Here is a 112,846-nt window from a genome sequence, read left to right on the forward strand (position 1 = left end):
ACTGCCGTGGAGCTCCATCGACATGGACTTCATGAACCTCAACCAGGCCGCCCACGGCGACCGTGAGTTCGGCTACATCCAGACGCGTCTCGGCGTGCCGCGCAAGACCGTCGCGGGCCACGTGAGCGACCCGGCGGTGGCGGCGCGGATCGCCACCTGGGCCCGCGCCGCGGCCGGCCGGGCCGAGGTCGGCTCGCTGCGCCTGGCCCGCTTCGGCGACAACATGCGCGACGTCGCCGTGACCGAGGGCGACAAGGTCGAGGCGCAGCTGCGGTTCGGGGTGTCGGTGAACACCTACGGCGTCAACGAGCTGGTCGAGGCCGTGGACGCCGCCGCGGACGCCGACGTGTCCGCCCTCGTCAAGGAGTACGAGGACCTCTACCGGATGGCCCCCGAGCTGCGCGCGGGCGGGGAGCGGCACGAGTCGCTGCGTTACGCGGCCCGCATCGAGCTGGGCCTGCGGCACTTCCTGGAGGGCGGCGGCTTCAAGGCGTTCACCACGAACTTCGAGGACCTGGGCGGGCTGCGCCAGCTTCCCGGCCTGGCCGTGCAGCGGCTCATGGCCGAGGGCTACGGCTTCGGCGGCGAGGGCGACTGGAAGACCTCGGTGCTGCTGCGCACGCTCAAGGTCATGTCGGCGGGCCTGCCCGGCGGCACCTCGTTCATGGAGGACTACACCTACCACCTCACCCCGGGCGAGGAGCTCATCCTCGGCGCGCACATGCTGGAGGTCTGCCCGACGATCGCGGCGGACACCCCCGCGTGCGAGATCCACCCGCTGAGCATCGGCGGCCGGGAGGACCCGGTTAGGCTCGTGTTCGACGCCGCCCCCGGCCCCGCCGTGGTGGTGGGCCTGTCCGACATGGGCGAGCGGTTCCGGCTGGTGGCCAACGAGATCGACGTGGTCGCCCCGCCCGAGCCGCTGCCCGCTCTGCCGGTCGCCCGCGCGGTGTGGCGGCCCCGGCCCGACATGCGCACCTCCGCCGAGTCGTGGATCACGGCGGGCGCCCCGCACCACACGGTGCTCTCCTCGGCCATCGGGTCCGAGGAGCTGAACGACTTCGCCGACATGCTCGGCGTCGAGCTGCTCGTCATCGACGAGGCGACCACCTCCCGCCAGTTCGTCAAGGAACTGCGGTGGAACCAGGCCTACTATCGGCTCGCGCAAGGTTTTTGATGGGAAGACGTGTTCATCTGCTCCGGGGGGTGGTGGGCGGCCTGGCCGCCCTCACACTCGGAGCGGGGGCACTCGTCCCGTCCGCGGCCTCGGCGGCGGACGAGGGCCTCGCTCTCTGGTACAAGCTCGACGAGACCTCCGGCACCGTGGCCGCCGACTCCTCCGGCAACGGCAGGAACGGCACGCTCGACGGTGACGCGAGCTGGGGCGACGGCCTCCGGCTCGGCGGCACGAACGGGTACGTGAAGGTGCCCGACAACCTCATGCGCGGCATGACCACGATCACGGTCGCGCTCGACGTCTGGATCGATCCCACGCAGGCCACGCCGTACTTCGTCTACGGCTTCGGCAACTCGAGCGGGTCGAGCGGCAACGGCTACCTGTTCACCACCGGCAACACCTTCCGCACGTCGATCGCCTCGGGCAACTGGTCGACCGAGCAGAACGCCAACGCCGGCGTCAACCTGCCGCGCGGCGGCTGGCAGCACATCGCGTACACGCTCGGCGGCGGCGTCGGGGTGCTGTACCAGAACGGCGACGAGGTCGCCCGCAACACCGCCGTCACGCTCACCCCGGGCTCGATCGGCGGCGGCACGACCACGGCCGACTACATCGGCCGTTCGCTCTACTCGGGCGACAAGTACCTCAAGGGCAGGGTCAAGGACTTCCGTGTCTACGGCCGGGCCCTCGGCGCGTCCGAGATCGCCCAGCTCGCGGGGCCGGTCAACGCCGAGATCGTCAAGCAGGACGCCACGGCGCTCGACCTCGGCGACACCGGCGCGGTCCGGTCCGACCTGACGCTGCCGGCCAAGGGCGCGTCCGGGTCCACGATCACCTGGGCCTCCAGCGACCCGTCCGTCGTCAGCACGACCGGCGCGGTCACCCGGCCGCCGGCGGGCGCGGCGGACGCCCACGTCACCCTCACCGCCACGCTCACCAAGGGCACGGCGACCGAGACGAAGACGTTCGACGTCACCGTCGAGGCGATCTACACCGACAAGCGGGCCGTCGAGACCGACGCAGGCACGCTCGTCGTGCACAACATCGACGACGTCCGCGGCAATCTGACGCTGCCGACGAAGGGCGAGAACGGCACCACCATCACCTGGCGGTCCAGCAAGCCGGACACGCTCGGCGAGACCGGTGAGGTCAACCGTCCCACGCCGGGCGCCGAAGCCGTGAAGGTGAACCTCAAGGCCACGATCTCGCGCGGCGGCCACCAGGCCGTGCGGGTCTTCAAGCCCGAGGTGCCGGCGCTGCCCGCCAAGGAGCCGTACAAGGGCTACCTGTTCGCCTACTTCACCGGCGAGGGCTACTCGAACGGCGAGCAGATCTACAACGCGCTGAGCAAGGGCAACGACCCGCTGCACTGGCAGGAGCTCAACGGCGGCCGGCCGGTCGTCACCTCCGACGTCGGCGAGAAGGGCCTGCGCGACCCGTTCGTCATCCGCTCGCCCGAGGGCGACAGGTTCTACCTGATCGCCACGGACCTCAAGATCTACGGCAACGGCGACTGGGACCGCGCGCAGCGCGGCGGCAGCCGCTCGATCATGGTGGCCGAGTCGACCGACCTGGTGCACTGGACGAACCAGCGGCTCGTCCAGGTCTCCCCGCCGGAGGCCGGCAACACCTGGGCGCCGGAGGCGTACTACGACAAGACCCTCGGCGCGTACGTGGTGTTCTGGGCGTCCAAGCTGTACGACAACCCGCGGCACGCGGGGGACACGTACAACAAGATGGTGTACGCGACGACCCGCGACTTCTACACCTTCTCCGAGCCGAAGATCTGGAAGGACCCGGGCTACTCGGTCATCGACTCGACGGTGATCGAGCACGACGGGACCTACTACCGCTTCACGAAGGACGAGAGGAACAACACCTCCTCCAGCCCGTGCAGCAAGTACATCATCGAGGAGAAGTCCACCTCGCTGACCGACACGAACTGGGGCTTCCTGAAGGAGTGCATCGGCTCCGGCGCGCTGTCGCGCGGTGAGGGGCCGACGATCTTCAAGTCCAACATCGAGGACAAGTGGTACCTGTTCATCGACGAGTACGGCGGCCGCGGCTACGTGCCGTTCGAGTCGACCGACCTCGAGAAGGGCGACTGGACCGTCCCGGCCGACTACCAGCTCCCGAGCCGTCCGCGTCACGGCACGGTGCTGGGCGTCACGCAGGCCGAGTACGACCGGTTGCTCTCCGCTCTTGGCTGATCCGGGCCCTCGGCTGATCCGGTCTCGCCGATCGCTCGCGGGCCCTTCCCTTCAGGGGAAGGGCCCGTTCGTGTGTCAGACGCTGTACGTCAGGCCGCCCGCCGGGACAGCGATCGGGAGGCGAGGGCGGCCCGGGCCGCCGCGAGTGCGCTTGCTCCAGGAAGCCGCCCTCGTCCAGGTCGCTGACGAGGAACAGGTCCCGCGGGTCGGCGCGTACCGCGAGGTCGAGCAGGACCGCCCGGCCGCTCTCCCCGCGCAGCGAGTCGTCGCCCAGCAGGCCGCGGGCGGCGTCGAGGGAGGTGGCGACGATCACCGGTCCCTCCGGCAGCCGGTCGGCCCTCGACCCGGTCTCGATGCGTACGCCGAGGTCGCGCGCCCGCGCGGCCATCCGGTCGATCACCCGCCCCCAGCCGCCGACCACGTAGCGGACGGACGGGTAGCGCGGAGCGGTGACGCGCAGGAGCCGCTCCCAGGCGAAGGCCGCCGACAGCCGGCCGGGGTCGGCGTCGTAGGTGACGACTCCCAGCAGCCCGGCGGCGGCCCGTGCGGCCTCGGCGCCGAAGCGGCGGGTGGCCCAGGAGCCGAAGTCCTCGTCCACCGGCGCCCGCAGGCCGCGCCGGGCGATCATCCGCAGCAGCCCGGCCGGGGGCCGCCCGGTCAGCCTCCCGTCCCGGCGGAACCGCGCCCGGGCCAGATGCCCCGGCCGCGGCAGAGCGTACGGCCGGACCAGTCCCCGCTCGTCGAGCCACCGCCAGGGCAGGCCGTCGGAGTAGAAGACGTGGGTGCCGTCGTTGGCGACGTACGGCGTAGCGGTGGAGCGGGCGCGCCCGCCGAGGGTGTGGTGCGCCTCGTGCAGGACGACGGCCGCACCGCCCTCGGCGCAGGCGATGGCGGCGGTCAGCCCGGCAAGCCCGCCGCCCACGATCGTGATGGTTTCTCTCATGCACTCCCGGACGCGTTCGGGGTCGCCATTCGTGACATCTTGTCCGGGTTGGCGATGAGGTAGACGGTATGGATCAGACCGTCGCCGATCATCAGCGAGACGACCGTGACGGGACGGCCCTCCAGGCGGGCGACGATCGCGGGCCCGCCGTTGACTTCGGCGATCTCCAGGTCCATCTCCGAGCCAGGGGGAGCGCCCAGGGAGGCCAGGAAGCGCCGGCGGCCCTCCCGGCTCGCGATCGCGACGAGGAAGCGGGCGACCGGCATGGCGCCGGCCAGCTCCCGCAGCGGCGCCCGGACCTTGCCGCCGCCGTCGCCGACCATGCGGACGTCCGCGGCGAGCAGCGCCGTCAGGCCCTCGATGTCCCCTTCCGCGCAGGCCGCGACGAAGCGCTCGGTGATCGTGCGCCGCTCGCGCCGGTCCACGTCGAAGCGCGGCCTGCGCTCGCGCACGTGGTCGCGGGCGCGCCTGGCGAGTTGTCGTACGGCAGGCTCGCCCCGGCCGAGGATTTCGGCGATCTCGGCGTGGGAGAAGCCGAACGCCTCCCGCAGGACGAACACGGCCCGTTCCAGCGGGGACAGCGTCTCCAGCACGACGAGGAGGGCCAGCTCGACGCTGTCGGCGCGTTCCGCGGGCTCCCCGGAGTCCGGCGCGGTGACGACCGGCTCGGGCAGCCAGGGCCCGACGTACGCCTCCCGCCTGGCCCGCACCCGGCGCAGCCGGTCGATGGCGAGGTTGGTGGTGACGCGCACGAGGTAGGCCTTCGGGTCGGCCACCGACGCGGCGTCCACCTCCGCCCAGCGCAGCCACGCCTCCTGGACCACGTCCTCCGCGTCCGCGGCGCCGCCGAGGATGCGGTAGGCCACACCGACGAGCAGGCTCCGGTGCGCGGTGAAGACTTCGAGGGTCATGTCATGCCAGACGTATCATGCCCGCCGTTGTGTGACATCGGCTCGTCCGGTTACCGTCCCCGCGCGGACTCCTATACACTGACTGCGTCGCAAGGGGCTATAGCGCAGCTGGTAGCGCACTTCCATGGCATGGAAGGGGTCTGGGGTTCGAGTCCCCATAGCTCCACAACACCTCAAGGGCGGTCGATCGACCGCCCTTTTGTCGTTTCGCCCGACCGGAACGGCGGAATCTCCACTTAGATGGGTGATGACTTGCACCTATGCGTAGTGATGCTCCGCCATTGTTGCCGATCTTCCGGTCACGGCACCAGGCGGAGCTGCTCGCGCTTCTGTACCTCCAGCCGGAGCGGGAGTTCACTCTTACCGAGCTCGCGGCTCGTCTCGACGCCCCGCTGTCGACGATCCAGCGTGAAGCGAGTCGCCTGGTGCAGGCAGGGCTCCTCCTCGACCGGCGAGTAGGAAGGGCGCATCTGCTTCGTGCCAAGGCCCATGGTCGATACGCCAAGCCGCTCACCGAACTGCTGACCTTGTCGTTCGGGCCGCACACGTTTATCGAGCAGGAGTTCGCCCATGTTCCGGGGGCCGACGCGTTGGCGATCTTCGGATCCTGGGCGCGTCGATATCACGGCGAGCCGGGCCCGCCGCCCAACGACATCGATGTGCTGGTCGTCGGGCCGGCCTCGCGGGCTGACGTGTACGAGTCGGCCGAGAGGGTGGAAAGCAGGTTGGGCATTCCCGTCAATCCCGTTCTCGTCACCGTGGATCGCTGGAAAGAGGCCGCGAACCCCCTGGTAGAGCAAATAAAGTCGTCCCCCGTGGTCTGGGTGAGGGCGCTATCCAAGGGGACTGCTTGATGCGCTGGTCTCGCGGCGAGGCGGAGGTTCAACGGCTGGTGATGCGACCGAGCGCCTTTCCCGATCAGGGCACGCCGAGGAGGCGGAGGACCGCCGTGGTGGCGGCGGCGAGGACGACGATCAGGGGGAACGGTGCTTTCCGCAGCGTGAGGATCCCGGCGACGAGCACCCCGGCGGGCCTGGCCCATCCGGCGAAGCCGTGCCCCTCGGTGAGGGCCGAGGTGGCCACCAGGGCGATGAGCAGCACGGTCGCGGCGACGGACAGCAGGTGGCGCAGGCGGCCGGGCAGTCGCAGCCGGTGACGCAGCACCGGCCCGGCCAGGCGGAACGCGTAGGTGCCGGCGGCCAGCGCGACGACGGCGAGCAGAGGCATCAGCGGACCTCCCGGTCGGGCAGCGGCGCCGGTGCGCGAATGGCGAGCACCAGGCCGGTCAGGGCGAGCAGCACCGGCAGGCCTGCGGGCAGGAACGGCGTGGCCGCCACCGCGACCACAGCGCCGAGCAGGGCGGGGTTGCGGACGTTCCCTTCGGCGAGCGAGGGCAGCACGAGGGCGAGCAGCACCGCGGGGAAGGCCGCGTCCAGCCCCAGGGCGCCGGTGTCGCCGATGCCGCGCCCGGCCAGCGCGCCGAGCACGACGGCCGCGTTCCAGCTGACGAACAGACCGAGCCCGCAGGCCCAGAACGCGGCGTGACGCCGGTGGGGATCGCCGTCGCGCAGCACGAAGGCCACCGCCTCGTCCGTCATGAGGTGCGCGCCGGTGAGGCGTGTCCACCACCGGCCGCCGAGGACGTCGCCGATCGCGAAGCCGAACGGCAGCAGGCGCGCGTTCAGCACCAGACCGGCCGCGACGGCGGCGATCGGGGCGCCGCCGGACAGCACCACGCCGACCGCGGCGAACTGCGCTCCTCCGGCGAACACCACCAGGGACATGACGACCGGCACCCACGGAGGCAGGCCGCCGGACACGGAGATCGCGCCGAACGCGGCGCCCACCATGGCGTCGGCGAGGCATACCAGGGCGATGTCGCGGAGTGTGCCGCGATCGAGTGTTCGCCAGAGCGAATGCATGTCCAGTAGAGTGAACAACGATGGTGGGGTTCGTCAAGTCGAACAAACGGAAGTGTGGAGCGAACACGTGGCTGAGAGGCCGTCCTTCGACCTGATCACGCTCATCGCGGCGTCGATCCGCAGGGAGCGCGAGCGTGCCGGTCTGTCGCTGACCGAGCTGGCCAAGCGCGCGGGCATCGCCAAGTCCACGCTCTCCCAGCTGGAGTCGGGCGTCGGCAACCCGAGCGTGGAGACGCTGTGGGCGCTCGGGGTCGCGCTCGGCGTGCCGTTCAGCCGCCTGGTGGACCCGCCCCGGCCGGCCGTACGGGTGATCCGGGCCGGGGAGGGGCCCGCGACGTACTCCGAGCAGGCCAGCTACTCGGCCACCCTGCTGGCCTCGTGCCCGCCGAACGCGCGGCGCGACCTGTACCGGATCTCGGCCCAGCCGGGCCGGCCGCGCACCTCCGACCCGCACATGGCCGGCACCGTCGAGCACCTCCTGATCGGCACCGGACGCGCACTGGCCGGGCCCGCGGAGGAGCCGGTCGAGCTCGGGCCGGGCGACTACATCGCCTACCCCGGCGACGCCCCCCACGTCTTCGAGGCCCTCGAGCCCGACACGACCGCGGTCATCGTCATGGAGCACATCTAGCCCTCCTGCGGCTCCCCGCGGCGGGCGACGGCCGTACGGGCGGCGACGCCCGCCACGGTCGCGGTGGCGCAGGCCGCGAGCGCAAGAGGCGGCACCAGCGGCGTGAGGGCCCCGAGGGCGGCGAGGACGAGCACCCCCGCGAGATGCGCCCTCGGGACGCGTCCCCAGACCGCCCGCTTGAACAGCGCGTGCCCGGTGAGGAAGAGCGCGGGGCCGCCCAGCACGGCGATCGCCGTCCCCGGCGCGGTGTGGCCGCCCGGGTGGTGGATCACGAGTTCGTCGGCCACGGCCGACACTACGACGCCGGCGACCATCGGCAGGTGGAGGAAGGTGTATGCCGAGCGGGCGAGCCGCCCCGGGTCCTCCGCCGCGGCGATCATCCGGCTGCCCGCCTCGGCGCTGCTGCCGAAGTAGGTCCACCACAGGCCGACGCTCGCGCCGAACGCGGTGAGGAGGGCCGCGCCGGCTACGGGCGATGGGTGCGCGGCGAAGGTCGTCCCGGTGACCAGGATCGACTCGCCGAACGCGATGATCAGGAAGAGCTGGCAGCGCTCGGCCAGGTGGGCGCCGTCGATCGACCAGTCCGTGGTGGCCGACCTGCCGAGGCCCGGCGTGACGAATCCGACCCAGGGCGCCAGCAGGTCGGCCCCCACCGCCGCCGCCCAGAGCAGTTCCCTGGACAGGCCGTGCGCCAGGCCGCCCGCGATCCAGAACGCCCCCGACAGCACCGCCCAGGCGAGCACGCGCGCCAGGTTGCGCCGCAGCGGGCCGCGCGGCGCGGCGGCCACCGAGCACGCCGTGCGGACGACCTGGACGGCCACGTACGCCGCGGCGAACATCAGGCCGTGCTCGCCGAAGGCCCGGGGGAGGGCCGCCGACATGACCAGGCTCGCCAGCATGACGGCGACCAGCACGACCCGCACCGAGGGGCGGTCGGGGTCGAACCAGTTCGTGTGCCAGGCGGTGTAGATCCACGCCCACCAGACGGCGAGCAACAGCAACAGGGTCTGCGCCGTGCCGCGCCACGACAGGTGGCCGAGCAGCAGATGGGAGAGCTGAGTGATCGCGAACACGTACACGAGGTCGAAGAACAGCTCGGTGAACGTGACCCGCTGCTCCCCGCCGCGCGGGCGGAGCGCGCCCGTGTGCATCGTCACGGCGGCCCACGCTAGGGATCTTTCCGCCGAAAGGGAAGGAGATATCTTGATATACCAGGATCGGCTGGCGTACGTTCGAGCGGATGAGAGCGGAAGAGCTGCGCAGCCATCGCTGGTATGGCACCGACAGCCTCAGGTCGTTCAGCCACCGGGCGCGCACCCGGCAGCTCGGCATCGCGGCGGAGGAGCACCTCGGCAAGCCCGTCGTCGGCATCCTCAACACCTGGAGCCAGCTCAATCCCTGTCACACGCATCTGCGTGAGCGGGCCGAGGACGTCCGGCGCGGCGTCTGGCAGGCCGGGGGCTACCCCGTGGAGCTGCCGGTCATGGCGGTGGGGGAGACGTTCCAGAAGCCGACGGCCATGCTCTACCGGAATCTGCTCGCGATGGAGACCGAGGAGGTGCTCCGCTCCTATCCCGTCGACGCCGCCGTGCTCATGGGCGGGTGCGACAAGACCACCCCGGCGCTCGTCATGGGCGCGATCAGCGCGGACCTGCCGGTCGTCTTCGTGCCGTGCGGGCCGATGCTGCCCGGTGACTGGCGCGGGCAGCGGCTCGGCAGCGGCAGCGACATGTGGAGATATTGGGCCGAACGACGGGCGGGAAAGCTCGGCGACGAGCAGTGGGCGGAGATCGAGGAGGGCATCGCCCGCTCGCCCGGCCACTGCATGACGATGGGCACGGCGTCCACGATGACCTCGGTGGCCGAGGTGCTCGGGCTGACGCTGCCGGGCGCCGCCTCGATCCCGGCCGTGCTGTCGGCGCACACCCGGATGGCCGCCGCGAGCGGTCGCCTCGCGGTGGACCTGGCCTGGCACGGTCCCCGGCCGTCGCAGGTGCTGGACGAGAGGGCCTACCACGACGCGGTGACCGCCGTGCTGGCCCTGGGCGGCTCGACCAACGCGGTGATCCACCTGATCGCGATGGCCCGCCGCAGCGGGGTGCACCTCACGCTCGACGACTTCGACGCCGCCTCCCGCCGGGTGCCCGTCCTCGCGGACGTGCGGCCGGGCGGGGCGTTCCTGATGGAGGACTTCCACCGGGCGGGCGGCGTCCCCGCGCTGTTGCACAGGATCGCGGACCTGCTCCACCTCGACCGGCCCACGGTGTACGGACGCGTGCACGGGCACGGCCTCGCGACGCGGGAGCCGTACGACGACACGGTCATCAGGCGCAGGGACGACCCCGTCTCGCCGGAGGGCGGGCTGGCCGTGCTGCGCGGCAACCTCGCGCCGGTCGGTGCCGTGATCAAGCATGTGGCCGCGGAGCCGCGGCTGCTGCGGCACACCGGACCCGCCGTGGTGTTCGAGGGACACCAGGACCTGCTGCGCCGCATCGACGAGGTGGACGTCACGCCCGACAGCGTGCTGGTGCTGCGCGGCGCCGGACCGAGGGGCGGCCCCGGCATGCCCGAGCACGGCATGCTGCCGATCCCCGAGCGGCTGCTGAAGCAGGGCGTGCGCGACATGGTGCGGATCTCCGACGCGCGGATGAGCGGCACCAGCTACGGCGCCTGCGTGCTGCACGTCGCCCCGGAGTCGCACGTCGGCGGGCCGCTGGCACTCGTGCGGGACGGCGACCCGATCACGCTGGACGTCGAGGCGCGGCGCCTCACGCTGGAGGTTCCGGACGAGGAACTCGACCGCAGGCGGCGCTCCTGGACGCCGCCGCCCCCGCGCTACACCCGAGGGTACGGCGCGCTGCACGAGGCGCACATCCTCCAGGCCGACGAGGGATGCGACCTCGACTTCATGCGGGGATCCGGCGGGGCGCCCGAGCCGGACGTCGACTGATCGGGATTGGTATACCGGTACGCATGACCGCTGAGCACGTGCTGAGTCCGGTGGCCAGATCGACCACCCGCACCGACCTGGTCGCCGACGCGATCCGCACCGCGATCCTGTCCGGGCGCCTCGCGCAGGGGGAGACGCTGGTGGAGCGTCGCCTGGCCGAGCGGCTCGGCGTCTCCAAGACGCCCGTCAGAGAGGCGCTCATCGGACTGGCCGCCACCGGGCTGGTCGTGATCGGCCCCAACCGGGGGGTGACGGTGCGCGTGGTGGGCCGCGCCGACCTCCGGAAGGCGTACGAGGTCAGGCTGCTGCTCGAACCGTGGGCGATCGGCCGGACGGCGGCCTCCGGACACGCGGCGGACGGCGCGCGGGCGGCCCTCGCCGAGGCGCGGGCGCTGCTCGCGGGCACCGACACGGCGGCCCTCAGCCTGGCCAACCGGCGTTTCCATCGTGAGCTCTACGCCCGGTGCGGCAACGAACTGGTGGTCGCCCAGCTCGACACTCTGCAGGACCTCGCCGCGCTCGGCAGCGTCACCGTGCTGTGGCGGGACCGGCCCACGTGGCCCGAGGAGCACGAGGAGCACGAGACGGTCCTCGCCGCCGTCGAGGCGGGCGACCCCGCGCTCGCCGAGCGGCTGACCCGCCGCCACATCGAGCGCTCGGTCGCCCGCCTGTCCTGAGGTACGGCCCCCGCGGGGCGGGAGCCGTACCCCGGGGACGGTCAGAGCTGGGACAGCGCGAACGACCAGATGCCGCGGCCGTGGGTGGCGGCGTAGACCTTCTGGTCGGCGGCCGACCACTCCACGTCCGTCACCGCGGTCACCGGCAGGTTCGCCCCGAGCCGGGCCCAGGTCGCCGAGCCGGGCGCGCGGTAGAGGGCGCCGAGGTCGGTCGCGAGGACCAGCCCGCCCTGCGGCAGGAGGGTCAGCGCGTCGGCCGGTACGTCGGGCACGTCGGCCGACACGTCCTTCCAGGTCGCGCCGCCGTCGGAGGACTCGTACACGTGGCCGACGCCGGCCCCGGGCCCCTCGGTGAAGCGGCGGGAGAACCCGTTGACGGCCACGAACACGTGCTGGGGGTTGGCCGGGTCGGCGGCGAAGCCCGACACGTACCGGTTGGGCAGCACCGAGCCGTCCGACGGCAGCGTGAGCTGGTGCCAGCTCGCCGGGTCGTCGAAGCGGCCGGTCGCGATCCCGCGCGCGAAGCCGGCGTTGTTGCAGGGGCCGCACCAGCCGACGTACCCGGTGCCCTGGGACATCGCCACCGCCGTGGCGGTGTGCCCGGCGCCGAGGTCGAAGACGTTCTTCCACTGCTTGCCCTCGGTGATGCCGAAGCCCAGCGTGTTGATCCACACGTGCTGGCCGCCGGCGATCCAGCGCCCGGTGTCGGTGAGGTCCCTGCCGAAGGGGGCGGTGAAGCGGGCGGGCTCGTCGCCCGGCGCTGCGTTGTAGGGCTGGATGTCCTTGGACGACGCGCTCGCCTCGTCGAGCGCCCCCTTGTTCACGTTGCAGTTGAGCGTCACCCGCATGGCGAGGTTGGTGTACTCCTGCACCTGCCGGCACCCGTTGTCCGGGTCGGCCATGGAGTCGCCGCCGTCGCCGCCGAAGTTTGAGCCCATGACCGTGTCGCCCGGCCGCAGCACGGACACGCCGTTGTCCTGCAGGCCACCGGAGACGGCCACGCCGGTGCCGTCCTTGCCGACGGCCACCGCGTAGTACTGCAGCGCGTCCATCGTGCTGTCGTTCATGCTCTGCCAGTCGGTGGCGTTGCCGTGGCCGTTGACCACGCCGCGCAGCGGCCGTCGGTAGACGCCGCCGTCGTTGCCGACGTAGACGTAGCTCTTGCCCTGGTAGGACCCGATGGCGACCGAGTGCTGGTCGGGGTGGGTGGTCTTCGGGCAGGTGTTCGCCGAGTCGGAGATGTTCCAGCAGGCGAAGCCGAAGTTCCAGTACGGGCCGACGGTCATCCAGGTCGATCCGCCGTCGGTCGTCTCGTACACCTCTTCGAGGCCGGCGTAGACGTGGTTGGCGTCGCTCGGGTCGACGATGAGGAACTGGTTGTACCAGGCCTGGACGCCGGGGCCGTAGCCCTTGCCGCTCTCGGCCTGCTTCAGCGCCGAACCGGAGTTGCCCAGCTTCTGCGAGTCGGCGATCTTGTTCCAGGGGCCGGCCGGGGAGCCGTTGCGGGAGACGTAGATGCCGTCGAGGTAGCTGTTGACCGTTCCGGTCGGCTTGTTGAGCAGCCGGGGCGACTGGTTGATCGCGTACAGGCTGCTGCCGTCGGCGCTGAACGCGAACGTCACGTAACCGATGTCGTCGGCGGGCATCGCGCCGTCGGGGTTGATCTTGCGCCAGCTCGACGGGCCCTGGGTGTAGTCGACGGTCTCGTAGAACCCGTTGTAGGAGTCGCCGCTGCGCCAGCCGATGGCCGCGATGACGTGCTTGGGGTCGCGCGGGTCGATCGCGACGTCGTTGGCGATGTTCTTGTACGGCGCGTTCGGGTCCGAGGCCCTGGACCCGCCGGCGAGGTAGTCGGGGTTGGGGGCGAACTCCTGGTGCCAGGCCCCGGACGCGGTGGACGTGTCGTGCGTCCACACGCCGGCGCTGGTCGCCGCCCAGACCTTGCCGCCCGCGAAGCGCATGCCGCGGATCGTGGTGCTCTCCAGCTCGGTGCCGCCCACCCGGTCGGCGGGGGTGAACACGCCCTTGACGGGGTCGGCGAGGCGGTAGACGCCGGAGCCCACGTACGAGGTCGCGCCGGTGTTGCCCTCGCCCGTCGCGTACCAGAGCGACCCGTCGGCGGCGAGGGTGAGGTTGGCCGACGACAGGCTCGGCAGTCCGTCGGCGATCGGCGTCCAGCCGCCCCCGCCGGTGGACGAGCGCCACACGCCGCCGTCCGCGCCCGCCGCGTACACGTGGCCCTTGCCGTCGGCGGCGAGGCCCGTGATCCGGCCCGTCACGAGACCGGAGCCGCCCGAGGAGTTGGACGCGTAGTCCCGGTAGCGGGGGTCGTCGGAGTCGTACTTGACCCTGGTGACCTCCTGCCAGCCGCCCTTGGTCGCGGGCAGCCCCTGGAGCTGGGAGAAGGCCGCGCCGTACGCGCCCGGGGCGACGACGCCCGGCGCGGTCCTGGCCTCCGCCCACTGCGCCGCGATCGTGGAGGCCTCGAACGCCTCCTCGCCCGCCTCCGCCGGGTCCTCCCCGGCCATCATCTCCATCCGCTCTCTGGCCTGCATCGGCAAGCCGGCGCCCGGCTCCCGCTTCAGTCCGAGCTCCTCCATGAGCTCGTCGCCGCCGAACGCGATCGTTCCGCCGGCCCCGAGGACCAGGGCCGCGGTAGCGGCCGCCAGCCATCGGGCCCGGACGGTACGTAATGAAAACGCCACTTGACAGCCCTCCGTGGCTTCTTTCCGGCCCCCGGTTGCGCGGGGGCATCGTCCCGATTAATCCGTTACAGCGGAAAGATCACCAGGGGTAAAGCTGTCACATGTTGGCAACGGGTCAAACACGAAAGTCAGCAACAAGGTTGTCCAGGATGGCCGAAACCGCCTGCCGGTCCGTCTGCGGCAGCTCCGTCATGGGCGGCCGTACGGCCCGGCCGCACACGCCGAGTTGCGCGAGCGCCTCCTTGACCACCGAGACGTTGTGCTCGCTGCCGTTCCCGGCGCGCAGATCCTCGATGGGCTTGAGCAGCCGCCACACCTTCGCGGCGCCCGTCCGGTCGCCCGCCCGGAGCAGGGCGTGCAGCTCGAGCGACAGCTCGGGGGCGATGACCGCCAGCCCGGAGGTGAAGCCCTCCGCGCCGCCCGGCCAGAAGAACGGCGCCCAGGTCTCGGCGAGCCCGCACAGCCAGACCGGCCCTTCGACGGCGGCGGCGAGGACGGCCATGGCCACCGGGTCGGGCACCGCGTACTTGATCCCCACCACGTTGGGGCACTCGCGCAGCAGGTCCCGCAGGGCGCGTTCGGTCACGGCGGGGGAGCGCACGTAGCAGACCACTCCGAGGTCGGGCACCGCTTGGGCGATCTCCCGGTGGTAGGCCGTCCAGCCGGCCTCCGACTGGTAGGGGTGCACCGGCTGGTGGACCATGACGGCCTGGCAGCCCTGCCGGGCGGCGTCCCTGGCCAGCCGTACGGCCCGGCGCACCTCGTGGCCCACGCCCGCGATCACGACGGCGTCCGGCGCGGCCCTCTGGGTGACGGCGACGACCCGGGACAGCTCGTCGTCGTCCAGCGAGTAGAACTCCCCGGTGTTGCCGTTGGGGGTGACCGCGCGCACTCCGCCTCTCGTCAGCCGCTCGACGACGGCCGCGAGCGCCGGCTCGTCGATCCGGCCGCCGTCGCCGAACGGGGTGACCGTGACGGCGACCACGCCGCGCAGCGCCTCGCGGACCTCGTCGATCATGTGAACCTCCCGGTGTGGTATCTGGTATATCAGTATGCCGACTTCGCGAAGTTGACAACGATCTTTGACACAACTGATGGCCGAAATGCCCATTTAACCGCGCAATGTCTTGACTTGTTCGGGTGTGGTCCCCTATCTAGAAGAAGGCAAAAGACGGCTGATCATTAACGGCGGCGACCATGACAATCGAATCAGGACCGGACAATCCGCGTCAGGAGTACCGCGCCATCCAGGCTGAGGCGTTCAACCGCATCGGCGGCCGGTACGACGAGGCGTTTCCGCACAAGGAAGGCCAGGTGGCCGCCGGTGAATGGATGATCAAGCAGCTCAAGCCGGGGTCGCGCGTCCTCGACGTCGGCTGCGGCACGGGCTCGCCCACGGCACAGCAGTTCGCCGAGGCGGGCTGCGAGGTGACCGGCATCGACATCTCCCCGGTCATGCTGGACCTGGCGCGCAAGAACGTGCCGACCGGGACGTTCCTCGAACGCGACGTGCTCGACCTCGACGACTCGCTCGGCGTGTTCGACGCCGTTACGGCCTTCTTCAGCCTGCTCATGCTGCCGCGGGCCGATATCGAGCAGGCGCTCCGCACGATCCACGCCGTGCTCGCCCCCGGCGGCCTGTTCTCGCTGAGCATGGTGGAAATCGACCTCGACGACGTGCCTTTCCAGTTTCTCGGCGCTCCGGTGCGGGTGACCGGATATCTGCGCGACGAGTTGCGCGAGGTCATCGAAGCCGCCGGGTTCAGCGTGCTGTCGGAGAATCACCTTTCGTACGCCCCGGCGACCACGCAGGCGCCGCCGGAAATCCAGCTCTTCGTCAACTGCCGGCGTGACCAATTCTGAGCGGCCACACCCGTGTCAGGAGGCGGGGAACCGTTCTCTGTGCTGAGTCACGTCAGCCGGGTCGTCCGGGCCATGGGCGAGAGCCCGGGCCCGGAGGAGGCGACGAGGGTCGTCTGCGAGGCGGTGGTGCCGAAGCTGGCCGACGCCGCCGCGGTCTACGTGGACGGCGCCGTCTGGCATCGGGTCGATCCCGACGGACGGCTGCCGCCGCGCTGGGCCGACGACGGGATCCGTGAGGCGACCCTGCTCGACGGGCACCTGCTCGCCGTGCCCCTCAGGGCGTACGGCACGCACGTCGGCTGCGCGCTGCTGGCGCGCGACGCCCGGCGGCCGCCCTTCGGGGAGGCCCACGTGCTCGCCGCGGGACAGCTCGCCGTGCCCGTCGCGCTCACGATCTACCACGGGCGGCGGGACCGCCAGCAGGACGAGACCCTGGAGACCCTCCAGCGCGGGATGCGGCCGGGCGACCCACCCGCCCTGCCCGGGCTGGAGATCGCCTACCGCTACAAGCCCGCCGCGGAGCGGGTGGGCGGCGACTGGTACGACGTCATCCCGCTGCCGGGCAGCAGGGTGGCCCTGGTCGTCGGCGACGTGATGGGACACGGGCTGGCCGCCGCGGCCGTGATGGGCCAGCTCCGCACGGCCGTGCAGACCCTGGCCTCGCTCGACCTGCCGGCCGAGCAGGTGCTCCACTCGCTCGACGAGATGGCCCAGCGGCTGGCCGCGCAGACGCTCACCACCTGCGTCTACTGCGTGTACGACCCGGTGCTGCGCAGGTGCACGATCGCGAGCGCCGGGCACCTGCCGCCGATCCTGCTGGGGCCGGACGGCAAGGCGGAGGTGCTGTCGCCGCCCCGGTGCCCGCCGATCGGGCTGGGCCGCACGCCGTTCGAGACGATGGAGATCGCGGCGGAGGACGGCAGCATGCTCGTCCTCTACACCGACGGGCTCGTGGAGGAGCGCGGGCAGGACATCGGGCTGAGCGTGGAGTCGCTGCGCCGCAGGCTCGCGAACGGCATCTCGATCGAGGCGCTGAGCGACGACGTGCTGTCCGCCGAGAGGACAGACGACGTCACCGTGCTGGCCATCCGGTTCCGCGGCATCCCCAGTGAGCACGTCGCCCAGTGGTTGCTGGAGCCCCAGCCGACGACGCCGTCACGCGTGCGCGGCCTGGTCCGCCGCACGCTCGGCTCATGGGGCCTCACGGCGACAAGCCCGGTGGCCGAGCTGCTCGCAGGAGAGCTCGTCACCAACGCCGTGCGCCACACCCAGCGGCCCATCACCATCAGGCTGCTGCGCACCGACCACCTGCTGTGCGAGGTCAGCGACGACGACCACCGGCTGCCGATGGTGCGCGAGCCCGGCCTGCTCGACGAGGACGGCAGGGGGCTCTACCTGGTCAGCCAGCTCGCCGAGCACTGGGGGACCAGCCGGGTCGCCGGAGGCAAGACCGTCTGGTTCTCACTGGCGATCCCCTAACGCCGGAACGCCTTGCGGTACGCCGAAGGCGACGTACGCATCGAGCGGCCGAAATGGTGGCGGAACGTCACCGGGCTCTCGAACCCGACGGCGGCTGCGATCTCCTCTATCGGAGCCGCCGTCGTCTCCAGGAGCGGCAGGCTGGCCGCGATCCGCTGCGCGATCACCCACCGCAGGGGGCTCGTCCCGGTGCGGCGCCCGAAGTGCCGGATGAAGCCGCGCTCCGACATTCCGGCGACCCGGGCCAGCGCGCCCACCGTGACCGGCCGGGTGAGATCGGCGAGCACCCAGTCCATCGCCCGGCCCACCGGATCGTCGTCCTGCACCTCCGCGACCGGCGCCTCGACGAACTGCGCCTGCCCGCCCTCGCGGTGCGGCGGCACCACCAGCCTGCGGGCCACCGCGTTTGCCACGCTCGGCCCGTGGTCGCGCCGCACCAGGTGGACGAGCAGGTCGAGGCCCGCCGCGCTGCCCGCGCTGGTCAGCACGTCGCCCTCGTCCACGTACAGCACCCCGGGATCCACCCGGACCTCGGGAAAGCGCCGCTGCAGCAGCGGGGCGTACCTCCAGTGGGTCGTCGCGGCCCGCCCGTCGAGCAGCCCGGCGGCGGCGAGGGCGAAGGCGCCCGAGCAGATCGACACGATCCGGGCCCCGCCGTCATGCGCCCGGCGCAGGGCGGCCGTGAGCGCGGGGGAGATCTCCGCTCTCACGTCAGGGACGCCGGGCACGATCACGGTCCGCGCCCCCGCGAAGACGTCCAGCCCGTGCGCCGCCTCGATCGTGAACCCGCCGACCGCCCGCAGCGGGCCGGGCCTTTCCGCGCACACGGCCAGCTCGTACCACGGGACGTCCAGCTCCGGGCGGGGCAGCCCGAAGACCTCGACGACGCAGCCCAGTTCGAAGGGGCTCATGCCGTCGAAGGCCAGCACCGACACGGTCCGGCTCCGATGGGGGAGCGCAAGCATGGCGGGATATTAGCGATATCGGGCGTTCAGGCCTCTTCTGGCGCGGCAAGGCGACCGGGCACCCTGGTCGGCATGTCCGCCGTCACGCACACGCCCGCCGCAGAGCCGGCCGCCGCCGTCGCCCACTTCTCCGCCCGCCTGGCCTTCGAGACCGACGTGTCCGACGTACGCGCCGACCTGCTCTCGGGGGAGCCGGCGATCGTGGTGGTCGACTCCCGCAGCGCGGAGAGCTGGCGGCAGGGCCACATCGAGGGGGCCGTCCACCTGCCCACGGCGGAGATCGCCGCCAGGGCGGCCGCGCTGATCCCCCGTGACGTGACCGTGGTCACGTACTGCTGGGGGCCGGGCTGCAACGGCGCGACCCGCGCGGCGCTGGCGTTCGCCCGGCTGGGCTACCGGGTCAAGGAGATGATCGGCGGGTTCGAATACTGGGCGCGTGAGGGCTTCCCGGTCGTGGAGCCCTCCGGAGTGCGCACCCGGCCGGCCGACCCGCTCACCGCGCCCGCGGGAGCCGCCTGCGCCTGCTGAAGTCTTCTCGGTTACACCCACGCCGCGGAAGTCCTATACACTGGCGAGGCACCGCCGACGCGGCGTGGCAAGGGGCTATAGCGCAGCTGGTAGCGCACTTCCATGGCATGGAAGGGGTCTGGGGTTCGAATCCCCATAGCTCCACCATGACTGAGCGATCCCGAGAGCCGTCCTCCATCCGGAGGGCGGCTCTCGGCGTTCTGATGGACGCGGAAACGGTCTTCGGCATCTACCGGCATCTCGCCGAACGTGGAGTGAAGGTCTGGATCGACGGCGGCTGGTGCGTCGACGCCCTCCTGGGGAGGCAGACGAGAGATCACCCGGACCTCGATCTGGCGATCGACCACAGAGACGAAGAAGAGTTCGTCGAACACATGAAGGGCCTGGGGTACGCGAAGAGGCACGACGGCGAGGACACCGCGTGGAACTACGTCCTGGCCGACGGTCGGGGCCGCAGTGTCGACGTGCACGTATTCGAATACGACGAGTCCGGAAAGAACGCATACGGAATCGCGTACCCCTACGGCTCGCTCACCGGACAGGGCAGGATCGACGGTCATGCCGTGGACTGTGTCGCCCCGGAGTGGATGTTCGCGTTCAAGACGGCCTACGCGCCCAAGGAGAAGGACCTCAGGGACGTCCACGCGCTGAGTGAGGCGTTCGGCTTCGAGATCCCGCCTACTCATCGACGGTAGCCGCGACGTCCTTCCCCGCGAGGTCCGCGGTAACCACGCGCGGCTCCACCGCTACGCCGCCGGCGTCCCGGCCGGTCGGTGGCCGGTGCGTACGAAGGCGACCGTGTCCAGCGGGACGGCGTGCCCCTCGGGGTCGGTGAAGGACACGTCCAGCCGCGCCCCGGTCCGCCGATCGCGGCGTTCGACCGTCGGTCCCGCGAGCCGGGGCACGTGGCGGTCCCCCCACTGCTGCAGCGCTCCAAGGATCACGAGCGCGTCGCGGCCCGAATCGGTCAGGTGGTACTCGTAGCGGGTGCGGGCCCCGGTGTCGCGGTAGGGCCGCTTCTCGACGACGCCCGCACGGACGAGCGTCGCCAGCCGGGTGGTCAGCAGATTCGTGGCGATCCCCAGGCGCTGCTGGATGTCGGCGAAGCGGACGACTCCCGTGTGCAGCTCCCGCAGTATCAGCGGCGTCCACCGCTCTCCGAGGAGGGTCACAGCCCGCTCGATGGAGCACGTCATCGAGTCAGGGAGTTCGGTGGTCGCCATCGCACGCCTCGCTCGCTTGTCGCCGGTGGGATCCAGGCTAGCCCGAGAGGGCTAACTTGAAATCTTAAAGCCAGCCACCTAGTGTGGACGCGAAGCCGTCGAGGGATGGAGGCCACAATGAGGATCGAGGGATCGGTCGCGCTGGTCACGGGCGCGAACCGGGGGCTGGGACGGTGTTTCGCAGCCGCGCTGCTGGACCGTGGCGCCGCCAAGGTGTACGCGGCGGCGCGCAGGCCGGAGACGGTCGACCTGCCGGGCGTGGTGCCGCTCGCCCTGGACATCACCGACCCGGCGTCCGTCCGAGCCGCCGCCGAGCGGGCCCGCGACGTAAACCTGCTGATCAACAACGCCGGGATCTCCACGGGCTCGTCGTTCCTCGCCGGTGCGCTCGACGACATCCGCCTGGAGATGGAGACGCACTACTTCGGCACGCTCGCCATGGCTCGTGAGTTCGCCCCGGTCCTGGGTCGCAACGGGGGCGGCGCGATCCTCAACGTGCTGTCGGTGCTGTCGTGGTTCACCGCCCCGCAGGTGGCCGGCTACTCCGCGGCCAAGGCGGCCGCGCTGCAGCTCACCAACGGTCTCCGCCTCGAACTGAAGGAGCAGGGCACGCTCGTCACCGCGCTGCACGTCGGATACATGGACACCGACATGGCCGCCCACGTCGACGGCCCGAAGATCGACCCGGCGGAGGTCGCCGCCCAGGCCCTGCAGGGGATCGAGCAGGGGAGGTTCGAGGTGGTCGCCGACGACACGAGCCGCCGGGTGCGGGCCAAGCTGTCCGGCGACGTGGCCGGCCTCTATCCGCAGCTGGCTTCCTGAACGGCGGGCACATGATCACATCCGTGCCGGGTAGGGGCGGGTGTCATGAAGAGGATCCTGCAGCTCGTCGTCACCCGCTGGCTGGCGCGCACGCCGATCGGGATGGTCCTTCTCGGCCTCGGCTGGCTGTTCACGCGCAAGCGGCGGGCCCGCAAGCAGCAGCAGCCCGCGAACTCCCCGGCGCTCCGCCGGCCCGGACGCCGGTCGGGCAACCCGTACGCCTCGCGCGGCCCCGCCGCGGGCGACCGCCGCTGACGCCGGTCAGCCGTTGACGCCCGTCAGCCGAGGACGGCGGGAGTGCGGAACGTCTGCCGGTAGACCAGGGGGGACACCCCGACGGCGGCGTGGAGGTGCTGACGGAGCGAGACCGCGCTGCCGAACCCGGCCTTCCTGGCGATCGCGTCGACCGGCAGGTCGGTGGTCTCCAGCAGGTGCCGGGCGTGCGCGATCCGCTGCCCGGCGAGCCACCTGGCCGGGCTGAGGCCGGTCTCCTCACGGAACCTGCGGGTGAACGTCCGCACGCTCATGCGGGCGTGCGCTGCCAGGGCGGCCAGGTTGACCGGCTCCTCCAGGTGTTCCAGCATCCACGATCGGGTGGGCGCGGTGGTGGTCCCGGCGGGATCGGGCAGCGGCCGCTCGATGTACTGGGCCTGCCCGCCCTCCCGGAACGGCGGGGTGACGCAGCGGCGGGCGGTGCGGTTGGCCACCTCGCTGCCGTGGTCGCGCCGGATGACGTGCAGGCACAGATCGATGCCCGCCGCCACGCCGGCCGAGGTCAGCACGTCGCCGTCGTCGATGAACAGCACGTCGGGATCGAGCCGTACGCGGGGGAACAGCGCGCGGAAGTCCGCGGCGTTGCGCCAGTGAGTGGTCGCCGGACGCCCGTCGAGCAGTCCCGCGGCGGCCAGCACGAAGGCCCCGGTGCAGATCGAGATGAGCCGGGCGCGTCCCGCGACGCCCCACAGCGCCGCGCGCACCTCTTCGCCGAGCGTGCCGTTCTCCAGCGGCGTCCCGCTGTGGATGCCCGGCACGACCACCGTGTCGGCCGTCGCGAGCACGCTCAGGTCGTGGTCGGGGACGACGCTGTAGCCCGCCGGGCTGCGCACCGGGCGGCCTCCCGGGGTGCAGGTGACGACCTCGTACAGCGGGCCGGGGTCGCGGGCGGCCCAGAACACCTGCCCGGGGATGCCCAGATCGAGTGTGGAGAAGTCGTCCAGGGCCAGTACGGCGACGCGGTGCATGGCCCGATTCTTTCACATGTTGACCTCCCGGCCACTTTCCGCGGAAGGCGGGCACAACGGAGGATGCTCGCCATGAAGTCGCTGCATCGTGCGTGGATCGTCGCCGCCGTCGCCTTCGTCGCGATCATCGGGGCGGCCGGGTTCCGCGCCACGCCGGGCGTGCTGATCACGCCGCTGGAGGACGAGTTCGGCTGGACGAGGGGCACGATCTCGCTCGCGGTCTCGGTGAACCTCATGCTCTACGGGCTGTGCGCGCCGTTCGCGGCGGCGCTCATGGACCGCTTCGGTATGCGCCGCGTCGTCGCCTGCGCCCTGCTGCTGGTGGCGGTCGGCAGCGGCCTGACCGTGTTCATGACCGCGAGCTGGCAGCTCGTCGCGCTGTGGGGCGTCCTGGTCGGGCTCGGCACCGGCTCGATGGCGCTCGTCTTCGCCGCCACGCTGACCGACCGCTGGTTCGTACGGCACCGCGGCCTGGTCACCGGCGTCCTGACGGCCGGCGGCGCGACCGGGCAACTGATCTTCCTACCGGTGCTCGCGCACCTGGCCGAGATGCAGGGCTGGCGGTGGGCCTCGGTCACGGTGGCGGGAGCCGCGCTCGCCGTCGTACCTCTCGTGTGGTTCCTGCTCAGGGACACCCCCGAGGAGATCGGCCTGACCGCGCTGGGCGCGACCGAGCCGGTCGTGCGCACGCCGGCCAAGGGCGCCGCCGCGCGGGCCGTCCGCGTGCTGCGGGACGCCGCCCGCACCCGGCACTTCTGGTATCTCGCCGTCGGCTTCGCCATCTGCGGGGCGAGCACGAACGGCCTGGTCGGCACCCACTTCATCCCGGCCGCCCACGACCACGGCATGCCCGAGACCACCGCCGCCTCGCTGCTCGCCGTGATCGGGGTCTTCGACATCGCCGGCACCGTCTTCTCCGGCTGGCTGAGCGACCGGGTGGACCCCCGGCTCCTGCTCGTCGTCTACTACGGGCTGCGCGGGCTGTCGCTGCTGGTCCTGCCGCAGTTGTTCGCCGCCACGACCGAGCCGAGCATGCTGGTCTTCATCGTCTTCTACGGCCTCGACTGGGTGGCCACCGTGCCGCCGACCGTCGCGCTGTGCCGCAGGATCTTCGGCGCGGACGGCGCGGTGGTGTTCGGCTGGGTCTTCGCCTCCCACCAGGTGGGCGCGGCCGTCGTCGCCACCGTGGCCGGGGTCACCCGCGACCACCTGGGGAACTACGACCTGGCGTGGTACGGCGCGGGCGTGCTGTGCCTGTTCGCCGCGCTCATGTCGTCCCGTATCGTCACGCGTGTCCGGGATCGCCGCGAAGCTGCGATCCTTGTCGGGTGACCGAACGCGTTCTTCCCCTGGTCGTACGCATCGAGCGGGCCGCGCCGCCGCAGCGCACCGACGCGCTGGAGGCGGCGGCGACGGCAGTGGTGCGCCTGCTCGACCGCGCCCAGGACCGTGCCGAGGACGGAGGCGAGTGGCTCGACGAGGTCGCCGAGTGGCAGGACGGCCGGATCAGGAAGGTGGTCAGGCGGGCACGCGGCGCCGAGTGGCGGCGGGCGCTCGCCCTGCCCGGCATCACCGTCACCGTGCGCACGGCCGAGGTGCGGGTGCATCCTCCCGTGCCGCTCGACGACTGGCCGCGTGACCTCGCCCGGCTCCAGGTGTCGGGGACGGATCTCTCCGACGACGCCGCCCCGCAGGAGGCGGGCCCCGACGACGTGGTGCTCTGGATCAACCCCCACCTGGAGATGACGGCGGGCAAGGCGATGGCCCAGGCGGGCCACGGCGCCCAGTTCGCCTGGTGGGGCGCGGACGAGGCGGACAGGGCGGCCTGGCGCGAGCGCGGCTTCGCCGTACGGGTCAGGACGGCCGGCCCGGCCCGGTGGGACGCGCTGGCCGCGAGCGGGCTGCCGGTGGTCAGGGACGCCGGGTTCACCGAGATCGCCCCGGGCTCCGCGACGGTCGTGGCCGACGCGCCGTGGCTGCCGGTCGGCGTTCCCGAAGTGTGATGGGGAAGGCACCCGAAATAACGGGATATGCCGTACGCTCCCGATCGTGTCACCTGGGGACTATGGGACGAAGGCCGTTCCCTCTTATATAGCGGCCGAGGCCGAGACCACTCCGCTACCGAAGATCACGGTCCCTGTGGCGGCGCCACCGGCGAGCTCGTCCAAGGGCTTCGGGGACCTGCCGATGCGGGTGGTCTACCGGGCGATCGCGGTCGCCGCGGGAGTCGTCGTCCTGGGGGCGGGCGCGACCGTCGTGCTGCTGAACCGGGGCGACTCCGCGACCGCCGCGCCGCGGCACTCCGCGGCCGCCGTCCCCTCGGCCGCATCGGCCTCGTTCGCGTCGGGCGCCGCCGCACCGGCCGCGGGCGCGGTGGCCACGCCCGGTCTCAGTCCGCTGTCGAGTCCGCTGTCCAGCACCGGGACGAGCGGGACGCCCAGCGCGGTCGTGAGCGCCGTCTCGAGTCCCGCGGCCAGCACGGACGCGGTCGATCCCGCGCTGGCGGCGGCCCTCAAGGACCCCCGCGTGCCCGCGCTGCCGAAGGACGGCCGCCGGCTCCGCGGCCTGCCCGGCCGGGCGGCCGCCACTCATGGCCTGATCAAGGACCGGCGCTCCGGCGTCGCCCTGCCCCGCTTCACCAAGGCATGGGCGCTGGCCACGCCCGCGCCGTTCGCCTCCCGCCAGCTGCTGCCCAAGGCCAAGGGCGCGTCCTACCGCGGAATGCTGGTCTCCTGCCCCGTGCCGATTCCCGAGCAGAAGACGCTGCGCGACACGGCCTTCCTGGCCGCCAGATGGACGCTCAACCACCACCCGTCGGGCGCGACGATCACCTGGACCGCCTCGCAGCCCGTCAAGGCGGGCAAGCGGAAGGGCTGGCTGCTCGGCTACACGGTGCACTACACGCTCAAGGGCAGGAAGCGGGTCTCCGCCGCGGCGCTGGCCCTCGTGGACGTGCCGGAGAAGAAGCCCGCCGTCGTGTTCGTCACGATCCCCGACAGCCAGAAGAAGCGCTGGCACGACATCAACAAGGTGATGTCCTCCGTCAAGGCGCTCTAGCGCTACAGCGAGGTTTTGCGGGGGCGGTCCTCGCCTACCTGCGGGCTCTTCCCCGGCCACGCGATCCGCATCGGCCGCGAAGCCCGGGCGTCGGCGTTGCGCCAGCGTAGGTAGGCGTGCAGGGCCCGGGTCTGAACGGTGTGGTAGCGCGAGGAACGCGCCCGCATTCGCAGCGAGAAGGGCATCCGCTGGGGCGGACGCCCCCTCTCGGCCCCGGCGTGAGCCTTCGGCTCGTCTGGCCGGTACAGATCACTGAACGCTGTTCGGCGTCCAGCGAAGCGTCATGTCGGGCAGGTTCTCCATGTTGCGATCACCATCGTTGGTGTCGAGGACGGTGAAACCGTGGCTCTCGTAGAACGCGCGGGCATCGGTGTTCTGCTGAAAGACGTGCAGCGACACCCCGTCAGGGCTGTGCCGCCTGACCTCGTCGAGCAGTAGCGTGCCGACTCCCTGCCGGCGGACGTCCGGGCGCAGATAGAGATGTTCGAGCATGTCGCCGTCGAGGGCCGCATAGCCGATGATCTCCGCATCACGCACTGCGACCCAAGTGCGACACAGCTTGAGCAGGACGTCCTGGACCCATCTGGTCACCTGCTCGTGACCGCGCTTCTGCGGGGGCAGGTAGGGCATGGTCGCCGACCGAGAGGTCATGTGGATGCGCGCGATCACGGCTGCATCTGCTTCCTCCGCGAATCGGATCCGAGTCTTGCCGTCATCGGTCACGTCGGGAACCTACAAGCCCAGCAGAGACTCGATCCAGCGGTTAACCCGGTGAACGTCGCCGGTCACAGCACTAGCGTTCGTGGGTGGGGTAGTCGGCCGAGCGGCTCACGTGGGCCCATTTCTCGGTTTCCGCGGCGCGGATCTCGGCGGCTTTCTGGGCGGAGGCGACGGCGTCGCTGCCGAGGAGGAGTCGCCGGGGTGGGTCGTCGCCGCGGACGACGTCGATGATGATCTGGGCGGCGCGGGCCGGGTCGCCGGGCTGGGTGCCGTCGGTGTCGCGTCGGTAGCGGTGGATGGCGCCCACGGTCTGCTCGTAGTCGGGGCCGACGGGGTGGATCTCCATGGAGGAGCCCTGCCAGTCGGTGCGGAAGGCGCCGGGCTCGACGATGATGACCTTGATGTCGAAGGGTGCGACTTCGTTGGCGAGGACTTCGGAGAAGCCTTCGACGGCGAACTTCGCGGTCTGATAGGCGCCCATTCCGGGGGTGCCGCCGACGCGTCCTCCGATGGAGGAGAACTGTACGAAGATTCCTGATCGCTGGGTGCGCAGGACGGGCAGGGCGGCCCGTGTGACGTTCACGACGCCGAAGAGGTTGGTCTCGATCTGAGCGCGGAAGTCGTCTTCGGCCATCTCCTCAATCGGTGCGCTGTTGCCGTAGCCGGCGTTGTTGACGACCACGTCGAGGCTGCCGAAGGTGTCGGTGGCCTGCTTGACCGCCCGGGAGGCCGCGGCGGCGTCGGTGACGTCGAGTGCGACCGCTCGCATCCGGTCGCCGTGGCGGGCCGCCAGGTCGTCGAGTTGCCTGGGGTTGCGTGCGGTGGCGATGACCTGGTCGCCTGCTTCGAGTACGGCTTCGGTGAGGCGGCGTCCGATGCCGCGTGATGCTCCGGTGATGAGCCATGTCTTGGGCATGGATGGTTCCTATGTGCTCGATATTCGGGGAACTGTCTCAGTAATGTAGCACTTGTAGGGTTAACGTTCGCGTCAGTGTGACAGGAGTCTCTCTGTGCTGTGGCCGGCTTCTGGATGCCGTCGGTCAGCGGCCGGGCAGCCGTTCGGTGATCTCCTGGAGGAACCAGCGGTTCCCGTCGGGGTCGGCGAACGAGGCGAAGGAGCCGTAGCTGGCACGCTGCGGGTGCAGGCCCATGACGCGGCCGGTCTCGCCGGTCTGGTGGAAGGCGCCGGTCGCGTCGTGGAACGGGCCGGTGACGTCGACGCCGCGGTCGGCCAGTTCCTCGTGGGCCTGCTCGATGTCGGACACGATCAGGTGCAGTCCCTGGACCGTGCCGGGTCGGGCGTCGGTGAGGCCGTCACCGAAGATGATCGAGCAGGCCGAACCGGGGGGAGTGACCTGAATGATCCGGTAGCCGTCGACGATGGGGAAGTCCGCGTCGAGGCGGAAACCCAGCTGCCGGGTGTAGAAGTCCTTGGCGCGGTCGACGTCGGATACGGGCAGGACGACGACTTCGAGCTTCATGTCCATGGTTGTGATCTTTCTTTCGCGTTGTGGGGCTATCGCGTGGCGCGTGCGGCCTTCTCGATGACGCCGGCCACGGTCTTGGGCTGGGAGACGGCGACGGAGTGAGAGGCGCGTACTTCGATGGAGTGCGCGTGGGCGCGCTTGGCCATGTAGCGCTGGACTTCGGCGGGGATGTTGAGGTCCTGGGTCGTGATGACGGCCCAGGCGGGCTTGTCCTTCCAGGCGGCGGCCTCGGTCTTCTCCTCCAGGGCGGACTGGGCGATGGGCCGCTGGGTGGCGGCCATGAGGGCCGCGGTGCCTGCCGGTACGTCGGCGGCGAACTGGTGGTGGAACTTGCCGGGCTCTTGCGACGCGAAGCCGGGCGTGGCGGCGGCGGTGGTGAGGAGACCGATCGCGACCGTCGACAAGGTGCACAACATCAGCCCCCGGCTACGTACACCCTTGCTGCTGACCACGAGATTCCCCTTTCAGGAAGCTTCAGACGAAGGTGGTGAATCCGGCGCCATCACTGTCGTCCGGAAAGGACCGCGGCCACATCGGTCACTTGACGGTCAGTCACGAGGTGCCGGCCGGACCGTCGTCCAGCAGCGCGACGGCGCTGGTCGGCGGGCTACCCGGCCGTGCGCGTATGTCCCCGAATGCGGCCCGCGGACCTGCGCCGCGGCGTGTGTCGAAGCGCGCCCGGAGCGGCTCGCGGCTGCTGACGGTCAACTGACTGATGTGCCGGGTGCCGGCCGCGAACGACAGTGAGACGCACCCCAACAGCTGACGACCCAGCACTTCAGTGAGAGGAACATCGTGAAACGCCTTGTGATCATCTTCGCGACCGGAGTGGCGGTGGCGTGCCTGCCGGCGGCGGCTTCGGCCGGCCCCGCGAGGTCCGCCACCGTCCCGTTCGCATGCTCGTCCGTCTCCGTGAACGCCCCGGTAGGCACCGCGGTGGAGTCCGTGACGACGGTGAGACGGGAGGGAGGCACCGTGACCATCCCTCCGGTGCCGCCGCTGACCGACGTGGCCGAGATCCCGGACGTGCCGGCCTACTGCGATGTCACGGTCACGCTCACCCATCCGGGCGTCGGCGACCACGCCAAGGTGCGGGTCTGGCTGCCTGAGACGGGCTGGACCGGCCGTTTCCAGGCGCTGGGCGGCAGCGCCTTCGCCGCTGGCGACTACGGCGCGGGCCTGGCCGGTGCGATCAAAAGCGGCTACGCCGCCGCGACCACCGACGCCGGCGTCGGCACCTACCTGGACACCGGCTGGGCCCTGAACGGCGACGGCGAGGTCGACACCGAACTGCTGAACAACTTCGCCGACCGGTCCCAGCACGAGATGGCGGTCGTGGGCAGGCAGGTCGTCGAGGAGGTCTACGGCAGGCCCGTCTCCTACTCGTACTGGAACGGCTGCTCGACCGGTGGCCGTCAGGGCTACATGGAGGCCCAGCGCCACCCTGATGACTTCGACGGCATCCTGGCCACCGCTCCGGCGATCAACTGGGACGAATTCGAGGTCGCGACCCTGTGGCCGCAGGTGGTCATGAACGAGGAGAACACCTTCCCCTCCCCTTGTGAGTTCAACGCTTTCAACGAGGCTGCCGTCAAGGCATGCGACCCGCTCGACGGCGCGCCCGACGGGTTGATCGGCGCCCCCGCCAGGTGCACCTTCGACCCGCGGAAACTCATCGGCAAGAGCGTCGAATGCGACGGCGAACAGGAGACGATCACCGCGGCCGACGCCGCCGTCGTACGCAAGATCTGGGACGGCCCGCGTACCCCGTCCGGTAAGAGGTTGTGGGCCGGAATCCCGATCGGAGCCGGCTTCGACCTCGCCGGCACCCGCATCGACGCGGACGGCAGCCGCGTGGGCGCGCCGTTCCCGGTGCCGGCCACGTGGGTCTCCACGTTCCTGAAGCGCCGGCCCTCCTACGACCTCTCGACGATCACGTACGCCGAGTTCGCCAGGCTGTTCGCGCAGTCCCAGGCCGAGTACGACGCGATCATCGGCACCGACGCCCCCGACCTGTCCGCGTTCCGCAGGTCCGGCGGCAAGCTGCTCACCTGGCACGGCCAGGCCGACCAGCTGATTCCCGCCCAGGGCACCGTGGACTACCGCAGGCGGGTGGAGCTGGCCATGGGAGGAGCGCGCCGGGTCGACCACTTCTACCGGTTGTTCCTGGCGCCGGGCGTCGCCCACTGCGCCGGCGACACGAGCACCGGTCCGAAGCCCACTGACGCCCTCGGCGCGCTGACGGCCTGGGTCGAACAGGGCAAGGCCCCGCAGACGCTGAGCGCCGCCGTCACGGACTCCTCCGGCAAGACGGTGACGCGTGAGTTGTGCCGGTATCCGTCCGTCTCCCGTTACATCGGCCACGGCGACCCGGCCGACGCCCGCAGCTACTCCTGCGCCCTGGTGCGGCACTGACAACCATCCACGTCGGCCTCGCGGGGGCGGGCGGGGTGGCGGAGGTGCTGCACGTGTTCGGTGCCTGGGCCGTCGTCTCCGGCGCGGCGCAGGTGCTGGTCGGGCTGCGGCGGCGCGGCCCGGAGCTGGGCAAGCAGTGGCCGATGTTGATCGCGGGCGGTCTGTCGTTCCTCGTCGGCATCTTCTACAACGTCCAGGCCCTCAGGGGCGACGCCTCACTCGACGTGCTGTCGGTCTACGCCACCGGCGGCGGCGTGTTCTTCATCATCCAGGCCGGACTGCTGGCCTGGCGTGCCCGCCGGCCGCGGACGCAGACCGTCTGACGGCGCGCTAAGCGCCATACGAGGCGAGGCGTGGCCAAGGCACGGCCACGGAAGCAGCGACAGCCTGCCGGATGCATCCGGCAGGCTGTCGCTGTACAGCAGGCGGTGGGCCGTCGTCGCGTTCGTCAGAGGTGGTCCACGTCGACGACGGCCTGGGCGAAGGCCGTGGGCGCTTCCTGCGGCAGGTTGTGGCCGATGCCCTCCAGAGTGCGGTGTTCGTAGGGGCCGGTGAACATGCCGCGGTACGACGAGCCGTCGCCCGGCGGCGGTGTGAAGGGGTCGCGCTCGGCGTCCAGGGTGATGGTCGGCACCTTGATGACCGGCCGGTCGGCGAGCCGCTTCTCCAGACCGTCGTAACGGCGCTCCCCGTCGGCCAGGCTCAGCCGCCACCGGTAGTTGTGGATCACAATGGCGGCGTAGTCGGGGTTGTCGAAGGCCGCGGCCGTGCGCTCGAAGGTGGCGTCGTCGAAGTCCCATGTCGGGGAGACGGTGTCCCAGACGAGCCGGGTCAGGTCGTGGCGCTTGTCCTTGTTCTCCATGGCCTTGCGGCCCCGCTCGGTGGCGAAGTAGTACTGGTACCACCAGGCGTATTCGGCCTTCGGCGGCAGCGGCTCGAGGTTGGCCTCGAGGTTCGTGATGAGGTAGCCGCTCACCGACACCAGGGCCTTGCACCGCCGCGGCCACAGGGCCGCGATGATGTCGGCGGTCCTCGACCCCCAGTCGAAGCCGGCGAGAACGGCCCTGTCGATCTTGAGGGCGTCCATCAGGGCGACGATGTCGAGCGCGATCGCCGACTGCTGGGCGTTGCGGGACGTCTCGGCGGACAGGAACCGCGTCGTGCCGTGACCGCGCAGGTAGGGCACGATCACCCGGTAGCCCTGCGCCGCCAGCAGCGGAGCGACGTCGACGAAGCTGTGGATGTCGTACGGCCAGCCGTGCAGGCAGATGACCACGGGCCCGCGGGCCGGGCCGGCCTCGGCGTAACCGACGTCCAGCAGGCCGGCCTTGACCTGCTTCAGCGAGGCGAAGGACGTGTGCGTGCCGGGCCTGACCGCCGGCAACGTCGGGGCCGCCCCGCGCGGGGTGGCGGAGGCGGCCGGGGACGCCGGTAAGCCCGCCAGCGAGGCGACGGTCGCGCCGGTGGCCAAACCGACGACCTTGCCGAAGGTGCGCCTGTCGATCATGTGGAGTCCTCCGTGTCCTGTAACAGGGAATGCGGCATCGCTTACTGTTTCTGGCAGGGAACCCCGGCACATCAGTCAGATGACGGTGAGAGTTCGCGAACGGCAGCCGTGCCGGCCACGCGAGACATCACCCGAGCACGGTGTCCGGGCAGACCTCGCCGGACCTGAGACGACCTGCGACGCAGGGCGGACGGGAACGTTCAGTCATTCGACTGTTCCGCTCCGGGCGCATCCGGACAATCCTTGGTCAGGCCTGGTCCTGAGCCTTTCCGGAGGATCCGTGAACCCCACTCCCGTCGTCTTCATCCATGGCGTGTGGCTCCACGCGTCGTCGTGGGAATCATGGAACGGGCGCTTCTCCAGTTTCGGGTTCGCCGTCTGCGCGCCGGGCTGGCCTGGGGAACCCGCCACGGTGGGCGAGGCCCGCCGGCGTCCCGAGGCGCTCCGGGAGGTGGGGCTCGACGAACTCACGGATCACTACGCGCGCATCGTCCGCTCCTTCGACACCCCGCCCGTGATCGTCGGCCACTCGGTGGGCGGGCTCATCGCGCAGCACCTCCTCGGCACGAACGCCGGCCGTGCCGCGGTCGCCATCGCCCCCACCCCGGTCGATCACGCGACCGCTCCTGCGCTCGGGGAGCCGTGGCCGGTGTCGATGGACGCCGGGAGGTTCCGGCGGCTGTTCGCCAACGCGGTCACCGAGCAGGAGTCCGCCGAGTTGTTCGAGCGCCACGTCGTCCCCGGGTCACGCCGGCTGCTGGGCGAGCTGGGACATGGCGGCGCCATACGGCACCCGCGGGCGGTCGTCGACCACGGCAACACCCGCCGCGGCCCGCTGCTGCTGATCTCGGGGCAGGAGGACCGGCTGGTGCCCGACCACGTCACCCGGACCGTCTACAAGTCGTACGGCGACTCGACGGCCACCAGCAGCTTCAAGCAGTTCCCGGACCGGGCCCACTCGCTGGTCGTCGACAGCGGCTGGCGGGCGGTCGCCGACTACGTACTGCTCTGGCTCGCCGAGCGAGGGGTGCGGGCCGACCCGTCGGAGTGGTGAAGAAGGGTTCAGGCGTCGCCGGCCTTGCCGAGAGCATCACGCAGTGCGGCACGCGAGGTGATGCCCAGTTTCGGGAAGACGCGGTAGAGATGAGAGCTGACCGTGCGCGGGGACAGGTGCATGCGTTCGCCGATCTCCTTGTTCGTCAGCCCGCTTGCGGCCAGCTCCGCGATGCGGCGTTCCTGCCAGGTCAGCGTGGTCAGGTGCGCCAGCGACGCGCGGGCGGGCGCCCCTGAGGCGCGCAGCTCGGCCTGGGCGCGTACGGCCCAGCCTGCGGCACCGAGCCGTTCGAAGGACTCGGCGGCGCGGGCCAGGACGGGCCGTGCGGCCTTTGGCCCATGGGTGTGCCTGAGCCGGACGCCGTGGGCCAGGCGGATGCGCGCCAGCTCGAACGGGAAGCCGGCTCCGGCAGGGTGGGCCTCGGCTCGGGCGTACATGTCCTCGGCCTCCTTCTCATCGGCGGCCGTCATCGCCAGGGCGCCGTACGTGATGAGGGCCAGGCGGGGGGAGACGGCGGGCAGGCCGGCGTCGGACGCGGCCTGGGCGTGCCGGCGGGCCTGCTCCAGGCGCCCGGTGTGCACGGCGGCCTCGACCAGGTCGAGCAGCGTGCGTGCGGCCTGATGGGCGCAGCGCTCGAACGATCCCGGCGGCGTGATGCCGATGGCGTACAGATAGGCGGCTTCGTAGTCACCCTCGCTCAACGCCGCCGCCGTGCCGATGGCGTCGGCGATCTGGGTCAGGAAGCCCACGCCGCGCGGGCGGGCCCAGGCGTCCAGGACGGCCTGCGACTCCCGGGCCCGCTCGACCTGTCCGCGCATCGCGGCCAGGAGCCCCAGATAGGCGCGGGTGTGATGGGTGAACAGCGCGTTTCCGCGGGACGTGGTCAGCTCCAGCGCACGTTGTCCCGTCCGTTCGGCGTCGTCCCACTCGCCGGCGGCCAGCTGGCCGAGCATGATCAGGTGCAGCATGGTCATGCCGTTGGCCACGGCGCCGGTCTCCACCTCACGGTCGACGGCCCGCTGCAGATAGGGGCGGTACTGGTTCAGCGTGTCCACGTGGTAGGCGGCGACGGCCAGGCGCGAGACGTCCCACGGTTCCAGCTCCGAGACGCCGGTGAAAGCCCGCTCGACGCGCTCGTGCACGCCCGCGCCGTGACGGACGACGTCGCTCCACGCGTCGCGGTAGATCGCCGAGCGCGTGTCGACCCGGTTCCCCAGAGCGTCCATGAGCCGGCCGGTGCGGTCCCACAGCGCGGCGTCGCCCGCGTACTGGCTGACGGCCAGCAGCACGTTCACGAGCCGGGTGAGTTCTTCGGTGGGCTCGTGCACGCCGTCTTTCCGCAGGCTCTCGATCGCCGCCGCGACGTGGCGATGCGCGGAGCGTACGTCGCCGTCTTCGTACAGGGCCACGTAGGCGGAGGTGACGACCGTGGCGGGGGACTCGCTCGCGCCGGGCGGCGAATCCGAGCGGACGAGTTTCTGCGCCTGGTCCAGGAGCGCGGCATGTCCGGCGATGAAGGCGGCGTCGCCGAGCCGCCTGGAGCGGTCGGCGGGGCTCTCGCTCAGCTCCGCCGCGCGGGTCAGCCAGGCCACGGCCGCGACCGCGCCGCCGCGCCGGGTCGCCGAGTCGGCCGCGGCCTCCAACGCGGCCGCCACCTCCTCGTCGGGATCCACGACCGAGACCGCCAGGTGGCGGGCGCGCCGCTCGACGTCGTCGCGATGCACCCGCGCGAGCTCGGCGTGCGCCGCGCGGCGCTGGTTGGGGGTCGCCAGCTGGACGACGGTGGTGCGGACCAGCGGGTGCCGGAAGACGAGGTCGCCGGTGGCGGGGTCGGTGTCCAGGAGGCCCGCCGCGACCGCTTCGTCGGCCCCGCGCATGCGGTAGCGGGCGCCCGGGGCGCGGTTGCCGCCCGGTCCCGCCCCGACACCGTCGAGGGCGCCGCGCAGCAGTTCCTCGCGTACGGGACCGGGCAGCCGTTCGATGCGGACGCCGTAGACGTGCTGCAGACGGCGCGACAGCGGGATGTCGCCGAATCCGAGGCGTTCCTCGGCCGCGCGGCCGGTGTGGCCGCCGTTCAGGTAGGCGGGCAGCTCCAAGAGCGCCAAGGGGTTGCCCATGGCGTGCTCCATGACGATGCGCCGGGTCTGCGTGTCGAGCTGCGGATGGCGCATGTCCAGCAGTTGCCCGGCGGCCTCCTCCGGCAGTGCCGCCACGGGGAGCTCGGGAAGCGCGGCCGTGTCGAACCGCGAGCCGACGTCGGACCGTACGGCGATGAGCATCTTCACGGAACCGCCGGTGAGCCGGCGCCCCACGAACCCGCACACCTCGGCGCTGGAGGCGTCCATCCACTGACCGTCGTCGAGCAACAGCAGAAGCGGTTTCTCCGATGCCGTCAAAGACAACAGGTCGAGGACGGCGATGCCGAGGGACATGACCGACGGCGCCGTGCCCTCGCGCAGCCCGAAGGCGACGTCGAAGACGACACGGCGGCCTTCGCCGAGTTCGGCCGAGCGGGGCAGCAGCGAGTACAGAAGCTGGTGCAGGCCGGCGAAGGGCAGCTCCGCCTCCGCCTCGACCCCGGCGGCCCGGATCACCCGGTGGTTCTCCGCGGACGCGAGGCCGGCCACGTGGTCGAGCAGGGCGCTCTTGCCCACCCCGGTCTCGCCCCTCAGGACGAGGGCCCGCCCCCCGGCGGCCGTCATGAACGCGGACAGTTCCCCTCGGACGTCATCCCGGCCCACCATCGTCGAGACGAGCGACTCCACGCTTCCCTCATTTCCTCAGGTATGGCCGATCATGAGCACGTCATCGGACCGACGCTGTAACTGCCTCATATCTGTAGCACTTGATGGCGTAATGTCTCCCTGATTGTGACATTTAGTTCCGCCATGTGCTACGTGAAGGGATATCTTGGGCGGGTGAGAGCAGACGCGACGCGCAACCTGGAACGCGTCCTGAGCACGGGCGCCCGCATGCTCGCCGACGACCCCTCGGCGACCGTCGCCGCCATCGCGGCCGCGGCAGGAGTGGACCGCCGCACCGTCTACCGCCGCTTCGCCTCCCGCGAAGACCTCATGGCCGCCGTCTACGCAGCGCGCTACGACGCGGTCGAGGAGGTCATCAAGGCCGCCAGGCTGCACGAGGCCCCGGTCGCGGTCGCACTGCATCTCTACGTCGAGGGCATCATCGCCGTCAACCGCAAATGGCCCGTGGAAACGAGCCGGATGCTCCGCGAAGTGACGCTCCGCGAGCGCCGCCGCCGCCTGATCGACGATGTCGACGCCTTCCTGCAGCGCGCGACCGACGAGGGCCTGCTGCGCTCCGATCTGCCGCCCGGCTGGGTGGCCACCGTCCTGCCACCGTTGCTGGAACAGGCCGCCGAGGGGTTGTCCGAGCTGAGCGCCGCGCAGGCCGCCGACGTCGTAGTTGACACGCTACTGCGAGGCGTCGGCGTCCCGCGGGCGCGCTGACCCCGCTCGGTGGTGGCGTGCGGGTCATCCGGACGTGGGGGAGAGGCTCCCGCTCGGTTGCCCGGGCGCCCACGAGGTGAGGATGCGCAGCGCGTCATCCGACGGCGAACCGGACTCGGCCGTGAGGACCATGAGGCGCTGTCCCGAGCCGTCGGGACTGCTCCACGTGTCGCAGTCGAGGGTGAGGTCGCCGACCAGCCGATGCCGGTAGCGCTTGGTGCCGTAGGCGGCGTTGTTGACGCGCTGCTCCGCCCACCAGGTACGGAAGTCGGCGTCCCGCACGGACAACTCGCCGACGAGCCGGGCGAGCTCCGGGTCGCGGGGATCGGCCGCGGATTCCATGCGCAGGGCGGCGACGGCGTCGCGGGCGTCGTGCTCCCACTCCAGGTGCATGCTCCGCATGATCGGGTCGGAGAACAGCAGATAGAGGTAGTTGCGCCGGTCCACCGGGAGCTGCGAGAAGTCGATGTACAAGGCGGCGGCGCAGGCGTTCCACTCGAGGATGTCCAGCCGCTTGCCCAAAACGATGGCGGGGGTCGCGGTGAGCTGGTCGAGCAGGCGCCGCATGGCAGGGCGCACGCGCTGCGGGGGCCGGCGCCGGCGAGGCCGGGCGTCGGTCTTGCCGGCCAGTTGATACAGGTACCGCTGCTGGTCGTCGTCGAGGCGCAGTGCGCGGGCCAGCGTGGCGAGGACAGAAGCGGACGCTCGGACACGGCCCTGCTCCAGCCGCGTGTAGTAGTCGACGCTGATCGCGGCCAGCTGGGCGACCTCCTCACGGCGGAGCCCCGCGACCTTGCGCCGGGAGTCCTGCTCGGGCAGGCCGAGGTCCTGTGGGGCCAGTTGCGCCCGGCGGGCCTTGAGGAAGGCGCCGAGTTCGCCGGGGCCGGATGCGCTGGTCATGTCCTCCATTGTGCGGACCTGCGGTGGCGGGGATGAGGGGCAGGTTTTCTCCCAGGCAAGAACTCGCCACTTTTGCCTGTCCAGGGTCGCGACGACTGTGGACACGTGCCCGGCATCGTGCCGGGCCGGCTGACCACTCGGAGAGTTCCATGGCGAAGATCAACATCACCTTCCACAGCGCCGGCATCCCGCTCGCCGGCCATCTCCACCTTCCCGACACCCCGGTCGAGGGGCCGCGTCCGGCGATCGTCGTCGGACACCCCGGCACCGGTGTGAAGGAGCAGGCCGCCGGCCTCTACGCCCGCCACCTGGCCGACAGGGGGTTCGTCGCGCTCGCCTACGATGCGGCCTTCCAGGGCGAGAGCGGCGGCGAACCGCGCGGACTGGAGGACCCCGCGCAGCGGGTCGAGGACCTCAAGGCCGCCGTCTCCTTCCTGACCAGCCGCGGCGAGGTCGATCCGGACCGCATCGGCGTGCTCGGCATCTGCGCCTCGGGCGGCTACGCCCTCTCGGCCACCGCGGGCGATCGTCGCGTCAAGGCCGTCGCCACCGTCAGCGCCGTCGACGTCGCCCGTCAGTTCCGCCTGGGTGCCGACGGCGCCCAGGACCCGGCCGTGTTCCTCGGCATGCTGGACGCCGCTGCCCACGCCCGCACCGTCGAGGCCCGGGGCGAGGAACCGCCGGTGCTGACCCTCTTCCCTGACACCGTCGAGGAGGCCTACGCGCTCGGCGGAGAGCACGGTGCCGAGGGCTTTGATTACTACCGCACCAAACGTGGCAGGCACCCCCGCTCAGCGGGCTTTCTCACCTGGAACAGCATCGACAGGATGGCGGCCTTCGACGCCTTCGCGCCGATCCCGCTGATCGGGCGCCGGCCGCTGCTCATGATCGTCGGCACCCGCGCCGTCACGTCCTGGATGAGCATCGACGCCTTCCAGCGTGCCACCGGCCCCAAGGAGATCTACTGGATCGACGGCGCCAGCCACGTCGACCTCTATGACAAGAAGAACCACGTGGATCACGCCGTCGAAAGGATCGCCGGGTTCTTCGGCGAGAACCTGAGCCGGACGGCCTAGTCAGCGGGACGAGCGGGGGCGCCGCCACAGGCGGTTGGTCAGGAGCACGGCCACCGCCAGCCCTGCGGTGGTGAGGGCGCCGCCCTCGCCGACCATCCAGGCCGACCTGTCGTGCGCCGCCGTCATCGCCTCGGCCACGAAGTACAGCGACGCGTTCATCGTGGCATGGAGCACCAGGACCGGCCAGATGCTCCGCGTGCGCAGGCGCAGCCACACGAGCGGGAAGGCCAGCGTGACCGTCTGGAGCGTGAACATCAGCAGCGCGTACGGCACCGGCACGCCCTCCTCCACCGCACCCGGCACGAACAGCATCAGGGGGTAGTGGAACGAGGCCCAGGCCACGCCGAGGATCACCGCCGTCGCGGCCGGGCTCCTGCGGGCGCCGAGCCTCGTGACGAGCAGGGAACTCCAGCCGAGCTGCTCGCCGAGCGCCAGGACGACGAACGGCGCCACGCCGGGAACGAGGCCGAGCACCACGCCGAGCGCCGGATGCAGCCCGGTGGACGCGGCGAGGTCGCCCGGATCGAAGCGGGCGGCGCCGGTCAGCCAGGCCGTGCCGTACGCGAGGCCGGTGCCGAGGACGGGCACGGCCCACGCGGCGGCGAGCGTGCGCCAGGGCACCCGGTGGAAACCCCAGTCCACGGCGCGGACACCGCCACCTGCCAGGCATGCGACGAGCGCGGCGAGCGCCGGCATGAAGGCCTGGCTGTAGACGGCGATCTGGGTGCCGATCGGGGCGTCGCCGATCCGGTTGAGGTCGGCGCCCTGTGAGACGGCGAGGGCCACGACGGGCAGCACGAGGGCGGCCAGGGTGACGCCGTATACGGCGAGCCGTGGCTCGCGGGCGACGGGAGCGGCGGCCTCGTCGGGGACGGTGGTTGACGTGTTCGTTCGCATGGGCCGATTCCAGCGCCCCGGCGGTCCCGTCCGCCTGAGGGCCGGGTCCCGTTCCCGTCCCGGCGTCCGGGCCCGAGGGGGTCCCGGGTGGGACGGGACCCTGGTCCCATTCCCTTCGAGTGGGAAATGTCCAATGATGTCCTGATGCGAAGCGGTGCAAGGCCCCAATGGCTCTGGGCGATCCCCGTCCTGTGCGGGGCGGCCGTCGTCGCCGGCATCGCGCTCACCACGGCCGTGCCCGTGCCCGACGGCACCTATCTGGTGCTCGACGCGGTCGTCGGCATGACCTACCCCGCGGTCGGCGTGCTGATCCTGTCACGATGGCCGCGGCACCCCATCGGGCGGCTGTTCTGCCTGAGTGGCGCGGGGCTGGCACTCCAGGCGTTGTCCGGGGGATACGCCGCGTACGCCCAGTCGTACGGGCTGCCCGGCGCCCTGCTCGCCGCGTGGGTGACGAACTGGGTGTTCTTCACCGGTTTCGGGCCGCTCTTGCTGCTGCCGTTGCTGCTGCCCGACGGACGGCTGCCGTCGCCACGGTGGCGGCCGGTGCTGGTCGCGGCCGTCGCCGCGATGGCGGTGCTCCAGGTCATGCTCATGCTCCGCGATCGCGTCTGGGTCTGGGGACACGAGGTGCCCAGCTCCTTCGGGTTCGTTCCCACGGATCCCGTCGCGGAGGTCGCCTTCGGCGTGGTGGTGACCGGGCTGGCCCTGTCGGGGGTCGCGGCGCTGGCCACCCGGGTCACGCGCTCGGACAACAGGCGCCGCCTCCTGCCGGTGTTCGCGGCCGTCGTCGCGGTGGGGCTCTCGGTCGTCGCCGACAACCTGCTGCCGCCCGACCCACCGGTGGGGGTGTGGCTGCAGGCCGCGGCACTGCCGCTGTTCCCCGCGGCCACGGCGGTCTCGATCTTCCGCTACCGGTTGTTCGAGATCGAGGTGCTGATCCGGCGCACCGTCGTGTACGCGCTGGTCACGGTCGTGCTGCTGGGGGCCTACCTGGTCACCGTGGCCACGATCGGCACGCTCCTGCGGACCGGGAGCGGAGTGCTCGAGCCGCTCGCCGCCACCGCCGTCGTGGCGGTGGCCTTCGCGCCCGCACGCGACGCCGCGCAGCGGGCCGTCGGCCGTCTGCTGTTCGGCAACCGGGGCGACCCGGCCGCCGCGCTGTCCCTGCTCGGCCAGCGCCTGGAGTCGTCGGCCGACCCGACGCGGCTGCTCGACCGCGCGGCGGAGACCGTGGCGCACACGCTGCGGCTGCCCGCGGTCGCCGTGCTCGCCGCCGACGGCACGCCGGTCTGCGCCGAGGGCGGTGTCCCCGGCGACGGCGTGCGGCTTCCGCTCGTGGTCGGCGGACGCGTGGAGGGGGAGCTGCGCGCGGCCCCCCGTTCGCCGGGCGAAGCCCTGTCGGCGGCCGACCTGGCCGTGCTCGACGACCTCGCCCGCCAACTCGCGGTCGCCCTCGCCGCCGTGCGTCTCGCCAGGGAGGTGCAGACGTCGCGGGAGCGGCTGGTCATCGCCAGGGAGGAGGAACGGCGCAGGCTCCGCCGTGACCTCCACGACGGTCTCGGGCCCGGCCTGGCCGCCATCGGCGTACGGCTCGACGTTATAGAGGCCACCGCCCCGGACACGTCGCCGGCCATGCGGTCGTCGCTGTCGGAGGTCAGGCAGCTCGTCCAGGGCCTCGTCGGCGACGTGCGGAGGATCGTTCACGACCTGCGCCCGCCGGCACTGGACGAGCTCGGGCTGGCCGGCGCCCTGGAGGACCTGGCCCTGGACACGGAGGAGGCGGTGGAGGCCGGCCCGGCCGTCACGGTCCGGGTGCCGGAGCCGCTGCCCGAGTTGCCCGCCGCCGTCGAGGTGGCGGCCTACCGCATCGCCCAGGAGGCCCTGGCCAACGCCCTGCGTCACGCGCGGGCCCGGACCATCGAGATCGTCGCCCGGATCGAGCGGGACGGACTGGTCCTGCGCGTCCGCGACGACGGCAGGGGACTGCCCGAGCCGCTCGTCGAGGGCGTGGGATCGGGCAGCATGAGAGAGCGCGCCGCGGAACTCGGCGGCGTGTTGCGCAGGACGTCCGCCTCAGGGGCGGGCACGACGGTGGAGGCGGTGCTGCCGCTGTGATCGACCCCAAGGCCGACCCCAAGGCCGACCCCAAGGCCGACCCCAAGGCCGACCCTGAGGCCGATTCCACGGCCGATTCCACGGCCGATCCCGAGGCCGCCGCGCCGGTGCGCGTCCTGCTGGTCGACGACCACCCGCTGCTGCGGCACGGCCTGCGGGCGCTGCTCGAACAGGTCGGCGGCGCCCAGGTGGTGGGTGAGGCGGGAGACGGCGAGGAGGCCGTCGCCCTCGCCCTGTCGCTGCGGCCCGACGTGGTCGTGATGGACCTGGTGATGCCGGGCACCTCGGGGATCGAGGCCACCCGCCGGTTGATCGACCGCGATCCCGGCCTCGGCGTGCTCGTGCTGACGATGAGCGAGGACGACGCGTCGGTGTTCGCCGCGCTGCGGGCGGGCGCGCGCGGCTACGTCCTCAAGGGCACGGGCGGGGCGGAGTTCATCGCCGCCGTCCGGGCCGTCGCCCGGGGCGAGGCCGTGTACGGCCCCGCGGTGGCCCGGCGCATCCGCAGGTTCCTGGCGCCGGGCCCGGACGTCACGCCGTTCCCCGAGCTGACCGCCAGGGAGCGGGAGATCCTCGACCTGCTCGCGTCAGGCAAGTCGAACGCGGAGATCGCCCGCGCCCTGTTTCTCAGCCAGAAGACCGTGAAGAACCACCTGACGTCCGTCTTCGCCAAGCTCCAAGTGGCCGACCGGGCGCAGGCCGTGGTGCGCGCCCGCCGCGCCGGCCTCGGCGAGTGAGCCGTGGGACGACCGGGCTCAGCGCTCGGCGAGGACGATCACGGAGTCACCGGCAGCGAACGTCATGGTCCGTGACCGGTCTGGGTTGAGCGTGATGCCGTAGTGGGGCGGGTTCCCCGACTTCGCCGCCAGGCGGTAACCGATCGCGGTCTCGCCTCGCCGCAGGGCCGACTCCACGATCGTGCGGAAGGCGACGGGCCCGCCGGTCGTCACGTAGTTCTCCACGGGCCGGGGATAGACCTCCGAGCCCGCGGAGTCGAAGAGGTAGCCGAAGACCTCGGCGAGGTGCGGGTTCTCGGCGAGCTGCGCGAGCAGCAGGCCGATGACGGTGTCGCTGATCACGATGTCGTCGGCCTCGGTGACCTCGGCGAGCGCCCGGTTGTTCTCGTCGTGCATCTCGCTCACGATCGAGTACTTCTCCCCGAGGGTCGCCTGCATGTCGCGCAGTTGCAGCAGCGTCATCAGCGTCCGGTTGTCGGCGTGGCGGGGATCGTACCGGTCGTCGGAGAGCACGATGACGTGCTGGTAGACGCCGACGCCGAGGGACTCCAGGGCGTACCTGTCGGTGCCGTCGCACTCCTTTACGTTCACCGTCAGGTTGCGCAGGTCCGCCAGGCCGGCGCCGGCGCCGGGGTGGTCGCCTGCGACGTCGAGCACCGATCCGGGGGTCACGTAGCCGTCCAGGTAGCGGATGATCCGCGCGGCCCGGCCGTTCCAGCCGAGCATCAGGGTCCGCTCGGGGGCCGCCGCCGGGGCCGTCGCGGGGACGATGTGCCGTTCCTCCGCGGGAGCCGTTCCGTTCGCCAGGCGGATGAGCGAGTCGTCCTGGGCGAGCACGACGATCTCGTCGGACGTCCCGATCACCGTGTCCGGCGGCGGGTTGAGCACCACACCGCCGGGTGTGCGCAGGCCGAGGACGGTCGCGGTCGCGTACGCGTCGAGGGCCTGGCCGTACGACCTGCCGGCGAGGGAGGGATCGCGGCGCAGGTAGATCTCACCGCCGTCGAAGTTCAGCAGATCCATGCAGACGACGGACACGCCGGACTGCCGGGACGACTGCACGATCAGCCGCGCGGCGATGTCGTCGCTGTCGACCAGGTGGACGCCGGGCCCTCCGGCCAGCCGGGCGGCGGCCATGTTGCGCGAGGAGGCGATGGCGGCGACCACCGGAGGATGCTCCCCCGCCCGCTTGGCCAGCGCGAGCAGGGTCTTGATGACGTGCGCGTCCGGGTCTTCCTTCTCGGGGGACAGCACCACGATCGTCCGCGCGGTGCTCAGGCTCAACAGGTCGAGGTCGGTCGGCTCGGTGGGCCGGCCGGTGCGGCACACCAGGCGCGTCCTGCCCGTGTCGCCCACCCGGGCCCGGATGGCGTCCTCCATGGCCGGCTTGTCCCTGTCGGCCAGGATCGCGATGACCGAGCCGTGCTGGCTGGCGTGCGCCTTCGTGAGTTCGGAGACGATCGTGTAGAGCTGCTCGGACCAGCCGAGGATGACGGTGTGGCCGCTCTCGATGACGCGGGAGCGGCCCTTGCGCAGCTCCTCGATCTTGCCGCGCAGACCGGCGGAGAGCACGCCCACGAGGATGCTGACGATGAAGATGCCGCCGAGGGACGCGCCCAGCATGATCGCGAGAAAGGGCGCGGTGCCGGCGTCTCCGGCGATCTTGCCCGGGCTGAGGGCGTGCATGAGCGACAGCCACAGCACCCCGGGCCAGCCGTCGTGCCGGAGCGCCTCGTCGGGGGTGAGCCACACCGTCAGCGCGCTGACCACCACGATGAGCACCAGCGACACCAGGGCCAGCCAGCCGATGAGGGCGGCCGTGCCCCTGGACATGGTGTTGTCGAACCAGTAGCGCGCACGCTCTTTGACCGTGGCTTTTGACACCGGCATCCCCCGCACGTGATCGGTAAACGTCAGACATAGTAGAAGCGACTAGGCTTCACCGTGTGACGGAACTGGTGCTCGCCTCGGCCTCGCCCGCCCGCCTCGGTGTGCTGAGGGCGGCCGGGCTCGATCCCAAGGTGATCGTCAGCGGCGTCGACGAGGACGCGATCACGGCCGGCACCCCCGGGGAGCTGTGCCTGAAGCTGGCCGTGGCCAAGGCGGACGCCGTCTCCCGGACGCTCGGCGACGGAATCGTGATCGGCTGCGACTCTGTGCTCGAACTCGACGGCGTCGCGTACGGCAAGCCGGGAACGCCGGAGAACGCGAAGGACCGCTGGCACATGATGCGGGGCAGGACCGGCAGGCTGCTGACCGGGCACTGCGTGGTCGACGTGTCCGCGGGCCGAAGGGTGTCGGAGGTGGCGGCGACCGTGGTGCGGTTCGGCACGCCGTCCGACAGGGAGATCGAGGCGTACGTCGCCAGCGGGGAGCCGCTGCGCGTGGCGGGGGCGTTCACGCTCGACGGCCTGGGCGGCTGGTTCGTGGAGGGCATCGAGGGCGACCACGGCAATGTGCTCGGCATCTCGCTGCCCCTGCTTCGCCGCCTTTTCGCCGATCTGGGCGTGCCTGTGACGACCTTGTGGCGCTAGCCTGCCCGCCATGAGTGGCATCGGGCGGCCCGCCGGACGGCGCGGCGTCGGCGGTCTCGCCGAGGGAATCGGTTTCTGCTTCCGGGGTCTCGGGTGGGTCTCCCGGCATCCCCGCTGGTGGGTGTTCGGGCTGATCCCGGCCCTGATCGCCCTGGTGCTCTACGCCCTGGCGCTGGTCTGGCTGGGCACGCACGCGACCGACGTGGCGGCCTGGGCGACGCCGTTCGCGGACGACTGGGGATGGCGCGACGGGTTCCGCACGCTGGTCGGCGTGATGATCTTCGTGGCGGGTCTCGCGCTCGCCGTGCTGACGTTCACCGCCGTCACGCTCGTGATCGGCGACCCGTTCTACGAGAAGCTGTCGGAGCGGGTCGAGGAGGACCTCGGCGGGCTTCCCGGCGGCGGTGACCTGCCCTTCTGGTCGTCCCTGTTCCGGTCGATCCGCGACAGCCTCGTCACGCTCTGGTGGGTCCTGCTGTTCTCCGTGCCGTTGTTCGTGCTCGGCTTCGTGCCGGTCGTCGGGCAGACCGTGGTGCCCGTGGTGGGGGCGTTCGTCTCCGGATTCTTCCTCACGGTCGAACTGACCGCCCTGGCGATGGAACGCCGGGGTCTGCGGCGCAAGGAGCGCTTCGCCCTGCTCCGGTCGAACCTGTCCGTCTCGCTCGGGTTCGGCGTGCCGCTCTTCCTCGCGTTCCTGGTGCCGCTCGTCAGCGTCGTCGCGATGCCCGGCGCGGTCGCCGGCGCCGCCATGCTCGTCCGCATGCGGCTGGCGCCGGCGCCCGCACCGAAAGATCAGGCGCAGGGAGATCAGGCATCAGGAGGCCAGGCGCCGGGAGGTCAGGCCAGGGACACGAGACCGGCGTAACCGGCGTTCCACATGTCCTCGACCCCGTCGGGCAGCAGCAGGACGCGGTCGGGACGGAGCGCCTCCACAGCCTTCTCGTCGTGGGTGACCATCACGACGGCGCCCTGATAGGAGGCCACCGCCGCCAGCACCTCGTCTCGTGACGCCGGGTCGAGGTTGTTGGTGGGCTCGTCGAGCAGCAGCACGTTGGCCTGCGAGCTGACCAGGGTGGCGAGCGCCAGACGGGTCTTCTCGCCGCCGGACAGCACGCCCGCGGGCTTGCCCGCGTCGTCCCCCGCGAACAGGAACGAGCCGAGGATCCGGCGCACCTCGCCGTCGCCCAGGTGCGGCGCGGCGGCGGCGAGGTTCTGGGCGACGGTGCGCGCCGGGTCGAGCGTGTCGTGCTCCTGCGCGAAGTAGCCCAGCCGCAGACCGGGCCCGTGCACCACGCGGCCCGAGTCGGGGCGTTCCCGCCCGGCCAGGATCCGCAGCAGCGTGGTCTTGCCCGCGCCGTTGAGACCGAGCACGACGAGCCGGCTGCCCCGGTCCACGGCCAGGTCCACGCCGGTCAGCACCCGCAGGTCGCCGTACGCCTTGGTCAGGCTGATCGCGCCGAGCGGGGTGCGTCCGCTGGGGGCGGGCTCGGGCAGCCGGATGCGCGCGACCTTCTCGGCGCGGCGGACCGGCTCCACCGCGGCCAGCATGCGGTCGGCGCGGCGCGCCATCTCCTTGGCCCGTACGGCCGTGGACTTCCCGGCGCGCATCCTGTCGGCTTGGGCGTGCAGCGCGGCGGCCTTGCGTTCCGCGACCGCCCGCTGCCGGGCGCGTCCGCGCTCGGCGGCGTCGCGGTCGGCCAGATAGGTGCGCCAGCCGGTGTTGTGCACCTCCAGCGCGGCGCGGTCGGCGTCGAGGCGCCAGATCCTGTTCACGGTGTCGTCGAGCAGCGCGGTGTCGTGGCTGATCAGGACCAGCCCGCCGGTGCGGCTCGCGAGGAACGACCGCAGCCAGGACACGGAGTCGGCGTCCAGGTGGTTGGTGGGCTCGTCGAGCAGCAGCGTGCCCTGCCCGGCGAACAGGATGCGGGCGAGTTCGACGCGGCGGCGCTGCCCGCCGGACAGGGTGCCGACCGGCTGGGTCATGACCCGGTCGGGCAGGCCGAGCCCGGCGGCGATGCGGGCGGCATCGGCCTGCGCGGCATATCCGCCGCGGGCCTCGAACTCCGCCTCGGCCCGGACGTACCGCCGCATCGCCCGCTCCTGCTCGGCGGGGTCGGCCATGGCCGCCTCGGCGGCGCGCAGCGCGCGCTCGGCCTCGTCGAGGCCGCGGGCCGACAGGATGCGGGCGGCGACGGAGAGGGACGGATCGGCCGCCGAGGGATCCTGCGGGAGATAGCCGACCTCGCCGGTCCGGGTGATGGTGCCCGCGGCCGGCTGCAGTTCGCCGGCCAGGGTCTTCAGCAGGGTGGTCTTGCCCGCGCCGTTGCGGCCGACCAGGCCGACGCGGTCGCCGGGGGCGACGTGGGCGGTGACGTCCGACAGCAGGAGACGGGCGCCGACGCGCACGTCGACACCACGAAGGGTGATCATTTGTTGACGCTCCGGAGAAGCTCAAGGACACACGGGTGGCGTGGAAGCGGGTGTCCGAGCTAAGAGATCCGGGGCAGAGACATGGCGCCGAGTGTAGGCCGAGCGCCCGGCCCGGTGCCAACGGTTTTCCGGCTGTCGGGTTGTCCACAGGGGGACGGCTGTCCCCAGAACGCGCTTCGGCCGTCTTGGCGGCGCGGCCGTCCGGCGAGGCTTGCGGCCATGACGATCCCGAAGCTCGTGCTCTCCTCGCCGGCGGACATCCTCGCCGCCGTGCCCTACCTCGTCGGGTTCCACCCCACCGACAGCCTCGTCGTGGCCGGCGTCGCCGGCCCGGAGGTGCGGCTGACGACGCGCTGGGACCTGCCGGTCGCCTCCGGGGACCTCGACCGGCTGGTCGCGCTGCTACACCGCGAGGCGGTGACCGCCGTCTTCGTCGTCGGATACGGCCCCGGCGCTCTGGTGACCCCCGCCGTCGACACGGTGACCCGGCTGCTGCACGCCGGAGGCATCCGGGTGGCCGAGAGCCTCCGGGCCGAAGGCGGGCGCTACTGGTCCTACTCCTGCGGCAGCGCGAGCTGCTGTCCCGCGGAGGGCACGCCGTACGACACCGAGCGCAGCCACGTCGCCGCCGAGGCCGTGATGCACGGGCTGGTCGCCCTGCCCGACCGGGGCAGTCTGCGGCGCTCGGTCCAGCGGTGCGGCGGAGCGGCGATGCGGCAGGCCACCTCCCGCGTCCTGGCCGATCTGCGGGCGATGCCCGAGTCCGGGGAGCCGGTCGCGGACGAACTGGCCGCGCGGTTCGTGGCCGAGGGGCTGGCGCGGGTGCGCAGAGCCATCGGCCTGTACGACTCGGGAGGCCGGCTGGACGACGAGGGCGCCGCCCGGCTCGGGCTCGACCTCGCCGTGGTCAGGGTGCGGGACGAGGCGTGGGCGCTGATCGACGACCGTGACGCGCACGTCGCGCTGTGGCGCGACCTCACCCGCCGGCTGGAGACGGGCCACGTCGCGCCCGCGGCCTCACTGCTGGCGGCCGCCGCCTGGCATCGGGGAGAGTGCGCGCTGGCCGGGATGGCGCTGGAGCGGGCGCTCGCCGCCGACCCCGGCTATTCGATGGCGCACCTTCTCCGGCAGGCACTGACGCACATGATGTCCCCCGCCATGCTCCGCGACCGCATGCCGACACCGGAGGAACTCGACGACGAGATGGGCCCTCCCCGGGCGATCTGGCTCGCGCCGCTGCGCGCACTGCTGGCCCGCGACCTGCCCGGTCCGGCCTCCGCGTCCTCCCCGGGCGGCCGTCAGACCGGGTCGCCGCCCTGAGCCTGTCGGCGGCGCTCGTTGTAGGCCCGCATCCGGCCGGGATAACCGGTGAGCTGCACGTCGTACACCGGGAGGGCGAGATCTCTGGCGACCTTGGCGATCACCGCGGGAGCTCCGACACGGCGACGGGTCCACTCTCCGTCGTGGGCCACGGCCACCGCGGTGGTGTCGGTCGCGAAGGTCTCGGGTTCGACGTAGAACTCGACTCCACGCCGGGTCTTGGCGAACTCGATGAGGGCTTCGATGTCGGCGTCGGTCGCCTCGCGGTCGAATTTGGCCACGCGGGCACCCCGGCGCCGCCGGAGCCCGTAGCGATCTCGCCATCTCATAGTGCTTGTATACATCGCCGTGGATCACGATGGCGTTAAGGAGACGGTCTCGGGGCGATGTCGGGGATGTCCCTGATGCCGGCGGGCGCATACGCGGAACAAGATGGAGGCAGACTCGAAGAGAGCCGAGCAGTCGATCGACGGAAGGCGATGCTGTGATGCCCGCGGCAGCGACACCATCGTGGCCGGGCCATGCCCCGATGCCACACCCTCAGTTGCGCGTTACCAACCAGGACCGCGAACAGGTGGTCGAGCACGTCAAAGCGGCCTACGCCGAGGGCAGGCTCGACAAGCACGAGATGGACGAGCGGCTGCACCTGGCGATGACCGCGCGCACGCACGCCGATCTCGTGCCCATCATGAACGACCTGTACGGCACCCGCCCGGCGTACGTCCCCCGGCCGCCCTCGTACCGGGCCGCGGTCCCGGACGGGGGAGACCGGGTCGGGGCGGCGGCCTCGCACCTGTTCGCGCTGCTGGGGTTGTTCATCATCGGCCCGCTGCTGATGATGGTGACCGCGGGGCGGACGTCCCCCTACATCAGGAAGCACGCGGTGGAGTCGCTCAACTTCCACCTCACGGTGCTGGGAGCGACGGTGTTGCTGCCGTTCACCGTCGTCGGCGTCGTCCTGCTGCCGGTCATCTGGGTCGTCGGACTGGTCCTGTGCGTCGTCGGCGGGGTGTCGGCGCTCGCCGGCACCGAGTTCCGCTACCCGCTGACCATCCGCCTGATCAAGTAACTGCTGAAGCGGCTCCCGGTCAGGGCATGAGCGCGCGGACCGCGGCCACGGTGTCGGCTTCCTCCGGCCGCTTGTCGGGCCGGTAGCGCAGCACCCGGGCGAACCGCAGCGCCATGCCGCCGGGATACCGGCTCGACCGCTGCACGCCGTCGAAGGCGATCTCCACGACCAGCGCGGGCTTGAGCGTGACGACGTAGTCGTCCGTCGGCCCCTCCGCCAGCGGCAGGAACTGCTCGGTCTGCCAGGTCAGCAGTTCGTCGGTGAGGCCCTTGAACGTCTTGCCGAGCATCACGAAACCGCCCGTCTCCGGGTCGTAGGCGCCGAGGTGCAGGTTGGACAGCCAGCCCCGGCGCCGTCCGCTGCCCCACTCGGCGGCCAGCACGACCAGGTCGAGCGTGTGCCGCGGCTTCACCTTGACCCAGCCAGCCCCCCGCCGCCCGGCGGCGTACGGCGTGCGCAGCGACTTCACCACGACGCCCTCGTGGCCCCGGCGTACGGCGTCGCCGAAGAACATCGCGGCCTCCTCGGCGTCCGCCGTGACGAGCCGAGGGGTGATCAGCTCGGCCGGGACCGCGGCCTCCAGCGCGGCGTGCCGCTCCTCGTCCGGCAGGTCGAGCAGGTCGGCGCCGCCCACGCGCAGGGCGTCGAAGAAGAAGACGGTCAGCGGCACGGTCGCGCGCAGCGACGCGACGTCGGTCCTGCTGGCCACCCGGCCCGAGGTGACCTGGAACGGCTCGGGGCGGCCGTCCGGGCGCAGCGCGATGACCTCACCGTCGAGCACGAGATCGGTCCCGGGCAGGCCGAGCACGGCCTCGACCAGCTCGGGGACCTGCGCGGTGATGTCGTCGAGCGTGCGGGTGAAGACGGCGACACGGTCGCCCGACCGGTGGGCCTGGACCCGCACGCCGTCGAGCTTCCACTCCACGGCGGCAGGGGCGCCGGCCTTCTCCAAAGCGGCGGTCACGCTGGGCGCGCTCTGCGCGAGCATCGGCGCCACCGCCCGCCCGACCTCCAGGTGGAACGCCTTCAGCTCCGCGACGCCGCCGCGCAGCGCGGCCGCGCCGACGGCGGGCAGCGAGCCGCGCAGGGTCAGGGCCCGGCGCACCTCGGCCGCGGGCACGTTCGCGGCCATGGCGACCGCCTCGATCATCACCCCGTTGAGCGCCCCCTGGCGCAGCTCGCCCGTCAGCAGCCGGTGCAGGAACGACTGCTCCTGCCGGGTGAGGGCGCCGAACAGGTCGCCGAGCAGCTCACGGCGCGCCGCCTGCGAACCGGCGCCGGACTGCGACTTGACGCGTTCGAGCAGCGTGTCGACCTGCGTCAGGGTCGCCGTGGCGATCTGACGCGGCTCGGGAAGGTCGGACAGGCTCCGCCAGCCCACCCCGATCTGGCGCTGCGGCAGCTCGCCCGACAGGTAGGCGATGGCGATCTCGGCCTCGTCCGGTCCCACCCTGCCGAGCAGCTCGGCGAGGTGCCTGATCTTGGCGAGCCGCGCTGAGTCCGCGGCGACGGCCGCGGACGTCCTGGCAAGGTCGATCAGCAACACACCGTAATCCTGCCTCACCGCAGTGGCAGATGCCCAGGCCGGGGGTCGGACACTAGCTGTAGTGGCGCGCGCGCGGCCACAGCTCGTGCCAGGGCCGGACGGGGTCGCGGCAGACCGTGATCGGCACGCCCTGCTCCTCGCCCGGCATTCCGCTCAGCCTGCCCGCCGGGACGCAGTGGGCGAAGACGGTGGCGAGGTCGGCGGGCGGGTAGCCGACGGAGACGACCACCCGTGTCCCCTCCGGCGGCGGTCCCCACCACCACAGCTCGTTGTGGCCGCTGTAGACCGCGGGCAGCCCGAACTCGCCCGCCCAGCGACGCAGCGCGCCGGCCTCGCCGTAGTTCGCCGCGAGCAGCACCGCGCCGGCGCGCTCGCCCGCGGGCAGGCCGTTCACCACCCGGGCCGTCTGCGCCGCCACGTCGCGCATGCCCACCGACTCACGGGCCACCTCGTTGATGGCGGCGACCGGCGTACCGGCGAGCGACGCCGCCGGGATGACCGGCAGCGCCACGACCACCGCGACCACGGCGTCGACCGCCAGCGCCGCGACCAACGCTCCTCTCCACCGCCACCCGGCCGCAGCGACGCAGCCGGCCGCGAACAGGTAGAGCAGGAACCCGCCGGTGTAGTCGGGGCGGCCTCCCGAATAGAGGACCAGCGCGCACGCCACGGGGTAGGCGATGGCGAGGGAGCGGACCCGCCGGTTCCGCCACAGCCGCAGCCAGCCGGCCACGCAGACCACCGCCTGCGCGGGCCCGAGCAGCACGAGCTGAAGGGGGACGAAGGAGGCGCGGTTGTCCGCGCCCTCGTCGATCTTCAGCGCGTCGGCCATCTGGAACTGCGGCCAGTCGTGCGTCGCCTGGTAGAGCAGGTTGGGTGAGGCGATCGCCAGAGCCAGGAGGGCGCCGGCCCACAGTCGCCTGTCCCGCAGCACCTCGCGCGGCCCGGCCACGAGGACGCCCAGCCCGACGCAGCCCAGCAACACCACGATCAGATCGCGGTTGTACGCCGCGAACCCGCACAGCGCTCCCGTCCAGAGCCAGTAACGCCCGTCCCCCCTGAGCAGCACCCGGAGCAGGCACAGCGTGACCGCGCTCCACAGCACGAGGTCGGGAGTGAGGGTCAGCAGCGAGTGACCGGCCAGCAGAGGCAGCACGGAGGTGGCCGTCCCGGCCGCGGCGAGGATCTGGGCCGCACGGCCGCCACCCAGTTCGCGGGCGGCCAGTGCGACGAGCACGACCAGAGCCCCGGCGCACAGGGCGGGCACGATCCGCAACGCGACGACCGTGTCCCCGAAGATCGCCGTGGACACCCGGGCGATCATCGGCGTCAGCGGCGGAGTGTCGAAGTATCCGAGCCGCGGCCGCTCACCCAGCATGCGGAAATACAGCTCGTCGCGGTGGTAGCCGTACCACGGGCTCACCGCGAGCAGCACGGCCACGGTCGCGGCGGCGATCGCGACCACGGCCCGGGGCTGCCCGGTGAGCGGAGCGCCCGCACGGACGTCCCCGCTGGGGGACGCCCCGTCGGTGTCGTCGTGCGCCGCCGGCGTGCCGCCGGTCACCTCGTCGTCCGTGGTCACGCCGGCCTCCCGGAAGGCGGCGTTCGCAGGGGGCCGTCCTGCGGGCGGCCGAGATGGGAGGGACCCCGATCGAGGGGGTTCATGAGGCGGTTCGGGAGGGCATCGTCCACGCGGCCATCATCCTCGAACCGCTCCGGCCCTCCTACCCCTGAAACCGAAACGCCGCCGTCGCCGCACCGGTGTCCGGTCAGCCGACGCCGAGCAGGTCGACGACGAAGATGAGCGTCTCACCGGGCTTGATGAGGGCGCCCGCGCCGCGGCTGCCGTACCCGAGGTGCGGGGGGATCGTCAGACGGCGCCGTCCGCCGACCTTCATGCCGGCCACGCCGCGGTCCCAGCCGGCGATGACCCGGCCGCCGCCGAGCGGGAACTGGAACGGCTGGCCGCGGTTCCAGGAGGCGTCGAACTCCTCACCGGTGGAGAACGCCACCCCGACGTAGTGGACGGTCACGTTCTGCCCGGGCTTGGCCTCCGGCCCGTCACCCTCGACGAGATCGACGATCTCCAGGTCCGCGGGCGGCGCGCCCTCGGGAAAGTCGATCTCCGGCTTCTCCAGTGCCACGTGGGTCTCCTGTTCTCTGTGTGCCCGAAGCGCTTCCTGTGCCGGGAGTTCCGGCAGGCTGACGACTCTACCGGGGACGGCCGACGCGAGAACGCCTTCCCCACGCGGGGTGGGGAAGGCGTCGCGACTCCAGAGCCGACGAGGGTTACGGGCGACGGCCCCTCGACAGGCCCGCCCGGTCGTCGTCGCGCGCCTCCTCGGCGCGCACCTCATCCGCGCGGGCCTCCTCCGCGCGGGCCTCCTCCGCGCGGGCCTCACCGGCACGGGCCTCCGCCCGGTCCTCGGTCAGCGGGTAGCCGGTGGCCTGCGGAGCGGTGTCACCCGCCGCGGCAGGTGCCGTCGTGACCGGCCCCGCCGACGGCGGACGCTGAACCACGACGGTGTCGGCCGGCTGCACGCCGCCCTGCAGCAGCGCCTGGGCCTGGTCGAGCATGGGAGAGGCCACCAGCACGTCGTAGCGCCCGGCGACGATCGAGCTCCTCGACGAGAAGTCGCGCGTCCCGCCGGTGAAGGCGTGGCTGGTGAAGCCGAAGGCGGCGCCGGCGATGGCGCCCCAGAGGATCGACCACAGCACCAGTCCGAAGAACGAGGTCGTGGCCGAGGTGAACAGCCCGAGGAACAGGCCGACGATGAGTCCGAACACCGCGCCGGTGATCAGGCCGGACAGCGCCGCCTTGCCGTTGGTGAGCCGCCCGGTGACGGTCTCCTCCAGACGCAGGTCGCTGCCGACGATCGCGGTGTTCTCCACCGGGAACCCGGCGTCCGACAGGGTGTCGACGGCGCGCTGCGCCGCCGTGTAGTTGTCGTAACTGACCAGCAGCCGTCTGTCGGCCGCCGGACTGACCGGCCCTCCGGCCGGGGAGTACTGCATGATCGCCTCCGCGGGGTAGTGCGGTCGGTACACGAACGCACTACCCCCGGAGAGCCCGATATTCCTCTATGGAATAGGAGGAGTCACCAGCTTTGGTGCAGTGGCATGCCCTCGCTGTAGCCGGAGGCGCTCTGCACGCCGACCACCGCCCGCTCGTGGAACTCCTCCAGGGTGGTGGCGCCCGCGTACGTGCAGGAGGAGCGCAGACCGGCCACGATGGCGTCGATCTGGTCCTCCACGCTGGGCCGCGCCGGGTCGAGGTACATCCGCGAGGTCGAGATGCCCTCCTCGAACAGCGCCTTGCGGGCGCGCTCGAACGGCGAGTCCTCGGCCGTGCGCAGCCGTACGGCGCGGGCCGAGGCCATGCCGAAGTTCTCCTTGTACTTGCGCCCGTCGGGGGCGGTGCGGGTGTCGCCGGGCGACTCGTACGTGCCGGCGAACCACGAGCCGATCATGACGTTGGAGGCTCCCGCGGCGAGCGCCAGCGCGACGTCGCGGGGGTGGCGCACGCCGCCGTCGGCCCATACGTGCCGGCCCAGACGGCGGGCCTCGGCCGCGCACTCCAGCACGGCGGAGAACTGCGGCCGTCCCACGCCGGTCATCATCCGGGTCGTGCACATGGCGCCCGGGCCCACGCCGACCTTCACGATGTCGGCGCCCGCCTCGACGAGGTCGCGTACGCCCTCCGCGGTGACGACGTTGCCCGCGGCGACCGGCACGGAGGGCTCCAGCGCCCGCACGGCCCGCAGCGCCGAGATCATCTTCTCCTGGTGGCCGTGCGCCGTGTCGACCACGAGCACGTCGACGCCGGCGTCGAGCAGTTCCTTGGACTTGGCGGCCACGTCGCCGTTCACCCCGACCGCCGCCGCGACGCGCAGGCGGCCGCGCGCGTCCACGGCGGGCTGGTAGAGGGTGGAGCGCAGCGCCCCGGTGCGGGTGAGGATGCCGACCAGGCGGCCGTCCTCGTCCACCACGGGCGCCAGCCGGTGGCGGCCCTCGTGCAGCGCCTCGAACGCGGCCTGCGGATCGACGCCGCGCGGCAGCGTCTGCGGTGATTCGGTCATGACCTGGGAGAGCTGGGTGAACATGTCGACGCCGTGGCAGTCGGCCTCGGTCACCACGCCGACCGGGCGGTTGTCCCAGTCGACGACGATGACCGCGCCGTGCGCCCGCTTGGGCAGCAGGGTGAGCGCCTCGCCGACGGTGTCGTGGGAGGTGAGGGTGATGGCCGTGTCGTGGACGAGGTCACGGCTCTTCACCCATTCCATGACGTCGGCCACCACGTCGATCGGGATGTCCTGGGGGATGACGGCGATGCCGCCGCGCCGGGCGACGGTCTCGGCCATGCGGCGGCCCGCGACGGCCGTCATGTTGGCGACGACGACGGGGATCGTGGTGCCGGTTCCGTCGCCCGCGGACAGGTCCACGGCGAGGCGCGACCCGACCGAGGAACGAGACGGCACCATGAAGACATCGCTGTACGTGAGATCGTAGGGCGGCGTCACATCATTGAGGAATCGCACGTTTGTCCAGCCTACGTTGTGAGCGGGTCATATCCGGCATTCCCGGCCGACGCCGGAGCAGACCCGGACACGGGATACATTGACCTCGCCTGAGAGGAGAGCATGTGATCATCGTTGACCGTCCGGAGACGCTCGTCGTCGGCTATGCCGTACGGACGACCAACGCGGCGGAGGCGGACCCGGCCCGCGCCCAGTTGCCGGGCCTGTGGGGCCGCGCCGGAGCGACCGGAGCCTTCGCGCACGTGCCCGGCCGGATCGACGAGAACCTGTACGCCGTGCTGACCGACTACGAGAGCGACCACAACGGCGCCTACACGCAGATCGTCGGCGTGGCCGTCCGCACGGCGGCGCGACTGCCCGAGGGCATGGTCGCCGTACGGGTGCCCGGCGTGCCCGCGCTGCTGTTCGAGGCGCGGGGACCGATGCCCGGGGCGCTTCTCGACACCTGGCAGCAGGTGTGGAAGCACACCGAGTCGGGCGCCACCCCGGCCCGCGCCTTCACCACCGACCTGGAGATTCACCACCCCGGGGGCGTCGACCTCTTCGTGGCCACGCTGCCGTCGTTCGGCGAGCCCTCCGGGCCCCCGGCGCAGGTTCAGGCGGCGCCGGCCTGATCGTCGCTCTGCTCGTCGTCCTGCTCGTCGTCCTGGTCGTCGTCGGGCGGCGGGTCGGGCAGCCGCCACCCCGCGACCAGCAGCGGCAGCAGGAAGTGCGTCCACCACAGGGCGAAGACGCCGAGGAACACGGCCGCGGCGGGGATCTGGGACTTGTCTGCCTCGCTCCAGGTCGCGACCACGACGAACACCGCGAGGCCCGCCAGGATGAGCCGCATCACCCTGTTCGCGTACGTGTGCGCCCGGAGCCGTTCGGCGACCTGCCGCTCGTCGAGGCGGCTCTCCGGTAGCGAGGCGAGCCCGCGGGTGGCGCTGTTCAGCGCGGTCACGACCGGGATGTAGATCGCCAGCATGACCACCAGCAGCACGAGGTTGACCCGGACGGCGGTGTCGCTCGGGGCGATCGCCCACGACACCGCGGCGTCCGCCCACAGCAGCAGCACGCTCGCCGCGCCCGCCACGACGAGCAGGCGGCGCCGCCGCCGGGTGCGGTGCAGCGCCACGAGGCGGTCCTGCTCCATGGCGCGGGCCACGTGGAGGTTCCAGCGTTCGCGCAGGTTCACGACGCGCTCCCCAGTTTGGGAAACGGCTTGAGGGAGAAGACGACCTCCACCGGAACCTCGAAGAACTCGGCGATCCGCAGGGCCAGGTGGAGGCTGGGACTGTACTCGCCGCGCTCCAGGTAGCCCACCGTCTGGTAGTGCACCCCGAGCGCGGCGGCCAGATCCCGGCGCGAGACGCCGCGGTCGGCCCTCAGCACCGCGATGCGGTTGAACACCGGCTCCTCGGCCACGTCTCACCTCCGTCGGGCCCATGAGTCCGCTCATCTTCCGCGGACCCGGCGCAGCAACCAGGGGGCTAGAACCATACCGCCGACCGCCCACGCTCCCAGAACGGCCGCCGCCCGGCCGAGCGGCCGGCTGTGCCCGAGCTCGGCCGCGAGGACGGAATCGGGCAGGAACACCGCGCGCAGTCCGAGGCCCTGCCAGTAGAGCGGGAAGACCTGGGCGATGCCGCGCACCACCCCGGGCAGCGACTCCAGCGGGAACATCACCCCGGAGATGAGCATCAGGAGCATCGCCGGCAGGGCGAGCATCGCCGCGGCCGTCTTCGGGCCGGACACCAGGCTGCCGATCATCGCGCCGATGGGCACGACGGCCAGTGCGCCGAGCACCAGGACCCAGACGAGCGTGAACCACCGCGCGGGCGTCGCCGGCGCGGCCACCCCGGCGAGCGGCACGGCGACCAGCAGGACGAGCGCGGCGTTCAGCGCGATCGTCAGCAGCGTCGTGACGGCCCGCCCGGTCAGGTAGACGCGGATGCCCCTGGGCAGTGTGCGGGCTCGCATGAGCGTGCCCTCCTCGCGGTCCGCGGCGATCAACGTGGGCAGCACCGTGAGCCCGGTCGAGAACACCGCGAACGCCAGGAACCCCGGCGTCATGAACGCCGCCATGGACACGGACGTGCCGGGCACGTTGTTGCCCCCGATGAACAGGACGAGCACCACGTAGGTGCCGACGGTCCCGATGAGGGCGTTCAGCAGCTCCTTGCGGTCGCTCCAGAGGTTGAGCTGCTCGGTCCAGCCCCGCCGCAGTCCCAGGGGCGTCGCGTTCATCGCGTCCCTCCCACGGTCGCCGTCTCGCGGGTTCCGCGCGCCTCCTCGATGAGATCCAGGTAGCTCTCCTCCAGGGTCGGCCGCCTTAACTCCAGCCCGGGGACCGGGCCGCCGTACCGCTGGTGCAGGTCCCAGGCCACGCCGGAGGGGTCGGCGGTCTCCAGCTCGCCGTCCTCCCAGCGCACCAGCGACGGGACCTGCACGGCGCGCGCCAGCTCGGCCGGGCTGCCGCAGGTGACCACGCGCCCGGCCGCGAGCACGGCGATCCGCTCGGACAGCCGCTCCGCCTCGGCCAGGTCGTGCGTGGTGAGCAGCACGGTCAGCCCCTCCTCGCCGGCCAGCCGCTCGATCAGCAGGTGGAACTCCCGCCGCGCCTCGGGGTCGAACCCGGTCGTGGGCTCGTCGAGGAACAGCACCTCGGGACGGCCGACGATGCCGAGCGCGACGTCCAGCCGGCGGCGCTGGCCCCCGGACAGCACCCCCGCCCGGTTGTGCGCCGCCTCGGTCAGGCCGAGCGTGGCGAGCAGCTCGTCGACGTCGCGCGGCTTCTCGTAGTGCGCGGCGACGTGCGCGAGCAGGTCGCGCACCCGCCAGCGGGGGTGGTCGCGCCACGACTGCATGACCACGCCGAGCCGCGCCCGCCAGGCGTCCCCGGCGCGCGCCGGGTTCTCGCCGAGCACCTCGGCCTCGCCCGACCAGCCCGTGCGGAACCCCTCGAGGATCTCCACCAGCGTGGTCTTGCCGGCGCCGTTGGGGCCCAGCAGCGTGAACACCTCGCCCCTGCGCAGGTCGAGGTCGACGCCGTTCAGGACCTGAATCGGCCCGTACGCCATGCGGAGCCCGCGTACGCGGATGACGACGTCATGCATGCGCCCTCCAATGAAGTAGCTGTGCTCTCGAATGTAGTAGATGTACTACATTCGATTCAAGACCTGCTTCATCGGAGGGCGGTCAGCGTGATCGACTCAGGGCGTCCAGAGGGGTTCGGGAATCTCGAAACCGACCGGTTCGCCCCACTGGTTGCGGTAGGCGACCTCGTGGGCGGGCCGGCGCGGGGCCACCCCCCAGCGGCCGGTCGGGTAGCCGAAGGTGACCATGCACGCCACCTGCCAGCCCTTGTCTTCGGGCACGCCGAGGATCCGCATCGTCTCCGCGCCGTGGAACAGCCCCAGCACGGACGTCAGCGCGCTGCCCACCCCGAAGGCGCGCGCGGCCAGCTGAGCGCTCCACACCGAGGGGTAGATGGAACCGCCGCTCGGGTCGTTGCGGGTGAACGCGAACATCAGCAGGGGGTAGGTCTCGAAGTGGTCGGCCAGGTGCTGGGCCGACCGCAGCACGCTGAGCGTGCGGGTGTCGCCGGTCGCCTCGGCCTGCTCGCGCATCGGCTTGTAGTGCCCCTCGAACAGCCTGCCGAGCGCGTCCCGATACAGCGGCCCCAGCTGGGACTTCACCTCGGGGTCGTCCACCAGCAGGAACCGCCAGCCCTGGGTGTTGCCGGCACTGGGGGCGCGGACGGCGGCGTCCAGGATGCGTTCCTGGACCTCCGCCGGGATCGGGTCGGGCTTGACCCGCCGCATGGCGCGGGTCGTGTAGAGGGCCTCGAAAAGGTCCATGTGCGGGGGACTCCTCGATCGTCACGGGGGAAGGGGGAGCAGGGGTCAGGGGAGCGTGGGTCAGGCCGGCACGGTCAGGGCGACGCGGTCAGGGCGACGCGGTCAGGCCAGCACGCCGGCGGCGCGCAGGGCCTTCGCCTCGTCGCCGGGCAGGCCCCAGGCGCTCAGGTCGTGCAGCCGGGTGGCCGGGGACAGGTCACCGCGCGGCGCGCCGGCCAGCCGGGGCGCGGGCGCGGCCTGCGGCAGCCCGCCGACCTCCACGAACGTGCCACGCGCCTGGTTGTGCGGGTGCCGGACGGCCTCGCGCGGGTCGAGCACGGGGGATACGCAGGCGTCGGAGCCCTCGAAGACCGCCTCCCACTCGGCGCGGGTGCGCGACCGGAACGCCTCGGTCAGCCGCTCCCTGATGGCCGGCCAGTTCGCCCGGTCGTCGCGGTCGGGCATGTCGCCGATGCCCATCCGGGCGAGCATCTCCGCCCAGAACTGCGGCTCGAGCGCGCCCACGGCGAGATAGCCGCCGTCGGCCGTCTCGTACGTGTCGTACATGGGGGCGCCGGTGTCGAGGAGGTTGGTGCCGCGCGGGCCCCAGTGGCCGGAGTGCACCCCGCCGTAGAACATCGAGAACAGCAACGCCGCGCCGTCCACCATCGCGGCGTCCACCACCCGGCCGCGTCCGGTGCGTTCGCGCTCCAGCAGGGCCAGCAGCACGCCGTACGCCAGCATGAGCCCGCCGCCGGCGAAGTCGCCGAGGATGTTGATCGGCGGGGTGGGCTTGCCGCCCTCGCGGCCCAGCATCGACAGCACCCCGGCGATCGCGATGTAGTCGATGTCGTGCCCGGCCGCGGAGGCGAGCGGGCCGTCCTGGCCCCAGCCGGTCATGCGGCCGTAGACCAGCCGCCCGTTCACCGCGTGGAGGTCGGCGGGCCCGATGCCGAGTCGTTCCGCGACCCCGGGCCGGAACACCTCGATCACCACGTCGGCCCGCTCGGCGAGCCGCTTGAAGGCGGCGACGCCCTCGGGCGCCTTCAGGTCGAGGCCGATCGTGCGCTTGCCGCGGTCCATCACGTCGCGGCGCGGGGTGTCGCTCACGGCCTTCACCCGGTCGATCCGCAGCACCTCGGCGCCGTGGTCGGCGAGCATCATCCCGGCGAACGGCCCGGGCGCGAGACCGGCCAGCTCCAGCACCCGGATCCCCCCCAGCGGTCCCCGCGACTCCTCCATCCGAACCCTCCTCAGAGCGGCATCACTTCACGCGCTAAGTAGAACATGTTTCTGTAGGCGTGCGAGACTGCGCCCGTGACGTGGAATGTTCTCGCGCTGCCGCCGCTTCCTGAGGACGCGGTGCGCGGCCTGTTCGCCGACCTCGACGGCCGCGTCGAGGTGCGCGTCCCCGCCCGCCGCGACCGCGCGGCGCTGCTGGACGCGCTGCCCGAGGCCGAGATCGTCGTCGGCGACTGGAGCGGGGCCCTGGCCCTCGACGCCGGCGCCGTACGGCTGGCGCCGCGCCTGGCGTTCGTGCAGCAGCCGTCGGTCGGCGTGGACGGGCACGACCTGGAGGCGCTGGCCCGCGCCGGGGTGCCCCTCGCCAACACCGCGGGGGTGAACGCCGACGCGGTGGCCGAATGGTGCCTGGCCGCCGCGCTGGCGCTGCTGCGCCACCTCGCGGACGGCGACAGGGACATGCGGGCGGGGGAGTGGCCGCAGTTCGCCTACCAGCGCCGCGAGCTCGCCGGATGCCGTGTTGGAGTGATCGGGTTCGGGCCGATCGGCGCGGCCTGCGCCCGCCTGTTCGGCGCGCTCGGCTGCCGGGTCTCCTACTGGTCGCGCACGCCCAAGCCCGAGTCGTACGGCGCGGCCTACCTGGACCTCGACGCGCTGGTGGCGGGAAGCGACGTGCTCGTCCTGGCCGTGCCGCTCGCGCCGGAGACCCGCGGGCTGATCGGCGCGGAGAGGATCGCCCGCATGCCCAAGGGGTCGGTGCTGGTCAACGCGGCCCGGGGCGGGGTGGTCGACCAGGCGGCGCTGCCGGCCGCACTGGAGTCCGGCCACCTCGCCGGCGCGGCGCTGGACGTGTACGACAGCGAGCCCCCGGCGCCGGACGACCCGCTGCGCTCCTGCCCGGGGGTCCTGCTGTCGCCGCACGCGGCCGGGGTCACGCCCGAGGCGACGACCCGGCTGATCCGGTGCGTGCTGGACAACCTCACCGCCGCGATAGAGGGCCGTCCCGTCGTCAACGTGGTCAACGGCGCCGACCCGCTCGTCCGTCGGCGTCCGCCCAGGTGATGACGGTTTCCTCAGTTACGGCAGGGGCGGCGGAGGCGATGAAAAAGGGCAGGATACGATCTACGCCGACGGGGCGCCGCGGGAATTCCAGATAGTTTTCGCGGGCGTAACGTGTCTACTCTGGTCTGCGCTCCCCTCCGGGGATAGCGTGCCAAGAGGCGATCTCTACGATCCATGGGGGTGGTGTCATGCCAGAGCGCACGGCCAGTATGACCGCCCATCAGAAGGCCGTCGAGCAGATCAGGGACTCCTACGCGGCCATTCCCGAGGACTCCGCTCCCCGGCTGGCCAAGGCGACGACGAACCTGTTCCGCTTCCGCACGCCGGCCAAGACGGCCACGCTGTCCGCCCGCGATCTGGACCAGGTCATCCACGTGGACCCGGTGACCATGACGGCCGAGGTCCAGGGCATGACGACGTACGAGAACCTGGTGGACGCCACGCTGCCGTACGGGCTCATGCCGTACGTCGTGCCGCAGCTCAAGACGATCACGCTGGGCGGCGCGGTCACGGGCCTCGGCATCGAGTCGACGAGCTTCAAGGACGGCCTGCCGCACGAGTCGGTCGAGGAACTGGAGATCCTCACCGGCGAGGGGCGGATCGTGGTGGCCCGGGCCGACAACGAGCACGCGGACCTGTTCCACGCGTTCCCCAACTCCTACGGCACGCTCGGTTACGCGCTGCGGATCCGGATCAAGCTGGCCCGGGTGAAGCCGTACGTCAAGCTGACGCACATCCGCTTCAGCGACGCCGACAAGTGCATGCTCGCCATGCAGGAGATCTGCGAGAGCCGCGAGCACGACGGCGAGCAGGTGGACTTCGTCGACGGCACGTTCTTCGCTCCCGACGAGCTGTACATCACGGTCGGCTCGTTCTCCGAGCGGGCGCCCTACACGTCCGACTACACGGGCATGCGGATCTACTACCAGTCGATCCGCAGCCGCGTCCGCGACTGGCTGACCGTGCGCGACTACCTGTGGCGCTGGGACACCGACTGGTTCTGGTGCTCGCGCGCGTTCGGCGTGCAGCAGCCGCTGGTCCGCTCGCTCCTCCCGCGCCGCTACCTGCGGTCGGACGTCTATCGCAAGCTCGTCGGCCTCGACCAGAGGTACGGCGTGACCGCCCGGATCGACCGCTGGCGGAACAACCCCGTGCACGAGTCGGTCATCCAGGATGTCGAGGTGCCGATCGAGCGCGGCGCCGAGTTCCTGGAGGTCTTCCACGACAAGGTCGGCATGACCCCGGTGTGGATGTGCCCGCTCAAGGCGACCGGTCAGTGGGCGCTCTACCCGCTGGAGCCCGGCCGCCTGTACGTGAACTTCGGCTTCTGGGGCATGGTTCCGCTGCCGCGCGGACAGTACGACGGGTACTACAACCGGCTGATCGAGCGGGCGGTGCACTCGCTCGACGGCCACAAGTCGCTGTACTCCACCTCTTTCTATGAGCGTGAGGAGTTCTGGCGGCTTTACAACGGAGACGCCTACTGGCCGGTCAAGCGCGCCTACGACCCGGGCGGCCGGCTGCTGGACCTCTATGACAAGTGCGTCAGGGGCCGGTAGGCGTCGTTACGTCGGGAGAGGTGCAATGACTCTTGCGGAGATCTTCGAAAAGATCGTCGGTCCTGACGCGGGCGTCGAGTTCGTCGCCTACGACGGCAGCAAGGCCGGGTCCTCGGGAGCGGACGTCCGCATCGAGGTGAAGTCGCCGGTGGCGGTGGCCTACCTCGCGCAGGCGCCGGGGGAGCTCGGCCTCGCCCGCGCGTACATCTCCGGGCACATCGACGTGCACGGGGACATGTACACCCTGCTCGACCGGATGTGGTCGCTGACGCTCAACGACCTGCCGCTCAGCGAGAAGGTCGCCGCGGTCCGCTCGCTCGGGATCAAGCCGCTGCTGATGCGCGTGCCGCCGCCGCCGCAGGAGGCGCGGCAGAGCACGCTGGCGAAGCTGGGCAGCCGGCACGCCAAGCAGCGCGACGCCGAAGTGATCCACCACCACTACGACGTCTCCAACCGCTTCTACGAGTGGGTGCTCGGCCCCTCCATGGCGTACACCTGCGCGGTCTTCCCGCGGCCGGACGCGACGCTGGAGGAGGCGCAGTACACGAAGTTCGACCTGGTCGCCAAGAAGCTCGACCTCAAGCCCGGCATGCGGCTGCTCGACGTCGGCTGCGGCTGGGGCGGCATGGTCATGCACGCGGCCAAGGAGTACGGCGTGAAGGGCCTCGGCGTCACGCTGTCGCGCCAGCAGGCCGAGTGGGCGCAGAAGGCCATCGCGGAGGCCGGGCTGTCGGAGCTCGCGGAGGTCCGCTACATGGACTACCGCGACGTCGCGGAGACCGGTTTCGACCGGGTCAGCTCGATCGGCCTCACCGAGCACATCGGCAAGGACAACCTGCCGTCGTACTTCTCCTTCCTGTACGGCAAGCTCAAGCCGGGCGGGCGCCTGCTCAACCACTGCATCACCCGCCCGACCAGCACTGAGAAGACCCTCAACAAGGGGGGCTTCATCAACCGCTACGTCTTCCCGGACGGCGAGCTGGAGTCGGTGGGCTACCTGGTCCGCCAGATGGAGGACACCGGCTTCGAGGTCCGCCACGAGGAGAACCTGCGTGAGCACTACGCGCTGACGCTGCGCGAGTGGTGCAAGAACCTCGACGCCAACTGGGACGACGCGGTCGAGGAGGTCGGCCAGGGCACCGCCCGGGTCTGGCGGCTCTACATGGCCGGCTGCGTCGTGGGGTTCGAGCGCAACAAGGTGCAGCTGCACCAGGTGCTCGGCGTCCGGCTCGACGAGGGACAGTCGCACGTCGCGCTGCGCCCGTCCCTCGACTGGCCGTAAAGGTCTCTACCGCAGCTCGCGCTTGAGGATCTTGCCGGTGGCGGTCATCGGCAGGGACTCGCGGAACTCCACGATCCGCGGGTACTTGTAGGCCGCCATCGTCTCCCGGCACCACGCCACCAGTTCCTCCTCGGTGGTCGTGGCGCCGGGCTTGCGGATGACGTACGCCTTGACCTCCTCGCCGTGGGAGTCGTGGGGCACCCCGACGACCGCGGCGAGCGAGACCGCGGGGTGGGTCATGAGGACCTCCTCGATCTCCCGGGGGTACACGTTGAAGCCGCCCCGGATGATCATGTCCTTGGCCCGGTCGACGATGAAGTAGTAGCCGTCCTCGTCGCGCCGGGCCACGTCGCCGGTGCGGAACCAGCCGTCCTTCATGACCTGCGCGGTCGCCTCGGGCCTGTTGTAGTAGCCCTTCATGATGTTGTGGCCGCGGACGGCGATCTCGCCGATGTCGTCGGCCGTGTTCCAGTCGGCGTCGACCAGCTTCATCTCCACGCCCCAGATCGGCGTGCCGATCGAGCCGGCCTTCGCGGGCCTGCCCGGCTGGTTGAACGAGGCCACGGGCGAGGTCTCCGACAGACCGTAGCCCTCCAGGATGTCCACGCCGAACGTCGCGCTGAAGTCCTTGAGCACCTCGACCGGCAGCGCCGAGCCGCCGGAGACCGCCGTGACCAGCGAGGACGGCACCTCGGCCGTCCCGGCGTGCACGGCGGTGAGCATGGCCCAGTACATGGTCGGCACTCCCGCGAACAGCGTGACCTTCTCGCGCTTCATCAGCGTGAGAGCCTCGGCCGGCTCGAAGCGCGGCAGCAGCACGAGCGCGCCGCGGCGCCGGAACCCGGCGTTCAGCAGCACCGTCTGCCCGAAGGAGTGGAACAGCGGCAGCGCGACGAGGTAGGTGTTCTCCGTCTGCCGGGGGAACATCTCGTCGCTGACGATGGCGTTCATGACCATGTTCTGGTGGGTGAGCTCGGCGCCCTTCGGCTGGCCGGTGGTGCCGCTGGTGTAGAGGATCACCGCCGTGTCGTCGGCGGAGGTCTGCACGGTCTCGAACTCGCCGGACATCCCGTCGAGGGCCGCCCACAGCGTCTCGCCGAGCTCGGACTCGGTGGCGAACGGCGTGGCCGGCAGCACGAAGAAGTGCTCGGCGCGCTCGGCGTCGGCGAAGCCGGCCCGGCCCCGCTCGCCCAGCGGCAGCTCCGGCGAGCCCTCGAAGCAGAAGAAGGCCTTGGCGTCGGAGTCGTCCAGGTGGTAGGCGATCTCCCTGGCCTGCAGCAGCACGTTCAGCGGGACGACGGTCGCGCCCGCCTTGAGGATCCCGTAGTAGACGAACGGGAAGTACGGCAGGTTGGGGCAGGCCAGCGCCACCTTGTCGCCCCTGCCGACGCCGCGTGAGACCAGCAGGTTGGCGACCTGGTTGGCGATGGTGTTCACGAGCGAGTACGGCAGGCGCATGTCGCCGAAGACGACCGCGGTGGCGTCGGGCTTCTCCCGTGCGCTGTCTTCCAGCACGACGGCCAGGTTGAGCATCTGCCGCTCCCTCTTCTATCGGACCCTCGGTCCATACCAACCGGTAGGTACCTCAGCGTAACGGCTCGGGGAGTGGATTTTGAGGGTCCGGTTACAAGGGTGTTCTCGACCCTTGACGATGCCGTGCCCCCGCACAAGAGTGGGCGGCATGGACACGGCTGTCGACCTGTCCCACATCCCGTTCTGGGGACTGCCCCAGGCCGAGCGGCACGAGGCGTTCCGCCGCCTGCGCGCGCTCGGCCGGCCCGTCTTCTTCCGCGAGAACAAGATCCCCTTCATCGGTCACGGCCCCGGCTACTACGCGCTCGTACGGCACGCCGACGTGACCGAGGCGAGCCGCGACCCCGCCGTCTTCAGCAGCGAGCCGACGGCCAACAGCATCCCCGACATGCCGCGCTGGCTGGCCGTCTACTTCGGCTCCATGATCAACATGGACGATCCCCGGCACGCCCGGCTGCGGCGGATCGTCTCGCGGGCGTTCACCCCGCGCATCCTGGCCAAGATGGAGGAGGATCTGGGCCGGGCCGCCCGGGAGATCGTCGACGGGGCCGTGCGGGAGGGGCCCGGCGACTTCGTCACCCAGATCGCCGCCCGATTACCCGTACGGGTGATCTGCGACATGATGGGCATCCCGGCCGGACATCACGACCGGGTGCTGCGCCGTACGAACACGATCCTGGCCAACGCCGACTCGGAGTATTCGGGCGTCGCCGTCGACCCGTCCCGGCCGGACGCCTCCTTCGGCCGCTGGACCACGGCCCGCGGCCTGGCGGCGCTGCTGCGGGCCGGGCACGACCTGAACGCGCTGGCCCGTCGCCTGGCCGGGGAGCGCCGCCGGCGGCCCACCGACGACCTGACGAGCAAGCTCGTGAACGGCGAGGAACGCCTGACCGCCCAGGAACTCGGCTCGTTCTTCATCCTGCTGGTCGTCGCGGGCAGCGAGACGACCCGCAACGCCATCGCCCATGGGCTCAAACTGCTCACCGACCATCCCGGCCAGCGCGCGCTGCTGCTGGAGGACTTCGACGGGCGCATCGCGGGCGCCGTGGAGGAGATCGTCCGCTACTCCAGCCCCGTCATCCAGTTCCGGCGCACGGTGACACGGGACCACACCATGAACGGCCACGACTACCGCGCGGGCGACAAGGTCCTGCTGTTCTACAACTCGGCGAACCGGGACGAGGCGGTCTTCCGCGATCCCGACGTCTTCGACATCATCCGCAGTCCCAACCCCCATGTCGGCTTCGGCGGCCACGGCCCCCACTACTGCCTGGGCGCCCACCTCGCCCGCCGGGAGATCACCGTGATGTTCCGGGAACTGTTCGACCGCATGCCCGCCATCCGCTCCGTGGGCGAGCCGTCCTACCTGCTGTCCAACTTCATCAACGGCGTCAAGCACATGAGCTACCGCTTCTGAGCGTCGGCCTCAGTGGGCGTACTCGTCGCGGCGCCGCAGCATGGCCGCCAGCATCAGCGGGAACATCGCGACGTGGGCCGCGACCATCAGGCCCATGCCGTCGATCAGGCCCAGCCACAGGAGCGGGAACAACGGCACTACCGGGGCGAACATCGCGCCGCACATCTCCAGGACCGGAGCCCAGGCGTGGCCGCGCACGCGCATCCAGACGGCCATCCCAGCCGACATGTCGAACGCCATCAGCAGATAGGCGAGCTCGGGATCGCGGTCGTACGAGGGCGCCATCCCTGACGCGGACCACAGCAGGCCGAGTGCGAACATCCCCGCGAACATCGCGACCACCATCTCGAGGTAGTGCAGGGCGAAACGGCCCCATCGCCGCGTGGCGGGGCGGTGGCCGGTGTGCCTTTCAGGCGTGGTGTGAGTCATGGCCCAACTGTCCGGGCGGCCCGCGGACGCGCCAAGGAGAGAGACGGGGACGGGTCCGAAATCTTGGGCTCTCCGTCCGTCCGGCCTACAGTCGTGTCATGACCCAACGGCGCATGGTCGTGGTCGGATATCACGCGGCGGAGCTCGTGGACATCGCGTGTGTGACGTCGAGCCTGATCATGGCGAACGCTCATGGCGCGTCCCCGTGCTACGACGTGTGCCTGGCCACCCCGTCGGGTCTGCCCGTCACCTGCGGCAGCGGGTTGACGCTACAGGGACAGCAGGCGCTCGAACGCGTCACAGGGCCGCTGGACACGCTTCTCGTCTCTGGGGGAATCGGGCACGAGGAGGCGGCGGCCAACCGGGTCATCGTCGGGCACGTCCGGCGGCTGGCGCGGGAGAGCCGCCGCGTCGCGTCGGTGTGCACGGGCGCCGCGGTGCTGGCCGCCGCCGGCCTGCTCGACGGGCGGCGCGCCACCACGCACTGGCAGTTCGCGCACACGCTCGCCGCCCGCCACCCGGAGATCGCCGTCGACGCCCGCCCGATCTTCATCCGCGACGGCAACGTCACCACCGCCGCCGGCGTCACCAGCGCACTGGACGTCACCCTCGCCTTCATCGAGGAGGACCACGGCCCGGCCCTCGCCAGGCAGGTGGCCCGCAACCTGGTGACCTACCTGCAACGACCCGGCAACCAGGCGCAGATGAGCATGTTCACCGAGGGCCCTCCGCCCGGCGACGGCCTGGTCAGGCGCGTCGTCGACCACATCACCGGTCATCCGGACGCCGACCTGTCCACCACCGCGCTGGCGGCCGGCTCGGGCGTGAGCGAGCGCCACCTGACCCGGCTGTTCCTCAAGCACACAGGCCAGACGCCGGGCCGGTTCGTGCGCCGGGCCCGCGCCGAGGCCGCCGCCCACCTGCTCGCCTCCACGTCGCTGCCGATGGCCGCCGTCGCGGCCCGCTGCGGCTTCGGGACGGCCGAGGCCCTCCGTCAGGCGTTCGTCGACCTGTATGGCATCCCGCCCTCGCGCTACCGTTCGACGCAGGCGACCGCGTTGCCGTCCTCCCTCGGCAACGACAAGTGACGACTCTGGCGGTGCCGTCTGCGATGGTGGCGGCGTGGTCTACTTCGTCTACCGCAGCGTCTACGAGGGGCCGTCCGGCCGGCTCGTCCGGCACTTCCCCGACGCCACCGTGCTCGACTGGTTTCGCAGGGTATGGGATGACGCCGCGTCGGAGGACGCGTACAAGTGGGTGGAGCGCGAACTCGGCGCGAACGTCTACGGTCTGCACACCATCTTCGAGACCGGGCTGCCGGCCCCCCGCACCCATGACGAGTTGCGCCGGATGCTCAAGGAGCACCTGTACGTCGAACGGACGCTGCGGGTGGACCGGCACAGCGTGCGGGTGCCCACCGATGACGACGAGGTCGAGCTGGCGTACTTCTTCGTGGACGACCACGTGGTGGCATCCGAGCCGGATCGGTGGGCCTACCTCCTGCATGAGGACTGGGAACTACCCCTGAACGCGCCTCCCGCCCGGGAAGCGTTCACGCCTCCGGGGCCGGTCGACGTCATCACGTCCGCGCCGCCCGGCGGGGAGGGCGTGACGTATGCCGTACTGATCACATTTCACGCCACCTTCGCCAGCGTGGGATGTTCATGGCCGAAGGCGTTTCCTGGTGTGCGGCTGCCCGGGCTCGCGGCGGCGCTGCGCGCGGCGGACCCCGATCTCCTTTCCGGCGAGTTGTGTGCCCTGCGCGCCTTGATCGCTCCCGGCGACGAGGACATCGGGCCCGCGCTGGAGCGCTGCAACCGCTGGGGGCCTTTGGAGGAGTGGCTGCCCGAGATCAGTGCTCCGCACTCCCGGGCGCACGGGCATGCGCTGCGCCTGCTGGAGGACTGCGTCCCGGCGGACGGACGCGACCCGGGTCGCACGCTCATCCGGTGCGGCGACCACCTGGCCCAGATGGCGATCCACATGGACGAACATTTCGGTTACCGGCAGTGGTTCCTCTTCGACGACGTCTGGGCCGCCGCGCACCCGGAGCCGGCCGCCTCACTGATGCGGTTTGGTGCCCATTGGGATCCGCGCTGCCGGCGCGAGCATGCCCGCCTGACCCACTGTGGCTGAACCGGCGGATGTGGCAGACTGGCAACCGAATTTGGTTCTAGTCACCTCGGAGGGGCCGGCCCATGACCATGGAGCCCGCGGAGCGCGCGCCCATCACCTCGGCGGCGGACATCGACCTGAACGACTGGGACTTCTGGGGCCGTCCGGACGAGGAGCGGGAGCACGCGTTCCGGCTGCTGCGCGACCTGGACACCCCGGCCTTCTTCCCGGAACCCGAGTTCAGCCTGGGCGGCGTCACCGGGCCGGGCTACCACGCGCTCGTCCGGCACGCCGACATCCTGGAGGCGAGCCGCAATCCCGAGGTCTTCTGCTCGGGCGACGGCGGGGCCACCAACATCCCGGACCTGCCGGCGGAGTTCGCCGAATACTTCGGCTCGATGATCAACATGGACGACCCGCGGCACGCGCGCCTGCGGCGGATCGTCTCGCGCGCCTTCACGCCGAGGATGATCAAACAGTTCGAGTCCGATGTGGACGCCGCCGCCTCGCGCATCGTGGATGAGCTGCTGGAGACCGGCCCCGGCTGCGACTTCGTCACCGAGGTGGCCGCCAGGCTGCCCTTGAAGATCATCTGCGACATGATGGGCATCCCGGAGAAGGACTACCAGTTCGTCTTCGACCGCTCGAACGTCGTCCTCGGCGCCACCGACCCCGAGTACGTGAGCGAGCGTGAGGACATCGCCCACGCGCTGCTCACCGCGGGGATGGAGCTGCAGCAGCTCGTCCAGGACCTGGCCGCGCTGCGGATGGAGACGCCCACCGACGACCTCACCTCGTCCCTGGTCAACGCCAACATCGACGGGGAGCGGCTGACGGCCCAGGAGCTCGGCTCGTTCTTCATCCTGCTCGTCGTGGCCGGCAACGAGACCACCCGCAACGCCATCTCGCACGGCATGCGCCTGCTCACGGTCAACCCGGAGCAGCGGCGGCTGTGGCTGGAGGACTTCGAGGGCCGGGCGCCGCGCGCGATCGAGGAGATCGTCCGGCTGGCCGCGCCGGTCAACTTCATGCGCCGCAAGGTCACCCGCGACCACGAGATGAACGGCAACCTCTACCGCAAGGGCGAGAAGGTCCTGCTGTATTACTGGGCGGCCAACCGCGACGAGCGGGTGTTCGACGACCCGCTGCGCTTCGACATCCTGCGCGACCCCAACCCACACGTCGGCTTCGGCGGCCCGGGTCCTCACTTCTGCCTCGGCGCCCACCTGGCCCGCCGCGAGATCACCGCGATGTTCCGCGAGCTGCTGCGGCGGGTCCCCCAGATCGAGGCGGGCGAGCCGGAGCGCCTGCTGTCCAGCTTCATCAACGGCATCAAGCACATGCCCTGCCAATTCTGAGTGAGGTCATTGACCGCGCCGTGCGGGACGCTTAACGTACCGGCCAAGATCGACCAGCCGGTATGAAAGCAGGTGCCCGCCGTGAGCATCGTGGAGACCGTCGGCGGTCCCGTCGAGGTGAACGACCTCGGTCAGACGCTCATGCACGAGCACGTCTTCGTGCTCGCGACCGAGCATCTGGACAACTACGGCCGGGGCGCGTGGTGGGACGAGGAGGTGCGGGTCGCCGACGCCGTCGCCAAGCTCCGGGCGCTGGTGGCCAAGGGCGTGACGACGGTCGTCGACCCCACCGTCTGGGGGCTCGGCCGTTACATCCCCCGTATGCGGCGGATCGCCGCCGAAGTGCCCGGGCTCAACATCATCGTCGCCACCGGCCTGTACATGTTCGACGGCGTTCCGCACCAGTACGAGATGCGCGGGCCGGGCCTGATCATGGATGTGCCCGAGCCGATGGTCGAGGACTTCGTCCGGGACATCACGGAGGGGATCGCCGACACGGGCGTGAAGGCGGGGTTACTTAAGTGCGTGGTCGAGCAGCAGGGACTCACCCCCGGTGTCGAGCGGATCTGCCGGGCCGTGGCACAGACGCACCTGCGCACCGGCGCGCCCGTCACCGTCCACACCAACGCCGCCGCCCGCAGCGGCCTGGCCGCGCTCGGCCTGTTCGTGAAGGAGGGTGTGGACCCCGGCAGGATCGTGATCGGCCACGCGGGCGACTCCAACGACCTCGACTACCTCATGCGCCTGGCCGACACCGGCGCGATCCTCGGCATGGACCGCTTCGGGCTAGACCTATACAACCCCACGCCCGCCCGCGTCGAGACGATCGTGGCGTTGTGCGAGCGCGGCTACGCCGACCGCATGGTGCTGAGCCACGACGCCGCCTGCTTCTCGGACTACTTCGGCGGAGCGTGGGACGAGGTCATGCAGGTGACGCCGAACTGGCGGTACGACCACATCCACGACGACGTGCTGCCGGCCCTGCGCGAGCGCGGGGTGGGCGACGACCTGATCCGGCAGATGCTCGTCGACAACCCCCGCCGGTATTTCACGAGGGAGGGCTGACCACCGGCCGGGTGGTCAGCGGATCGGCTTGATCGACCGGAAGACCGTGTTGATGTCGGGGAGCAGCTCGTCCTTGAGCTGGGGCACGGCCATGTAGACGATCGTGGGAAGGTCGGCGCCGGTGTTCACGGCCGCGACCACGACCGTGGTGGCCGCGCCGTCGGCGGTCACCTTGTAGACGGCGGCCAGGCCGGTGAGGTTGTTGCGCGCCAGGCGCTGCTGGGCGATCTTGGTGACCTTGTTGTCCTTGGGGAACTGGGTCTGCCGCGCCCGGAACATCACGGCGCTGACGACCGGGCCCAGGTTGTCGGGCGTGGTGTACTTCACGGCCAGCGACTGCGCCAGCGGGCCCGACATCACCAGGGCGAACTCGCGCTTGCCCTTCGTGGTCATGCCGGCCGGCACGTACTGCCTGCTGGTGAAGCCGTACGTCGCCTTGACCTGAGCCGGGTCGGCGTCAGCCTGCCAGGGGCCGCCGAGCTTGGGCAGCGTGATCCGGCCCGCGGTGTCGGTGAGCACGCCGCTCACGGGGGAGGCGGTGCCCTTGTAGACCGGCAGCCGTGATGAGGTCTGTGCCTGCGGCTTGGCCGTGGCGCCGGACTTGACGGAGGAGGGCTTCGCGGACGTCGCCGCCTCGGCCGTGTCGCCGGAGCTGAGCGGCCCGGCGGCGAACGCCCACACGAGCACCCCGACGAGCGCGGCGACGACCGAGGCCACCAGCGCGTACAGCCAGACCGGCCGGCCGGATTCGTCCTCCTCGTACTCGTCGATGGCCTGGTAGTTCTCCCCGAACACCGTGTTCCACAGCTCCTGCTGCCGGTGCGCGGGAGGCGTCTTGGGCCCGCTGATCTGTCCCGCCGTCACGAACGGCCGGTACGGGTCCTCCGGCTGGGGAGGGGGCGGGGGCGGCGCGGAGGAGGCGGGCGGGGCGGACTCGGCGTACGAGCGGACCGAAGGGGTGAACGGTGAAGAAGAGGGCCGGGAGCGGTCCGGGCCGCCAGGGAACGGGCCCCCGTGCGGGCCGGCCTGCCCCTGCCGCTGGCTCTGCCCCTGGTTCTGCCCCTGCCCCTGGTATTGACGCTGGTCCTGACCGGGGCCCGCATGGCCCGGCGTGCCGTACGCCGGCGCGGGGCCGCCGAAGCCCTCTGCGCTTCCGGAGCCGCCCGGGCCGCCGAAGGCGGCGGGCCGGCTCGGAGCCGTGCCGGGCAGCTGGCCCGCCATGGTCGCGGTCGCGTCCGCGGACTGCTGCGGTGGCCCCTCCACGAAGGAGCGGACGGTGGGGGTGAAAGACGACGGGGGAGGCATCTCGGGCCAGGCCGGCGGGATCTCCGGCCACGCCGGCTCCCGCTGGTGTTCGCTGCGGTCCGTGGGCACGGTACCTCCCGAGATCATGCCCGAATTAGGGGTGCCTGGCATGATCTCATGCGCGCCGGGTGCTGCCGCAGCGAAACCGCGGAATGCCTCGCGGAACTGCTCACCCGTGGGGTCGGTGGGCGGGTCCTGCATCGGCAAATCCGCGGGCGGGAATGAGTTGGCCACGGCAGCACAGTAGGGGAATGGACATAAGAGCCCACAACGGAACTATCACCATCGTGTATCGCACTTTGACACGCGAGGTCAGCCCGCAAGATCGATCCGCGTCCCGGTTGCGGTCTGCGCTACGCTTGACACGCGTGCCGCCGCCCTGTTGTGCGGGCAGCCGTCTCGGAGCGTGAGAGCGCGGAGACCGCGGCTGCCTCGGACCGTGACGCAGGGACCTGCCCCCGGCGAGCGCCTTCATCTGAGTGATTCCAGCCGCCTGGCGAGGAGTGGAAGTGGACGAGCCGGTGTACGACCCGCAGGCGCTGCAGGCCAAGTGGCTGCCGCGGTGGGAGGAGTTGAACCCCTTCGCGGCGGTCGAGGACCTCGCGGACACCAGGCCGCGCAAGTACATGCTCGACATGTTCCCCTACCCCTCCGGCGACCTCCACATGGGGCACGGCGAGGTCTTCGCGATCGGCGACGTCGTCGCGCGTTACTGGTTCCAGAAGGGCTACAACGTCCTGCACCCGATCGGGTGGGACTCCTTCGGCCTGCCCGCGGAGAACGCGGCCATCAAGCGCAACGCCCACCCCGCCGAGTGGACGTACACCAACATCGACACCCAGGCGAACTCGTTCAAGCGCTACGCCATCTCCTTCGACTGGTCGCGGCGCCTGCACACCAGCGACCCGGAGTACTTCCACTGGAACCAGTGGCTGTTCACCCGCTTCTACGAGCGGGGCCTGGCCTACCGTAAGGGCGGCCTGGTCAACTGGTGCCCGCAGGACCAGACCGTGCTCGCCAACGAGCAGGTCGTGGCGGGCAAGTGCGAGCGCTGCGGCGCCGACGTCATCCGCCGCGAGCTGACGCAGTGGTACTTCAAGATCACCGAGTACGCCGACCGGCTGCTCGACGACATGGCGCAGATCGAGGGCGGCTGGCCCGACCGCATCCTCACCATGCAGCGCAACTGGATCGGCCGCTCCACCGGAGCCGACGTCCAGTTCCGCATCGAGGGCCGCGACGAGCCGGTCACCGTCTACACCACCCGCCCCGACACGTTGTACGGTGCGACGTTCTTCGTCGTGGCCGCCGACGCCCCGCTGGCCGAGGAGATCGTCGCCCCCGAGCAGGCGGAGGCGCTGGCCGCCTACCGCGCCGAGGTCGCCAAGCTCTCCGACATCGAGCGGCTGTCCACGGAGAAGGAGAAGACCGGCGTCTTCCTGGGCACGTACGCGATCAACCCGGTCAACGGGGAGCGCATCCCGGTGTGGGCGGCCGACTACGTGCTGTCCGACTACGGCCACGGCGCGATCATGGCGGTGCCCGCGCACGACCAGCGCGACCTCGACTTCGCGCGGAAGTTCGGCCTGCCGGTCAAGGTCGTCGTGCACACCGGCCTGGCCGACCCGGGCGAGACCGGCGTCGCCACCCCCGGCGAGGGCACGCTGGTCAACTCCGGCCCCCTGGACGGGCTGACGAAGGCCGAGGGGATCCAGAAGATCATCGAGGTCCTGGAGGAGCGCGGCACCGGCAAGGCCGCGGTGAACTACCGGCTGCGCGACTGGCTGCTGTCGCGGCAGCGGTTCTGGGGCACACCGATCCCGATCATCCACTGCGTGGACTGCGGCGAGGTCCCGGTGCCGGACGACCAGCTCCCGGTCACGCTGCCCGACCTGCGCGGCGCGGCCCTGCAGCCGAAGGGCGTCTCGCCGCTGGCCGCGGCCACCGAGTGGGTCAACGTCGAGTGTCCCAAGTGCGGCGGACCCGCCCAGCGGGACACCGACACGATGGACACGTTCGTCGACTCGTCGTGGTACTTCCTGCGTTACTGCGACCCGCGCTTCGAGGGCGGGCCGTTCGACGTCGAGAAGGTCCGCAAGTGGGGCCCGATCGACCAGTACGTCGGCGGCGTCGAGCACGCCGTGCTCCACCTGCTGTACTCGCGGTTCTTCACCAAGGTCCTGCACGACATGGGCCTGGTCGGCTTCACCGAGCCGTTCCTGCGCCTGCTCAACCAGGGCCAGGTGATCAACCGGGGCAAGGCGATGTCGAAGTCGCTGGGCAACGGTGTCGACCTGGGCGAGCAGATCGACGCGTACGGCGTGGACGCCGTACGGCTGACAATGATCTTCGCCGGGCCGCCGGAGGACGACATCGACTGGGCCGACGTCTCGCCGGCCGCGTCGCAGAAGTTCCTGGCCCGCGCGTTCCGCGTGATGACCGAGGCCGGAGCGGCGTCCGCCCCGGGGATCGGCTTCTCCGATGGCGACGTCGAGCTGCGCAAGGTCACCCACCGGACCATCGACGAGGTGACCAAGCTCGTCGACAGCTACCGGTTCAACGTCGCGGTGGCCCGCATGATGGAGCTGACCACGGCCGCCCGCCGGGCGATCGACGCCGGGCCCGGCGCGGCCGACCCGGCCGTCCGCGAGGCCGCGGAGACTCTGGCGATCATGCTTTCGCTGGTCGCGCCGTACGTCGCGGAGGAGGGCTGGGAGCGGCTCGGGCACGCGCCGTCGGTCGCCAAGGCCGGCTGGCCCGAGGCGGACCCGGCGCTGCTGGTCCAGGAGTCGGTCACGGCCGTGGTGCAGGTGGCGGGCAAGGTCCGCGACCGGCTGGAGGTCTCCCCGGACATCTCCGAGGCGGACCTGCAGGCCCTGGCCCTGGCGTCGGACAAGGTCCGGCCCTATCTGGACGGCGAGCCGCGCAAGGTGATCGTGCGGGCGCCGAAGCTCGTCAACATCGTCCCGTAGCGGGTGACCCCGCTCCGCCGTACCGTGAACGAACCTCTCCGGTACGGCGGAGCCGCCACCACCCGGCATAGGGTGCGGGTGTGGCGAATGGTGCGTACCTGAGATACCCCCACCTGAACGGTGACCTCCTCGCCTTCGTGGCGGATGACGACGTCTGGCTGGCGCCCACGAGCGGCGGCAGGGCGTCGCGGTTCACGGCCGACCGAGTGCCGGTCTCCCACCCCCGGTTCTCCTCCGACGGCACGCGCATCGCGTGGACGAGCACCCGCGAGGGCGATCCCGAGGTGTTCGCCGCCGATCTGGACGGGGCCGAAGGCGAGCGGCTCACGCACTGGGGCAACGGCATGACGGGCGTGCGCGGCTGGACCGCGGACGGGAACGTGCTGGCCGTCACCGCCGCGGGCCACGGATCACGGTCCTGGCAGTGGGCCTACGCGGTTCCGCTGGACGGCGGCCCGGCGACGGCTCTGCCGTACGGCAGGGTCAGTGAGGCCGCGGTCAGCGGCGCCAAAGTGGCGGGCGTCTCGGAGGTGTGGCGCGAGCCGTCGCAGTGGAAGCGATACCGGGGCGGCACCGCGGCCAAGATCTGGGTGGACGCCACGGGCGACGGCGAGTTCACCCGCCTGTTCGCCGGCAACCCCGCGCAGCACTGGTCGGTCATGTGGGTGGGGGAGCGCCTGGCCTTCCTCGCCGACACCGACGGCGACGGCAACCTCTACTCCTGCCTGCCCGACGGCTCGGACCTGCGGCAGCACACCACGCACCGCGGCTTCTACGCGCGGCATGCCGCATCGGACGGCTCCCGCGTCGTCTACAGCCTCGGCGGCGACCTGTGGCTGCTGGAGAGCCTGGACGCCGAGCCGTACAAGCTGGACATCGCCCTGAGCGGGCCGCGCCCGGCCAGGGCCAAGCACCCGGCGCCGAACGACGTCGGCGGCTTCGCGCCGGACCGCATCGGACGGGCCAGCGTGGTCGAGATCCGCGGCACCGCCCACTGGCTGCCCCACCGCGACGGCCCCGCCGGCGCGCTGCGCACCGAGCCCGGTGTCCGGGTACGGCTGCCGCGGCCTCTTGACGACGCCGGCCGGGCCGTCTGGGTGTCGGACGCATCCGGCGAGGACGGGTTGGAGATCGGCACGCCCGGCGGTGAGATCCGCACGCTGGCCGCCGGCCGGCTCGGCCGGGTGCTCGACCTGGCCGCCGCGCCGGACGGCGAACACGCCGCGATCGCCACCCACGACGGGCGGTTGCTGGTGGTCGATCTCGACTCCGGGAACGTCCGCGAGGTGGACCGCACCACCCACGGCGACGTGCGGCACCTGACGTTCTCGCCGGACTCGGCCTGGCTCGCGTGGGCGCATGCCTATCAGCCCTGGCGCTGCCACCTCAAGCTGGCCCGCGTGGACGGGAGCACCGCGATCGAGGTCACCCCGCCACGCTTCAACGACTACAGCCCGTCCTTCACCAAGGACGGCAAGTACCTGGCCTTCCTGTCGGACCGCACGTTCAACCCGGTCTACGACAGTCACGTCTTCGACCTGTCCTTCCCGACCAGTTGCCGGCCCTACCTGGTGCCGCTCAAGGCCACGACGCCCTCGCCGTTCGATCCCTCACTGGCGGGCCGCGGCTTCGGCGGGGAGGACGACACCGGTGAGGATGCCACGGACGACGGCAAGCCCGGCCCTCCGCGTGCGACCGAGGTGGATGCCGACGGGCTGGCGGCGCGGATCGTGCCCGTGCCGGTGCCCGCGGGCACCTACTCCAACCTGCGTGCCGCCAAGGACGGGCTGCTGTGGCTGCGCCATCCGCTCACCGGTGAGATCGGCGACGGCACCGAGCCCGGCGAGCCGGTCCTTGAACGCTATGACCTGGTCAAGCGCAAGGTCAGCGAGCTGGGCAGGGAGTTCGCGGCCTTCGAGGTCAGCGGCGACGGCACGCGCCTGGTGACCAGCGGCGGCAACGGCCTGCAGACCCGCGCGACCGGCGAGGACGACGAGGTCGTCACCATCGACCTGGACCGCGTGGCCGTGACCGTGGACCCGGTCGCCGAGTGGCGGCAGGCCTACAACGAGGCCGGGCGGCTCATGCGCGACCACTTCTGGCGGGCGGACATGAACGGCGTGGACTGGCCGGCCACGCTCGACCGCTACGCACTCCTCGTGGAGCGGATCGGCGCCTACTCCGAGCTGATCGACCTGCTCTGGGAGGTCCAGGGCGAGCTGGCCACCTCCCACGCGTACGCGCGACCGAGCGGTGTCGGCCGCGATCCCCGGCGCCGCCAGGGCCTGCTCGGCGCCGACCTCGCCCGGGACGGTAACGGGGTGTGGCGGATCGGCCGTATCCTGCCCGGGGAGTCCTCCGACCACGAGGCCCGCTCGCCGCTGCTCGCGCCCGGCGTCGCCGTCCGGGAGGGCGACGCGATCGTCGCCGTGAGCGGGCGCGCGGTCGATCCGGTCCGCGGGCCGCTGGCACTGCTGTCAGGTACGGCGGGGCGGCCGGTGGAGCTGACCGTCCAGCCCGGTTCCGGCGGCGAGACCCGCCGGGTCGTCGTCACGCCCGTCGCGGACGAGACGCGGCTGCGTTACCACGACTGGGTGGTGGGACGGCGGGCGTTCGTGCGGGAGGCGTCGGGCGGGCGGCTCGGCTACCTGCACGTGCCCGACATGATGTCCACCGGGTGGGCGCAGTTCCACCGGGATCTGCGCGCCGAGATGGGCTTCGACGGGCTCATCGTGGACATCCGCGACAACGGCGGCGGGCATGTCTCCGAGCTGGTGCTGGAGAAGCTGCAGCGGCGGGTGACCGGGTGGTCGCTGGCCCGGGGGTACGAGCCGGCGCGATACCCGGAGGACTCGCCTCGCGGGCCGATCGTGGCGGTCACCGACGAGTTCGCCGGGTCGGACGGGGACATCGTCAGTGCCGGGATCAAGAACCGTGGCATCGGACCGCTCGTGGGCACGAGGACCTGGGGTGGCGTGATCGGCATCGACTCGCGCTACTCACTCGTGGACGGGACCGTCGTCACGCAGCCGCGGTACTCGTTCTGGCTGGAAGGCGAGGGGTGGGGCGTCGAGAACCACGGCGTCGACCCGGACGTCGAGGTCGTCGTGACGCCGCAGGACCTGGTCGCCGGGCGGGATCCGCAGCTGGCACGGGCGGTGGAGCTGGCCCTGGCGGCGCTGCAGGAGAGGCATCCGGCCACCCCGCCGGAGTTGCCGCCGCTGCGGTGATCCCGGCGCCGAAGCTCGTCGGCATCGTGCCGTGACGGGACGTTGACGATCGGCTGGCCTTCCGGACAAAATTACGCCCGAGCCACAAACTAGTCATATCGATGTAGGCGTGCGGTCAGGGCATGCCGCGACCACCACCGCTCCGGCGGTGGTCTGGGGTGCGCGCCTGAACGTATGGCTCGCCGTCGGCGTGCGCCCCGCGTGGGAGGCACGTCTTGTACAGACGAATTCTCGGCGGGCTGGCGACGGCCGCCGCGATGGCGGCGACCGTTCTCGTCGTCACCGGGTCGCCGGCGAACGCCGCCGGCACGGGCACCGGCTACCTGCACACCAGCGGGAACAAGATCGTCGACAGCACCGGTGCCACGGTCCGGCTGACCGGCATCAACTGGTTCGGCATGGAGACCGACAACAAGACCTTCCACGGGTTGTGGGCGAACAACCCGTGGAAGAGCCAGCTCGACCTCATGGCGAGCCTGGGCTACAACACCATCCGGGTGCCGTTCTCCGACGACGCGCTGAAGCCGGGCGCGCAGGCGACGAGCGTCAACACCTACTCCAACCCCGATCTGATCGGCCTGTCCCCGCTGCAGATCCTCGACAAGGTCGTGGACTACGCGGGCCAGAAGGGCATGCGGATCATCCTCGACCGGCACCGGCCGACCAGCGCGGGCCAGACGGCGCTGTGGTACACCTCGGGCGTCCCCGAGTCCACCTGGATCAGCGACTGGAAGTCGCTGGCCCAGCACTACGCCGGCAACACCACCGTCATCGGGGCCGACCTGCACAACGAGCCGCACGCCGACGGCACCAACCCGAACGCGACCGGCTCCTGCTGGGGCTGCGGCGACGAGTCGCGCGACTGGCGCCTGGCGGCCGAGCGCGCGGGCAACGCCATCCTGTCCGTGCAGCCCAACTGGCTGATCTTCGTGGAGGGCGTGAGCTGCCCGAGCGGTGGCCTGTCCAACGTCTGGGACAACGACACCAGCAACGACGAGGACTGCGGCTGGTGGGGCGGCAACCTCACCAAGGCGGGCCAGTACCCGGTGCGGCTGAACGTGGCCAACCGGCTCGTCTACTCGCCCCACGAGTACGCCACGTCGGTCTACCACCAGGCGTGGTTCGACGACCCGTCGTACCCGGCGAACATGCCGGCCATCTGGGACAAGTACTTCGGCTACCTGTACAAGCAGAACATCGCGCCGATCATGGTGGGTGAGTTCGGCACCACGCTCGCCAGCAACATCGACAAGATCTGGCTCCAGGAGCTCATGAAGTACATGGGCAGCGGGGTGAACGGCATGTCGTTCACCTACTGGTCGTGGAACCCCAACTCGGGTGACACGGGCGGCATCCTGAAGGACGACTGGGCGACGGTCGACCAGGCCAAGCAGAGCATCATCTCGCCCTACCTGATCCCGCCGACCGGTGGCGGCAACCCGACGCCACCGGTGTCGCCCTCGGCCTCGCCGAGCGTGTCGCCGTCGGCTTCTCCGTCGGCCTCGCCGTCGGCGTCTCCTTCGGCGTCTCCGTCCGCGTCTCCGTCCGCGTCTCCCTCGTCGCCGGGCGGGAAGACCTGCACGGCCACGTACAAGGTCGTCAACCAGTACTCCGGCGGCTTCCAGGGTGAGGTCACGGTCAAGGCGGATTCCTCGGCCATCTCGGCCTGGACCGTGAAGTGGGCCTTCCCGAACGGCCAGAGCATCAGCCAGCTCTGGAACGGCACGCTCAGCGCGAGCGGGTCGAACGTCACGGTGACGAACCTGTCCTACAACGGCGCGCTGGGTGCCGGGGCCTCGACCACCTTCGGCTTCAACGGCAGCTGGTCGGGCACCAACGGCGTTCCTTCGCCGGTGAGCTGCACCGCCTCCTGACGGCGGACCGAACACGGCACAACACAAGCCCGGCGCTCTCATGAGCGCCGGGCTTGTGTTGTGCGGCGTCCGGAACCGGCGAGCCGCTGCTGCTACAGCTTGCGCAGGACGGCCGTGACCTTGCCGAGCACGGTGGCCTCGTCACCGGGGATCGGCTCGTAGTTGGGGTTGTGCGGCACCAGCCACACGTGCCCGTCCTTGCGCTTGAACGTCTTCACGGTGGCCTCGCCGTCGATCATGGCGGCCACGATGTCGCCGTTGTCGGCGACCGGCTGCTGCCGCACCACGACCCAGTCGCCGTCGGCGATGGCGGCCTCGATCATCGAGTCGCCGGAGACCTGGAGCAGGAACAGCGTGCCCTCGCCCACGAGCTGCTTGGGCAGCGCGAACACGTCCTCGATGCTCTGCTCGGCGAGGATGGGACCACCGGCCGCGATGCGGCCGACCAGCGGCACGTAGGCCGCGGTGGGCCGGTTGAATCCGGCCTCCTCCTCGGAGGTGGCGTCCGGGTCCACCCACAGCACCGGCTCGCCCGGCAGCCGGACCTCCAGGGCCCGGGGCCGATGCGGATCACGCCGGAGGTAGCCCTTACGCTGGAGCGCCGTGAGCTGGTGCGACACGCTGGAGGTGCTGGTCAGCTGGACCGCTTCCCCGATCTCCCGCATGGAGGGCGGATAGCCGCGCTGCTGGACCGAGTCGCGGATCACCTCGAGGATCTTCCGCTGCCTGGGGGTGAGGCCAAGCGAGTCGCGCCTGCGAACCGCGAGGTCGCTGACGCCATCCGCCTGCTCACTTCGGTCACTCACGATGCCACCTCTCAATCCGTGTTCCTCATGTCGCACAGAGCGACCGTACCGCGATTCAAGATCACCGTCAAACAATTGTTCGATATCCAGCGAAATCGCCGATCTCGCCGTCCGTCTCATCGTACGGGAGTTCGATCGATCCCGTGTTCGATTTACCCGATCTTCTCTGGCCGCAGTACGCCCAGGTCAGAAGCCGTACGGAAATCGGCAGGGAAAGGCGCGTAAAGGGCGTATTCCACGACGGGCGGGGCAGTTGATGCGGCCGTGACTGGAGGCGCGACACGCGCGCCGAGCAGGCACTTCCTCACCCAGGGCCGGTTCGACTTGCGTTCAAGGTCGGGCACTCCTACGGTTGGACCACAACATCTAGTAGTCACAGCGGTGTAAGTTCACCACACCTTGTGTTCCGGATGTGCGTTCAGGGAGGCGATGAAGTGCACTGTCCGTTCTGTCGCCACCCGGACACCCGGGTCGTGGACAGCCGTGCGGCCGAGGACGGGGCGGCGATCCGCCGCCGGCGCACCTGCCCCGAGTGCGGGCGCAGGTTCACCACGCAGGAGACCGTACTGCTGATGGTGAGCAAGCGCAGCGGCGTCACCGAGCCGTTCTCCCGGGAGAAGGTCATCGCCGGAGTGCGGCGGGCCTGCCAGGGACGCCCGGTCGGCGAGGACTCCCTCGCCCAGCTCGGGCAGCGCGTCGAGGAGAGCATCCGGGGCACCGGCGCGGCCGAGATCGCCTCCCACGAGGTGGGCCTGGCCATCCTGGGCCCGCTCCGCGACCTCGACGAGGTGGCCTACCTGCGCTTCGCGTCGGTCTACCGCAGCTTCGAGACGCTGGCGGACTTCGAGGCGGAGATCGAGCGGCTCCGCGCGGCCCACAGCACGGTGGGCGAGGAGTAGGCGCCTTCCGGGGGACCGGGACGAGGCGGGCGGCGGCGCGCGACGGCGCGGCGCGACGATGTGGTTATAACGAGCGTGGTCGGAGAAGGGGCTCCATCGGGCCCTGGGAGGGGGAAGTCATGACGGAGACCGTGAGCGGCACCGTGTCGGGTGTGGGGGGCCGGCCGGGCAAGCGCCCGCGCAAGGGCCTGAAGATGAAGCGCGTCTTCACCACCCCGGGTGTCCACCCGTACGACGAGGTCCGCTGGGAGCGGCGCGACGTCGTGATGACGAACTGGCGGGACGGCTCGGTCAACTTCGAGCAGCACGGCGTGGAGTTCCCGGACTTCTGGTCGGTCAACGCGGCCAACATCGTCACCACCAAGTACTTCCGCGGGGCGGTGGGCACCCCGCAGCGCGAGTCGAGCCTCAAGCAGCTCGTCGACCGGGTCGTGGGCGTCTACACCAGGACCGGCGTCGAGAACGGCTACTTCGCCTCCGAGGAGGACGCGGAGATCTTCGACCACGAGCTCAAGCACGCGCTGATCCACCAGACCTTCAGCTTCAACTCCCCGGTGTGGTTCAACGTCGGCACCCGCTCGCCCCAGCAGGTGAGCGCCTGCTTCATCCTGGCCGTGGACGACACGATGGAGTCGATCCTCGACTGGTACAAGGAAGAGGGCGTGATCTTCAAGGGCGGCTCGGGCTCGGGGGTCAACCTCTCCCGCATCCGCTCGTCCAAGGAGCTGCTGTCCAGCGGTGGCACGGCCAGCGGCCCGGTCTCCTTCATGCGCGGCGCCGACGCCTCCGCCGGCACCATCAAGTCGGGCGGCGCCACCCGCAGGGCGGCCAAGATGGTCGTTCTCGACGTGGACCACCCCGACATCGAGGAGTTCATCGAGACCAAGGCGCGCGAGGAGGACAAGATCCGCGCGCTGCGCGACGCCGGGTTCGACATGGACCTCGGCGGCAAGGACATCGTGTCCGTCCAGTACCAGAACGCCAACAACTCGGTGAGGGTCTCCGACGAGTTCATGCGGGCCGTCGAGGCCGGCGGGAATTTCGGTCTGCGGGCCCGGCTGACCGGCGAGGTCATCGAGGAGGTCGAGGCGCGGTCGCTGTTCCGCAAGATGGCCCAGGCCGCCTGGGAGTGCGCCGACCCCGGCCTGCAGTACGACGACACGATCAACGACTGGCACACCTGCCCCGAGACCGGGCGGATCACGGCCAGCAACCCCTGCTCGGAGTACGTCCACCTGGACAACTCCTCGTGCAACCTCGCGTCGATCAACCTGCTGAAGTTCCTGCGTGACGACGACTCCTTCGACGTCGCGACCTTCGTGAAGATCACCGAGCTGATCATCACCGCGATGGACATCTCGATCACCTTCGCCGACTTCCCGACGCAGAAGATCGCCGAGACCACCCGGGCGTACCGCCAGCTCGGCATCGGCTACGCCAACCTGGGCGCGCTGCTGATGGCGACCGGCCACGCGTACGACTCCGACGGCGGCCGGGCCATCGCGGCCGGGATCACCTCGCTGATGACCGCCGTGTCCTACCGCCGCTCGGCCGAGCTCGCCGGGATCGTCGGCCCGTACGACGGCTACCAGCGCAACGCCGAGCCGCACAAGCGGGTCATGCGCAAGCACGCCGCGGCCAACGACGACCTGCGCACCCTCGACGACATGGACAAGACCCTGCACACCGAGGCCACCCGGCAGTGGCAGGAGTGCCTCAGGCTCGGCGAGAAGAACGGCTACCGCAACGCCCAGGCGTCGCTGCTCGCCCCGACCGGCACCATCGGCCTGATGATGGACTGCGACACCACCGGCATCGAGCCCGACCTGGCGCTGGTGAAGTTCAAGAAGCTCGTCGGCGGCGGCTCGATGCAGATCGTCAACCAGACGATCCCGCGGGCGCTGCGCCGGCTCGGCTACCTCGAGGAGCAGGTCGAGGCCATCGTCGAGTACATCGCCGAGCACGGCCACGTCGTGGACGCCCCCGGCCTGCGGCCTGAGCACTACGAGGTGTTCGACTGCGCGATGGGCGAGCGGGCCATCGCCCCGATGGGCCACGTCCGGATGATGGCGGCCGTCCAGCCGTTCCTGTCCGGCGCGATCTCCAAGACCGTGAACCTGCCCGAGTCGGCCACGGTGGACGACATCGAGCAGGTCTACCTGGAGGGCTGGAAGCTCGGCCTGAAGGCCCTGGCCGTCTACCGTGACAACTGCAAGGTCGGCCAGCCGCTGTCGGTCGCGAAGAAGACCTCCGAGGAGGTCCCTGCCGAGACTTCCGCCGAGACCGCGGAGAAGGAGCCGATCGTCCAGGTCGTGGAGGTCGCGCGGCCGACCAGGCGGCGGATGCCGAACCAGCGGCCGAGCACGACCACCCGCTTCACCGTGGGCGGTGCCAAGGGCTACATGACCGCCTCGTCCTATCCCGACGACGGCCTGGGCGAGGTCTTCCTCAAGATGTCCAAGCAGGGCAGCACGCTCGCGGGCGTGATGGACGCCTTCTCCGTGGCGATCTCGATCGGCCTCCAGTACGGCGTGCCGCTCGACACGTACGTGCAGAAGTTCGTCAACATGCGCTTCGAGCCGGCGGGCATGACCGACGACCCCGACGTCCGGATGGCGCAGTCCGTGATGGACTACATCTTCCGGCGGCTCGCGCTCGACTACCTGCCGTACGAGGACCGGGCGGCCCTGGGCATCTTCTCCGCCTCCGAGCGGGCCGCGCAGCAGCGCGGCGAGGACCCGGCCGCGCTCCAGGACGTGGACACCGCCGCCCTGGCGCAGTCGGCGCCCATCGAGAGCGGGAAGTCCGCGCCGATCGAGAAGGCGCAGCCCGCGCCCGTCGAGGCCAAGCCCGCCGAGGGGCCGTCCGCCGGGCAGGTCGTGCCGGTGGCGGTGCCGGAGCCGCGCCGGGTCGGCGCCTCGCTGGAGAGCCACCAGGGCCGTACGGCGGACGCGCCGCTGTGCATGACCTGCGGCACCAAGATGCGCCCGGCCGGCAGCTGCTACGTCTGCGAGGGCTGCGGCAGCACCAGCGGCTGCAGCTGAGACAGGCGATCGCGTGTGATCTCTCCATGACGATGCCTCCCACCCGGGGTTCGGGTGGGAGGCATCCGTCAATCTCGACTGCCGTACCTCCGTGCGATCGTTTTCGGGAACCTCAGACCGTGGCGGTCGCGCGGTCCAGGTGGTCGGTGATGACGGCGGTGAACGCGGCGGGGTCCTCGAACGGCAGGCCGTGGCCGCCGGGGACCGTCACGAGCTCGGCGTGTGGGATGAGCCGGGCGAGCTCGCGCTGGTGGTGCGGCGGCACGATCCTGTCGTCGGCACTGGAGACGATCAGCGTCGGCGCGGTCACACGTGGCAGCAGCTCCGTGATGTCGACGGCGACGTCCGCCTGGGCCTGCCTGGCGAACCCGTCCTCCGCGCCGCCGAGCATCGCCGTGAAGGCGGCGGTGGCCTGCTCGAAGTCCTCAGGCGAGCGGGCGCGCAGCGTGGCGTCGCCCATCGCGGTCACCTGGAGCAGCCGGGCGAGCAGTTCCCTGTCGGTGCGCACCAGGCGGATCCACAGGTCCATCTGGAAGGCCATCCACGGGTCGGTCCTGGCCCATCCGGCGTGCGCGGTCAGCGACAGCACCTTCTCCGGCCGGGTGCCGGCCGCCGCCAGCGCCACGACGGCGCCGAGCGAGTGGCCGACCAGGTGGAACCGCTCCAGGCCGGCGTGCCCGGCCGCGCCGAGCACCTGGGCGACCAGATCCTCCACGTGGATCGGGCCGCCTCCGTCGACGGTGGCGCCCGAGCCGGACAGGTCGGGGGCGACCACGGTGAAGCGATCGGCGACGGCCTCGATGAGCGGGGCCCAGTTGGTCTCGCCGGTGGCGCCGGTGCCGTGGACGAGCACGAGGCCGGGCCCGGTTCCGGTGACGAGATAGTTGACGGTGCCGGAGCCGACGGTGACGACAGGCATGGTCGTTCCTTTCACGTGGTGATCCGCGCGGGTTCGCGGACGGACATCAGGAGACCGACGGCGAGCGCGCCGGCCAGGGACAGGAGGGTCAGCAGCCACAGGGCGGTGTGCAGGGCGTCCGCGTAGCCGGCGCTCGCCAGACGGGCGAACTCCAGCCGCCCGGCCCCGGCCGGCGCGGCGCCCGCGATGTCGCCCTGCAGCAGGCGGGAGGTCGCCCGGGCCGCCCGCGCCTCGCCGTATCGGCCGGTCAGGCTCGCCCGGGTCAGCGCGGACAGCACGGCGCCGAGCACGGCGATGGCGACGACCTCGCCGGTGATGCGGGCCGTGTTGAACAGCCCTGCCGCCATGCCGGCCCGCGCGGGCTCGACGGAGGAGACCGCCGCCCCGTCGACCACGGCCAGCGACACGCCGAAACCCGTCCCGATCAGCAGCAACGGCACGGCGAGCCGCGCCGGGCCCGATCCGGCGGGCACCGCCGCCAGCAGACCGGTCCCGGCCGCGACCAGCAGCAGCGTGGTCACCAGCAGGACGCGCTGCGACAGGCGGCGGGCCAGGGCGCCGGTGACGGGCGGCATCACCAGCGTCGGCCCGGTCAGCAGCATCAACGTCAGACCCGCCTGCCGGGCCGAGTACCCGGAGGTGGCCATGAGGTATGGCGGCAGCACGATCGTCAGCGCGACGAAGCCGAAGGCGAGCAGGAACGGCATGGACGCGATCGCCGCGAACCGGGGCCGGCCAGCAGCGACAGATCCACCAGGGGCGCGGGATGACGCCGTTCGGCCATGGCGAAGGCCGCCGACAGGACGGCGCAGGCGGCGAAGGCGGCCGACACCGCGGGGTGCGTCCACCCGAGAGCCGGCCCCTCGATCACGCCGAAGGTGAAGGCGGTGAGCGCGAGGGTGAAGGCGGCCGCGCCGCCCCAGTCCATGGGGCCGTCCAGGGCGGCGCGCGACTCGTCCAGCAACGCGCTCAGTGGCGGCACCGGCAGCAGCGCGATCCCGGCCGCCGCGAACAGGCTGCGCCATCCGACGGCGCCGACCAGTGTTCCGGCGATCACCGGGGCGAAGGCAAGCCCCAGGCCGAGCGTGGTGCCGAACCAGGCGAACGCCCTGGTCCTGCCGGGGCCCGCGGGGTAGGCGTCCGCGAGCAGCGCGGTGCCGCCGGTGGTGGCCGCGGCGGCACCCGCGCCCGCGAGCGCCCTGGCCGCGATCAGTACGCCGATGTCCGGGGCGGCGGCGGCCAGGAGCATCGACGCCGTGAACACGCCGGCGCCGAGGGCGAACATCCTGCGCCGCCCGAACCGGTCGGCCAGCGCCCCCGTGCTCGTCATGAACGCGGCGAAGGTGAGGAAGAAGGCGTTGACCACCCACTGGGTGGCGTCCAGCCCGGCGCGCAGGTCCGCGCCGATGTCGCCGAGCGCCTCGGCGGTGCCCGTGGCGGTCACCGGGACGAGCAGCACCGCGGCGCAGACCACGGCGAGGGACGGCGCTCGCCGTCGTGGGCCAGGACAATCCGCAGGCATAGATCCCATCCAATTCCGATAACCATAAGAACTCTGATGGACATCAGAGGATGGATGAATAGCGGAAGGCCTGTCAAACCGGTGGTAGGGTCCCCATGTCAGAGCCCTGACGGCGCGGGGAGCGTGATGATGGGAGCCGAGGAGGCGAGGATCGCCGAGGCGGTGGCGTGGCGGCCCGGCAACGCCATCAAGCGCGCAGAACAGGCGCTGATCGCGGAGAAGAGCCGCGTGCTGCGGCCGTTCGGGCTGACCGTCCCGCAGTACGCGGCGATGTACGCGCTGTCGCTCGCGCCCGGCATCTCGGGGGCGAAGCTGGCACGGTTCTGCTCGGTCACCCCGCAGAGCATGACGACCGTGCTCAAGACGCTGGAGTCGCGTGGGCTGGTGGAGCGGCGTCCCTCCAGCGATCACGCCCAGGTGCTCGTCACCCGGCTCACCCGGGCCGGGCAGGCGCTGCTGCGCAAGGCCGACGCGGCGGCCGTGGCCGTGGAGCGCAGGCTGGTGGAGGAGTTCACGCCCGACGAGGCCGACCGGCTACGGGACCTCCTCGAACGGGCCGTCGTCGTCCTGCAGGACACGCCGGCGGGGGAATGAGGCCGGGAACGGCTGTGTTGCCGCAACCATGGTCATCGGATTCATCGGCAGCGGGAAGATCGGCGGCACCCTCGCGAAGCTGGCGGTCGACGCCGGGCACTCGGTGGTGCTGAGCAACTCCCGCGGGCCGGACACGCTCTCCGAACTCGTGGCCGGGCTGGGCCCGGACGCACGCGCAGCCACCGCGGCCGAGGCCGCGGCGGCGGGGGACATCGTGGTCGTGACGATTCCCTTCGGCAGATACCGGGAGGTGCCGGTCAAGCCGCTGGACGGCAAGATCGTCATCGACACGAACAACTACTACTACGAGCGGGACGGTCACTTCCCCGAGCTCGACGCCGGTGAGACCACCGACACCGAGCTGCTCGCCGCGCATCTGCCGGGGTCGCGGGTCGTGAAGGCGTTCAACTCCATCAACTACGTCCACCTCGCCGAGCAGGGGCTGCCCGCCGGCGCGGAGAACCGACGGGCGCTGCCCATCGCGGGCGACGACGCCGAGGCCAAGAAGGCGGTCGCCGAGCTGACCGACTCGTTCGGCTTCGACGTGGTCGACGCGGGTCCCCTCGCGGAGGGGCGGCGGTTCCAGCGGGACAAGCCCGCCTACGGCCCCCGCCTCACCGCCGGCGAGTTGCGCGACGCCCTCGCCCGGGGTTGACGGATCAGGCGGGGACGCCGATGGGGACGACCGTCTGGCGGATGCCGGTCTCGGCGGAGCGGCGGATCGCGTCGAGCACCTGATGCAGGCGCACACCGTGCGCGAAGTCCGGCACCCGCCCTCCGCCCGTCCGGAGGTCGGCGGCGAGCGCGGCGTAGAGCTCGGCGACGTTGCGCGCGTCGCCCGCCGCCCCGGGCGCCCGGACGTACTCCTCGGGAACCGGCAGCTCCTTCCACGCGCCGCCCGCCGTCCCGTGCAGGCGCAGCTCACTGATCTGCACGCCGTACGGGCTGCCGGGGCCGGTGGACACGAGGGAGAGATCGCCCTCCGTGCCGGAGATCTCGATTCGCGTGCCCGGCTCGGTGACCTTGCCGCTGTGGAGGTGCAGGGAGACCACCGCGCCGCTCGCCATGGTGGCGGAGAGCAGGAGCTGGTCGGGGGCGTCGGCCTCGATCGTCTCGCCGCTCTCCTCGACGACGTACGTCTCCCGCTGGACGGAGAGGGTGGCGGACAGGGAAGCGGCGCCGCCCAGGAGATGCTCCACGACGTCGAGCGTGTGCCCGCCCACGACCTCGAGCAGCCCGGCCGCGCCGGCACGGGTGACCGTGTACGCCGACCAGGACGGCAGCCTTCCGGTCGCGCCCTTGCCGACCGCCGAGTGGACGTTCACCGAGGTGACCCGGCCCACCGCGCCGTTCCGGAGCAGGTCGCGGGCGTAGGCCACGACGGGGGCGAACCGGCCCTGCAGCCCGAGCGCGTGCCGCACGCCGGCCGTCCGCGCCTGGTCGAGCAGGTCCTGCGCCTCTGCGGTCGTCCGCACCAGCGGCCATTCGCACAGCACGTGGGTGCCTGCCTCCAGGGCGGCGCCGACGAGCTCGGCATGGTGGGGGACCTTGACCGTGACGGCGACGAGGTCCACCTCGGGGTGCGCGGCGAGGGCCCGGGGATCGGTGAACGCGTGCGCGGCGCCGAACCTGCGCGCGGCCTCGCGGGCGCTGTCCTCCCGGCTGGTCGCCACGGCCGTGATCTCGTAGTCCGGCAGCGCCCGCAGCGCCGGCACGTGCGCGCGCACCGCCCAGCCGCGCTCGGGGTTGGCGCCGACGATGCCCACACGGATTCTGCTCATTTCCGCCTCCACGCAATAAGCGGACTCGGTGCGTCCGGTTGTGAACGCTAGCATAACCGGACGCGCCGAGTCCGGTTGGTAGGCTGCGTTCATGAGTGGTCGGGACGGAGCGGTCGGCGTGCTGCTGTCGGCGGAGCCGGGGCGGACGCCCCGGGCGGACGCGCGGCGCAACATGGAGCGGCTGGTGGAGGCCGCGCGTGCGGCGGTGGCCGAGATCGGAGTCGAGGTCACGGCGCACGAGATCGCCCGCAGGGCCGGTGTGGGCATCGGGACCTTCTATCGGCGCGTGTCCTCCCGTGAGGCGCTGCTGGAGGCGGTCCTCGACGAGGTGCTCGCCGAAATGGCCGGCCTGGCCGCGAACGCCGGCGCCGACCCCGACCCCTGGCGCGGATTCGAGACCTTCGCCGCCGCGTACGTGCGGCTGCGCGCGGAGAGCTGCGGCATCCGCGAGGCCGTGGGCGGCGCCTGCGGGCCGAACCTCGACCCGGTTCTCGGCCAGATCCAGGAGGGCCTGCGGCTCCTGGTGGAGCGCGCGCAGGAGGCCGGGGTGATGCGGGCCGACGTGGCCTGGCAGGACGTGCCGTTCCTGCTGGCGGCCGTGGCTACCGGTCCGCGCACGCTCAGACTCCGGGCCGGGGACGAGCAGTGGGGCCGGAACCTGCGGATCGTGCTCGACGGGCTGTGTGCGCCGCGGACGCAGGGGCTGCCGGGGACCCCGCCGGCCTGATCAGTCGGTCTCGAAGGCGAGCCGGTCGGTGAGCCAGCGGTAGAACTTGATCGAGAACCTGACCCAGTGGGCCACCATCGTGGTCAGGTGTTCCCTGGTCACGCCGGCCCCGATGTAGACCTGGGAGTCGCCGACGACCCGGATCGTGCCGTTGTCCTGGGTGAACGCGTACACCTTCGGCCACATCGTGTCCGCGTTCCACTCGTTGATCGCCGTGAGCAGCATCGGCTTGTCGTCCACCGAGTACTGCCTGTCGTAGAAGGACCGTACGGTGAACAGGTCTCCTTCCTTGCCGAACAGGAAGAAGATCGTGAGATGGGCGGTGGAGATCGCCAGGTCGCCCTCTGTGTCTATCGTGTGCTCGATGTCCAGCTCGTCCAGGATCTCCTCGAGGAGGTCCCGGTCCGGCCGGACGACCGCTGGGGAAGGCGTCACCGCTCCATCCTGCCGCATCGGGCCGTCAATAAAGTGGCGGATGTGACAGACGATCCGGCGGAGGAGTTCAGTGGCCACCGCGCCCGGCTTTTCGGGCTCGCCTACCGGCTGCTCGGCTCCGCCGCCGAGGCCGAGGACGCGGTGCAGGACTCCTACCTGCGGTGGAACGCCGCCGACCGGGCGGCGATCGCCACGCCCGGCGCCTGGCTGGCGAAGGTCCTCACCAACATCTGCCTCAACCGGCTGACGTCCGCCCGGGCCCTGCGGGAGGAGTACGTCGGCCCCTGGCTGCCCGAGCCGGTCCTGACCGACGAGCCGCTGGAGACGGCCGAGCAGCGCGACTCGATCTCGATGGCCTTCCTCGTCCTGCTCGAACGGCTCACCCCGGCCGAGCGCGCCGTCTTCGTCCTGCGCGAGGCCTTCTCGTACGGCTACCGCGAGATCGCCGACGTGCTCGAGCTGTCCGAGGCGAACTGCCGGCAACTGCACCGCCGGGCGCGGCAGCGGGTGGGGGAGCGGCGCCGGTTCGACGCCTCGGCGCAGGCCCGCCGCCGGATCGTGGAACGCTTCCTGCTGGCCGCCGAGAACGGCGACCTCGCCGGGCTGGAGAGCGTGCTCGCGGCCGATGTCGTGGCCTGGTCCGACGGCGGCGGCAGGGTGAGCTCGGCCCTGCGGCCGGTGGTGGGGGCCGCCAAGGTGTGCCGCTACCTGGCGGGCCTTGCCGCCCGAGCCGCGGGGACGGGGGTCCGCCTCGGTCTCGCCGAGGTCAACGGGGAGCCCGCCGTGCTGGCCTTCCTCGACGGCGGGCTGTTCAGCGTGTTCGTCGTGGAGAGCGACGGGGATCTCGTCCATGGTCTGCGCGTCGTCGTCAACCCGGACAAGCTCGCCTATCTCGCGGGGCAGTTGTCACAACGGGAGGGCGTCGCCGGTTCTTAGCGGTATGAGCGATTCCATCCTTGTCACCGGCGGCACCGGCACCCTCGGCCGCCACGTCGTCGGCAGGCTCCTGGAGGCCGGAGCCGACGTTCGCGTCCTGTCCCGCTCGCCCCGCCCCGGCATGCCGTACGCGTCCGTGAAGGGCGACCTGACCACCGGCGCCGGCCTGGAGCGTGCCGTGGGCGGCGTCTCCACGGTCGTCCATCTCGCCAGCGACCCGCGGCGTCCACGCGGCGACGTCGAGGGCACGCGCCGGCTGGCGGAAGCCGCCCGCGCGGCGGGGGCCGGACACCTCGTCTTCATCTCCATCGTCGGCGTGGACCGGCATCCGTACTCCTACTACCGGGCCAAGTACGAAGCCGAGCGGGTCGTGGCGGCGTCCGGACTGCCGCACACGATCCTGCGCACCACGCAGTTCCACGACTTCGTGCTGCTCCTGGCCCGGTCGCTGGTCCGGCTGCCCGTCGTGCCCGTGCCCGCCGGGTGGCGCTTCCAGCCGGTCGACACGTCCGAGGTCGCCGAGCGGCTGGCCGCTCTGGCGTCGGCGGCCCCCGCCGGACGGGTTCCCGACATGGGCGGCCCGGAGATCCTGCCGGCGCGTGACCTCGTGCGGGCCTACCTCTCGGCCACCGGACGCCGCCGGCCCCTGATGAGCGTACGGGTGCCGGGGAAGACGGCGGCGGCCTTCCGGCAGGGCGTCCACCTCGCGCCCGGCCAGGCGACCGGCGTCCGCACGTTCGCCGAGTTCCTCGCCGGCCGGGGCACCCCGGAGCGGCCCGTCTCCGGGCGGGGCGCCGCGTGAGCGCGCGGGTCCGCCTGCGGCGGCGAATCGGGCTGTGGTACCTCGCGCTCACCGAGGCCGTCGTCGGGCTGTGGCAGCTGCTCGCGCCCCGCTCGTTCTACGACGACTTCCCGCTGCCGGGGCATCCCTGGGTGTCGATGCTGCCGGAGTACAACGAGCACCTGCTGCGCGACCTCGGCGGGCTCAACCTCGGGATGGGCGTCATGCTGGCCGTCGCCGCGGTCCGGCTGGAGCCGGTGCTGCGCCGTACCGTCGTGATCGGATACCTGTTGTACGCACTGCCGCATCTGGTGTTCCACCTCGGCCATCTCCACGGCTTCACCGCCCTGGACGCGGCCGGCCAGGCCGTCACCCTGGCCCTGGGCGTGGTCGTAGGGCTCGCCGTCCTGTAGAGGAGCGTCAGCCCGGGAGGTCCCCGTGGGGTCCCGGGCTCGCGGCGATCCTGGCCACGAGCGCCGTGATGTCCCCCGCCAGGGCGGAATCGAGCGGGGCATGCCGGTTGAGCAGCCGATACCACATGGCCCCGAAGATCATGTCGACCAGGAGGTCCAGGTCGGCGCCGGGGGGCGGCGGCATCCGCTCCAGCACCGCCCGCAGGGCGTCCCGCCGTGGACCGATCAGCCGCTCCCGCAGGCGCTCGCCCAGGGCGGGGTCGCTCTGGGCCTCCGCCATGAGGCCCGCCACGATCCTGCCGATCGCGCCGTCCGCCAGCGCGAAGGTCTCGCTCAGGAACGTCTCCAGGCCGGCCTGCGACGGCGCATGGGAGCTCCCGACGAGGTCGGTCATCGCCTCAAGCAGCAGGTCGGCCTTGGTGTCCCACCAGCGGTAGAGCGTCTGCCTGCCGGCGCCCGCCTCCTCGGCGATGCCCTTCAGCGTCACGTTCGGATAGCCGTCGCGCTCGCACAGCCGCAGGGCGGCCTTGAGTATCGCCCGGCGCGCCTGCTCGCTGCGCGGCCTCCCAACCATGCCGCCACTTTACAGGACACCGTGTCTCGATTTAAGATTTCGAGGCAGCATGTCTCGTATTGAGGAGAGGTCCAGTGCGTGAACGAGTGGTGATCGTCGGCGGCACGAGCGGCATCGGCCTGGCCACCGCCGTACGGCTGGCCGCGTCGGGCCGCGAGGTCGTCGTCACCGGCCGTACGCCCGAACGCCTGGAGCAGGCGGTCAAGGAGATCGGGGAGCGGGGCTCCGGAGTGGTGGCCGACGCCCGCGATCCGGAGGCGATGCGGAACCTGTTCGCCGAGGTGGGTCCGGTGGACCACGTGGTGGTCAACGTGTCCGGACGTAAGGGGGCCGGCCCGTTCCGGTCGCTCTCGCCCGACGACCTGCGCGAGGCCCTGGACGACAAGCTGATCGCCCAGGTGGTCGCCGCCCAGGCGGCGCTCCCGGCGCTGCGGCGGGACGGGTCGCTGACGTTCGTCGCGGCGGCCAGCGCGAACAACGCGCTGGCCGGAGTGGCCGGGCTCGCGGCGGTGAACGGCGCCGTCGAGTCGATGATCCCGGGGCTCGCGGTGGAGCTCGCGCCGGTCCGGGTCAACGCGGTGTCACCCGGCGTGGTCGACACCGAGTGGTGGGACTGGCTGGGGGACAGCCGGCAGGGCGCGCTCGACGGGTTCGCCGCCGCCACAACGGTCGGCAGGATCGGCACCCCCGCCGACGTGGCGAACGCGATCGCGTACCTGATCGAGACGGGTTACGCGACGGGCACCGTGCTGACCGTCGACGGCGGCGTCCGCCTCAAGCCGAGCGCGGCATGAGGACGATCCTCGTCACGGGGGCCACGGACGGGCTGGGCCGCCACCTGGCGGTCCGGCTCGCCGCGTCGGGCGACCGGGTGATCGTGCACGGGCGCGATCCCGAGCGGGTGCGCCGGGTCCGCGCAGAAATCGGCGGGACGACCGAGGGCCTGCTCGCGGACCTCGCCGACCTGCGGCAGGTCGACCGCATGGCGGCGGAGATCGAGGAGCGGTTCGACGGCCTGGACGTGCTCGTGAACAACGCGGGAGTCGGCGGGGGAGCCCCGGGCTCCGGCAGGCAGGAGAGCGCCGACGGCGTCGAGTTGCGCTTCGCGGTCAACTATCTGGCCGGCTATCACCTGACCCGGCGCCTCGTCCCCCTGCTCGTACGGTCCGCGCCGTCGCGCGTGGTCAACGTGGCGTCGGTGGGACAGCGGGCGATCGACTTCGCCGACCCGATGCTCACCCGGGGGTACGACCGCCAGCGCGCCTACTCCCAGAGCAAGCTCGCGCAGATCATGTTCACGTTCGACCTCGCGGAGGAGCTCGCCGGACAGGGAGTGTCGGTGACCGCGCTGCATCCGGCGACGTACATGGACACCACGATGGTCAGGGAGGCCGGCGCGCCCGTCCTCAGCTCCGTGCGGGAGGGCGGCGACGCCACCCTCCGCCTGATCGACGGGAAGGTCTCTAGCGGCACCTACCACGTCGGGACGACCGAGGGCCGGGCCGACCCCCAGGCGTACGACCGCGAGGCCCGGGCCCGCCTCCGCGAGCTGAGCGACCGCCTCGTCCGCGAGGCCCTCTGAACGACGCGCTGAACGGCCGCGCTGCGGCGTCCGCGGGAACCTCCGGGTAGCCGCGGCGGTAGTGAGGGGCATGAGGCACACTGCGGTCGGCTTATGCGGCTTGGTGCTCGTGGCGGGCTGCGCCGGCACCGGAAACCCCGGCACAGGAAACCCCGGAACCGGCACGGGCGCCGGAACGACGCTCCCGTCCGTCTCCGCCTCCGTCCCCGCCTCCGTCTCTGCGTCGGTCCCCGCTCGGGGGTCCTGCGAACGGACGACCGGTAGCACGGCGAACGCGCTGCCCGAGGTGCGGGGCTCCGGGCGGGGAGCCGAGGTGTGGGGGCTGATGTTCGCGCCGGTGCCGCTCGCCGCCGGGCGGGAGGTCAAGATCGTGTGGCGGATGACGGGTGAGGGGCCGTTGCGCGTGACCGCCGCGCTCCCCGACGGCACCGCCGCCAGGCTGACCTGGGGGCCCGAGGCGCACGGCGGATCGACCTGGCACCGGCCCGGTCAGGAGTGGGGCACGGGGTTCGTCTTCCCCAAGCCAGGCTGCTGGGAGATCACGCTGACCCGCGACCGGGGCTCGGGCACGGTGTGGCTGCCGGTGCGGTGAGTCGAGCCCCGGCCCGCCGCCACCGGGTGCGGAGCGTCGCGGTCAGTGGGGTGTGGTGCGGGCGAGGATGTGCGGCGGGACGGGATGTGCGGCGGCCTGCGGTTCGGTCACGGGAGCCTGCCACGACCGGGTGAGCGGCAGGATCCCGGCCCACACGTCATGCGGGTCGCCGGCGTCCTCGGGGTGGCCCTCGCGCACCTTGACCGACGCCTCGGCGAGCGGGACCGCGAGGATCGTCGTCGCGGCCAGTTCCTTGCGGTTCGGCTGCCGGGCGTAGTCCCACTGGCCGGGGGTGGCGTGCTCGGTCAGGCACCGCAGGGCGGCGAGCTTCTCGTCGCCCTCCAGTACGCGCGGCACGCCGTAGATCATCGCACTGCGGTAGTTCACGCCGTGCTCGAAGACCGACCGGGCCAGCACGAGGCCGTCGACGTGTGTGATCGTCACGCAGACCGTCGTGTCGCGGGTGAGGCTGCGGCTCGCCACCGAGCCGTGCACGTACAGATGGTCGTCGTCGAAGCCGTACACCGTCGGCACCACCATGGGGTCGCCGTCCACGACGACGCCGAGGTGACAGACGAACCCGGCCCGGAGCACCTCGAACAGCGCCTCCCGGTCGGTGCGGCCCTGCTCCCGCAACCGGCGGTGCCGGGTCCGCTCGGTTGCGGACAGATCACTCATGAAGCGACATTTAACCAGTAAAAGCCTCGGCCCGCCCGGCAGGGTTGCCGGGCGGGCCGTGTCGTGGATCGCTGCGGAAGGACCGGCTCAGGCGGCGGACGTCGGCCCGGACGTCCTCGGGAACCGGATGACGTTCCCGCCCGTGTAGGCCTTGAGATCGACGATCTTCCGGTCTCTCCTGTCCCGCGCGGGCCTGCGGCGCAGCGCGGTCCTGATGTCCCTGACCTTGGCGAGCGACGGCACCACCGTGACCATGTTCGTTTCCCCCCGACCGTGATGGTTCCGTGACCTTTCCCGGTATAGATACCGGAGGCTCGGTAAAAGGGGCGTAAAGCCTCCCGTGTCACATATGCCTCTGGAGGCGCGAGGGCCTCTGGAAGCACGGCTCAGTACGGAAGCGGCCGGCCGGAGGGGGTGCGCAGGTCGAGATCGGCGACGGGACGACGGACGCGGCGGGGCCTGCGGATCGTGCTACGTCTCATGGCCCTTCCTCCTTCCATGACGTTACGCAGACTATTCGCCCCGCGTGCCGCCGTCCTCCCGTTTTCACTCAGAGGGAGCCGGGCACCTTGCGGCTCACGACACAGAGCCGGTTCCAGGCGTTGATCTGCGCGATGGCGACGACCAGCGCGGCCAGTTGCTCATCGGAGTGGTGCTTGGCCGCATCCGCCCAGATCTCGTCCGGGACGGGGTCGGACCGGTCGGCGAGCCGGGTCGCGGCCTCGGTCAGCGCGAGCGCGGCCCGCTCGGCGTCCGTGTAGTAGGGCGCCTCCCGCCAGGCGGCCACCGACCACAGGCGCTCGTCGCTCTCCCCGGCCTTCTTGGCATCCCGGAAGTGCATGTCCAGGCAGAAGGCGCAGCCGTTGATCTGGCTGGCCCGGATCTTGGCGAGTTCCAGGGTGGCGGGGGGCACGTCGCACCCGTGCAGGAAACGCTCCACCCCGAGCATGGCCCGGTACGCTTCGGGAGCCAGCTCGCGGACGTTGATCCGCTGGGTCATCGTCATCTCCTCGTCTCGTCGGCCCGCGTCACGCGGGCGAGTTTCTCGGGGTTCAGGACCATGTCGACGGCGGTGACCCGGCCCTCCGCGACGGTGAGGCCGAGCACGGCGACCAGCCGGTCGCCGCGGTAGCGCAGCAGGCCCGGCCAGCCGTTCACCACGGCGGGGACCAGCTCGAACGGGCCGAACCTCTGGATGCCGAACAGCAGCCTGGCCACCTTGGCCGCGCCGAAGACGGGACGCCTCCCGGCGCGCACCCGGCCGCCGCCGTCGCTGCGGAACACGACGTCCGGGTCGAGCAGCGCGACCAACGCGTCCATGTCGTCGCCGAGGCACGCCCGGGCGAAGGCGTGCACCACCCGCCGGTGTTCGGAGGGGTCCACGTCGAACCGGGGCGCGCGCGACGCGACGTGCGCGCGCGCCCGGGCGGCGAGCTGCCGGCAGGCCGCGGGACTGCGCCCGACCGCCTCGCCCACCTCGGCGAACGTCAGGCCGAACACGTCGTGCAGCACGAACGCCGTCCGCTCGGCCGGGCTGAGCGACTCCAGCACGACGAGCATCGCCATGCTCAGCGACTCGTCCAGGGTCACCCGTTCCGCGGGGTCCGGCGCCGTCCCGGTGAGAACGGGGCCGGTGGGAACGGGCCCGGTGAGAACCGGCTCGGGCAGCCACTGCCCCACGTACTCCTCCCTGCGGTGCCGCGCCGAGCGCAGCACGTCGAGAGCGAGCCGGGAGACCGTGACCACCAGCCAGCCGGTCACGTCCCCGATCTCCTCGCCCCCGTCGGCGGCCGTGGCGGACCGCAGCCGCATCCAGGCGTCCTGCACGACGTCCTCGGCCTCGTCGAGGCTGCCGAGCAGCCCGTACGCGACCCCGAGCAGCCGGGGCCGCATCGCCTGGAACTCGGCGTCCAGGCCGGTAACCACTCCGCCGTCATGGTCGTTCACACCCTGAGGACGAGACATCCCCTCAGTGTGTGACATCCGTCTGCAGCGGCCGCCCTCGCGGCGCCTCCTGCGCCGGTGCCCAGGATCCGCCGGGGGCGCGGAGGCCGAACGCGACGACGACCGCGCCGAGCACCGCCGCCGCCACCGGGACGACCAGCGCGGTCCGCAGCGCGTCCGGCCCCGACCCGGCCGCGACGCTGACGGCGGTGACGGCCGACAGCCCGAGCGCCGTGCCGAACTGCATCGCCGTGTAGAGCAGGCCGCCCGCCAGGCCGTGCTCGTCCTCGTCGACGCCCTCCGTCGCGGCCATGGTCAGCGGGCCGTACGCCAGGGAGAAGGACAGGCCGAGCAGGAGCAGTGCCGGAAGCATGGCGGCGTAGGTCCAGTCCATCCCCACGGGCAGGAAGAGCGCGTACGCGACCGCCGCGAGGACGATGCCGCCGAACAGCACCCGGGCGTTGCCGAAGCGGTTCACCAGCCGCGGCGTCAGCGTCGGCGCGAGCACCGTGTCGATCCCGATCACCAGCATGGCCAGGCCGGTCTGCATCGCGTTCCAGCCACGCCACTCCTGGAGATACAGGGTGATCAGGAACTGGAACCCCGCGAACGCGAACAGGAACAGCAGCGCCGCCGCGTTCACCCGCACCAGTGGCGCGGTGCGCAGGATGCCCAGCCGCACCAAGGGCGACGACGATCGGCGCTCGATCGCGACGAACAGCCCCAGCAGCGCCAGCCCCGCCGCGATGGCGCCGGCGGTCAGGCCGGGGCCGTCGCCGGGGTGTTCCAACCGGACCATCCCGTAGACCAGCAGCAACATGGCCCCCGTGACGACGAACGCCCCCGCCAGGTCGAAGCCGCCCGAGGGCCGCTCGCCACCCGTGTCGCGGACGAGGACCAGCGCCGCCCCCAGGATCAGCGCCGACAGGATGACCGGCGCGAAGAACACCCACCGCCAGCCGAACGCGGTCAGCACGCCGCCGGCGACCAGGCCGAGCGAGAACCCGCCCGCCGCCGTGCCCGCGTACACGCCGAGGGCCTTGGTGCGCATCGGTCCCTCCGGGAAGTTGGACGTGACCAGCGCCAACCCGGCGGGTGCCATGAACGCGGCCGCGACCCCTGTGACGAACCGTGCGGCCGGCAGCATCCAGCCTTGCGTGGCGAACCCGCCGAGCCCGGAGAAGATCAGGAAGACGGCCAGCCACAGCAGGAACATCCGCCGGTGGCCCAGCAGGTCGGCGGCTCGCCCGCCGAGCAGCATGAACCCGCCGTAGCCGAGCACGTAGGCGCTGACCACGCCGCTGAGCGTCCCGGTGGACAGGCCCAGGTCGGCCCGGATCGACGGCAGCGCCACGTTCAGCATCGCGACGTCGATCCCCTCCAGGAAGATCGCGCCGCACAACACCAGCAGCACGCCCCACGCGCGTCCGGTCATGCGGGCGGGGTGCCGGGCGGCGATTCCGCCCGTGGAATCAGACATCGGGGTCCGGCTCCATCTCGTCGGGGAACCGGTCCCGGAGCGGTTCCCCGAGTGCCTGCCGGTTCCCTCTTGTAACCGACTGCATCCTCAGGCACCATCGGTGACCATGGAAGACGGCACTTTCGAGTCCCTCGGTTACTGCGCGAATACCGGCGTCGACGACGACGTCCTCCAATGGGACCAGCGCGCGGACTGCGAGGTGCGGCAGATCCTCGACCGCATCGCCGACAAGTGGTCGCTCCTGGTGATCGCGCTGCTCGACAAGCGGAGCCTGCGCTTCACCGAGCTGCGCCGCGCGATCGACGGGGTCAGCCAGCGGATGCTGGCCCGCACGCTGCGGCATCTCGAACGCGACGGGCTGGTGAGCCGCACGGTGCACCCGACCGTCCCGCCGCGCGTGGACTACGCGCTGACGCCGATGGGCGCGACTCTGCACGCCACCATCCGTGCCCTGGTCGTCTGGACCGAGGAGCACCAGAACGCCATCGCCGCGGCCCGCGCCGCGTACGACCGGCGCGTGGCCGCCGAGCAGGAGGCCGCCGAGCGCGAAGAGGCCGAACGCCGGGCCGTCGCCCGCGCGGCCCTGCCGATCAGGGGCTGACCGCCGGCGAAGGTGCCCGAACCAGGGCGAGCACGGGCCGGCCGGGGACGCGACGTGGTCTCAGGCCGACTCCCGCACGATGAGACGGGTGGGCAGGATCACCGGGTCCACCGGGCCGCCTCCGTCGACGAGCGCGAGCAGCAGCCGTACGGTCTCCTCCGCGACGTCGGCGAGCGGCTGGCGGATCGTGGTGAGCGGCGGATGCGTGGTGGCGGCGACGGACGAGTCGTCGAAGCCGCCCACGGCCACGTCGCCGGGCACCCGGCGTCCGGCCGCACGCAGCGTGGACAGCGCGCCGGCCGCCATGAGGTCGGAGGCCACGAAGACCGCGTCGAGGTCGGGTGTGCGCTCGAGCAGCCGCGCCATCGCGCTCTCGCCGCTGAGCTGGGTCCAGTCGCCGTGTTCGATCAGCTTTCTGGAGGCCTTCCTGCCGAGCACGTCGGCGAAGCCCTCCAGGCGCTGGATGCCGCCTGGGGTGTCCATCGGGCCGGTGATCGTGGCGATCTTCCTGCGGCCCTGCTCGACCATGTAGCGGGTCATCTGCCGGGCGCCCTCGCGGTCGTCGGCCGCCGCGTAGGGGATGACGTTCTCCTTGCCGATCACCGCGCCGCAGGCCACGGCCGGGATGCGCAGCGACTCCAGTTCGTCCACCAGCGGGTCGCCCGCGTGCGTGGACATCAGCAGCACGCCGTCGGCGTGGCCGCCGCGCACATAGCGGACGACGCGCTCGCGGTCGCCGTCGTCCCCCGCCAGCATGATGACCAGGGAGACGTCCCGCTCGCCGAGCCGCCGGATCGCCGTGCGGATGGTGGTGCTGTAGTTCGGGTCCTCGAAGACCTTCTCGTGCGGCTCCGACAGCACCATCACCACCGACCCGGTCCGCTGGGTGACCAGGCTGCGGGCGTTGCGGTTGACGATGTAGCCGGTCTCGGCGATGGCGCGGCGGACGGCGGCGTGGGCGGCGGGGCTCACGTACCGGTCGTCGTTGAGCACCCGGGACACGGTGCCCCGGGAGACGCCCGCCGCCGCGGCCACGTCGTGAATGGTCGGACGCTTCGCCATGGTCGTATTGTCCCCCCGCCGATCAGCGTGTTTCCCCGTGCTCGTCAGCTTTTCACGGCCCCGCCGGACAGGTCCGTACGCCAATAGCGCTGCATCGTGAGGAACAGCGCGATCAGCGGGATGAGCGACAGCATCGTCCCCGTGATGATCAGGTTGTACAGCGACGGCTGGTTGGCGCCCGCGGCGAGCAGCGTGTAGAGGCCGACCGTCAGCGGGAACTTGTGGTCGTCGCCCAGCATGATGAACGGCAGCAGGAAGTTGTTCCAGATCGCGACGAACTGGAACAGGAAGATGGTCACCATGCCCGGGGTCAGCAGCGGCAGCGCCACCCGGCGGAACAGCCGCCACTCGCCCGCGCCGTCCAGCCGGCCCGCCTCCAGCAGCGAGCCGGGGATCGCCGCCTGCGAGTAGATCCTGGCCAGATAGATGCTGTACGGATGCAGGATCTGGGGCAGCAGCACCGACCAGTACGTGTCGGCCAGGCCGGCCTTGGAGAACAGCAGATACTGCGGGATCGCCAGCACGACCGACGGCACCAGGATGCCGCCGATGAGCAGGTTGAAGATCAGGCCGCGACCGGGGAAGGAGTACTTCGCCAGCGTGTACCCCGAGATCGTGGACACCGCGGTCGACAGCACCGCGCCGCCCCCGGCGTACAGGACGGTGTTGAGCAGCCAGAGCCAGAAGACGCCGTCGCGGTAGGCGAACAGGTCGCCCAGGTTGGACAGCAGGCCGGTGCCGGGCGCGAAGGTCGAGGTGGAGAACAGCTCGGCCTTGGACTTGGTGGCGGCGACCACCACCCAGCTCACCGGGAACAGGGTGTAGATCGCGCCCAGCACGAGCACCCCGGTGGGCACGATCCCCAGCGGGCGGCGCGGCGACGGGCGGGCGTGCCCGCGGGTCCTCGGCAGTGCGGTGGCGGTCATCAGCCCTCCCCGAACGCGTGGTTCTTCACGACCCGCAGGAAGCCGAACGACAGCACGAGGGAGATCCCGGCGATCACCATGGACGTCGCGGCGGCCGAGTACAGGTCGCCGGTGACGAACGCGTCGCGGTACACCTTCATCAAGGGGCTCCAGGTCGAGCTGATCGTGTTCGTCAGCGGCCGCAGGGTGGTCGGCTCCGTGAACACCTGGACGGTCGCGATGACGGAGAACACCGTGGTCAGGATGATCGACGGCACCAGGATCGGGATCTTGATGCGCAGCGCGATGCCCAGCTCGCTCGCGCCGTCGATCCTGGCCGCCTCGTAGTACTCCCGCGGCACGGCCCGCAGGTTCGTGTAGAGCACCAGCATGTTGAAGCCGGTGCCTCCCCAGACCGCCACGTTCGCCATCGAGAACGTCACCAGGTCGGTGCTCAGGAACGGGTGCTCGCCGAACGGGCTGAGGCTGGGCAGGTAGAGGAAGCCCCACATCAGCGTCGCCGCCACGCCCGGCACGGCGTACGGCAGGAAGATCGAGATCCGGGTGAGGCGGGCGAGCCGCACGTGCGCCGCGTCGAGCATCAGCGCGAACACGAGGGCGAGCCCCAGCATCAGCACGAGCACGAGGGCTCCGTACGCGAGGACGCGCAGCCAGCCGGCCCACAGCTCGCCGTCGCCGGCGGCGGCGGCGTAGTTGGCGAGCCCGGCGAAGACCTCCGTGCGGGCCCCCTTGCCGAGGCCCAGGCCGGAGACCTTGGTGCGCCGCAGGCTCAGATAGATCGTGTAGCCGATGGGCAGGGCCATGAAGAGCGCGAACAGCGCCATCGCCGGGGCGAGGAACAGGTAGGGCACGGCGCCCGCGCGGCCGGCGCGGGCGCCCTTCTTCGGAGATCCCATCGTCACTGCGCGAGGGTGAAGCCGGACTTCTGCATGTCGGCGACCGTGGCCTCCTGCATGCTCTGCACGGCGGCGGCGAAGTCGGACTTGGCGGCGACGGCCTTGTCGAAGGCGTCCTTGTAGGCGTTGTACGTCACGCCCACGTTGGGGCCGAAGGTGAAGCCGCGGGCGGTGGCACCGATGGAGGCGGCCTGCTGCCAGAAGTCGGGCTGGTTGGAGAAGTAGTCGGGAGCCTCGGTCATCAGCGCGGCGCCCTTGGCGGAGGCCGGGTAGACCGCGCCCTCCTTGATCAGCAGTCCGAGCGCCTGCGGGTCGGTGTTCAGCCAGGTGGCGAACGTCGCGGCGGCCGCCTTGTTCGGCGACTTGGCGGCGACGGCGGTGGAGGAGCCGCCCCAGAAGCCGCTGTGGTTCTCACCCGCGTTCCACTGCGGCAGCGGGGCGATGGCCCACTTGCCCTTGGCCTTCGGCGCGTTGCTCGACAGCACGCCCGGGCCCCACACGGCAGACGGCCAGGTGAGCAGCTTGCCGTCGTTGAGCGCCTTGTTCCACTCGGGAGTGAAGTAGGGCATGCCGTCGATGACGCCCTCCTTCACCAGGTCGCCCCAGTAGGAGGCGACCTTCTTGGTGGGCTCGTCGTTGATGGCGACCTTCCAGGCGTCGCCGCTGATCGACCACCACTGCGCGCCCGCCTGCTGGGCGAGCCCGGCGAACGAGCCCGGGTCCTTGCTGGAGAACGTGCCCAGGAAGACCTTGGGGTCCTTCTTGTGCACGGTGCGGGCGGCCTCGGCGTACTCGTCCCAGGTCTTCGGCACCTCGATGCCGTACTTCTCGAACAGGTCCTTGCGGTAGTAGAGCATCATCGGCCCGCTGTCCTGGGGGACCGCGTAGACGGCGTCGGTGCCGAGGGTCACCAGCCCCCAGATGCCCTCGCCGAACTCGGCCTTCGCCTGCGCGGTCTCCGCCTTCAGATCGGCCACCGCGTCGGCGGCGACGAAGGAGGGCAGCATCTGATACTCGGCCTGGACCAGGTCGGGCGGGTTGCCCGCCTTGGCGGCGGTGAGGAACTTGGCCGCCGCGTCGTCGCCCCCCGCCTGCTTGCTGACCGTGACCTGGATGTCGGGGTGGGCCTGGTTCCACACCGCGACGATCTTGTCCATGTTCGGGACCCAGGTCCAGTAGGTCAGCTTCACCGGGCCGGCCGGCGCCGCGCTCTGGCTCGCGGTCTGGGTGGACGGCTCGTCCGAGCCGCCCGAGCAGGCCGTCGAGAGCGCGGCGGTGAGGATCGCGACCGCCGCCACTGCTAACCGGTTCACGCGCATATGTTCCTCCAGGCAGGTGGGGGAGGGGGGTAAGAGGCTGGGCTGTCTGGGAGCGTTCACAGACTGAAAGCTCCATTCCGCGCTGTCAATGGTCGTTACGCGGTTGTTAGCGACCCTCACTGATCAGCGCGAATCGGTCAAACCTTCTCGGAGAGACGGTTCTGCGCTACTGTGCACGTTCACAGAAGCAGAATCGAGGGGAGAGACGTGCCCGGATATCCCGTCCTGCCCGAGGGCCTCGCCTACGGCGGGGACTACAACCCCGAGCAGTGGCCGGAGGAGGTGTGGCGGGAGGACGTTCGCCTGATGCGCGAGGCCGGGGTGAACCTGGTCACCGTCGGCGTCTTCAACTGGGGACTGATCGAGCCGCGGGAGGGCGAGTACGACTTCTCCCGGCTCGACCGGATCCTGGACCTGCTCCACTCGGCCGGGGTGTACGCCGACCTCGCCACCCCCACCTCCTCGCCGCCCACGTGGTTTCGCCGCCGTTACCCCGGCAGCCGCCTCGTGGACAGGGAGGGCCACGTGCTCGGCGGCGGTTCGCGGCACAGCTTCTGCCCGAGCTCGCCCGACTACGCCGCGGCGTCCGAGCGGATCGTCGCCGCCCTCGCCGCGCGGTACGCCGGCCACCCCGCCCTGGCGATGTGGCACGTGCACAACGAGTACGGCTGGGCCAACGCCCACTGCTACTGCCCGGCGTCGGCCGAGGCGTTCCGCGCCTGGCTGCGGGACAGGTACGGGGACGTGGGCGCGCTCAACGCCGCCTGGGGCACCACCTTCTGGGGGCTGACCTATGGCTCGTTCGAGGAGGTCGAGCCGCCCGTCACCGCGCCGGTCGGCCTGCTCACCGGGCTCCAGCTCGACTTCATGCGGTTCTCGGTCGACGCGCACATCGCCTGCTTCCGCAGGGAGCGCGAGACGATCCGGCGGTTCAGCGACCTGCCCGTCACGACCAACTTCATGATCCCCAACTGCAAGCCCATGGACTACTGGCGCTGGGCGGCGGAGGTCGACGTGGTGGCCAACGACCACTACCTCGACTCGGCCCGAGCCGATCCGCACATCGAGCTCGCCATGGCCGCCGACCTGACCCGGTCGGTGGCCGGGGGACGCCCCTGGATGCTGATGGAACACTCGACGGGCGCGGTCAACTGGCAGCCGCGCAACCTCGCCAAGCGGCCGGGGGAGATGCGCCGCAACACCCTCGCCCACGTGGCGCGCGGCTCGGACTCGGCGATGTTCTTCCAGTGGCGCGCCTCCCGATACGGCGCGGAGAAGTTCCACTCGGCGATGGTGCCGCACGCCGGGACCGACTCCCGGATCTGGCGCGACGTGGTCGCGCTCGGCGCGGACCTCGGCAGGCTCGCCGGGGTCAGGGGCGCGCGGGTGACGGCCGAGGTAGCGGTGGTGTGGGACTGGGAGTCCTACTGGGCGCTCGAATTCGAGTGGCGGCCCTCGGCCGACCTGCGCTTCCGGGAACGGATCGAGGCCTACTACGAGGCGCTGTGGCGCGAGCACGTCACCGTCGACTTCGTGCACCCGTCGGCCGACCTGTCGCCCTACCGGCTGGTCGTCGCGCCCAGCTCCTACCTGATCGGCGAGGCGCCGGCGAAGAACCTGCACCGCTACGTGGAGGCGGGCGGACACCTGCTCGTGTCGTACTTCTCCGGCATTGTGGACGAGAACGACACCATCCACCCGGGGCCGTACCCCGGGGCGCTGCGAGAGGTGCTTGGCGTGGCAGTCGAGGAGTTCCACCCGCTTCGCGGGCACGAGACGGTCGCGTTGCGGCCGCCGAAGTCGTCCGGGCCCGAGTCATCCAAGCACGGCGCGACCGGCCGGATCTGGTCCGAGCGGGTGCGGCTCGCGGGGGCGCGGGCCGTGCACGAGTTCGCCGACGGGCCCGACGCCGGACATCCCGCCGTCACCCGGCACGACCTGGGCGCGGGCAGCGCGTGGTATGTGTCCACCGCGTTGGACGCCGAGTCCGGCCTGCGCGCGCTCGTCGCGGGGGTTCTCGACCACGCGGGTGTGTCCCGGCCGCGCGGCCTGCCCGACACGCTGGAACTCGTACGGAGGGGCGACCACCTGTTCCTCATCAACCACGCGGACGCGCCGGTGACGGTGGACGGGGTGACGGGCACCGGCGTGCTCGACGGCGCCGCGTACGGCGGTTCGGCGACGGTGCCCGCCGGGGGCGTCGTGGTCGTCCGCACATGAGCGCCCCGGCGCCGTGCCGCACCTGACCGGCGGCGCGGTGCCGGGGATCCGGGGGATTTCCGCTGACGTCCTCTCCTGACCGGAGGATCCGATGGTTCGACACCTGGCGGCCCTGCTGTGCGCGGCCACCGCACTCCTCACTCCGCTCACCACACCGTTCACCGCCGCGGCGCCCGCGCACGCCGCGGTTTCGGACGCCGGCGGCCGCAGGCCGGACGGCGGGCCCCCGCTCGCGATCAGGGGCGCCGACGTGTCGAGCCTCGCCAAGTCCGAGGCGCTCGGCGGGGCGTACCGCTACGCCAACGGGCGGCGGGGCGACGCGCTGGCGATCCTGCGGTACGGCGGGCTGAACTACATCCGGCTCAAGGTGTGGGTGAACCCCGCCGACGGCTACAACGGCAGGGGTCAGGTGCTGGCGGTCGCGAAGCGGGCCAAGGCCCTCGGCATGGGCCTGCTCGTGGACTTCCACTACTCCGACTCCTGGGCCGACCCCGGCAAGCAGAACAAGCCCGCCGCGTGGGAGTCGCTGTCGTTCGACGAGCTGAAGCAGGCGCTCTACGACCACACCTACGACGTGCTGAGCGCGCTGAAGGCGCAGGGCACGACGGCCGACATGGTGCAGGTGGGCAACGAGCTCAACGGCGGTCTGCTGTGGCCCGACGGCCGCTGGGACAACTGGCCGCAGCTCGCCGCCCTGCTCAACGCGGGATACGACGCGGTCAAGGCGGTCTCCGGCGACACCAAGGTCGTGCTGCACCTCGCGAACGGCGGCGACAACGGCCTCTACCGGTGGTGGTTCGACAACGCCGCGGCCAACGGCGTCCGCTACGACGTGATCGGCCTGTCGTACTACCCGTACTGGCACGGCACGCTCGCCGCGTTCCAGGCCAACCTGAACGACGTCGCCGCCCGGTACGGCAAGCCGGTCGTGGTGGCCGAGACTGCCTACCCGTTCACCACGGGCGACGACGACGGCTGGGAGAACATCGTCACCTCCGCCGAGCCGTACGCCGGATATCCGGCCACCCCCGCGGGCCAGGCGGCGTTCGTCCGCGACCTGATGAACATCGTCAGGGCGGTGCCCGGCGGGCGCGGGCTGGGGGCGTTCTGGTGGGAGGCCACCTGGACCGGGGTGAAGGGCAACGGCTGGGATCCCGCCGACCCGGCGTCGGGCAACGCCTGGGAGAACCAGGCTCTGTTCGGCTTCGACGACCGGGCGCTGCCCGCGCTGCGGGAGTTCGCCCGCCGGTAGCGCGGACATGGTCTCCCTCCCCGCGACGACCTGACCACGTCGCGGGGAGGGTTCGGGGGTTCGGGGGCGTCCATCAGATCCTCTCCTGAGCGGAGGAACCATGAGAAAGATCCTCGCGGCGCTTGTCCTGTGCGCCGCGGCGGCTCTCACCGCCGGGCAACCGGCGCACGCCGCCACCACACTGACCATGCTCGGAGCCGACGTCTCGTCCGTGCAGCGCTCCCTCGACCTGGGCGCGAAGTACTACGACGCGGGCGGCGCACAGAGGGACCCGCTGGACATCCTCAAGGGAATCGGCGTCAACTACGTCCGCCTGCGGATCTGGAACAACCCCGTCAGCGGCTACAACAACAAGGCCAAGGTCCTGCAGTACGCCAAGACGGTCAAGGCCAAGGGGCTGAAGCTGCTCGTCGACTTCCACTACTCGGACACCTGGGCGGACCCCGGCAAGCAGTACAAGCCCGCCGCCTGGGCGAGCCACGGCATCGGCCAGCTGCAGACCGACGTCTACGACTACACCTACGACGTGTGCTCCAGCCTCAAGGCGCAGGGCACGACGCCGGACAGCGTGCAGATCGGCAACGAGATCAACGTCGGCATGCTGTGGGACGACGGCAAGGTCGTCAACAACGACTTCACGAACCTGAGCCTGCTGCTCAAGGCCGGCTACAACGCGACCAAGGCGTGCAACTCCGGCACGCAGGTGATCATCCATACGGCGGACGCGGACAGCGACGCACACGCCCGCTGGTTCTACGACGGCATCCGCGCCAAGGGCGTGTCCTGGGACATCACCGGCCTGTCGTACTACTGCATGTGGCACGGCACGCTGTCCAACCTCTACAACGTGATCTCGGACGTGCGGTCCCGTTACGGCAAGCCGGTCGTCATCGCCGAGACGGCCTACCCGTTCACGGCCGACAACGCCGACTGGGAGGGCAACTCGGTCACGTCGGGATGCGCGGGTTACGGCCTCACCTGGCAGGGTCAGGGCGCCGAGTTCGCGGCGGTGCAGAACACGGCCCGCAACGCGGGTGCCATCGGAGTCTTCTACTGGGAGCCGACCTGGTACGCGGTGCCCGGCAATGGCTGGGACCCGGCGAACATCAACGGCACCGGCGACGGCTGGGACAACATGGCCGTTTTCAACTGGACCGGCCACCTCAACCCGAACGTCCGGTGGACTCCATAACGGACTGACACCGAGCGGGACACCTCGAAGGGCGACCCTTCGAGGTGTCCCGCTGCCGGGCTCACGACCACGCCGTATCACTACATTCCGATGTCGAGCAGGTGCATCGGCTCACGGGCAAAGCACTACTCGGTGAACAGCTCGTCGGCCGACGTGATGACGGCGGCCTTACGGACCCAGGCGTCCAGCTGGTTCGGGTCATCGCACTGGCAGATGCGCTCGCGCGCGTCGTCGGAGATCTCCAGGCCTCGGGCATCCAGCACCGAGAAGATCGACTTGATCTCGCCCTTCACCTCACCTTTGACCTCGCCTTTGGCCAGCCAGTGGGAGAAGTACTTCTCGCCGAGGTAGTCGAAGTCCTGAATGGTGGTCACCATCTCCTCCAGACGCTTGACCGTCACAGCATGTAGCGAGCTGATCACGTAGTTCAAATATACTCTGGCCCGATCTGGATCCAGTGTCGCGAGCCCCGCCAGCATCGCCTCCAGCACCGGCTCGTCGTCGGCCTCGTCGGGGTGTGCCACGGCGGAGAGCACCGCGAGTTCCGGGCTGGCGCGGGCCTGGTCGGGGTTGGTGATCACAGGTATGCGGCTGGGATCGATCGCCAGCGGCGTGATGGCGCCGTTGGGGCCCAGCCGGATCGTCCTCTCACACCAGCGGGCCATCGACCGATCCGGGCAGATGACCAGCAGCGCGGTCTCGCACTTGTGCTGGGATCGCAACGTCGTGACGTAGACCGGCCAGCTGAACCGCTTGCCGGCGTCCCTGCTCCGCTGCACCTCCACGATCACGGCCGTCAGCGCGGCACCGGTCTCGTCCCGTAGCACCACGACCGAATCGGCGCGGAACTCGATCGGCGCCTGGGTGCAGTCGACCGTCTCCACGCGGGCGGCGGTGTGCGGCGGGATGTCGTCTCCCGTCACGCAGCGCAGCAGCTCCAGCGCGGTCTCCGGCCGGTTGCGGATGAGTTCGAGCGGCATCTCGTGATCGAAACCAGGCATGGCCGAGACGTTACTGACTGTTGTCAGATAATTACTGTGAGTTTGCGAAAGTGGTGGTGATTGGCGGCCATTAAGGGGCGTGGATCGGCTCAGGGCTCGGGGATGGCCTCCCATTCGCGGCAGGGGCTGAGCGCGTGGTGCTGATAGATGACGCCGACGGCGGGACGGGACCAGCCGAGTGCGACTGCGTCGCGCTCCGTTTGAGGGACCGGCTCGCCGAGGTCGGCGGCGGTGACGGGCTGGCCGCCGGGGCCGCAGACACACTCCGGGCTGCCCTCGTGGTCGATCGCGTCGTCGAGTGGCATCACGTGTACGAACCTGTCCATGTCACCTACCTTGACGGGGGATTGCGGTCACATTACCCCAATGAGACATAAAGCGGAATAACTTGGACAAATCCGGATGAGCGCCGACCCATTGACCTTTGTTGGGATGGACGGCAAACTAACTCCACAATCGCTGGATGAGCCGATGGAGTGCCGCAATGCCGTACCGTCCCCCATTGATCGCGCGCGAGTTCTTCGTGGCGGATCCTCCAGAGCTTCCGGTGCGCGAGCCGGGCGAGGAGGGCCTGTCCGCGCTGACCAGCGCGGAGGTGGTGGCCTCCGACGGGCAGGGCGTGACGCTCAAGGGCTCCACCTCGGCGGAGGAGACGCTCGTCGTGCAGATCACGGTCGCGGGTGAGGGGGTGATCCGGGTGCGCCTGTCGGAGGACCCCGACGCGCGCACCCGATCCTCCCGCGCGATCTCGATGGTCACCCCCGGCGAGTACGGCGAGGCCGTCGTGGAGGCGAGCCACAGCCGCGTGATCGTCGACGCCGGGTCGCTGCGGGCCGAGGTGCGGCTGAACCCGTGGAACCTGCGCTTCACCGACCGGGCCGGCCGGACGCTGGTGGAGCAGGACCCTGGCCACCCCGACATCAGCGGCCGGCTGCGCACGCTGCCGTTCGGCCGCTCCGCGGTGGACGGCGCCCCCGTCGCCTACCACGACACGTTCGTGGCCCCGGCGGACGAGGCGTTCGGCGGCTTCGGCGAGTCGTTCACGCCGCTCGACAAGCGCGGCCAGCGCCCGCTCATGTGGAACTTCGACGCGTTCGGGGCCGAGTCGCAGCGCGCGTACAAGAACGTGCCCTTCTACCTGTCCAGCAGGGGGTACGGCATCTGCGTCGACAGCGGCACGCCGGTCGAGTTCGACATGTGCCAGTCCACGCACAGCGCCGTGCAGATCATCGTGCCCGACGACCTCATCGACTACTACGTGATCGCGGGACCGACCCCCGCCGA

At 71.4% G+C, this 112,846-nt stretch carries 107 protein-coding genes and 2 tRNA genes (2 of these 109 only partly in view); 56 read left to right on the plus strand and 53 right to left on the minus strand.

The genetic code is table 11. The features are described 5' to 3' along the window. Together araA and FH610_RS21160 are read left to right on the plus strand one after the other, a co-directional pair. A protein-coding gene (araA, locus tag FH610_RS21155; protein ID WP_139576262.1) for an L-arabinose isomerase crosses the window boundary here: on the plus strand, positions 1–1,177 show its 3' portion. The gene continues 305 nt to the left of window position 1, outside the view; the window shows 1,177 of its 1,482 coding nt (coding positions 306–1,482); its start codon lies off the left edge, out of view; it ends in the stop codon at positions 1,175–1,177. Then, positions 1,177–3,387, plus strand: coding sequence for an immunoglobulin-like domain-containing protein (locus FH610_RS21160; RefSeq protein WP_139576263.1), 2,211 nt, complete (start codon positions 1,177–1,179; stop codon positions 3,385–3,387). Before araA ends, FH610_RS21160 begins: the two co-directional genes overlap by 1 nt. Here the strand turns inward: FH610_RS21160 and FH610_RS21165 are convergent. Both FH610_RS21165 and FH610_RS21170 read right to left on the minus strand, forming a co-directional pair. After that, the gene (locus tag FH610_RS21165) at positions 3,344–4,330 is read right to left on the minus strand and encodes an NAD(P)-binding protein (protein WP_205825938.1); all 987 of its coding nucleotides are present in this window, start codon (positions 4,328–4,330) and stop codon (positions 3,344–3,346) included. The two genes, FH610_RS21160 and FH610_RS21165, sit on opposite strands and share 44 nt — an antisense overlap. Continuing rightward, on the minus strand, positions 4,327–5,241 hold the full coding sequence (locus FH610_RS21170) for an RNA polymerase sigma-70 factor (protein WP_139576264.1): 915 nt from the start codon (positions 5,239–5,241) through the stop codon (positions 4,327–4,329). Before FH610_RS21170 ends, FH610_RS21165 begins: the two co-directional genes overlap by 4 nt. A gap of 93 nt (positions 5,242–5,334) precedes the next feature. Here FH610_RS21170 and FH610_RS21175 point away from each other — a divergent pair. Further along, a tRNA-Ala gene (locus FH610_RS21175) sits at positions 5,335–5,407 on the plus strand. 115 nt (positions 5,408–5,522) lie between these two features. Further along, entirely contained in the window at positions 5,523–6,095 is a 573-nt protein-coding gene (locus FH610_RS21180) for a MarR family transcriptional regulator (RefSeq protein WP_205825939.1), read from the plus strand. Positions 6,096–6,159: 64 nt separating this feature from the next. Here the strand turns inward: FH610_RS21180 and FH610_RS21185 are convergent, their stop codons facing one another. Next, positions 6,160–6,468 (minus strand): AzlD domain-containing protein, encoded by a 309-nt coding sequence (locus FH610_RS21185; RefSeq protein ID WP_079316094.1) that lies wholly within the window; start codon positions 6,466–6,468, stop codon positions 6,160–6,162. Next, the gene (locus FH610_RS21190) at positions 6,468–7,163 is read right to left on the minus strand and encodes an AzlC family ABC transporter permease (RefSeq protein WP_139576266.1); all 696 of its coding nucleotides are present in this window, start codon (positions 7,161–7,163) and stop codon (positions 6,468–6,470) included. The genes FH610_RS21185 and FH610_RS21190 overlap by 1 nt, the downstream gene beginning before the upstream one ends. A gap of 67 nt (positions 7,164–7,230) precedes the next feature. Between FH610_RS21190 and FH610_RS21195 the strand changes: the two genes are divergently transcribed. Then, entirely contained in the window at positions 7,231–7,794 is a 564-nt protein-coding gene (locus FH610_RS21195) for a helix-turn-helix domain-containing protein (protein WP_205825940.1), read from the plus strand. On the opposite strand, the gene FH610_RS21200 is transcribed toward FH610_RS21195, so the two are convergent. Then, complete coding sequence (locus FH610_RS21200; protein WP_139576435.1) at positions 7,791–8,945, minus strand: low temperature requirement protein A; 1,155 nt, start codon at positions 8,943–8,945, stop codon at positions 7,791–7,793. The two genes, FH610_RS21195 and FH610_RS21200, sit on opposite strands and share 4 nt — an antisense overlap. Positions 8,946–9,034: 89 nt before the next feature. Between FH610_RS21200 and araD the strand changes: the two genes are divergently transcribed. Both araD and FH610_RS21210 read left to right on the plus strand, forming a co-directional pair. Beyond that, on the plus strand, positions 9,035–10,744 hold the full coding sequence (gene araD / locus FH610_RS21205) for an L-arabinonate dehydratase (protein ID WP_139576268.1): 1,710 nt from the start codon (positions 9,035–9,037) through the stop codon (positions 10,742–10,744). A 23-nt stretch (positions 10,745–10,767) separates the two neighbouring features. Next, positions 10,768–11,421, plus strand: a complete 654-nt coding sequence (locus FH610_RS21210; RefSeq protein WP_139576269.1) for a GntR family transcriptional regulator — start codon at positions 10,768–10,770, stop codon at positions 11,419–11,421. Positions 11,422–11,462: 41 nt separating this feature from the next. On the opposite strand, the gene FH610_RS21215 is transcribed toward FH610_RS21210, so the two are convergent. Continuing rightward, the gene (locus FH610_RS21215; RefSeq protein WP_139576270.1) at positions 11,463–14,126 is read right to left on the minus strand and encodes a beta propeller repeat protein; all 2,664 of its coding nucleotides are present in this window, start codon (positions 14,124–14,126) and stop codon (positions 11,463–11,465) included. Positions 14,127–14,241: 115 nt separating this feature from the next. After that, the gene (locus tag FH610_RS21220) at positions 14,242–15,144 is read right to left on the minus strand and encodes a dihydrodipicolinate synthase family protein (protein WP_139576271.1); all 903 of its coding nucleotides are present in this window, start codon (positions 15,142–15,144) and stop codon (positions 14,242–14,244) included. A gap of 179 nt (positions 15,145–15,323) precedes the next feature. Between FH610_RS21220 and FH610_RS21225 the strand changes: the two genes are divergently transcribed. Beyond that, positions 15,324–15,989 carry a class I SAM-dependent DNA methyltransferase gene (locus tag FH610_RS21225; protein WP_139576272.1) on the plus strand — a complete coding sequence of 222 codons (666 nt, stop codon included), beginning with the start codon at positions 15,324–15,326 and terminating at the stop codon, positions 15,987–15,989. 39 nt (positions 15,990–16,028) lie between these two features. Next, on the plus strand, positions 16,029–17,468 hold the full coding sequence (locus FH610_RS21230; RefSeq protein ID WP_139576273.1) for an ATP-binding SpoIIE family protein phosphatase: 1,440 nt from the start codon (positions 16,029–16,031) through the stop codon (positions 17,466–17,468). Here FH610_RS21230 and ftrA read toward each other — a convergent pair. After that, positions 17,465–18,433, minus strand: a complete 969-nt coding sequence (gene ftrA / locus FH610_RS21235; RefSeq protein WP_139576274.1) for a transcriptional regulator FtrA — start codon at positions 18,431–18,433, stop codon at positions 17,465–17,467. The genes FH610_RS21230 and ftrA overlap by 4 nt on opposite strands. Before the next feature lie 72 nt (positions 18,434–18,505). On the opposite strand from ftrA, the gene FH610_RS21240 reads away from it, so the two are divergent. From FH610_RS21240 to FH610_RS21250, 3 genes are all read left to right on the plus strand, one after another. After that, positions 18,506–18,961 (plus strand): rhodanese-like domain-containing protein, encoded by a 456-nt coding sequence (locus tag FH610_RS21240; protein ID WP_139576275.1) that lies wholly within the window; start codon positions 18,506–18,508, stop codon positions 18,959–18,961. A gap of 71 nt (positions 18,962–19,032) precedes the next feature. Next, positions 19,033–19,108, plus strand: a tRNA-Ala gene (locus tag FH610_RS21245). Beyond that, positions 19,108–19,656: a nucleotidyltransferase domain-containing protein gene (locus FH610_RS21250; RefSeq protein ID WP_205825942.1), complete on the plus strand. Its 549-nt coding sequence runs from the start codon at positions 19,108–19,110 to the stop codon at positions 19,654–19,656. The genes FH610_RS21245 and FH610_RS21250 overlap by 1 nt, the downstream gene beginning before the upstream one ends. A gap of 51 nt (positions 19,657–19,707) precedes the next feature. On the opposite strand, the gene FH610_RS21255 is transcribed toward FH610_RS21250, so the two are convergent. Continuing rightward, positions 19,708–20,184: a winged helix-turn-helix transcriptional regulator gene (locus FH610_RS21255; RefSeq protein WP_139576276.1), complete on the minus strand. Its 477-nt coding sequence runs from the start codon at positions 20,182–20,184 to the stop codon at positions 19,708–19,710. A 117-nt stretch (positions 20,185–20,301) separates the two neighbouring features. Here FH610_RS21255 and FH610_RS21260 point away from each other — a divergent pair, with 117 nt between their 5' ends. Continuing rightward, positions 20,302–21,006 carry an SDR family oxidoreductase gene (locus FH610_RS21260; protein WP_139576277.1) on the plus strand — a complete coding sequence of 235 codons (705 nt, stop codon included), beginning with the start codon at positions 20,302–20,304 and terminating at the stop codon, positions 21,004–21,006. Between the two features lie 45 nt (positions 21,007–21,051). Beyond that, positions 21,052–21,261 (plus strand): DUF6203 family protein, encoded by a 210-nt coding sequence (locus FH610_RS21265; RefSeq protein WP_139576278.1) that lies wholly within the window; start codon positions 21,052–21,054, stop codon positions 21,259–21,261. Between the two features lie 23 nt (positions 21,262–21,284). Here FH610_RS21265 and FH610_RS21270 read toward each other — a convergent pair whose 3' ends face one another. Further along, on the minus strand, positions 21,285–22,247 hold the full coding sequence (locus FH610_RS21270; RefSeq protein ID WP_139576279.1) for a GlxA family transcriptional regulator: 963 nt from the start codon (positions 22,245–22,247) through the stop codon (positions 21,285–21,287). Between the two features lie 63 nt (positions 22,248–22,310). Between FH610_RS21270 and FH610_RS21275 the strand changes: the two genes are divergently transcribed. Genes FH610_RS21275 through FH610_RS21285 form a run of 3 tightly spaced genes read left to right on the plus strand, consistent with a single transcriptional unit; the run spans position 22,311 to position 25,304 of the window. Beyond that, the gene (locus FH610_RS21275) at positions 22,311–23,579 is read left to right on the plus strand and encodes an MFS transporter (protein WP_139576280.1); all 1,269 of its coding nucleotides are present in this window, start codon (positions 22,311–22,313) and stop codon (positions 23,577–23,579) included. Next, positions 23,576–24,250, plus strand: coding sequence for a peptidyl-tRNA hydrolase (locus FH610_RS21280; protein ID WP_205825944.1), 675 nt, complete (start codon positions 23,576–23,578; stop codon positions 24,248–24,250). Before FH610_RS21275 ends, FH610_RS21280 begins: the two co-directional genes overlap by 4 nt. Positions 24,251–24,296: 46 nt before the next feature. Continuing rightward, on the plus strand, positions 24,297–25,304 hold the full coding sequence (locus FH610_RS21285; protein ID WP_139576282.1) for a hypothetical protein: 1,008 nt from the start codon (positions 24,297–24,299) through the stop codon (positions 25,302–25,304). Between the two features lie 249 nt (positions 25,305–25,553). Here the strand turns inward: FH610_RS21285 and FH610_RS21295 are convergent, their stop codons facing one another. From FH610_RS21295 to FH610_RS21310, 4 genes are all read right to left on the minus strand, one after another. After that, the gene (locus FH610_RS21295; RefSeq protein WP_139576283.1) at positions 25,554–26,027 is read right to left on the minus strand and encodes a GNAT family N-acetyltransferase; all 474 of its coding nucleotides are present in this window, start codon (positions 26,025–26,027) and stop codon (positions 25,554–25,556) included. 70 nt (positions 26,028–26,097) lie between these two features. Further along, positions 26,098–26,940, minus strand: coding sequence for an oxidoreductase (locus FH610_RS21300; protein ID WP_139576284.1), 843 nt, complete (start codon positions 26,938–26,940; stop codon positions 26,098–26,100). A gap of 124 nt (positions 26,941–27,064) precedes the next feature. Continuing rightward, entirely contained in the window at positions 27,065–27,505 is a 441-nt protein-coding gene (locus FH610_RS21305; RefSeq protein ID WP_240809103.1) for a VOC family protein, read from the minus strand. 35 nt (positions 27,506–27,540) lie between these two features. Further along, the gene (locus FH610_RS21310) at positions 27,541–27,915 is read right to left on the minus strand and encodes an alpha/beta fold hydrolase (RefSeq protein ID WP_205825945.1); all 375 of its coding nucleotides are present in this window, start codon (positions 27,913–27,915) and stop codon (positions 27,541–27,543) included. A gap of 571 nt (positions 27,916–28,486) precedes the next feature. Here FH610_RS21310 and FH610_RS21315 point away from each other — a divergent pair. Both FH610_RS21315 and FH610_RS21320 read left to right on the plus strand, forming a co-directional pair. Continuing rightward, on the plus strand, positions 28,487–29,926 hold the full coding sequence (locus FH610_RS21315) for a tannase/feruloyl esterase family alpha/beta hydrolase (RefSeq protein ID WP_205825946.1): 1,440 nt from the start codon (positions 28,487–28,489) through the stop codon (positions 29,924–29,926). A gap of 35 nt (positions 29,927–29,961) precedes the next feature. Beyond that, positions 29,962–30,249: a DUF308 domain-containing protein gene (locus tag FH610_RS21320; RefSeq protein ID WP_205825947.1), complete on the plus strand. Its 288-nt coding sequence runs from the start codon at positions 29,962–29,964 to the stop codon at positions 30,247–30,249. A gap of 125 nt (positions 30,250–30,374) precedes the next feature. On the opposite strand, the gene FH610_RS21325 is transcribed toward FH610_RS21320, so the two are convergent. Next, positions 30,375–31,433, minus strand: coding sequence for an alpha/beta fold hydrolase (locus tag FH610_RS21325; RefSeq protein WP_139576287.1), 1,059 nt, complete (start codon positions 31,431–31,433; stop codon positions 30,375–30,377). Positions 31,434–31,713: 280 nt separating this feature from the next. Between FH610_RS21325 and FH610_RS21330 the strand changes: the two genes are divergently transcribed. Further along, a complete protein-coding gene (locus FH610_RS21330; RefSeq protein ID WP_139576288.1) occupies positions 31,714–32,487 on the plus strand; it encodes an alpha/beta hydrolase in 774 nt (257 codons plus the stop codon). Between the two features lie 8 nt (positions 32,488–32,495). Here FH610_RS21330 and FH610_RS21335 read toward each other — a convergent pair whose 3' ends face one another. After that, entirely contained in the window at positions 32,496–35,252 is a 2,757-nt protein-coding gene (locus FH610_RS21335; RefSeq protein WP_139576289.1) for a helix-turn-helix transcriptional regulator, read from the minus strand. Between the two features lie 153 nt (positions 35,253–35,405). On the opposite strand from FH610_RS21335, the gene FH610_RS21340 reads away from it, so the two are divergent. Beyond that, positions 35,406–35,957 carry a TetR/AcrR family transcriptional regulator gene (locus tag FH610_RS21340; protein WP_139576290.1) on the plus strand — a complete coding sequence of 184 codons (552 nt, stop codon included), beginning with the start codon at positions 35,406–35,408 and terminating at the stop codon, positions 35,955–35,957. Positions 35,958–35,981: 24 nt separating this feature from the next. Here FH610_RS21340 and FH610_RS21345 read toward each other — a convergent pair whose 3' ends face one another. After that, positions 35,982–36,857, minus strand: a complete 876-nt coding sequence (locus FH610_RS21345) for a helix-turn-helix domain-containing protein (protein ID WP_139576291.1) — start codon at positions 36,855–36,857, stop codon at positions 35,982–35,984. A gap of 149 nt (positions 36,858–37,006) precedes the next feature. Between FH610_RS21345 and FH610_RS21350 the strand changes: the two genes are divergently transcribed. Beyond that, positions 37,007–37,933, plus strand: coding sequence for an alpha/beta hydrolase (locus FH610_RS21350; protein ID WP_139576292.1), 927 nt, complete (start codon positions 37,007–37,009; stop codon positions 37,931–37,933). Here FH610_RS21350 and FH610_RS21355 read toward each other — a convergent pair whose 3' ends face one another. Beyond that, positions 37,934–38,830, minus strand: coding sequence for a CPBP family intramembrane glutamic endopeptidase (locus FH610_RS21355; protein WP_139576293.1), 897 nt, complete (start codon positions 38,828–38,830; stop codon positions 37,934–37,936). 144 nt (positions 38,831–38,974) lie between these two features. Between FH610_RS21355 and FH610_RS21360 the strand changes: the two genes are divergently transcribed. Together FH610_RS21360 and FH610_RS21370 are read left to right on the plus strand one after the other, a co-directional pair. Next, positions 38,975–40,948: a sensor histidine kinase gene (locus FH610_RS21360; protein ID WP_161628044.1), complete on the plus strand. Its 1,974-nt coding sequence runs from the start codon at positions 38,975–38,977 to the stop codon at positions 40,946–40,948. Positions 40,949–41,055: 107 nt separating this feature from the next. Then, positions 41,056–41,685, plus strand: a complete 630-nt coding sequence (locus tag FH610_RS21370; protein ID WP_139576437.1) for a response regulator transcription factor — start codon at positions 41,056–41,058, stop codon at positions 41,683–41,685. Between the two features lie 18 nt (positions 41,686–41,703). On the opposite strand, the gene FH610_RS21375 is transcribed toward FH610_RS21370, so the two are convergent. Continuing rightward, positions 41,704–43,569 carry a CASTOR/POLLUX-related putative ion channel gene (locus tag FH610_RS21375; protein ID WP_139576295.1) on the minus strand — a complete coding sequence of 622 codons (1,866 nt, stop codon included), beginning with the start codon at positions 43,567–43,569 and terminating at the stop codon, positions 41,704–41,706. Positions 43,570–43,631: 62 nt separating this feature from the next. Here FH610_RS21375 and FH610_RS21380 point away from each other — a divergent pair, with 62 nt between their 5' ends. Together FH610_RS21380 and FH610_RS21385 are read left to right on the plus strand one after the other, a co-directional pair. After that, the gene (locus FH610_RS21380) at positions 43,632–44,219 is read left to right on the plus strand and encodes a Maf family protein (protein ID WP_139576296.1); all 588 of its coding nucleotides are present in this window, start codon (positions 43,632–43,634) and stop codon (positions 44,217–44,219) included. A gap of 10 nt (positions 44,220–44,229) precedes the next feature. Next, a complete protein-coding gene (locus FH610_RS21385; protein ID WP_139576297.1) occupies positions 44,230–45,084 on the plus strand; it encodes an EI24 domain-containing protein in 855 nt (284 codons plus the stop codon). Here the strand turns inward: FH610_RS21385 and FH610_RS21390 are convergent. Further along, positions 45,057–46,649, minus strand: a complete 1,593-nt coding sequence (locus FH610_RS21390; protein ID WP_139576298.1) for an ABC-F family ATP-binding cassette domain-containing protein — start codon at positions 46,647–46,649, stop codon at positions 45,057–45,059. The two genes, FH610_RS21385 and FH610_RS21390, sit on opposite strands and share 28 nt — an antisense overlap. Positions 46,650–46,868: 219 nt before the next feature. Here FH610_RS21390 and FH610_RS21395 point away from each other — a divergent pair, with 219 nt between their 5' ends. Beyond that, complete coding sequence (locus FH610_RS21395) at positions 46,869–47,969, plus strand: DUF4192 domain-containing protein (RefSeq protein ID WP_139576299.1); 1,101 nt, start codon at positions 46,869–46,871, stop codon at positions 47,967–47,969. Here FH610_RS21395 and FH610_RS21400 read toward each other — a convergent pair. Next, positions 47,948–48,298, minus strand: coding sequence for a hypothetical protein (locus FH610_RS21400; protein WP_139576300.1), 351 nt, complete (start codon positions 48,296–48,298; stop codon positions 47,948–47,950). The two genes, FH610_RS21395 and FH610_RS21400, sit on opposite strands and share 22 nt — an antisense overlap. A gap of 200 nt (positions 48,299–48,498) precedes the next feature. Between FH610_RS21400 and FH610_RS21405 the strand changes: the two genes are divergently transcribed. Next, the gene (locus tag FH610_RS21405; protein ID WP_139576301.1) at positions 48,499–49,038 is read left to right on the plus strand and encodes a DUF1707 and DUF4870 domain-containing protein; all 540 of its coding nucleotides are present in this window, start codon (positions 48,499–48,501) and stop codon (positions 49,036–49,038) included. A 19-nt stretch (positions 49,039–49,057) separates the two neighbouring features. Here the strand turns inward: FH610_RS21405 and FH610_RS21410 are convergent, their stop codons facing one another. The 5 genes from FH610_RS21410 to FH610_RS21430 form a co-directional block, all read right to left on the minus strand. Further along, positions 49,058–50,584, minus strand: a complete 1,527-nt coding sequence (locus FH610_RS21410) for an ATP-dependent DNA ligase (RefSeq protein ID WP_139576302.1) — start codon at positions 50,582–50,584, stop codon at positions 49,058–49,060. Between the two features lie 52 nt (positions 50,585–50,636). Beyond that, entirely contained in the window at positions 50,637–52,166 is a 1,530-nt protein-coding gene (locus tag FH610_RS21415; protein WP_139576303.1) for a glycosyltransferase family 39 protein, read from the minus strand. 187 nt (positions 52,167–52,353) lie between these two features. Continuing rightward, complete coding sequence (locus FH610_RS21420; protein WP_139576304.1) at positions 52,354–52,728, minus strand: FKBP-type peptidyl-prolyl cis-trans isomerase; 375 nt, start codon at positions 52,726–52,728, stop codon at positions 52,354–52,356. A gap of 145 nt (positions 52,729–52,873) precedes the next feature. Then, positions 52,874–53,632 carry a YrzE family protein gene (locus FH610_RS43760; protein WP_205825948.1) on the minus strand — a complete coding sequence of 253 codons (759 nt, stop codon included), beginning with the start codon at positions 53,630–53,632 and terminating at the stop codon, positions 52,874–52,876. Positions 53,633–53,682: 50 nt separating this feature from the next. Further along, positions 53,683–55,122 carry a GuaB1 family IMP dehydrogenase-related protein gene (locus FH610_RS21430; protein ID WP_139576305.1) on the minus strand — a complete coding sequence of 480 codons (1,440 nt, stop codon included), beginning with the start codon at positions 55,120–55,122 and terminating at the stop codon, positions 53,683–53,685. Positions 55,123–55,226: 104 nt separating this feature from the next. On the opposite strand from FH610_RS21430, the gene FH610_RS21435 reads away from it, so the two are divergent. Beyond that, entirely contained in the window at positions 55,227–55,736 is a 510-nt protein-coding gene (locus tag FH610_RS21435) for a GyrI-like domain-containing protein (RefSeq protein WP_139576306.1), read from the plus strand. On the opposite strand, the gene FH610_RS21440 is transcribed toward FH610_RS21435, so the two are convergent. From FH610_RS21440 to FH610_RS21465, 6 genes are all read right to left on the minus strand, one after another. Then, on the minus strand, positions 55,718–56,299 hold the full coding sequence (locus FH610_RS21440; RefSeq protein WP_139576307.1) for a hypothetical protein: 582 nt from the start codon (positions 56,297–56,299) through the stop codon (positions 55,718–55,720). The two genes, FH610_RS21435 and FH610_RS21440, sit on opposite strands and share 19 nt — an antisense overlap. Then, positions 56,296–56,529, minus strand: a complete 234-nt coding sequence (locus FH610_RS21445; protein WP_079316115.1) for a helix-turn-helix transcriptional regulator — start codon at positions 56,527–56,529, stop codon at positions 56,296–56,298. The genes FH610_RS21440 and FH610_RS21445 overlap by 4 nt, the downstream gene beginning before the upstream one ends. Before the next feature lie 30 nt (positions 56,530–56,559). Then, positions 56,560–57,351: an ABC transporter permease gene (locus tag FH610_RS21450; protein ID WP_139576308.1), complete on the minus strand. Its 792-nt coding sequence runs from the start codon at positions 57,349–57,351 to the stop codon at positions 56,560–56,562. After that, complete coding sequence (locus FH610_RS21455; protein WP_139576309.1) at positions 57,348–58,220, minus strand: ABC transporter ATP-binding protein; 873 nt, start codon at positions 58,218–58,220, stop codon at positions 57,348–57,350. Before FH610_RS21455 ends, FH610_RS21450 begins: the two co-directional genes overlap by 4 nt. A 96-nt stretch (positions 58,221–58,316) precedes the next feature. Further along, complete coding sequence (locus tag FH610_RS21460; protein WP_139576310.1) at positions 58,317–58,964, minus strand: nitroreductase family protein; 648 nt, start codon at positions 58,962–58,964, stop codon at positions 58,317–58,319. Between the two features lie 102 nt (positions 58,965–59,066). Then, a complete protein-coding gene (locus FH610_RS21465; protein WP_139576311.1) occupies positions 59,067–60,185 on the minus strand; it encodes a CaiB/BaiF CoA transferase family protein in 1,119 nt (372 codons plus the stop codon). A gap of 75 nt (positions 60,186–60,260) precedes the next feature. On the opposite strand from FH610_RS21465, the gene FH610_RS21470 reads away from it, so the two are divergent. The 3 genes from FH610_RS21470 to FH610_RS21480 all read left to right on the plus strand — a co-directional run bounded on the left by FH610_RS21470 (position 60,261) and on the right by FH610_RS21480 (position 64,088). Then, positions 60,261–61,247 (plus strand): 2-hydroxyacid dehydrogenase, encoded by a 987-nt coding sequence (locus tag FH610_RS21470; protein WP_139576312.1) that lies wholly within the window; start codon positions 60,261–60,263, stop codon positions 61,245–61,247. 188 nt (positions 61,248–61,435) lie between these two features. After that, the gene (locus FH610_RS21475) at positions 61,436–62,806 is read left to right on the plus strand and encodes an FAD-binding oxidoreductase (protein WP_139576313.1); all 1,371 of its coding nucleotides are present in this window, start codon (positions 61,436–61,438) and stop codon (positions 62,804–62,806) included. 25 nt (positions 62,807–62,831) lie between these two features. Beyond that, on the plus strand, positions 62,832–64,088 hold the full coding sequence (locus tag FH610_RS21480; RefSeq protein WP_139576314.1) for a class I SAM-dependent methyltransferase: 1,257 nt from the start codon (positions 62,832–62,834) through the stop codon (positions 64,086–64,088). Positions 64,089–64,094: 6 nt separating this feature from the next. On the opposite strand, the gene FH610_RS21485 is transcribed toward FH610_RS21480, so the two are convergent. Further along, positions 64,095–65,621 (minus strand): long-chain-fatty-acid--CoA ligase, encoded by a 1,527-nt coding sequence (locus FH610_RS21485; protein WP_139576315.1) that lies wholly within the window; start codon positions 65,619–65,621, stop codon positions 64,095–64,097. Between the two features lie 148 nt (positions 65,622–65,769). Here FH610_RS21485 and FH610_RS21490 point away from each other — a divergent pair, with 148 nt between their 5' ends. Continuing rightward, on the plus strand, positions 65,770–67,038 hold the full coding sequence (locus FH610_RS21490) for a cytochrome P450 (RefSeq protein ID WP_139576316.1): 1,269 nt from the start codon (positions 65,770–65,772) through the stop codon (positions 67,036–67,038). A 9-nt stretch (positions 67,039–67,047) separates the two neighbouring features. On the opposite strand, the gene FH610_RS21495 is transcribed toward FH610_RS21490, so the two are convergent. Further along, entirely contained in the window at positions 67,048–67,467 is a 420-nt protein-coding gene (locus FH610_RS21495; RefSeq protein ID WP_205825949.1) for a hypothetical protein, read from the minus strand. Between the two features lie 98 nt (positions 67,468–67,565). On the opposite strand from FH610_RS21495, the gene FH610_RS21500 reads away from it, so the two are divergent. The 4 genes from FH610_RS21500 (at position 67,566) to FH610_RS21515 (ending at position 72,005) form a co-directional block, all read left to right on the plus strand. After that, complete coding sequence (locus FH610_RS21500; RefSeq protein ID WP_139576317.1) at positions 67,566–68,555, plus strand: GlxA family transcriptional regulator; 990 nt, start codon at positions 67,566–67,568, stop codon at positions 68,553–68,555. Between the two features lie 34 nt (positions 68,556–68,589). Continuing rightward, the gene (locus FH610_RS21505; RefSeq protein ID WP_139576318.1) at positions 68,590–69,603 is read left to right on the plus strand and encodes a hypothetical protein; all 1,014 of its coding nucleotides are present in this window, start codon (positions 68,590–68,592) and stop codon (positions 69,601–69,603) included. 62 nt (positions 69,604–69,665) lie between these two features. Further along, entirely contained in the window at positions 69,666–70,940 is a 1,275-nt protein-coding gene (locus FH610_RS21510) for a cytochrome P450 (RefSeq protein ID WP_139576319.1), read from the plus strand. A gap of 81 nt (positions 70,941–71,021) precedes the next feature. Further along, positions 71,022–72,005 (plus strand): phosphotriesterase family protein, encoded by a 984-nt coding sequence (locus tag FH610_RS21515; protein ID WP_139576320.1) that lies wholly within the window; start codon positions 71,022–71,024, stop codon positions 72,003–72,005. A 15-nt stretch (positions 72,006–72,020) separates the two neighbouring features. Here FH610_RS21515 and FH610_RS21520 read toward each other — a convergent pair whose 3' ends face one another. Then, the gene (locus FH610_RS21520) at positions 72,021–73,379 is read right to left on the minus strand and encodes a hypothetical protein (RefSeq protein ID WP_139576321.1); all 1,359 of its coding nucleotides are present in this window, start codon (positions 73,377–73,379) and stop codon (positions 72,021–72,023) included. Positions 73,380–73,819: 440 nt separating this feature from the next. On the opposite strand from FH610_RS21520, the gene leuS reads away from it, so the two are divergent. The 3 genes from leuS to FH610_RS44560 all read left to right on the plus strand — a co-directional run bounded on the left by leuS (position 73,820) and on the right by FH610_RS44560 (position 81,386). Then, positions 73,820–76,282, plus strand: a complete 2,463-nt coding sequence (gene leuS, locus FH610_RS21525; protein ID WP_139576322.1) for a leucine--tRNA ligase — start codon at positions 73,820–73,822, stop codon at positions 76,280–76,282. An 80-nt stretch (positions 76,283–76,362) separates the two neighbouring features. Next, positions 76,363–79,512, plus strand: a complete 3,150-nt coding sequence (locus FH610_RS21530) for a S41 family peptidase (protein WP_139576323.1) — start codon at positions 76,363–76,365, stop codon at positions 79,510–79,512. 215 nt (positions 79,513–79,727) lie between these two features. Next, positions 79,728–81,386 (plus strand): cellulase family glycosylhydrolase, encoded by a 1,659-nt coding sequence (locus tag FH610_RS44560; RefSeq protein ID WP_240809104.1) that lies wholly within the window; start codon positions 79,728–79,730, stop codon positions 81,384–81,386. A 92-nt stretch (positions 81,387–81,478) separates the two neighbouring features. On the opposite strand, the gene lexA is transcribed toward FH610_RS44560, so the two are convergent. Continuing rightward, positions 81,479–82,195, minus strand: a complete 717-nt coding sequence (gene lexA, locus FH610_RS21540; RefSeq protein WP_167538760.1) for a transcriptional repressor LexA — start codon at positions 82,193–82,195, stop codon at positions 81,479–81,481. Positions 82,196–82,626: 431 nt separating this feature from the next. Here lexA and nrdR point away from each other — a divergent pair, with 431 nt between their 5' ends. Beyond that, a complete protein-coding gene (gene nrdR / locus FH610_RS21545; protein ID WP_139576324.1) occupies positions 82,627–83,091 on the plus strand; it encodes a transcriptional regulator NrdR in 465 nt (154 codons plus the stop codon). A 119-nt stretch (positions 83,092–83,210) separates the two neighbouring features. Continuing rightward, positions 83,211–86,135 (plus strand): vitamin B12-dependent ribonucleotide reductase, encoded by a 2,925-nt coding sequence (locus tag FH610_RS21550; protein ID WP_139576325.1) that lies wholly within the window; start codon positions 83,211–83,213, stop codon positions 86,133–86,135. A 112-nt stretch (positions 86,136–86,247) separates the two neighbouring features. On the opposite strand, the gene FH610_RS21555 is transcribed toward FH610_RS21550, so the two are convergent. The 3 genes from FH610_RS21555 to FH610_RS21565 are packed head-to-tail and all read right to left on the minus strand — an operon-like array spanning position 86,248 to position 88,528. Further along, positions 86,248–87,054, minus strand: a complete 807-nt coding sequence (locus FH610_RS21555; RefSeq protein WP_139576326.1) for an alpha/beta fold hydrolase — start codon at positions 87,052–87,054, stop codon at positions 86,248–86,250. Between the two features lie 11 nt (positions 87,055–87,065). Next, positions 87,066–87,761, minus strand: a complete 696-nt coding sequence (locus FH610_RS21560; protein ID WP_167538754.1) for an MFS transporter — start codon at positions 87,759–87,761, stop codon at positions 87,066–87,068. After that, positions 87,725–88,528 carry an MFS transporter gene (locus tag FH610_RS21565; protein ID WP_161628046.1) on the minus strand — a complete coding sequence of 268 codons (804 nt, stop codon included), beginning with the start codon at positions 88,526–88,528 and terminating at the stop codon, positions 87,725–87,727. The genes FH610_RS21560 and FH610_RS21565 overlap by 37 nt, the downstream gene beginning before the upstream one ends. Before the next feature lie 174 nt (positions 88,529–88,702). On the opposite strand from FH610_RS21565, the gene FH610_RS21570 reads away from it, so the two are divergent. Continuing rightward, positions 88,703–89,170 carry a MarR family winged helix-turn-helix transcriptional regulator gene (locus FH610_RS21570; protein ID WP_240809105.1) on the plus strand — a complete coding sequence of 156 codons (468 nt, stop codon included), beginning with the start codon at positions 88,703–88,705 and terminating at the stop codon, positions 89,168–89,170. A 28-nt stretch (positions 89,171–89,198) separates the two neighbouring features. After that, positions 89,199–89,825, plus strand: a complete 627-nt coding sequence (locus FH610_RS21575) for an NADPH-dependent F420 reductase (protein WP_139576329.1) — start codon at positions 89,199–89,201, stop codon at positions 89,823–89,825. Between the two features lie 4 nt (positions 89,826–89,829). Here FH610_RS21575 and FH610_RS21580 read toward each other — a convergent pair whose 3' ends face one another. Further along, entirely contained in the window at positions 89,830–90,951 is a 1,122-nt protein-coding gene (locus FH610_RS21580) for a Gfo/Idh/MocA family protein (RefSeq protein ID WP_139576330.1), read from the minus strand. A 91-nt stretch (positions 90,952–91,042) separates the two neighbouring features. Between FH610_RS21580 and FH610_RS21585 the strand changes: the two genes are divergently transcribed. After that, positions 91,043–91,678: a TetR/AcrR family transcriptional regulator gene (locus FH610_RS21585; RefSeq protein ID WP_139576331.1), complete on the plus strand. Its 636-nt coding sequence runs from the start codon at positions 91,043–91,045 to the stop codon at positions 91,676–91,678. Here the strand turns inward: FH610_RS21585 and FH610_RS21590 are convergent, their stop codons facing one another. Next, positions 91,679–92,113, minus strand: coding sequence for a type III secretion system chaperone family protein (locus FH610_RS21590; RefSeq protein WP_161628047.1), 435 nt, complete (start codon positions 92,111–92,113; stop codon positions 91,679–91,681). A gap of 42 nt (positions 92,114–92,155) precedes the next feature. Between FH610_RS21590 and FH610_RS21595 the strand changes: the two genes are divergently transcribed. The 3 genes from FH610_RS21595 to FH610_RS21605 are packed head-to-tail and all read left to right on the plus strand — an operon-like array spanning position 92,156 to position 94,243. Then, positions 92,156–93,049, plus strand: coding sequence for an RNA polymerase sigma-70 factor (locus FH610_RS21595; protein ID WP_240809106.1), 894 nt, complete (start codon positions 92,156–92,158; stop codon positions 93,047–93,049). Positions 93,050–93,053: 4 nt separating this feature from the next. After that, positions 93,054–93,851, plus strand: a complete 798-nt coding sequence (locus tag FH610_RS21600; RefSeq protein ID WP_139576334.1) for an SDR family oxidoreductase — start codon at positions 93,054–93,056, stop codon at positions 93,849–93,851. Next, the gene (locus FH610_RS21605) at positions 93,848–94,243 is read left to right on the plus strand and encodes a hypothetical protein (RefSeq protein ID WP_139576335.1); all 396 of its coding nucleotides are present in this window, start codon (positions 93,848–93,850) and stop codon (positions 94,241–94,243) included. The genes FH610_RS21600 and FH610_RS21605 overlap by 4 nt, the downstream gene beginning before the upstream one ends. A gap of 7 nt (positions 94,244–94,250) precedes the next feature. Here FH610_RS21605 and FH610_RS21610 read toward each other — a convergent pair whose 3' ends face one another. Next, a complete protein-coding gene (locus tag FH610_RS21610) occupies positions 94,251–94,817 on the minus strand; it encodes a TetR/AcrR family transcriptional regulator (RefSeq protein ID WP_139576336.1) in 567 nt (188 codons plus the stop codon). A gap of 74 nt (positions 94,818–94,891) precedes the next feature. On the opposite strand from FH610_RS21610, the gene FH610_RS21615 reads away from it, so the two are divergent. From FH610_RS21615 to FH610_RS21625, 3 genes are all read left to right on the plus strand, one after another. Then, complete coding sequence (locus tag FH610_RS21615) at positions 94,892–95,611, plus strand: SDR family oxidoreductase (RefSeq protein WP_139576337.1); 720 nt, start codon at positions 94,892–94,894, stop codon at positions 95,609–95,611. Continuing rightward, positions 95,608–96,399 carry an SDR family NAD(P)-dependent oxidoreductase gene (locus FH610_RS21620; RefSeq protein ID WP_139576338.1) on the plus strand — a complete coding sequence of 264 codons (792 nt, stop codon included), beginning with the start codon at positions 95,608–95,610 and terminating at the stop codon, positions 96,397–96,399. Before FH610_RS21615 ends, FH610_RS21620 begins: the two co-directional genes overlap by 4 nt. A 70-nt stretch (positions 96,400–96,469) precedes the next feature. Next, a complete protein-coding gene (locus tag FH610_RS21625; protein ID WP_139576339.1) occupies positions 96,470–96,991 on the plus strand; it encodes a hypothetical protein in 522 nt (173 codons plus the stop codon). A gap of 42 nt (positions 96,992–97,033) precedes the next feature. Here FH610_RS21625 and FH610_RS21630 read toward each other — a convergent pair whose 3' ends face one another. From FH610_RS21630 to FH610_RS21645, 5 genes are all read right to left on the minus strand, one after another. Continuing rightward, positions 97,034–97,669 carry a pyridoxamine 5'-phosphate oxidase family protein gene (locus FH610_RS21630; protein ID WP_139576340.1) on the minus strand — a complete coding sequence of 212 codons (636 nt, stop codon included), beginning with the start codon at positions 97,667–97,669 and terminating at the stop codon, positions 97,034–97,036. Between the two features lie 87 nt (positions 97,670–97,756). Further along, positions 97,757–97,924: a hypothetical protein gene (locus FH610_RS43295; RefSeq protein WP_167538755.1), complete on the minus strand. Its 168-nt coding sequence runs from the start codon at positions 97,922–97,924 to the stop codon at positions 97,757–97,759. A 295-nt stretch (positions 97,925–98,219) separates the two neighbouring features. Beyond that, positions 98,220–98,669 (minus strand): carboxymuconolactone decarboxylase family protein, encoded by a 450-nt coding sequence (locus FH610_RS21635; RefSeq protein ID WP_139576341.1) that lies wholly within the window; start codon positions 98,667–98,669, stop codon positions 98,220–98,222. Positions 98,670–98,671: 2 nt separating this feature from the next. After that, entirely contained in the window at positions 98,672–99,616 is a 945-nt protein-coding gene (gene sigJ / locus FH610_RS21640) for an RNA polymerase sigma factor SigJ (RefSeq protein ID WP_240809107.1), read from the minus strand. 22 nt (positions 99,617–99,638) lie between these two features. Beyond that, positions 99,639–101,093: an MFS transporter gene (locus FH610_RS21645; RefSeq protein WP_240809108.1), complete on the minus strand. Its 1,455-nt coding sequence runs from the start codon at positions 101,091–101,093 to the stop codon at positions 99,639–99,641. Positions 101,094–101,199: 106 nt separating this feature from the next. Here FH610_RS21645 and FH610_RS21650 point away from each other — a divergent pair, with 106 nt between their 5' ends. Further along, positions 101,200–101,694, plus strand: coding sequence for a winged helix-turn-helix transcriptional regulator (locus tag FH610_RS21650; protein WP_205825950.1), 495 nt, complete (start codon positions 101,200–101,202; stop codon positions 101,692–101,694). Positions 101,695–101,754: 60 nt separating this feature from the next. Here FH610_RS21650 and FH610_RS21655 read toward each other — a convergent pair whose 3' ends face one another. Genes FH610_RS21655 through FH610_RS21670 form a run of 4 tightly spaced genes read right to left on the minus strand, consistent with a single transcriptional unit; the run spans position 101,755 to position 105,897 of the window. Continuing rightward, the gene (locus tag FH610_RS21655) at positions 101,755–102,756 is read right to left on the minus strand and encodes a LacI family DNA-binding transcriptional regulator (protein ID WP_139576344.1); all 1,002 of its coding nucleotides are present in this window, start codon (positions 102,754–102,756) and stop codon (positions 101,755–101,757) included. A 44-nt stretch (positions 102,757–102,800) separates the two neighbouring features. After that, positions 102,801–103,682 carry a carbohydrate ABC transporter permease gene (locus FH610_RS21660; RefSeq protein WP_139576345.1) on the minus strand — a complete coding sequence of 294 codons (882 nt, stop codon included), beginning with the start codon at positions 103,680–103,682 and terminating at the stop codon, positions 102,801–102,803. Next, entirely contained in the window at positions 103,682–104,578 is an 897-nt protein-coding gene (locus FH610_RS21665; protein WP_139576442.1) for a carbohydrate ABC transporter permease, read from the minus strand. The genes FH610_RS21660 and FH610_RS21665 overlap by 1 nt, the downstream gene beginning before the upstream one ends. Positions 104,579–104,580: 2 nt before the next feature. Beyond that, positions 104,581–105,897, minus strand: coding sequence for an ABC transporter substrate-binding protein (locus FH610_RS21670; protein ID WP_139576346.1), 1,317 nt, complete (start codon positions 105,895–105,897; stop codon positions 104,581–104,583). Between the two features lie 207 nt (positions 105,898–106,104). On the opposite strand from FH610_RS21670, the gene FH610_RS21675 reads away from it, so the two are divergent. The 3 genes from FH610_RS21675 (at position 106,105) to FH610_RS21685 (ending at position 110,561) form a co-directional block, all read left to right on the plus strand. Beyond that, positions 106,105–108,117, plus strand: coding sequence for a beta-galactosidase (locus tag FH610_RS21675; protein ID WP_240809109.1), 2,013 nt, complete (start codon positions 106,105–106,107; stop codon positions 108,115–108,117). Between the two features lie 91 nt (positions 108,118–108,208). Beyond that, positions 108,209–109,369 carry a glycoside hydrolase family 53 protein gene (locus FH610_RS21680; protein WP_139576347.1) on the plus strand — a complete coding sequence of 387 codons (1,161 nt, stop codon included), beginning with the start codon at positions 108,209–108,211 and terminating at the stop codon, positions 109,367–109,369. Positions 109,370–109,469: 100 nt separating this feature from the next. Continuing rightward, positions 109,470–110,561, plus strand: a complete 1,092-nt coding sequence (locus tag FH610_RS21685; protein WP_139576348.1) for a glycoside hydrolase family 53 protein — start codon at positions 109,470–109,472, stop codon at positions 110,559–110,561. 125 nt (positions 110,562–110,686) lie between these two features. Here the strand turns inward: FH610_RS21685 and FH610_RS21690 are convergent, their stop codons facing one another. Together FH610_RS21690 and FH610_RS21695 are read right to left on the minus strand one after the other, a co-directional pair. Beyond that, the gene (locus FH610_RS21690) at positions 110,687–111,562 is read right to left on the minus strand and encodes a hypothetical protein (RefSeq protein WP_139576349.1); all 876 of its coding nucleotides are present in this window, start codon (positions 111,560–111,562) and stop codon (positions 110,687–110,689) included. An 89-nt stretch (positions 111,563–111,651) separates the two neighbouring features. Further along, entirely contained in the window at positions 111,652–111,888 is a 237-nt protein-coding gene (locus FH610_RS21695) for a hypothetical protein (protein ID WP_139576350.1), read from the minus strand. 176 nt (positions 111,889–112,064) lie between these two features. On the opposite strand from FH610_RS21695, the gene FH610_RS21700 reads away from it, so the two are divergent. Further along, positions 112,065–112,846 carry the beginning of a TIM-barrel domain-containing protein gene (locus FH610_RS21700; protein ID WP_240809110.1) on the plus strand. The gene runs 1,483 nt beyond the window's last position, so only the first 782 of its 2,265 coding nucleotides appear in the window; its start codon is at positions 112,065–112,067; its stop codon lies beyond the right edge, outside the window.

Source organism: Microbispora catharanthi, assembly GCF_006334915.2.
In the GTDB taxonomy this organism is placed as follows: Bacteria; Actinomycetota; Actinomycetes; order Streptosporangiales; family Streptosporangiaceae; genus Microbispora; species Microbispora catharanthi.

Bases quoted from the DNA above. Each gene is read 5' to 3' on its own strand.
- FH610_RS21510 (WP_139576319.1), top strand. From the start codon at position 69,666: ATGACCATGGAGCCCGCGGAGCGCGCGCCCATCACCTCGGCGGCGGAC.
- FH610_RS21680 (WP_139576347.1), top strand. From the start codon at position 108,209: ATGGTTCGACACCTGGCGGCCCTGCTGTGCGCGGCCACCGCACTCCTC.
- FH610_RS21275 (WP_139576280.1), top strand. From the start codon at position 22,311: ATGCTCGCCATGAAGTCGCTGCATCGTGCGTGGATCGTCGCCGCCGTC.
- FH610_RS21630 (WP_139576340.1), bottom strand. From the start codon at position 97,669: ATGAGTGATCTGTCCGCAACCGAGCGGACCCGGCACCGCCGGTTGCGG.
- FH610_RS21325 (WP_139576287.1), bottom strand. From the start codon at position 31,433: ATGATCGACAGGCGCACCTTCGGCAAGGTCGTCGGTTTGGCCACCGGC.
- FH610_RS21465 (WP_139576311.1), bottom strand. From the start codon at position 60,185: ATGGAGGAGTCGCGGGGACCGCTGGGGGGGATCCGGGTGCTGGAGCTG.
- FH610_RS21395 (WP_139576299.1), top strand. From the start codon at position 46,869: ATGACGATCCCGAAGCTCGTGCTCTCCTCGCCGGCGGACATCCTCGCC.
- FH610_RS21450 (WP_139576308.1), bottom strand. From the start codon at position 57,351: ATGAACGCGACGCCCCTGGGACTGCGGCGGGGCTGGACCGAGCAGCTC.
- FH610_RS21670 (WP_139576346.1), bottom strand. From the start codon at position 105,897: ATGCGCGTGAACCGGTTAGCAGTGGCGGCGGTCGCGATCCTCACCGCC.
- FH610_RS21475 (WP_139576313.1), top strand. From the start codon at position 61,436: ATGCCAGAGCGCACGGCCAGTATGACCGCCCATCAGAAGGCCGTCGAG.
- FH610_RS21555 (WP_139576326.1), bottom strand. From the start codon at position 87,054: ATGCCTGTCGTCACCGTCGGCTCCGGCACCGTCAACTATCTCGTCACC.
- FH610_RS21160 (WP_139576263.1), top strand. From the start codon at position 1,177: ATGGGAAGACGTGTTCATCTGCTCCGGGGGGTGGTGGGCGGCCTGGCC.
- FH610_RS21645 (WP_240809108.1), bottom strand. From the start codon at position 101,093: ATGTCTGATTCCACGGGCGGAATCGCCGCCCGGCACCCCGCCCGCATG.
- FH610_RS21585 (WP_139576331.1), top strand. From the start codon at position 91,043: ATGAGTGGTCGGGACGGAGCGGTCGGCGTGCTGCTGTCGGCGGAGCCG.
- ftrA (WP_139576274.1), bottom strand. From the start codon at position 18,433: ATGCTTGCGCTCCCCCATCGGAGCCGGACCGTGTCGGTGCTGGCCTTC.
- FH610_RS21350 (WP_139576292.1), top strand. From the start codon at position 37,007: ATGGCGAAGATCAACATCACCTTCCACAGCGCCGGCATCCCGCTCGCC.
- FH610_RS21550 (WP_139576325.1), top strand. From the start codon at position 83,211: ATGACGGAGACCGTGAGCGGCACCGTGTCGGGTGTGGGGGGCCGGCCG.
- FH610_RS21345 (WP_139576291.1), bottom strand. From the start codon at position 36,857: ATGACCAGCGCATCCGGCCCCGGCGAACTCGGCGCCTTCCTCAAGGCC.
- FH610_RS21165 (WP_205825938.1), bottom strand. From the start codon at position 4,330: ATGAGAGAAACCATCACGATCGTGGGCGGCGGGCTTGCCGGGCTGACC.
- FH610_RS21575 (WP_139576329.1), top strand. From the start codon at position 89,199: ATGGTCATCGGATTCATCGGCAGCGGGAAGATCGGCGGCACCCTCGCG.
- FH610_RS21620 (WP_139576338.1), top strand. From the start codon at position 95,608: ATGAGGACGATCCTCGTCACGGGGGCCACGGACGGGCTGGGCCGCCAC.
- FH610_RS21220 (WP_139576271.1), bottom strand. From the start codon at position 15,144: ATGATCGACGAGGTCCGCGAGGCGCTGCGCGGCGTGGTCGCCGTCACG.
- FH610_RS21260 (WP_139576277.1), top strand. From the start codon at position 20,302: ATGAGGATCGAGGGATCGGTCGCGCTGGTCACGGGCGCGAACCGGGGG.
- FH610_RS21200 (WP_139576435.1), bottom strand. From the start codon at position 8,945: ATGCACACGGGCGCGCTCCGCCCGCGCGGCGGGGAGCAGCGGGTCACG.
- FH610_RS21600 (WP_139576334.1), top strand. From the start codon at position 93,054: ATGAGCGATTCCATCCTTGTCACCGGCGGCACCGGCACCCTCGGCCGC.
- FH610_RS21240 (WP_139576275.1), top strand. From the start codon at position 18,506: ATGTCCGCCGTCACGCACACGCCCGCCGCAGAGCCGGCCGCCGCCGTC.
- FH610_RS43295 (WP_167538755.1), bottom strand. From the start codon at position 97,924: ATGGTCACGGTGGTGCCGTCGCTCGCCAAGGTCAGGGACATCAGGACC.
- FH610_RS21625 (WP_139576339.1), top strand. From the start codon at position 96,470: ATGAGGCACACTGCGGTCGGCTTATGCGGCTTGGTGCTCGTGGCGGGC.
- FH610_RS21650 (WP_205825950.1), top strand. From the start codon at position 101,200: ATGGAAGACGGCACTTTCGAGTCCCTCGGTTACTGCGCGAATACCGGC.
- FH610_RS21300 (WP_139576284.1), bottom strand. From the start codon at position 26,940: ATGCCCAAGACATGGCTCATCACCGGAGCATCACGCGGCATCGGACGC.
- FH610_RS21460 (WP_139576310.1), bottom strand. From the start codon at position 58,964: ATGGACCTTTTCGAGGCCCTCTACACGACCCGCGCCATGCGGCGGGTC.
- FH610_RS21360 (WP_161628044.1), top strand. From the start codon at position 38,975: ATGCGAAGCGGTGCAAGGCCCCAATGGCTCTGGGCGATCCCCGTCCTG.
- FH610_RS21255 (WP_139576276.1), bottom strand. From the start codon at position 20,184: ATGGCGACCACCGAACTCCCTGACTCGATGACGTGCTCCATCGAGCGG.
- FH610_RS21190 (WP_139576266.1), bottom strand. From the start codon at position 7,163: ATGCATTCGCTCTGGCGAACACTCGATCGCGGCACACTCCGCGACATC.
- FH610_RS21660 (WP_139576345.1), bottom strand. From the start codon at position 103,682: ATGACCGCCACCGCACTGCCGAGGACCCGCGGGCACGCCCGCCCGTCG.
- FH610_RS21185 (WP_079316094.1), bottom strand. From the start codon at position 6,468: ATGCCTCTGCTCGCCGTCGTCGCGCTGGCCGCCGGCACCTACGCGTTC.
- araD (WP_139576268.1), top strand. From the start codon at position 9,035: ATGAGAGCGGAAGAGCTGCGCAGCCATCGCTGGTATGGCACCGACAGC.
- FH610_RS21385 (WP_139576297.1), top strand. From the start codon at position 44,230: ATGAGTGGCATCGGGCGGCCCGCCGGACGGCGCGGCGTCGGCGGTCTC.
- FH610_RS21400 (WP_139576300.1), bottom strand. From the start codon at position 48,298: ATGAGATGGCGAGATCGCTACGGGCTCCGGCGGCGCCGGGGTGCCCGC.
- FH610_RS21265 (WP_139576278.1), top strand. From the start codon at position 21,052: ATGAAGAGGATCCTGCAGCTCGTCGTCACCCGCTGGCTGGCGCGCACG.
- FH610_RS21210 (WP_139576269.1), top strand. From the start codon at position 10,768: ATGACCGCTGAGCACGTGCTGAGTCCGGTGGCCAGATCGACCACCCGC.
- FH610_RS21390 (WP_139576298.1), bottom strand. From the start codon at position 46,649: ATGATCACCCTTCGTGGTGTCGACGTGCGCGTCGGCGCCCGTCTCCTG.
- FH610_RS21455 (WP_139576309.1), bottom strand. From the start codon at position 58,220: ATGCATGACGTCGTCATCCGCGTACGCGGGCTCCGCATGGCGTACGGG.
- FH610_RS21560 (WP_167538754.1), bottom strand. From the start codon at position 87,761: ATGCCGTTCCTGCTCGCCTTCGGCTTCGTCGCGCTGACGATCGTGCTG.
- FH610_RS21305 (WP_240809103.1), bottom strand. From the start codon at position 27,505: ATGAAGCTCGAAGTCGTCGTCCTGCCCGTATCCGACGTCGACCGCGCC.
- FH610_RS21170 (WP_139576264.1), bottom strand. From the start codon at position 5,241: ATGACCCTCGAAGTCTTCACCGCGCACCGGAGCCTGCTCGTCGGTGTG.
- FH610_RS21610 (WP_139576336.1), bottom strand. From the start codon at position 94,817: ATGGTTGGGAGGCCGCGCAGCGAGCAGGCGCGCCGGGCGATACTCAAG.
- FH610_RS21655 (WP_139576344.1), bottom strand. From the start codon at position 102,756: ATGGCGAAGCGTCCGACCATTCACGACGTGGCCGCGGCGGCGGGCGTC.
- FH610_RS21685 (WP_139576348.1), top strand. From the start codon at position 109,470: ATGAGAAAGATCCTCGCGGCGCTTGTCCTGTGCGCCGCGGCGGCTCTC.
- FH610_RS21500 (WP_139576317.1), top strand. From the start codon at position 67,566: ATGACCCAACGGCGCATGGTCGTGGTCGGATATCACGCGGCGGAGCTC.
- FH610_RS21405 (WP_139576301.1), top strand. From the start codon at position 48,499: ATGCCACACCCTCAGTTGCGCGTTACCAACCAGGACCGCGAACAGGTG.
- FH610_RS21355 (WP_139576293.1), bottom strand. From the start codon at position 38,830: ATGCGAACGAACACGTCAACCACCGTCCCCGACGAGGCCGCCGCTCCC.
- FH610_RS21635 (WP_139576341.1), bottom strand. From the start codon at position 98,669: ATGACCCAGCGGATCAACGTCCGCGAGCTGGCTCCCGAAGCGTACCGG.
- FH610_RS21485 (WP_139576315.1), bottom strand. From the start codon at position 65,621: ATGCTCAACCTGGCCGTCGTGCTGGAAGACAGCGCACGGGAGAAGCCC.
- FH610_RS21570 (WP_240809105.1), top strand. From the start codon at position 88,703: ATGATGGGAGCCGAGGAGGCGAGGATCGCCGAGGCGGTGGCGTGGCGG.
- FH610_RS21580 (WP_139576330.1), bottom strand. From the start codon at position 90,951: ATGAGCAGAATCCGTGTGGGCATCGTCGGCGCCAACCCCGAGCGCGGC.
- FH610_RS21225 (WP_139576272.1), top strand. From the start codon at position 15,324: ATGACAATCGAATCAGGACCGGACAATCCGCGTCAGGAGTACCGCGCC.
- FH610_RS21665 (WP_139576442.1), bottom strand. From the start codon at position 104,578: ATGGGATCTCCGAAGAAGGGCGCCCGCGCCGGCCGCGCGGGCGCCGTG.
- FH610_RS21270 (WP_139576279.1), bottom strand. From the start codon at position 22,247: ATGCACCGCGTCGCCGTACTGGCCCTGGACGACTTCTCCACACTCGAT.
- FH610_RS21490 (WP_139576316.1), top strand. From the start codon at position 65,770: ATGGACACGGCTGTCGACCTGTCCCACATCCCGTTCTGGGGACTGCCC.
- FH610_RS21495 (WP_205825949.1), bottom strand. From the start codon at position 67,467: ATGACTCACACCACGCCTGAAAGGCACACCGGCCACCGCCCCGCCACG.
- FH610_RS21690 (WP_139576349.1), bottom strand. From the start codon at position 111,562: ATGCCTGGTTTCGATCACGAGATGCCGCTCGAACTCATCCGCAACCGG.
- FH610_RS21250 (WP_205825942.1), top strand. From the start codon at position 19,108: ATGACTGAGCGATCCCGAGAGCCGTCCTCCATCCGGAGGGCGGCTCTC.
- FH610_RS21695 (WP_139576350.1), bottom strand. From the start codon at position 111,888: ATGGACAGGTTCGTACACGTGATGCCACTCGACGACGCGATCGACCAC.
- FH610_RS21480 (WP_139576314.1), top strand. From the start codon at position 62,832: ATGACTCTTGCGGAGATCTTCGAAAAGATCGTCGGTCCTGACGCGGGC.